81 protein-coding genes and 1 tRNA gene (1 of these 82 running past the window's edge) are annotated in these 115,343 nt (G+C 48.4%); 48 read left to right on the plus strand and 34 right to left on the minus strand.

The genetic code is table 11. The features are described from left to right. The first annotated feature begins 289 nt into the window (after positions 1-289). A tRNA-Ile gene (locus tag CBE68_RS06895) sits at positions 290-366 on the plus strand. A gap of 664 nt (positions 367-1,030) precedes the next feature. Here the strand turns inward: CBE68_RS06895 and CBE68_RS06905 are convergent. Both CBE68_RS06905 and CBE68_RS06910 read right to left on the minus strand, forming a co-directional pair. Beyond that, positions 1,031-3,394, minus strand: a complete 2,364-nt coding sequence (locus tag CBE68_RS06905) for an immunoglobulin-like domain-containing protein (RefSeq protein WP_158100518.1) — start codon at positions 3,392-3,394, stop codon at positions 1,031-1,033. Between the two features lie 284 nt (positions 3,395-3,678). Next, positions 3,679-4,893, minus strand: a complete 1,215-nt coding sequence (locus CBE68_RS06910) for a helix-turn-helix domain-containing protein (RefSeq protein ID WP_087505345.1) — start codon at positions 4,891-4,893, stop codon at positions 3,679-3,681. A 503-nt stretch (positions 4,894-5,396) separates the two neighbouring features. Here CBE68_RS06910 and CBE68_RS06920 point away from each other — a divergent pair. The 3 genes from CBE68_RS06920 (at position 5,397) to CBE68_RS06930 (ending at position 11,633) form a co-directional block, all read left to right on the plus strand. Next, the gene (locus CBE68_RS06920; protein ID WP_087505347.1) at positions 5,397-9,797 is read left to right on the plus strand and encodes an immunoglobulin-like domain-containing protein; all 4,401 of its coding nucleotides are present in this window, start codon (positions 5,397-5,399) and stop codon (positions 9,795-9,797) included. 123 nt (positions 9,798-9,920) lie between these two features. Continuing rightward, positions 9,921-10,559 (plus strand): hypothetical protein, encoded by a 639-nt coding sequence (locus CBE68_RS06925; protein WP_087505348.1) that lies wholly within the window; start codon positions 9,921-9,923, stop codon positions 10,557-10,559. Positions 10,560-11,009: 450 nt separating this feature from the next. Beyond that, positions 11,010-11,633 carry a beta-phosphoglucomutase family hydrolase gene (locus CBE68_RS06930; RefSeq protein ID WP_087505349.1) on the plus strand — a complete coding sequence of 208 codons (624 nt, stop codon included), beginning with the start codon at positions 11,010-11,012 and terminating at the stop codon, positions 11,631-11,633. 46 nt (positions 11,634-11,679) lie between these two features. On the opposite strand, the gene CBE68_RS06935 is transcribed toward CBE68_RS06930, so the two are convergent. Then, positions 11,680-12,879: a GGDEF domain-containing protein gene (locus tag CBE68_RS06935; protein WP_087505350.1), complete on the minus strand. Its 1,200-nt coding sequence runs from the start codon at positions 12,877-12,879 to the stop codon at positions 11,680-11,682. Between the two features lie 147 nt (positions 12,880-13,026). Between CBE68_RS06935 and CBE68_RS06940 the strand changes: the two genes are divergently transcribed. The 5 genes from CBE68_RS06940 to mgtE all read left to right on the plus strand — a co-directional run bounded on the left by CBE68_RS06940 (position 13,027) and on the right by mgtE (position 18,725). Next, entirely contained in the window at positions 13,027-13,356 is a 330-nt protein-coding gene (locus CBE68_RS06940; protein ID WP_087505351.1) for a hypothetical protein, read from the plus strand. Between the two features lie 57 nt (positions 13,357-13,413). Beyond that, entirely contained in the window at positions 13,414-14,643 is a 1,230-nt protein-coding gene (locus CBE68_RS06945) for a substrate-binding periplasmic protein (RefSeq protein ID WP_158100519.1), read from the plus strand. Between the two features lie 85 nt (positions 14,644-14,728). Continuing rightward, positions 14,729-15,349: an NAD(P)H-dependent oxidoreductase gene (locus CBE68_RS06950; RefSeq protein WP_087505353.1), complete on the plus strand. Its 621-nt coding sequence runs from the start codon at positions 14,729-14,731 to the stop codon at positions 15,347-15,349. 5 nt (positions 15,350-15,354) lie between these two features. Further along, positions 15,355-17,268 (plus strand): monovalent cation:proton antiporter-2 (CPA2) family protein, encoded by a 1,914-nt coding sequence (locus tag CBE68_RS06955; RefSeq protein ID WP_087505354.1) that lies wholly within the window; start codon positions 15,355-15,357, stop codon positions 17,266-17,268. A 110-nt stretch (positions 17,269-17,378) separates the two neighbouring features. Continuing rightward, positions 17,379-18,725, plus strand: coding sequence for a magnesium transporter (mgtE, locus tag CBE68_RS06960; protein WP_087505355.1), 1,347 nt, complete (start codon positions 17,379-17,381; stop codon positions 18,723-18,725). Here mgtE and CBE68_RS06965 read toward each other — a convergent pair. Then, entirely contained in the window at positions 18,639-19,415 is a 777-nt protein-coding gene (locus CBE68_RS06965) for a hypothetical protein (RefSeq protein WP_087505356.1), read from the minus strand. The genes mgtE and CBE68_RS06965 overlap by 87 nt on opposite strands. A 237-nt stretch (positions 19,416-19,652) precedes the next feature. On the opposite strand from CBE68_RS06965, the gene CBE68_RS06970 reads away from it, so the two are divergent. Both CBE68_RS06970 and CBE68_RS06975 read left to right on the plus strand, forming a co-directional pair. Beyond that, positions 19,653-20,054 carry an ester cyclase gene (locus tag CBE68_RS06970; protein WP_087505357.1) on the plus strand — a complete coding sequence of 134 codons (402 nt, stop codon included), beginning with the start codon at positions 19,653-19,655 and terminating at the stop codon, positions 20,052-20,054. 28 nt (positions 20,055-20,082) lie between these two features. Next, the gene (locus CBE68_RS06975; protein WP_087505358.1) at positions 20,083-21,414 is read left to right on the plus strand and encodes an MATE family efflux transporter; all 1,332 of its coding nucleotides are present in this window, start codon (positions 20,083-20,085) and stop codon (positions 21,412-21,414) included. On the opposite strand, the gene CBE68_RS06980 is transcribed toward CBE68_RS06975, so the two are convergent. After that, positions 21,395-22,183 carry an SDR family NAD(P)-dependent oxidoreductase gene (locus tag CBE68_RS06980; RefSeq protein WP_087505359.1) on the minus strand — a complete coding sequence of 263 codons (789 nt, stop codon included), beginning with the start codon at positions 22,181-22,183 and terminating at the stop codon, positions 21,395-21,397. The two genes, CBE68_RS06975 and CBE68_RS06980, sit on opposite strands and share 20 nt — an antisense overlap. 205 nt (positions 22,184-22,388) lie before the next feature. Between CBE68_RS06980 and CBE68_RS06985 the strand changes: the two genes are divergently transcribed. The 17 genes from CBE68_RS06985 (at position 22,389) to CBE68_RS07065 (ending at position 52,426) form a co-directional block, all read left to right on the plus strand. Beyond that, positions 22,389-23,171: a DeoR/GlpR family DNA-binding transcription regulator gene (locus tag CBE68_RS06985; RefSeq protein WP_087505360.1), complete on the plus strand. Its 783-nt coding sequence runs from the start codon at positions 22,389-22,391 to the stop codon at positions 23,169-23,171. A gap of 39 nt (positions 23,172-23,210) precedes the next feature. Next, positions 23,211-25,046 carry a glutamine--fructose-6-phosphate transaminase (isomerizing) gene (glmS, locus tag CBE68_RS06990; protein ID WP_087505361.1) on the plus strand — a complete coding sequence of 612 codons (1,836 nt, stop codon included), beginning with the start codon at positions 23,211-23,213 and terminating at the stop codon, positions 25,044-25,046. Positions 25,047-25,190: 144 nt separating this feature from the next. After that, the gene (locus tag CBE68_RS06995) at positions 25,191-26,015 is read left to right on the plus strand and encodes a TnsA endonuclease N-terminal domain-containing protein (protein ID WP_087505362.1); all 825 of its coding nucleotides are present in this window, start codon (positions 25,191-25,193) and stop codon (positions 26,013-26,015) included. Further along, entirely contained in the window at positions 26,002-28,074 is a 2,073-nt protein-coding gene (locus tag CBE68_RS07000; protein WP_087505363.1) for a Mu transposase C-terminal domain-containing protein, read from the plus strand. Before CBE68_RS06995 ends, CBE68_RS07000 begins: the two co-directional genes overlap by 14 nt. Continuing rightward, the gene (locus tag CBE68_RS07005) at positions 28,074-29,732 is read left to right on the plus strand and encodes an AAA family ATPase (protein WP_087505364.1); all 1,659 of its coding nucleotides are present in this window, start codon (positions 28,074-28,076) and stop codon (positions 29,730-29,732) included. Before CBE68_RS07000 ends, CBE68_RS07005 begins: the two co-directional genes overlap by 1 nt. Beyond that, complete coding sequence (locus tag CBE68_RS07010) at positions 29,732-31,246, plus strand: TnsD family Tn7-like transposition protein (protein ID WP_087505365.1); 1,515 nt, start codon at positions 29,732-29,734, stop codon at positions 31,244-31,246. The genes CBE68_RS07005 and CBE68_RS07010 overlap by 1 nt, the downstream gene beginning before the upstream one ends. Further along, positions 31,233-32,831: a Tn7-like element transposition protein TnsE gene (locus CBE68_RS07015; RefSeq protein WP_087505366.1), complete on the plus strand. Its 1,599-nt coding sequence runs from the start codon at positions 31,233-31,235 to the stop codon at positions 32,829-32,831. The genes CBE68_RS07010 and CBE68_RS07015 overlap by 14 nt, the downstream gene beginning before the upstream one ends. A gap of 71 nt (positions 32,832-32,902) precedes the next feature. Beyond that, complete coding sequence (locus CBE68_RS07020; RefSeq protein ID WP_087505367.1) at positions 32,903-34,045, plus strand: XRE family transcriptional regulator; 1,143 nt, start codon at positions 32,903-32,905, stop codon at positions 34,043-34,045. Next, the gene (locus tag CBE68_RS07025; protein ID WP_087505368.1) at positions 34,045-34,602 is read left to right on the plus strand and encodes a PIN domain-containing protein; all 558 of its coding nucleotides are present in this window, start codon (positions 34,045-34,047) and stop codon (positions 34,600-34,602) included. Before CBE68_RS07020 ends, CBE68_RS07025 begins: the two co-directional genes overlap by 1 nt. Before the next feature lie 119 nt (positions 34,603-34,721). Beyond that, positions 34,722-36,863: a class I SAM-dependent DNA methyltransferase gene (locus CBE68_RS07030; protein ID WP_087505369.1), complete on the plus strand. Its 2,142-nt coding sequence runs from the start codon at positions 34,722-34,724 to the stop codon at positions 36,861-36,863. Beyond that, entirely contained in the window at positions 36,860-38,083 is a 1,224-nt protein-coding gene (locus tag CBE68_RS07035) for a restriction endonuclease subunit S (protein ID WP_087505370.1), read from the plus strand. Before CBE68_RS07030 ends, CBE68_RS07035 begins: the two co-directional genes overlap by 4 nt. Before the next feature lie 26 nt (positions 38,084-38,109). Beyond that, entirely contained in the window at positions 38,110-40,239 is a 2,130-nt protein-coding gene (locus CBE68_RS07040) for a RecQ family ATP-dependent DNA helicase (RefSeq protein ID WP_087505371.1), read from the plus strand. Continuing rightward, positions 40,239-41,537: a DNA-processing protein DprA gene (locus tag CBE68_RS07045; RefSeq protein ID WP_087505372.1), complete on the plus strand. Its 1,299-nt coding sequence runs from the start codon at positions 40,239-40,241 to the stop codon at positions 41,535-41,537. Before CBE68_RS07040 ends, CBE68_RS07045 begins: the two co-directional genes overlap by 1 nt. An 18-nt stretch (positions 41,538-41,555) precedes the next feature. Next, positions 41,556-44,798, plus strand: a complete 3,243-nt coding sequence (locus CBE68_RS07050) for a type I restriction endonuclease subunit R (RefSeq protein WP_087505373.1) — start codon at positions 41,556-41,558, stop codon at positions 44,796-44,798. 611 nt (positions 44,799-45,409) lie between these two features. Continuing rightward, positions 45,410-49,141, plus strand: coding sequence for a TonB-dependent receptor domain-containing protein (locus CBE68_RS07055; protein WP_087505374.1), 3,732 nt, complete (start codon positions 45,410-45,412; stop codon positions 49,139-49,141). A 58-nt stretch (positions 49,142-49,199) separates the two neighbouring features. After that, positions 49,200-51,401 carry a hypothetical protein gene (locus CBE68_RS07060; RefSeq protein ID WP_143824502.1) on the plus strand — a complete coding sequence of 734 codons (2,202 nt, stop codon included), beginning with the start codon at positions 49,200-49,202 and terminating at the stop codon, positions 51,399-51,401. Positions 51,402-51,673: 272 nt separating this feature from the next. Then, the gene (locus CBE68_RS07065) at positions 51,674-52,426 is read left to right on the plus strand and encodes a response regulator transcription factor (protein WP_087505505.1); all 753 of its coding nucleotides are present in this window, start codon (positions 51,674-51,676) and stop codon (positions 52,424-52,426) included. Between the two features lie 99 nt (positions 52,427-52,525). On the opposite strand, the gene CBE68_RS07070 is transcribed toward CBE68_RS07065, so the two are convergent. From CBE68_RS07070 to CBE68_RS07085, 3 genes are all read right to left on the minus strand, one after another. Next, positions 52,526-54,376: a DUF5060 domain-containing protein gene (locus CBE68_RS07070; protein WP_087505506.1), complete on the minus strand. Its 1,851-nt coding sequence runs from the start codon at positions 54,374-54,376 to the stop codon at positions 52,526-52,528. A gap of 126 nt (positions 54,377-54,502) precedes the next feature. After that, entirely contained in the window at positions 54,503-56,665 is a 2,163-nt protein-coding gene (locus CBE68_RS07075) for an agarase (RefSeq protein WP_158100520.1), read from the minus strand. Positions 56,666-56,873: 208 nt separating this feature from the next. Further along, positions 56,874-58,583: a sulfatase-like hydrolase/transferase gene (locus CBE68_RS07085; RefSeq protein WP_087505377.1), complete on the minus strand. Its 1,710-nt coding sequence runs from the start codon at positions 58,581-58,583 to the stop codon at positions 56,874-56,876. Positions 58,584-58,766: 183 nt separating this feature from the next. On the opposite strand from CBE68_RS07085, the gene CBE68_RS07090 reads away from it, so the two are divergent. Then, positions 58,767-59,066, plus strand: a complete 300-nt coding sequence (locus CBE68_RS07090; protein WP_087505378.1) for a helix-turn-helix domain-containing protein — start codon at positions 58,767-58,769, stop codon at positions 59,064-59,066. Between the two features lie 43 nt (positions 59,067-59,109). Here the strand turns inward: CBE68_RS07090 and deoD are convergent, their stop codons facing one another. From deoD to CBE68_RS07120, 6 genes are all read right to left on the minus strand, one after another. Further along, a complete protein-coding gene (deoD, locus tag CBE68_RS07095; RefSeq protein WP_087505507.1) occupies positions 59,110-59,814 on the minus strand; it encodes a purine-nucleoside phosphorylase in 705 nt (234 codons plus the stop codon). A gap of 60 nt (positions 59,815-59,874) precedes the next feature. Continuing rightward, positions 59,875-61,086, minus strand: a complete 1,212-nt coding sequence (locus CBE68_RS07100; RefSeq protein WP_087505379.1) for a phosphopentomutase — start codon at positions 61,084-61,086, stop codon at positions 59,875-59,877. Between the two features lie 8 nt (positions 61,087-61,094). Beyond that, complete coding sequence (deoC, locus tag CBE68_RS07105; protein ID WP_087505380.1) at positions 61,095-61,874, minus strand: deoxyribose-phosphate aldolase; 780 nt, start codon at positions 61,872-61,874, stop codon at positions 61,095-61,097. Between the two features lie 264 nt (positions 61,875-62,138). Next, the gene (locus CBE68_RS07110) at positions 62,139-63,377 is read right to left on the minus strand and encodes a NupC/NupG family nucleoside CNT transporter (protein ID WP_087505381.1); all 1,239 of its coding nucleotides are present in this window, start codon (positions 63,375-63,377) and stop codon (positions 62,139-62,141) included. A 114-nt stretch (positions 63,378-63,491) separates the two neighbouring features. Next, the gene (locus CBE68_RS07115; protein ID WP_087505382.1) at positions 63,492-65,801 is read right to left on the minus strand and encodes a TonB-dependent receptor; all 2,310 of its coding nucleotides are present in this window, start codon (positions 65,799-65,801) and stop codon (positions 63,492-63,494) included. A 350-nt stretch (positions 65,802-66,151) separates the two neighbouring features. Further along, complete coding sequence (locus CBE68_RS07120; protein ID WP_087505383.1) at positions 66,152-66,667, minus strand: Lrp/AsnC family transcriptional regulator; 516 nt, start codon at positions 66,665-66,667, stop codon at positions 66,152-66,154. Between the two features lie 196 nt (positions 66,668-66,863). Here CBE68_RS07120 and CBE68_RS07125 point away from each other — a divergent pair, with 196 nt between their 5' ends. From CBE68_RS07125 to CBE68_RS07150, 6 genes are all read left to right on the plus strand, one after another. Next, positions 66,864-69,020, plus strand: a complete 2,157-nt coding sequence (locus CBE68_RS07125; RefSeq protein ID WP_087505384.1) for a TonB-dependent receptor — start codon at positions 66,864-66,866, stop codon at positions 69,018-69,020. 56 nt (positions 69,021-69,076) lie between these two features. Next, positions 69,077-70,381, plus strand: a complete 1,305-nt coding sequence (locus tag CBE68_RS07130) for a cytosine permease (protein WP_229744689.1) — start codon at positions 69,077-69,079, stop codon at positions 70,379-70,381. A 7-nt stretch (positions 70,382-70,388) separates the two neighbouring features. Next, entirely contained in the window at positions 70,389-71,498 is a 1,110-nt protein-coding gene (locus tag CBE68_RS07135; RefSeq protein WP_087505385.1) for a DUF917 domain-containing protein, read from the plus strand. Positions 71,499-71,815: 317 nt separating this feature from the next. Beyond that, positions 71,816-72,061 carry a YfhL family 4Fe-4S dicluster ferredoxin gene (locus tag CBE68_RS07140; RefSeq protein ID WP_087505386.1) on the plus strand — a complete coding sequence of 82 codons (246 nt, stop codon included), beginning with the start codon at positions 71,816-71,818 and terminating at the stop codon, positions 72,059-72,061. A gap of 87 nt (positions 72,062-72,148) precedes the next feature. Continuing rightward, positions 72,149-72,532 carry a fluoride efflux transporter CrcB gene (gene crcB, locus CBE68_RS07145; protein ID WP_087505387.1) on the plus strand — a complete coding sequence of 128 codons (384 nt, stop codon included), beginning with the start codon at positions 72,149-72,151 and terminating at the stop codon, positions 72,530-72,532. 264 nt (positions 72,533-72,796) lie between these two features. Further along, positions 72,797-73,471, plus strand: coding sequence for a DUF3313 family protein (locus CBE68_RS07150; protein WP_158100521.1), 675 nt, complete (start codon positions 72,797-72,799; stop codon positions 73,469-73,471). Positions 73,472-73,529: 58 nt separating this feature from the next. On the opposite strand, the gene CBE68_RS07155 is transcribed toward CBE68_RS07150, so the two are convergent. Continuing rightward, a complete protein-coding gene (locus CBE68_RS07155) occupies positions 73,530-75,218 on the minus strand; it encodes an NAD-dependent malic enzyme (RefSeq protein WP_087505389.1) in 1,689 nt (562 codons plus the stop codon). A gap of 505 nt (positions 75,219-75,723) precedes the next feature. On the opposite strand from CBE68_RS07155, the gene CBE68_RS07165 reads away from it, so the two are divergent. Further along, a complete protein-coding gene (locus tag CBE68_RS07165) occupies positions 75,724-78,372 on the plus strand; it encodes a TonB-dependent receptor (protein WP_087505391.1) in 2,649 nt (882 codons plus the stop codon). 72 nt (positions 78,373-78,444) lie between these two features. On the opposite strand, the gene CBE68_RS07170 is transcribed toward CBE68_RS07165, so the two are convergent. The 3 genes from CBE68_RS07170 to CBE68_RS07180 form a co-directional block, all read right to left on the minus strand. Beyond that, complete coding sequence (locus CBE68_RS07170; RefSeq protein WP_087505392.1) at positions 78,445-78,921, minus strand: response regulator; 477 nt, start codon at positions 78,919-78,921, stop codon at positions 78,445-78,447. After that, positions 78,908-80,278 carry an ATP-binding protein gene (locus CBE68_RS07175; RefSeq protein WP_087505393.1) on the minus strand — a complete coding sequence of 457 codons (1,371 nt, stop codon included), beginning with the start codon at positions 80,276-80,278 and terminating at the stop codon, positions 78,908-78,910. Before CBE68_RS07175 ends, CBE68_RS07170 begins: the two co-directional genes overlap by 14 nt. Before the next feature lie 196 nt (positions 80,279-80,474). Then, positions 80,475-81,446 (minus strand): aldo/keto reductase, encoded by a 972-nt coding sequence (locus tag CBE68_RS07180; RefSeq protein WP_087505394.1) that lies wholly within the window; start codon positions 81,444-81,446, stop codon positions 80,475-80,477. A gap of 162 nt (positions 81,447-81,608) precedes the next feature. On the opposite strand from CBE68_RS07180, the gene CBE68_RS07185 reads away from it, so the two are divergent. Beyond that, positions 81,609-82,172 carry a DUF882 domain-containing protein gene (locus CBE68_RS07185; protein WP_087505395.1) on the plus strand — a complete coding sequence of 188 codons (564 nt, stop codon included), beginning with the start codon at positions 81,609-81,611 and terminating at the stop codon, positions 82,170-82,172. Positions 82,173-82,192: 20 nt separating this feature from the next. Here the strand turns inward: CBE68_RS07185 and CBE68_RS07190 are convergent, their stop codons facing one another. From CBE68_RS07190 to CBE68_RS07220, 7 genes are all read right to left on the minus strand, one after another. Beyond that, a complete protein-coding gene (locus tag CBE68_RS07190; RefSeq protein ID WP_087505396.1) occupies positions 82,193-82,786 on the minus strand; it encodes a TetR/AcrR family transcriptional regulator in 594 nt (197 codons plus the stop codon). Between the two features lie 185 nt (positions 82,787-82,971). Continuing rightward, the gene (locus tag CBE68_RS07195; RefSeq protein WP_087505397.1) at positions 82,972-84,231 is read right to left on the minus strand and encodes a glutamate-5-semialdehyde dehydrogenase; all 1,260 of its coding nucleotides are present in this window, start codon (positions 84,229-84,231) and stop codon (positions 82,972-82,974) included. Positions 84,232-84,252: 21 nt separating this feature from the next. Next, complete coding sequence (gene proB, locus CBE68_RS07200; protein WP_087505398.1) at positions 84,253-85,371, minus strand: glutamate 5-kinase; 1,119 nt, start codon at positions 85,369-85,371, stop codon at positions 84,253-84,255. Between the two features lie 75 nt (positions 85,372-85,446). After that, positions 85,447-86,760 (minus strand): sensor domain-containing phosphodiesterase, encoded by a 1,314-nt coding sequence (locus tag CBE68_RS07205; RefSeq protein WP_087505399.1) that lies wholly within the window; start codon positions 86,758-86,760, stop codon positions 85,447-85,449. A 166-nt stretch (positions 86,761-86,926) separates the two neighbouring features. After that, a complete protein-coding gene (locus tag CBE68_RS07210) occupies positions 86,927-88,168 on the minus strand; it encodes an alpha/beta hydrolase (RefSeq protein WP_143824504.1) in 1,242 nt (413 codons plus the stop codon). A gap of 18 nt (positions 88,169-88,186) precedes the next feature. Continuing rightward, positions 88,187-88,672 carry a xanthine phosphoribosyltransferase gene (gpt, locus tag CBE68_RS07215; RefSeq protein WP_087505401.1) on the minus strand — a complete coding sequence of 162 codons (486 nt, stop codon included), beginning with the start codon at positions 88,670-88,672 and terminating at the stop codon, positions 88,187-88,189. A gap of 17 nt (positions 88,673-88,689) precedes the next feature. Next, positions 88,690-89,985, minus strand: a complete 1,296-nt coding sequence (locus CBE68_RS07220; protein ID WP_087505509.1) for an NCS2 family permease — start codon at positions 89,983-89,985, stop codon at positions 88,690-88,692. Between the two features lie 303 nt (positions 89,986-90,288). On the opposite strand from CBE68_RS07220, the gene CBE68_RS07225 reads away from it, so the two are divergent. Together CBE68_RS07225 and CBE68_RS07230 are read left to right on the plus strand one after the other, a co-directional pair. Beyond that, a complete protein-coding gene (locus tag CBE68_RS07225; RefSeq protein ID WP_087505510.1) occupies positions 90,289-91,392 on the plus strand; it encodes a bile acid:sodium symporter family protein in 1,104 nt (367 codons plus the stop codon). Between the two features lie 159 nt (positions 91,393-91,551). Beyond that, a complete protein-coding gene (locus CBE68_RS07230; protein WP_087505511.1) occupies positions 91,552-93,000 on the plus strand; it encodes an aminoacyl-histidine dipeptidase in 1,449 nt (482 codons plus the stop codon). A 72-nt stretch (positions 93,001-93,072) separates the two neighbouring features. Here the strand turns inward: CBE68_RS07230 and dinB are convergent, their stop codons facing one another. The 3 genes from dinB to CBE68_RS07245 form a co-directional block, all read right to left on the minus strand. Next, complete coding sequence (gene dinB, locus CBE68_RS07235; protein ID WP_087505402.1) at positions 93,073-94,143, minus strand: DNA polymerase IV; 1,071 nt, start codon at positions 94,141-94,143, stop codon at positions 93,073-93,075. A 53-nt stretch (positions 94,144-94,196) separates the two neighbouring features. Further along, entirely contained in the window at positions 94,197-95,282 is a 1,086-nt protein-coding gene (locus tag CBE68_RS07240; protein WP_087505403.1) for a CNNM domain-containing protein, read from the minus strand. Positions 95,283-95,407: 125 nt separating this feature from the next. Next, a complete protein-coding gene (locus tag CBE68_RS07245) occupies positions 95,408-95,800 on the minus strand; it encodes a rhodanese-like domain-containing protein (protein ID WP_158100522.1) in 393 nt (130 codons plus the stop codon). Between the two features lie 182 nt (positions 95,801-95,982). Here CBE68_RS07245 and CBE68_RS07250 point away from each other — a divergent pair, with 182 nt between their 5' ends. From CBE68_RS07250 to CBE68_RS07270, 5 genes are all read left to right on the plus strand, one after another. Continuing rightward, positions 95,983-96,300 carry a c-type cytochrome gene (locus CBE68_RS07250; protein ID WP_087505405.1) on the plus strand — a complete coding sequence of 106 codons (318 nt, stop codon included), beginning with the start codon at positions 95,983-95,985 and terminating at the stop codon, positions 96,298-96,300. Positions 96,301-96,624: 324 nt separating this feature from the next. Beyond that, positions 96,625-99,330 carry a family 14 glycosylhydrolase gene (locus CBE68_RS07255; protein ID WP_087505406.1) on the plus strand — a complete coding sequence of 902 codons (2,706 nt, stop codon included), beginning with the start codon at positions 96,625-96,627 and terminating at the stop codon, positions 99,328-99,330. 250 nt (positions 99,331-99,580) lie between these two features. After that, positions 99,581-100,921, plus strand: a complete 1,341-nt coding sequence (locus tag CBE68_RS07260; RefSeq protein WP_087505512.1) for an MFS transporter — start codon at positions 99,581-99,583, stop codon at positions 100,919-100,921. Beyond that, positions 100,918-103,275, plus strand: a complete 2,358-nt coding sequence (locus CBE68_RS07265) for a GH36-type glycosyl hydrolase domain-containing protein (protein ID WP_229744688.1) — start codon at positions 100,918-100,920, stop codon at positions 103,273-103,275. Before CBE68_RS07260 ends, CBE68_RS07265 begins: the two co-directional genes overlap by 4 nt. Beyond that, positions 103,272-103,769, plus strand: coding sequence for a gluconokinase (locus tag CBE68_RS07270; protein ID WP_087505407.1), 498 nt, complete (start codon positions 103,272-103,274; stop codon positions 103,767-103,769). Before CBE68_RS07265 ends, CBE68_RS07270 begins: the two co-directional genes overlap by 4 nt. A gap of 44 nt (positions 103,770-103,813) precedes the next feature. On the opposite strand, the gene CBE68_RS07275 is transcribed toward CBE68_RS07270, so the two are convergent. Next, on the minus strand, positions 103,814-104,629 hold the full coding sequence (locus CBE68_RS07275) for a mechanosensitive ion channel family protein (protein ID WP_087505408.1): 816 nt from the start codon (positions 104,627-104,629) through the stop codon (positions 103,814-103,816). A gap of 217 nt (positions 104,630-104,846) precedes the next feature. Here CBE68_RS07275 and CBE68_RS07280 point away from each other — a divergent pair, with 217 nt between their 5' ends. Then, positions 104,847-105,365 carry an RNA methyltransferase gene (locus tag CBE68_RS07280; RefSeq protein ID WP_087505409.1) on the plus strand — a complete coding sequence of 173 codons (519 nt, stop codon included), beginning with the start codon at positions 104,847-104,849 and terminating at the stop codon, positions 105,363-105,365. Between the two features lie 10 nt (positions 105,366-105,375). Here the strand turns inward: CBE68_RS07280 and CBE68_RS07285 are convergent, their stop codons facing one another. Continuing rightward, on the minus strand, positions 105,376-106,299 hold the full coding sequence (locus CBE68_RS07285; protein ID WP_158100523.1) for a LysR family transcriptional regulator: 924 nt from the start codon (positions 106,297-106,299) through the stop codon (positions 105,376-105,378). A gap of 175 nt (positions 106,300-106,474) precedes the next feature. Here CBE68_RS07285 and CBE68_RS07290 point away from each other — a divergent pair, with 175 nt between their 5' ends. Both CBE68_RS07290 and CBE68_RS07295 read left to right on the plus strand, forming a co-directional pair. Further along, on the plus strand, positions 106,475-107,458 hold the full coding sequence (locus CBE68_RS07290) for a potassium channel beta subunit family protein (protein ID WP_087505411.1): 984 nt from the start codon (positions 106,475-106,477) through the stop codon (positions 107,456-107,458). A gap of 106 nt (positions 107,459-107,564) precedes the next feature. Then, complete coding sequence (locus CBE68_RS07295; RefSeq protein WP_087505412.1) at positions 107,565-108,548, plus strand: zinc-binding dehydrogenase; 984 nt, start codon at positions 107,565-107,567, stop codon at positions 108,546-108,548. A gap of 51 nt (positions 108,549-108,599) precedes the next feature. Here the strand turns inward: CBE68_RS07295 and CBE68_RS07300 are convergent, their stop codons facing one another. The 4 genes from CBE68_RS07300 to CBE68_RS07315 form a co-directional block, all read right to left on the minus strand. Continuing rightward, complete coding sequence (locus CBE68_RS07300; protein ID WP_087505413.1) at positions 108,600-108,998, minus strand: GlcG/HbpS family heme-binding protein; 399 nt, start codon at positions 108,996-108,998, stop codon at positions 108,600-108,602. A 5-nt stretch (positions 108,999-109,003) separates the two neighbouring features. Beyond that, positions 109,004-110,137, minus strand: a complete 1,134-nt coding sequence (locus CBE68_RS07305; RefSeq protein ID WP_229744692.1) for a M14 family metallopeptidase — start codon at positions 110,135-110,137, stop codon at positions 109,004-109,006. A 197-nt stretch (positions 110,138-110,334) separates the two neighbouring features. Then, positions 110,335-111,135 carry a type 2 periplasmic-binding domain-containing protein gene (locus CBE68_RS07310; RefSeq protein ID WP_229744687.1) on the minus strand — a complete coding sequence of 267 codons (801 nt, stop codon included), beginning with the start codon at positions 111,133-111,135 and terminating at the stop codon, positions 110,335-110,337. A gap of 87 nt (positions 111,136-111,222) precedes the next feature. Continuing rightward, entirely contained in the window at positions 111,223-113,358 is a 2,136-nt protein-coding gene (locus CBE68_RS07315; RefSeq protein WP_087505415.1) for an FUSC family membrane protein, read from the minus strand. 224 nt (positions 113,359-113,582) lie between these two features. Between CBE68_RS07315 and CBE68_RS07320 the strand changes: the two genes are divergently transcribed. Further along, a protein-coding gene (locus tag CBE68_RS07320; RefSeq protein ID WP_229744686.1) for a Na/Pi cotransporter family protein crosses the window boundary here: on the plus strand, positions 113,583-115,343 show its 5' portion. It continues 36 nt past the right edge of the window; 1,761 of the gene's 1,797 nt are visible here — the first part of the coding sequence; the start codon lies at positions 113,583-113,585; its stop codon lies beyond the right edge, outside the window.

Here is a 115,343-nt window from a genome sequence, read left to right on the forward strand (position 1 = left end):
CATAGAGAAACGCCCTAGGCCGTCAAGGCCTAGGGCGGTGAAAATATCCAAGACCCGTTATCCGGTAAACCGCAATGCCGCCCCTCTTAAGTGAACAGCATTGCGCTACGATGAGCGGGCTTTTTCTTTGTTGGCCAATAAATTTGCTCAAAAAGACAGCAAACAGCTGATAACTTTCGAACATCTGCAACAAAGCGCAAAACAAGCCTAGACAGTTAACGGAGCTGTTCATATAATCTGGCCCACTTTGCATCGCCGCACTACATTCTGTAGCGCCAGCAAACGCAATGGCCCCATAGCTCAGTTGGTTAGAGCAGTCGACTCATAATCGATTGGTCCCCTGTTCAAGTCAGGGTGGGGCCACCATTTCTATTTCCCACAATGTTCAAAAAGAACCTAATCCCCCAATAAAATCAGGCCTTAACGCTATTTTATTATTCAGGGATGACTCAAGTAAATTTCATCAGAGCCAACCGCTGAAGTACTAATGAGCTTTATGTATAAAAATACATATTGAGATGTGTAAGAACTACCAAAATACGGCTTAAAACATATGGTATTGATACTATCCCTGTACTGTATTCCGTGATGCTTGAGCGAGCCAGCCGAACTAAGCCTGAACAGGTCTCGCCCTCATGTCAGGAAGACGCTATCACAATAGTCATTCTAGTCGGTTTCAAATACAAATCGCTGAACGAGATCACCATCCATAAGAGCTTATCGACAAAAACTAAAAGAGAGCGCTTCTTTAGCTTGCAACTAACTAATGTCATTATTTTAAGTACTACAAAAAGTACTTTCCAAACAACCACCAAAAAAACACTCAATAAAAATCAACCACTTGTAAGCTAAATTCAACTCAGGGTGGGCACCATTTCTATTTCCCGAAACGTTCCCCTGCTTGGTGTTCAAGGGCAAAACAATAATGACGCTCAACTAAGCCTCTTCGTCTCTTTTTGTCTGATTAACAAAAACGGCCCCAAAAGTGGCCGTTTTCATGTGATTTTCCTAGTTACTAACTATAGCGGGATTACTTGTAGAAGTAGATGTTATCGAGGTACAGGGCATCACTTGTGGTCCCCCACAGCTGGACACCATATTGAGCTAGATTGGCTGTATCCAAGCTGTCGCCGTTGATCATTGTAGAAAACGGAATATCAACGGTGACCCACTGCCCGGTGGTCAAACTAGGCAAGGTGTAAACTCCGGCATCGCCGCCACTTGGCACAACTTGGAACGTTGCTTGAGTAATGCCGCTGGTCGCAAACATGTCGAAACGGATCCCAGCCGCCATTGAAGCATCCAATGCACCGCTTTCAATCCCGTATTGAATGCCAACTACGCCACCAGCCGTTCCCTCAGGAATGATCTGTAGTTTGGCAATGTTGTCACCACCAACAACCACTTCAGAAAAAGTTGGCGCATTCCACCAGTTATCAGCCCAATTCATAATAGGCTTATCTACTGCCAAAGCATCACTGTAGAGCACCAAAGCATCTTCATTTGCTACTGTTGGTACTGGCGCTGCTGTAACTGGGCCAGGGTTTTCGGCAACGATGCTGATGGCCAAAGAGCTATTACCACCATTTAGCGCCTGAGTCGCGTTAGCTACGCCATAACCTGGAGCATTAACCACAACTTTATGGTCGCCTTCTGGCAAGGTTAGCGTTGCCAAACCACTGGCATCACTTGTTGCCGACACGTTGCCAACTGAAACGACCGCGCCAACAACTGGACTATCTGACTGATCCGTTACGGTCACGCTTAAGTCATACATAAGCGACTCGCCAGAGAAATAGATGTTATCGAGATAAACCGATTGACCAGCATCTCCCCACAGTTGAATACCAATGGCTTGCAGGGTTCCAGGGTTCAGTACTCCCCCTGCGTTGTTGGTCATCTCGGAATAGAAAATATCCCATGAAACCCAAGTATCGGTAGCAGGGTTGTTGATCACATAAGTGGCGCCGCCATCGGTCGAAACCAATTGCAGTGAAATTTGACGGATACCACTTTCCACATACATGTCAAAATTCCACGTCGTTTTTGCCGACGCATCGAGTGGCGCGATCTCGAAACCATATTCAAGGCCTGCGACCCCGCCTTCTGTACCGCCAGCTGTTATCTCATATTGAGCATAATGATCACCGCCGATATCGCCTTCAGAGTAAAGCGGGGCATTCCACCAATCTGCTCGCCAAACACCAATAAAGCTGTCTTGGGTCAGGCTGTCACTGTAAAGCACAACAACTTCTTCATCGCTAAACTGAGGAGACATGGGTGCAGCCATTGCAGGCCCGCCCGCATCTTCTTGTTCCAACGTCGTGAAGTACAGATCGGCTAGCAACACAGTGCCACTATCACCAATAAAGTTTAACGAGAACCAGGTCATATCGGTAACGCCGGAAAGAAGCACCTCCATTTCAGTCCAGCCGTTGCCCAAATCAGTGCCCTGAGCAAAGTCATAAGAGACGTTTAGCTCAGGCTCAGAAGCGCTTTGAACAAACACCTGAACACCGGTGAAGGTATCCGATTTGACCTTGAACCGAGCATGCGTATATGCCGAAACATCAATGAAGTTCTCAGGTCTTGCGGCATCGTTACCCCAAGCGACAACCGTCCCCCATGAGGCACTTTTGGTCAGCTCAAGCGCCTTGGCATAAGTTGTATCAGCAGGTTGATCGGTGTACTGAGTGTTGGTACCCCATGTGTCTCCCCAGTACTCAAAGTAGTATGAATCGTCGTTTAGAGAATGAAAAAGATAGGCGTTTCCCTCAATAGGAGGAGGCACGAGCACAACCTCATTGACGATGACTGTACGAGTAGCCGTTGCTTGGTTACCTGCCGCATCAGAAACACTGTAAGTCACCGTATAGGTCCCAGCCGTAGTGGTATCGACCGAGCCAGCAATAGCCGCCACCAACCCCGTATCAACATTGTCGGTCACTGTTGCTCCGGGTTCCTGATAGTCGTTACCAACCAGCAATGTCATCGAGGACTCGCCATTCAAAGTTATCACCGGAGCTTCGGAGTCACTAATGGGAGCAGCCTCAACGACCACTGTTCGGGTAGCGGTTGCTTCGTTACCGGCAACATCACTAACCATGTACGTAATCACATACGATCCTGGGGTCATGTTGTCGACAGCTCCAGAGGCAACCGCGACTAAATCGCTATCGACATTGTCGCTCACCGTCGAGCCAGGATCGCTAAAGTCATCACCGACGGTAATCGTCATTGTCGATTCGCCGATCAAGGAGATTACAGGGGCCAAGGTATCATTCGCTACGGTATCACCAGCTGACGATGGTGGAGTGCTATCTGAGCCGGAGCCGCAACCAGCTGCAAGCAGCGATAATAGCGCTGCTGCCGTTAGGCTATGTTGATAATTCATATTCATCCTACTTGAATTAGTGAAACAAGCTTGATGTTGAGTCGTTCAGCCAGAGCCGTTGGCTAACTCAACTTCAAACGAGAAACATCATCATCAGGTGGATTTGGGGAAAAAGAGTTCGAGCGCTTGCGAGTTAGTCAGATTGGCAAGCAAAAAGGTTCGAGGAGCTCTCCAATAGCCAGACCAAGAGCAAAAAAGAGAGCTAAATCATACTTTTTTTGACTTGACCGAATCGCTAGTGGTTGGATGTTTTAGACAGCAGTCACCAACGACTTAGCACTGGGCTAATCAGTGGCGATCGCATCGGCGGTTTTCGCAGCCCGGCATTTTCTTCGATAAGCGGTTGGCGTAATTTTCTCAATTTTCTTAAAAAACTGATAAAACACAGATTTGCTGTTAAAGCCTACGGAGAAGTAAATGTCGGTGATGGACATGGTTTCATCAGTAGCAAGCAGGTGCTTGGCCTCTTCGATACGATAACCATTAACAAATTCATAAAAGTTGAGCTGAAAGTGATGGTTCAATGTCATCGACAATACCTTCGGGTGCAACTCAAGCGCATCGGCGAGCTGCGGTAAGGTTATTTCAGCGTTCATGTAAGGCTTTTGCTCTTCCATGTAACGCTTAATTCTTCCCACTCCCTCTAATTCATCATCTTGCTCGGGCAGTTCTTCTTGCTCATCTTGTCCTTCCAGCTCTTTAACCTGTTCAACAGAGGAGATTCTGGCCAGACTGTATACCAATAGTGATAGCAATAAGAGGAAATCGGCGTAATTAGTAAGTTCTCCTAAAAAGCTCAAATGTTCCAGCTCAATGAGGCTCAGGATGCCAGTTTCGGCGGGACGCAAGAGTCGAACAATGTTGGTACCGCTCATCAGTGCTTCAACCGAAAACACAAAAATAAAACCAATGATGACGGTTCTAAGCCAAGTAATATCGACCTTGGCCGGGTCGGCAAGTCGTTGCATTTGCTCCGAGGTATAATTGGCCAGTAGTTGTAAACAATAAGCGACGTAGACCACCCGTATCAAGCGAATCAGAAACTCAACGCTGACAAAGTGTAGTGTTTCAGTTAAGTACCAGTTCCTGATGATTGAAGTTTTGTCTGCCCAGCTCTGTGAGTGATAAACAAAACCAAGGTAGATGCAGTATCCGATGAGCGGCAGCAGATGCCAGAGGTGCTGTCGTTTGAAGGTGAAGCCTTTGTAGATGAGAGCATGGGTGAAAAGGTAAAGCAGCACACCATCGATACAGTAGGCGACACTACCTAAAAAAAACAAGTTCGGATTGACATCCAAAATGACATAGCGGACTTGCTCGCCGTAATACGTCAATTCATGAACCGCGAACAGCGCGTGAGATAACAAAAAGCCAATCAAGAATAGGGTGCTCTTGCGCGAAGTTTGTTGGGTCTTCCAGTAAAGAGCAGCCAGCACACAGGACATGAAGGACGTCATACACAACACAACATCGTTCAAGTTGAAAATAACGTGATCCATAATGCCCCCTCTTACCCAACGCTTCGCCCGCGACCAGCAGAACAACCACCTAGGTATCGGGCTCGAAATGGTACATAAATTTGCCAAACCATTCTACGCAGGACGATGCTCAGATTGCTGAATGAAAGTAAAAAGCCATAAAAATCAATAACAGTCCGACTCCGGAACTTCTACTCATACTCAAATATTTGAGCTGCGACTCACTTTTAAGCGCCTCGAACAAGGTAATAAACAAAGTATTTTTGAGGCTTTCTTGGCAGGTTCCACAACCGGACTTTTCGCCGCTATGATAAGCGCTGGCTGTCTTCGCTACAGTCAAAACTTCAGTCTCTGGCATACCCTGGACAGCACCTAAACAGCAAAGTGACCTCCGTCACATTGCGTCATCTATTGTGCCGACTAATGGTTAAATTCTGAGTAAGTGCAGATAGTCGGACTAACAATTTATTAACGATTGTTATCAAAGGTCCCGTTCTAAAAACAACAATCTGACGGAACCCACGATGTACGACAATTTAAAGATTTTCACGCTTTCGCTTATTTCAGCCTCGATAGTAGGTTGTGGTGGCGGTAGCGGAGGTAGCCCCACTCCGCAGCCACCTGCTAGCACCGATACCCAAGCCCCCGTGATCACGTTAAATGGTAATGCCACCATGACCATTGACGTTGGTGACCAATTTACAGACCCAGGTACCACCGTTACCGATAATGTTGATAACGGCTTGCAGGCCGAAGCGTCTGGTTCTGTCGATACTAATTCCCCTGGCACCTATGTCATTACCTATTCCGCTGAAGATGCCGCAGGTAATGTTGCAACCACGACCCGAACCGTTGTCGTATCGGCACCAGGCGTTGACACCCAAGCCCCCCAAATCACACTACTGGGCAGCAACCCAATGCAGCTTACGGTTGGCGACAGCTATGCCGAGCCGGGTGCCACCGTCACCGATAATGTCGACAACAATTTAGTCGCGGCTATATCAGGCAACGTCGATAGCAGCAGCCCTGGCACCTACACCATTACTTATATGGCAACCGATAGCGCCGGTAATGAAACCATCGTCACTCGTTCCGTGATGGTCAGTGCCCCTGCGGTGGACAGTCAGCCACCGGTGATCACCTTAAACGGCAGCGCCAACATGTACGTATCGTTGGACGATACCTACAACGAGCCAGGCGCTAGCGTTAGTGATAATGTTGATACCGACTTGGTCGTCTCTATTTCTGGTTCCGTTGACACCTCAACCGTTGGCAACTATCCGGTTACTTATACCGCCGTTGATAGTGCGGGCAACCAAGCTTCTGTGACTCGTTCTGTTTTTGTTACCGATCCAAACGATGTACCGATTGAGCCACAGTCGCCATTTACTCCAACAGCACAATTACTAAGCCGTGAGCCAGTCATTGATCCGGCACCTGATGCTGCAGGTTTCATGGCCTATGGCGCCGGTAATGTTGCCACCAGCTTTAATCCAGATGGTTACGGCTGTGTCGAAGACTATGGTTTCTGGGTATACAGCGCCGGTGTTACCGAGCCAGGAATTGCTGGCTGTACCGCCGATGGCGAGGCCATTGGTGAACCGGTTAAACGTCATCCACAAGTGACGGGGCCTGCGGCCCAAGAGCCAGTTGCTGCGCACCGCTGGTGGGGCTCGGTCTCATTCCTAGGTGAGATGCAGTTAGGCGATCCAAACTCAGCAGGCTATATCACCCCCGATCCGATTATGGCGCGGGTAAGCAACGCAGGTATTCGGGTATTAAATTTACCGGTTGGGTTGCGGGTAACCGATGCCATTAATTTCCAGTACACCATTCCAGATCCATTTGCCGAAGTGTTTGATGGGATTGCGATTGCCAACAGTGCCCACAGCAATATGGAGGCATTCTTAAAAGAATCCAGTGATGGCGCTGTTACGGTTGAATGGCAATCAGGCGGTCAAGCCGTAATGGAAGCCACCTTTGTCCATGGCTCGCCTTATGTTTATGTCAAAGCGTTCGACGGACAACCATTGATAAAAACATTCCGCGACGACGGCGGTGAGAAAGGCACTTACCATGAAGATGCTGACAGCCTTGGTGTGTGGACTGCGGTAGCCGGTGGCAAGCAACACTTCTTGGTCGTTGGTGAGGGAGCAACGAGCTTCAGCAACACCACCACCAGTCAAATCGGTATCTCGAATGCGGCCAATGAATTCACCTTAGTAGCCATGCCCAATAATTTGGGTGATAACCCAGATGCCAGTGCGATTGCCAAATTCAAGCAATATGCGCGCAACGTGGTTGCCAACGCCGATATCGAGTACTCAGTAAACGCAACGACTCAAGAAGTCACTGTGACTCACCGTTACTTAGACGCGCAAGATCAACCCATTGATACCCTTGCAGGCTTACACCCGCTTCATTGGAAATACATTGATAACGCCGACCAAAGCGACATTAGCGCATATAACGTTCGCAGTGCCCGTGGCGTGATTAAGTTCAGTGAAACCGATGAGTTCAGCTATCAACTGCCGTATATTGGTGTGTTGCCAACCATGCCATCGGTACTTGGTGACTACGACATGCCAACCCTGCAAGGCTTGATCAATGATTTCATGGCACAAGACCAAAGCGAGTGGAATACCTTTGAAGATACCTACTGGGCAGGCAAAAACTACGGCAAAGTTGCTGAGCTAGCTGCAATTGCGCGCTCAATTGGTATGGAATCAGAAGCAGATGAGTTGATTGATTGGCTTAAAGCGGAACTAGAAGACTGGTTCACCGCCGATACCAGTGGTCAACTCGATGAGAAGAAGTACTTCGTTTACGACCAGGAATGGAACACCCTTCTCGGTGTCGATGAGTCCTTCATGAGTCACCAGCTGCTTAATGACCACCACTTCCATTACGGTTACTTCATTCGTGCAGCCGCTGAAATCTGTCGAGTTGACCGCAGCTGGTGCGATGTCGACCAATATGGTGCCATGGTCGAGCTGTTGATTCGTGATTATGCCGCTGATCGCAATGATGCACTGTTCCCATACCTGCGCCACTTTGACCCAGCCAACGGCTTCTCTTGGGCATCAGGATCAGTGAACTTTGCCCGTGGTAACAACAACGAATCAACCTCAGAAGCAGCCAATGCCTACGGTGCAATGGCCTTGTACGGCATGATTACCGATCAACAAGACTTGGTTGATCGCGCCATCTATATGCATGCTTCAACTACGGCGACCTATTGGCAGTATTGGAACAACATTGATGGTTACAACAACGTCTCTGCCGAAGCCGATAACTTCCCAAGTGGCTATAACAACATCACCACCTCGATTATTTGGGGTGATGGTGCCGTGTTCTCAACTTGGTTCAGCCCGCTTTACGCTCACATCTTGGGTATTCAAGGCTTGCCAATTAACCCGCTAACCATTCATGTTGCTCAGTATCCAGATTACATGGCCGATTACGTCAGCCTTGGTTTGAGTGAATCAAGCAACCAAAAACCATCTGGTTTGGCTGAGGACAACTGGCGCGACATCTGGTGGAACCTATGGGCCATGAATGATGCCGATGCGGCGATTGCCGACTACGAGAGCATGCCGGTGTATAACGCCGAGCAAGGTGAAACCAAAGCCCACACCTATCACTGGCTTCACACTTGGAAGAATTTAGGTCAGCCAGCAACAGGCATGCCAGGCTCCATTACCGCTTCAGATCCTGCGGCAATGGTATTTGCCAAAGATGGCACCAACACTTACGTAGCGTATAACTTTACTGGTGAAATGCAGACCATTAACTTTAGCGATGGCACTGCCCTTGACGCAGTACCATTCGGTTTTGCAACCAAGATTGGCAGCGCTGCCAATGGTGACGTAACAGCGCCGACTGCCCCGGCAGGCGTTGCTGCGAGCAATGTCATCAAAGCCAGTGCCGAGCTTAGCTGGACTGCAGCAACCGATGATACTCAGGTTGTTGGTTACCTCCTGCACCTGAGCACCACCGCCGAAGTCGTTCGCGTACAGGCCGTTAAAGGCACCGACGTTGTCTTGACCGATCTGCAACCGAATACCACGTACCGCGCATCAGTGGTCGCTTATGATGCTGAAAACAATCAGTCTGATGTAGCCAGCACGGTGTTCACCACGTTGTCGGCCGATGCCAACTTACCGCCAACCCTGAGTGGCAGCATTGCGGTCTCTGCGGTGACTCAGTCACAAGCCACACTCAACTGGCCAGATGCAACCGACGATGGTGAAGTCAGCGGTTATCAAGTCACGGTTACCGATGGTGCCAGTTATACCAATCAATTGGTTGTCACCGAATCAGTGACAACACTGTCGGGCTTGGCACCGGCAACCGGCTACCAAGTGAGCATTGTGGCAATTGATGATGATGCTCAGCAATCATCGCCACTGACCACCAATGTAACAACCACTGCGCCATTGGCAGATATTGTCATGTTTACCGATGCGCTAGCGGCGGGCTATACCTTTGGTACCTGGCCTGGCACTGATTCAATCACGGTGCAAAACGGTGTCATTGACGGTCCAATTGCAACAATTGGCAACTTCTACTTGATTACTCCTGGCAACACCCCGCTTGATTTGAGCGGCTACAGTGGCGGCTACCTGAAGTTCGATGTCAAAGTGATCACCTTAGGTACCAATTCCGATGTCCTGGTCAAGATGGACAGCGGCTGGCCTAGTTTGAGTGACGTCAAACTCAGTTCTTATGGCGGCTTGCCAGTAGCAGGTGGTGACTTCCAGTCATATAGCATTCCAGTAGCTGACTTTATCGCCTCAGACAACAGCCTAAGCCCGGGCAACAAAATGGATATTACATCGGTTCCACAACCGATCGTATTCGATGGCTTAGGGGGGGAAGGTATGCACCTGCAAGTGGATAATATTCAACTAACCGTTGAGTAAATCGATAAGCCCCGCTAAAGCGGGGCTTATAAAGGTTGCTAGTTCGACGAACACAGTCCAAACAAGCTCAACTTCGGGAGCCCGCAAACGAGCGGCCAGGCAACTACCTCAAAGGTTGGCAATATGAACCTTCCACTTAAGAACAATAAGCATACAAACAATGCTTACTTGACGTTACTTTACTTGCTAAACGATATCTTTTTGAAAAACTTGCTTTTGTTGTATGCATGTTTGCTGTTGAATACTCAACACCCTGTTTCACAAAACACACTCCAGTACGCAACCGGCCTGTTGCTGATAAATGCTGCAATCTTTATATTGGATATGACGCTATTAAAAAGAGCTATCAGGTATCCGCTGAACACCAACATTCCACATGAAACTGCAATCCTATATGTGGCTAACGGAATCGAGAAGACAGAGGTTGTTTGTGCCCATATTGTTCATGATTCAGCGTCCATTCATGGTGAACTAACAGCCCCAAGAGTTTGGTGCGTCGATCAGTTCTCAGTTACCTCTGAACTGGGTGCTTTCTCATTAAAGCTAGATGGTAACTTTCCTTTTCCATTGTCCTACTATCACAAATACCGACTGCACCGAACTGTTAAGCAACATCTCAACGAATTATCTGTTGGAAAAACCAAGATTGCTTGCACCAACGAGCCGCCGCAATTAAGCATCGTTCCGCCATCGCCTCAACTCACTTCCAATTTGGGTAAGCTCGCTAGCAAACAAACTTGTCGCCGTTGTGGTCGCGTTTGAGCATTTTTAATTGCTAGAGATAATCACGCCAAACGTAACAACTCGTCGATAAGCTCCACCAGTATGAGATTTTAAGTAGTGGAACCAAGTGGCTAAGCATTGCATTATTCCTCGCTTTTGGGTGTCTCAACTTCTTTGGGAGCAACAATAAGTGGCTACTTCAATTATCCTAACAGTCAGGGAGACCTCTGACCTTTTAAGTTTGAATGTTTCTTTGTTAGTTCTTCCAATAGTAATCAAACAAATCGCTCACAGAGTGAATGACAGCCGTAAATCAAAAACGCTCAGTATGGCAATTGGCTATAGAGATTCCGACTAGTCAATGGACATCGGGCAGGCTTGCAGAATAGACTTGCGCACCGAATCCCATGCCAAAACTAACTGAATCGTGTCGCTGCTGCAGTGCCCCTTTGACTAGTTGGCCGAAATGAACTTGAGAGAATTTATTAGATGACGACGGACACCAATTACGACCACTACGATGCAATCATTTTTGACATGGATGGCACCTTGGTCGATAGCGGTCAATTACACGAATTCGCTTGGCGCGAAACGCTACAGCACTTTGGCATTCCAATCGATTCAGCCAAGATGCGATCGTTAGCTGGGGTGCCGACGATTGAAACGTTAGAGATCTTAATAGCTGATTTCAATTGCCAAGTCGTACAGTCAGTGCAAACCATGAATGATTACAAAGAAGCGCTAGTACGCAAGGTGTCGCATCGCTTTGTGCAACCAACCGCGCTAGTCAATGTGGCCAAACAGTACGTCGGCCAAATACCCATGAGTATTGGTACTGGCGCTTATACCGAGGAAGCCAAGGAAATATTGCAACACTGCGGCCTATCTCAGTATCTGGATCATGTTGTCGGAGCTGATCAGGTTGCGGCCCCCAAGCCAGCTCCTGACACGTTTCTGCGATGTGCCGAGTTAATGGGAGTTGCCCCCAGCAAGTGCTTGGTGTTCGAAGATTCTAAAATGGGGCTTGAAGCAGCGTCTCGAGCGGGCATGGCTGGCATTGATGTGTTGAAAGAGTTTGGTATCGAAAACAACTATTTTCTTATCCCAGGTTAAGCTAAACGCATTATTCGTGCCTTACTGACGCCAGTTGCAATTAGGCTCAGCTAGCCACTACTTGATTTCGCCCCTGCTTTTTAGCGAGATAAAGCGCAGTGTCGGCTTTGGTTATACTGTCGTCCACCGTTGGTGGATTGCAGAATGTCACGCCAAAGCTGGCAGTAATATGAATATCGCCACCAGCGGCAGTAACCAACAACTTTTCGGTACTCTGTCGCAGTCGCTCGGCGAGTTCAATCGCGCCTGCCAACTCGGTATTAGGAAGCAACATAACAAACTCTTCGCCGCCAAAACGGGCCAAAATGTCTTCATTACGCTTTTCTCTCTCTAGCATATTGGCAAACGCCACCAGCACCTTATCACCCGCGTCATGGCCGTAATCATCGTTGACCGACTTAAAATTATCGATATCGCAGATCAGTAGGCTGATTTTGTAATCATGACGATTGGCTTGGCTGACAACGGCCTTAACCCGATCATAAAAGTAACGACGGTTGTAGATTTGCGTCAGCGGATCAGTGATTGATGCTTCCCGATATAACTCGGCTTGATCATCGAACAGCATGGCGTGCAAGCCACCAAATAAGGCAAAGATACTAACTGCGAAGATGAAGGTATTGACGACAATAAAGCTAGCGACATCCTCAGCAATCGGCGTCAAGCTCATCACCGCTAGCAGCAAACCACAAAACAAACAGAGGTAGAGTGAATTATTCATCAACAATTCACCAGATGAACGACGCTCTTCAACGCGACACGTAAGCCGTAAACAACATCCATACACAGTGGTATTGAAGACAAAAACAAAGATATTGCGGATATCGATTCGGTCGTACAGATAAGTCAGTAGATAAATCTGGATAAATAGATACGAAACGACTGCAACAATGACTCGCCAGTCACACAACACCGTACTGATGCTTTTGCCTTGTCTTAGCAACAGTCCTGCGATGAGCGCAAACATGAACACGACTAAACCCAGATGCACCAATATCACGGAGGTCAAGTAGCCGATGTAAGGCCTGACTCCAAGCATCGAGAAAGTTGCCGCGATCATCAAAAAGCAGATGGCAAAACAAGACACGCTCTTGCTGGAACTGCCGTTGACTCTTGGCGTACCAAAGTACATGTAAACTGCACCAAGGATCCCCAGCACTACATTCAGTGCAACGACAATGACAACAAATAATGGTGGCAACTCCATCAAATAGATCACTCCATCTACTTTGATCAGATCAAGCATAGATCAGGGTTCTCAGACTCAGTGGTCTAATGTGGTTTTTTCATCACAATCGATGGACTACAGACCCCATTGCTTTGGTCAATTAGTGAAATTACTCAGCTTCATCTAAACTTTTCTAGCATGGTTGGCATGCACTGAGAGGTTGCAGTGGGTAACTCGCAAATTGAAGAAAGCTACGGCCACAAAGCTCGCATCCAGTTGAGCTTTAGCTCTTACATGCGACTATCGCTGTTTATCAGCGTCACTTTTGCCCTAACCATGACCTTGGTGCTTAACCTACTCGCGCAATCAGAGACCGCCTCCAGAATTAATGTCGATAGCCTCAATCAATGGATCACGCTTTACACTTTCCTTGGATTTTTGCTGTTTAATTTAGCCAGTGCAGCGCTGTCATATGTGGCTTATCGAGCTTGGTGTCAGCAGCAACATGGTTTAAAAATGACTGGCAAATTTGCTCTGCAAATTGATGATAACTAGTCACTGCTGAATGCAGCTGGAATGTGGAGGAGACAATTGGCAGTAGCGTTGACAACGATGAATCAAGTTTTAGCAGCGATAGTCCTCGTCTTAATGATGTCATCAGCTAGAGTAAATGCTGGTGCGATTCAGTTGGTGACCAACCTTGCGCCTCCTTATCAAATTCAGCAGGGCGATACCATCAGCGGCACCTCCGTAGCGACCCTACAGTGTATCTTTCAGCACATGGAGCTAACTTCTGATATCACCATATTGCCTTGGAAACGCGCTTTAAAACATTTAGAGCAAGGTTTGTCTGATGGCTTGTTTAGTGCGTCATATGATCCAAACATCAATCGTTTTGCTACCCTTAGTGCCCCCATAGCCATTGAAAAATGGTATTTCTTCTCTGCTGCGGATGTTTCGCTGTCACCGACTGAAAACACTCCAATAGGAGTCATTTCTGGCAGTAATCAAGATCAATGGCTGAGCCAACTCGGGTATCACAAGCTGCAACGCGTGAGCAGCTACCCACAGTTGATCAAACTGGCATTATCAAAGCGCGTTCATGCGGTTGCAGCAGACGCCCAAGCATTCACCGAATCCCTGGTCACTCACTTCGATATCCAGCCCGAATTCACCAAGGCTTTTATCAAATATGCACCATTGGGGGTCTATTTCAACAAGGGATTTGTAGAGCAGCGCCAACATTTTCTAACTCAATTCAATGAACAAACACCCGCTTGCACCAATGACACCATTACTCTTTCCAACAGCGAACGACAAACTCTAAAAACGGTGGTTCTCGAGCAGTTAGCGAACTGGATCAATACCCCGTTAATTGCCGATACCGTGAAACAACAAAACGCTCGCAACAGCTACCTGTCAGCGTCACAAATCCACGCCTTAGAGGCGCAATGGCAGCAGCAGCGCCCGTCATTGCAATCTCATGCTCAATTACTACAAACCAATTTACTGTCTGAGTATTTTCAACAAATAAAGCGCCAATCTGGTGGTCTATTCAACGAAATCATCGCCATGGACCGCAACGGATTGGTGATTGCCATGAGCGATCTGACTTCCGATTTATGGCAGGGCGATGAGGATAAATTCACGCAAACATTCGATGTTGGCCCTGACGTGGTGTTTGTGGATCAACTGAAATACGATGAATCGACTCACAAATTTCAGGTTCAAATCAGTGTTTCTGTGAGTGATGAAGAGCAAACGGCTATTGGCGCCCTGACTGTTGGGGTCGACGTTGAACATGCCCTATCCAATCGACAAATCACTGCAAAACTAAATTAAACAGACTTGTTTTCATCAAGTTGGATAGTTTGCAGCTAGTTTATTACTGACGCTCAGTTAAAAATCAATCGCCCAATCTCTGACTATGAATAAATCAAAAATCTTATTGCTGTTTGCCCATCCATCGCAACGCCGCTCGGAAGTGAACCGACCCATGTTCGACACGGCAAGCAAAATGGACTTCATTACTGCAGTCGACTTATACGCCGAATACCCAAGCCTTAATATCGATATTAATCGCGAGCAACAACGGCTATTGGATCACGATCTGATCATCTTCCAGTTTCCGTTTTACTGGTATTCCACCCCGTCGATTCTAAAAGAATGGCAAGACTTGGTACTGGAGTATGGCTTTGCCTACGGTCATGACGGCACCGCTCTGCAAGGCAAGCGAATGCTCTGTGCCTTAACCGCTGGTGGTAGCGAAAAAGCTTATCGTGCCGATGGCTACAATCACTTCACGATTCGAGAGTTGCTGCAACCACTAGAGCAAACAGCCAATATGATTGGCATGGATTACTTACCACCATTTGCCTTATTCGGCAGCCGCACCGCTGTTGAAGAAGGACGCCTATCGGCACATTTAGAATGCTGGCAAGCAGTCCTTCATGCGCTGCACAACAATGATTATCGTTTTGAGGACCTCGCGGCATTGAACGTACTCAACGATGGTTTAAGTCACTTGTCTATTACTACTCATGGGTAACCGCTGTGACCATTTATTTCATTCAAGCTGTCATCTATCTACTCGCTGCTGTCATTGCCGTTCCGCTGGCCAAAAAATTAGGTCTTGGGTCAGTGTTGGGCTATTTGCTCGCAGGGGTGGTCATTGGCCCTATAGCAGGCCTTGTCGGACAGGAAACCACGACGATTCAGCATTTTGCCGAATTTGGTGTGGTCATGATGCTGTTCTTGGTTGGTCTCGAACTAGAGCCCAAAATGCTATGGCAAATGCGCAACCGGCTACTGGGTTTAGGGGGCTTGCAAGTGCTGATCACCACAGTACTGATTGCCGCCATTGCCTTAATCATGAAGCAGCCTTGGACTGTCGCGTTAGCCATTGGTTTGATCTTCTCACTGTCATCAACTGCAATCGTGCTGCAAACCTTTAATGAAAAAGGGCTGACCAAAACCGAAGGTGGCCAAAATGCATTTTCCGTGTTGTTAATGCAGGATATCGCCGTGATTCCGATGCTGGCGCTGTTACCGCTATTGGCGTTGCCTGAATTAATGCAAGCAGCGGAGTCAATGAAAGATGCTGCGGCCCACCATGAAGAACTGAGCTTGGTCGCCGATCTGCCCGGTTGGGCCTATGCCCTGACTCTCATCGCCAGTATTGGTGGCGTCATTCTATTGGGGCATTGGGGCAGTCAGCCGCTATTTCGTTACGTTGCCAGCTCAGGGCTACGAGAGATATTTGTTGCCACCGCCTTGTTGCTGGTGGTCGGAATCGCGGCCTTGATGAGCTTGGTTGGCTTGTCGCCAGCGCTCGGCACTTTTTTAGCGGGTGTGGTGTTAGCCAATAGTGATTTTCGCCATGAACTGGAATCCAACATCGAACCATTCAAAGGCTTATTGTTGGGATTGTTCTTTATTACCGTCGGAGCCGGGGTCGACTTCGGCATTTTTGCCGATAGCTGGCTATTCATCCTAACCGCAACGCTAGTCGTGATGCTGCTCAAAGCTGGTGTTCTGGCCGGTTTGGCGATGATGTTTGGCATTCGCGATAGCAATCGCTGGCTGTTTTCATTGAGCCTAGCTCAGGCCGGTGAATTTGGCTTTGTCTTGCTCAGCTTTACCGTCCAGCAACATGTGTTGCCAACGCCATTGGCGGCTCAGCTGCAACTGGTGGTGGCGCTATCAATGTTCCTAACACCACTACTGTTTATCTTGTATCAGCAAGTGATCTTGCCTCGCTATCAACAGCAGGCCAACGATCAGCCCTACGACACCATAGAGGAACAGGGCAATGTGGTGATTGCTGGCAGTGGCCGCTTTGGTCAAATCGTCAATCGTCTGCTCCTCGCCAACGATGTTGAAACTGTGGTGCTCGACTTAGAGGTATCGCAAATTGAAAATATGCGGCGGGTGAATATTAAAAGCTATTTTGGCGATGCCACCCGGCCAGAGTTACTTCACACCGCCGGTATTGAATCTGCGAGCTTGCTGGTGTTGGCTATTGATAATCGCGATGAAGCAGTCGAGCTTACCAAGTACGTCCGCCATAGCTTCCCGAAAGTGAAAATATTAGCCCGCGCCTTTGACCGGGGCCATAGCTATGAGCTGCGTGAGGCAGGGGCCAGTTACATCGTGGCTGAAACGTTCCACTCAGCACTTGAACTCGGTGCCGAAGCCATGCGCCAGCTTGATTTTCACCCGTTTGAAGTCGAGCAGAAGAAGGCCGCATTTAACCGAATCGAAGCAGAGTCCAATGACCACTTATATCAGCAATGGCTTAAGGGCAGTGAGGGCGAGCGCTTCGATCACGACTACCGCAAACTGTTCATTCAGCTCCAGAGTGGTATTCAGCAAGCAATGAAAAATGATCGGGCCGATGGCCATACCAAGCATGAGCGGGGTTGGACGCCACCTCCTAAAGGCTACACTGATGATTTTGAACATTAACTCGGTACGGTGGTCCAACAATCGTTTTTAAACAGCAGGCCCATAAACTTGCAATCCAAAGCGGGCATATTGGGCCTTAGTTGCTCGATCAACGATTCATAAGGACTACCGTGGCAGACTTATCATTACAAGCTCGGTTATTAACAGCACTGAGCAGCACCGACAAACAAGCGATTCGGGCAGACTTCAATCACCATCATCCTGCCGACATAGCCAAAGCCATGGTGTCTCAACCCGATGCGGCAATCGCTAAGTTGCTGCAGCTCTTGCCACTGCCCGACCAAACGGACTTGTTTTCATATCTTGCCAAACGGCAACAAGCGGCACTCGTCGAAGAGTTACCTCGCAATGATATGGCTGCCTTGGTATCGGCAATGGATGCTGATGAACGAGCCGATTTATTCCATTCGTTAGGCGATCAACAACGTATCGCTATTTTGCCAGGGCTGGCCCATGCTGAGCGTGAAGACATTCGCCGTTTGTGTAGCTATCCGGAGCGCACAGCGGGCGCGCTAATGACCTCTAGCTACGCCACCTTGAGCGCCAACTTAACGGTCAAGCAAGCGATCCGAACATTACGTTTGGAAGCACCAGACAAGGAAACCATTTATCAGGCCTATGTGCTCACCGAGGATCGTCGATTGCTCGGCACCATCAGTCTCAAGCAACTCATTCTATCGCCCAGCGACGTCATGATTAGCTCACTGATGAAAACCGAAGTGGTGGCGGTAGCAACCGATTTGGCGCAAGAGCAAGTGGTAGAGAAAGTCCGTCAATATGATCTGATTGCACTGCCAGTATTGGATGACAACAACCAATTGGTTGGCATCATTAGTTACGATGACGCCATGGACGCCGCCGAAGAGGAAGCAACAGACGATGCCCAAAAATCGGCATCGGTGGCCTCCATGCGCTCGCCACTCAGTCAAGCAAGCATCAGTGAGTTGTATCGTAAACGTATCGGTTGGTTGGTCCTGCTAGTATTCGGCGCTTTGTTGTCCGGTGCCGGTTTGGCCTTTTTTGAAGACACTTTGGAAGCGCATATCGCACTGGTGTTTTTCATGCCGTTGCTCGTTGGCAGTGGCGGTAACGCTGGTTCTCAAGCTGCTGCGTTAATGGTTCGAGCCCTTGCCACTGGCGATGTGGTGTTGAAAGATTGGTTTCGGGTGCTAGCCAAAGATCTATTGGTAGCTAGTGCCCTAGGGATCTCCATGGGCATTACCGTGTTTGCCCTTGGCTATGTCCGATCTGGGCCTGAAATCGCAATCGTTGTGGCTCTGGCCATGGTCTGCGTGGTGCTAGTTGGCAGTTTTATTGGTCTCAGCCTGCCGTTCATCTTGTCACGATTCAAACTCGATCCGGCGACCGCGTCAGGTCCGTTGGTCACCACCATCGTTGATGCCAGTGGTGTTATTATCTACTTCGGTTTTGCGACCTGGATTTTGCAAATTAACTGACGGCTGTTCGACTGCCCGCATACCAGGCAGTCGGTTGGCCAGACCAAAACCCAAACTAACCGCGAAAGCAACTAGCAGATAAATACCGCCGTAGTCTTCAGAAGTCAGCAGCACCCCGGTTACCTCCTCCATAATTGCGCCAATAAAAGCGCCAATGACAAAGAATCCGAAGGTCCAAAAAGCAATAAATCCAAACGCTCTAGCACGCCGAGATTTGACCTTTTGCAAATGTTCAATGCCCCAGAAGCCAACAACAATCACCATGGCAAAAAACGCCGAACCAATGAGGCTGTCAAAGGGATCTTCGCCAGTCGCTTGGGCATCGCGAAGCTCAGAGACCGTGACAATAGCCAGCAAAATTAGCAGCGGTATGGCAATGAACTTTTGCTGATTGGTAAACTGACGACCGTCTTTCGGGCCAAGCTGCTCAAGGGTTTCAGCCTCAATGGCAGCAAGCGTTTCGGCCGATAATCCTGATTCGCGCTTTTTTTGCTCCAATTCAATCTTCAGCTGAATCACTTCAAGTCGATTTTTAATATCGCTGGCGCGATGACCTTTATTCCGGTTCAGGCCCAACCCTTCGATGATTCGACCTCCGTACAGTACCAAGTAATAAAGCAGCAACAGTATCCCTGCGCCAGCATTTGATTTAAAGGTATCGATAAGAGTGGTGACTTCTGTCGGTTCCATAGCGAGCATCCATTTACCGTTGTTATCTGAGCTTAGAAGCTGGCGCTAAAGATGTATAAATTTTCACCAATCAACGGCACCGTGAATGGGCGATGACGCACAAAGCCAGCCAGTGACAATCATGTCCACTTACCACCGGCAGGGGGATGCGAAACAGTTTTTTATCTGCATTGAAAATGAAACCGCTATAGTGTCAGTTAAACCAAATGCTCCAGTGATTTCTTTGAGACAACTAACATGACTAATCGACAGTTAGTAAGCCGATTCTTTGACGTATTCTTTGCCGACAGCCAGCAACTACAACAACTTTGCAGCCAAGATGTCACATTGCATTTTCGCGGCTCGGCAATTGCCAGAGGGCTAACAGAGCTGATTGAATTTGGTATTGGCCAACACCAATGCTTCCCCAACTTACAATTCGATGTTCAAACAATCTTAGTGGATGGCAACAAGGCAGCAGCACGTTTGATTCAGCGTGGCACTCATCAACATGAGTGGGATGGCATTAGCGCCTGTGGCCAATCGTTCGAGGTAGAAGAAATGATGTTTTTTGATATCGACAATGGCCGGATTCAAGCGATCTACCCGATGTTGGATTTGGAGCTAAAAAGACAACAATTGCGTAAGCAACCGTCGTAGCCAAACAACACCACGAATTGAGGCAGGAATGACCGAAGCAACCAAGTCGCTGGCCAGCAAACTCTATCAGATGACATTACCCATGATTGTTGGGGTATTGGCCATCATGAGCTATCAGCTTGTCGATAGCGCATTTATCGGTCAACTCGGCGTTAAACCGCTGGCCGTCGTCGGCTTCACCATCCCGGTTTATCAGCTAATCATCGGTATTCAAGTCGGTGTTGGTATTGCCACAACAGCGGTAATTTCTAGAGTGCTAGGTGCCAATGATCAACACCAAGCGAAGCAGCTCGGCTCTCTCGTGGTTGCCATCGGAGGGCTACTGATCGGCTTGCTTTGTGTAATGATTTGGCTGTTTCAACGCCCCATTCTCACCATGCTTGGCGCCGAACAAGAGCTGTTGCCGTTGGCTAGCAGTTACTGGCTGCCCTGGCTCATCAGCGCTTGGCTCGGGGCTTTGCTGTATTACGGCTACAGCATTTATCGAGCCCATGGCTATACCAAAGCCCCCGGCGTAGTGATGGTGATCTCTAGCATCATTAACGTGATCCTCGATCCGCTGTTTATCTTCACGTTCGATATGGGTATTGCCGGCGCAGCGTGGGCAACTATCGTGTCATTCATTGCCGGTTGCATCATTATTTACCCACGTGTGATAGCCAACCAATGGCTGACATTGCAAATCAACATTGGTGAGAGTTTGCGTGGACTCAACTGTCTGTCGGCAATAATGATCCCAGCCATGGCCAGCCAGTTCATTCCGCCTACTTCTGCCATGGCGGCTACTGCAATCGTTGCCAGTTTTGGCGAAAACGTCATGGCTGCGTGGGGCTTGGGCACTCGCATCGAATATTTCTCGATTATCGTGGTATTGGCGTTAACCATGGCCATGCCTCCCATGATTGGCCGCTTTCGCGGCGCCAATGACTTCGATAGCATCCATCGTCTAGTGGTGATTGCGGTATGCTTTGTTGCAGGCTTTCAGCTATTGATGGCACTAACCACTATGGTGCTATCGCAGCCAATCGGTCGCTTGCTGACGTCCGACCCAACAGTCGCAGCAATCGTTGGCGACTATCTTTGGAGTGTGCCTTTGAGCTATGGCGCTTTAGGTATTTGCATGGTGTTAGTGTCAGCAGCTAATGCCATGGGGAAACCAGCCACCGCTCTACTCACTTCGTTGCTTAGATTGCTCTGCTGCTACTTGCCTTGTCTTTGGATCGGCGCGCGTTGGGGCGGTATTAATGGCGTGTTCTGGGGCGCGGCGGTCGGTAACTTCGCCGCCGGCATTGTCAGCTGGCAGCTCTACCGAACAGCACTTCGCTCATTGCGCGCAACAATTACCCCAGCAACGGCTTGATTGTTGCCATGAGCGCCTCGCACTTGGTGTCATCAAGCGCATCGGGGTAAGGCTGAGCGAAATGGCCTATGTCGTTATCAAAATAGCGGCCAGTTGCCTGAGCAAACTCTTCCGACAATGCCGCTCGATGCAAAATATCGACACCAATACTAATGTCGTTGCCTGCCACCCCATAGGCATCTTTGACCATTTTACTGCCTAGGAAGGAAGCAGGATTGACGGCAACAATGACCGGGCCTTGAGCTCCCAGTTGTTTGGCCAATAAACGATTCCACATAGTCAAAGCCAGCTTGCTCTGAGCATAGGCAGCATTGTCGGATAGTGCCTTGCGACCGACTAGCGCATCTAAATCAACCGGCGCTTGGGCGGCTGAGGATAGATTCACCACCCGACCAGTAGGCGTTAAGGCATCAAGTAAGCCTTCGGTGATGATTATCGGCGCGAAGGTATTTACCACAAAGCGAACATCCAAGCCCGCAGCATTTAGCGGGCGTGGCGTGCTGAAAATTCCGGCATTGTTGATTAACACATCCAACGATGAGTATTTGTCTCGCACCGCAGCAACGAGCGCTCGAGTGGCATCAATGTCAGAAAGATCGGCGCAAAAGGCATCAAGCTTACCAATCGTTGCCAACTCGGCAGCTACCGCTTGTAACTTGCTTTCGTTACGGCCATGCAGCAACACCTGATGCCCTTCAGACAACAAGCGTTTGGCAGTCGCCAAACCAATGCCATCGGTTGAGCCTGTAATCAAAATCGTCTTTGCCATTGCGACAATCCCCGTCAATACAAGAATCACTAGGATAGACCTTTTCTCAATGAAATGTTGCCGTTACCAGACTGTCCCAGAGTGACGATTAAAAAAACATCAACAAAACCAACAAAAGTTTCACATCAAAACATTTAAATTTCGACTTGACCTTTTTTATTTCGCACTGCTAGTATCCAGCCACTTTGTCGAAACTTACATCAATATGTCAAAACGAAACACACAGCAGCGTAGGCATCAGATCGTCAGCCAACTGCAACAGCAGGGCAAGGTGACTGTTGATCAATTGTCACAACAGTTTGGCGCCTCTGAAGTTACCATTCGTAAGGATTTGACTGCACTTGAGAAAAGCGGGCTGCTGCTGCGCCGATACGGTGGTGCGATTCCGGTACCGCAAGATTTGATAGCAGACTCAGCCACAGCATCTGATGAACATGTTTCGAAGCGAAAGGTCGCTATTGCTCATGCAGCAGCGGATCGCATTCGCGATCACAATCGCATTATTGTTGATAGCGGCAGTACCACCGCGGCATTGATTCCAGCGTTAAATAGCAAACATGGGTTGGTAGTGATGACCAACTCGATGAAGGTTGCCGAGACCCTAATCAACCTTGAAAATGAGCCAACGCTGCTGATGACTGGCGGCACTTGGGACCCACATTCAGAAGCGTTTCAAGGTCAGGTTGCCGAACGAGTGCTACGCTCTTACGACTTTGATCAGTTATTTATCGGCGCCGACGGCGTCGATTTGGAACGCGGTACCACAACCTTTAATGAACTCATTGGACTAAGCCGGCAAATGGCTGACGTCGCCCGTGAGGTGGTGGTAATGATTGAATCCGACAAAATTGGCCGCCGCATTCCAAACTTAGAATTGCCTTGGCAGAGCATCACGACCCTTATTACCGACGATGACTTGCCAACCGAACACAAAAGCCAAATTGAACAGCAGGGTGTCACCGTCATTTGCGCCCCTGTGAACGAATAACATCAACGAATAAACAGTGAACTATCAGGAGAACTGAATATGTGTGGAATCGTAGGAGCCGTCGCCCAGCGTAACGTTGCTGAGATCCTCGTTGAAGGGCTAAAACGCCTTGAATACCGTGGTTATGACTCCGCAGGTATCGCAGTGTTAGACAGTGATCAGGCGCTACAACGAGTTCGCCGAGTAGGTAAAGTTCAAGAACTTGCTGACGCCATAGCTGAATCAACCATTGATGGCCCTATCGGTATTGCTCACACTCGCTGGGCAACCCATGGCGAACCGAGTGAAACCAACGCTCACCCACATGTTTCAAGCGGCACTTTGTCGGTCGTTCACAACGGCATCATCGAGAACCACAACGAACTGCGCGAAAAGCTCCAAGGTCTTGGCTATGAATTTACCTCGCAGACCGATACCGAAGTCATCGTTCATTTGGTTCATCACGAACTGAAATCCTCCGCTAGCCTGCGCGAAGCAGTACAAAAAACCGTGGCACAACTTGAAGGGGCTTATGGCACCGTGGTACTGGATCAAAATGATCCGGAACGTTTAGTGGTTGCTCGTTCGGGCAGCCCACTGGTCATCGGTCATGGTTTAGGCGAGATGTTTATTGCCTCCGATCAGCTGGCTCTACTACCAGTTACTCGCCGCTTTTCATTTTTAGAAGAAGGCGATGTTGCAGAGATTACCCGCCGCACTCTGTCAGTTGTCGATGTTAATGGCAACCCAGTCGAACGCCCGGCGCGTGAATCGGAAGTACGCCATGACGTCACCGACAAGGGCGAGTTCCGTCACTACATGATGAAGGAAATCTACGAACAACCAACCGCCATTCAGCGCACCCTCAACGGCCGAATCAGTAACGGCAAAGTGGTTGATAATGCCTTTGGCGAGTCCGCCCCGCACTTACTGAATCAAGTGGAACATGTTCAGATCATTGCCTGTGGTACCAGCTACCATGCCGGTTTAACTGCCCGTTATTGGTTTGAAGAACATGCCGGCGTTTCTTGCAACGTCGAAATTGCTTCCGAGTATCGCTACCGCAAATCCTTTGTCCGTCCCAATTCCCTATTGGTCACCATTTCCCAATCGGGTGAAACTGCCGACACCCTAGCCGCCTTACGACTTGCTAAAGAGCAAGGCTACATGAGTAGCTTGACCATTTGTAATGTCCCTGGCTCTTCGCTAGTTCGTGAATCAGACATGGCTTACATGATGGAAGCGGGTGCCGAAATTGGCGTGGCATCAACCAAAGCGTTTACCGTTCAACTGGTTGGTTTACTGTTGTTAGTGGCCGCTATCGGACGCAACAAAACCGAACAGGGCCCAGCTACAGAACAAGCCATTGTCAGCGCTCTTCAGGCACTGCCAGCCAAACTGGAACAATCATTATCGTTGGATAACGACATTGAAGATCTGGCCGAGGAGTTTGCTGACAAGCACCACAGCCTATTCTTGGGCCGCGGCGATCAATCGCCTATCGCCATGGAAGGGGCATTGAAGCTTAAGGAGATTTCCTACATTCACGCTGAAGCTTACGCCGCAGGCGAGTTAAAGCATGGCCCCTTGGCTCTGATTGATGCCGAAATGCCAGTCATCGTTGTTGCACCAAATAACGAACTAGTGGAAAAGCTAAAATCGAACGTTGAAGAAGTGCGTGCTCGCGGCGGCATCATGTACGTGTTTGCCGACAAAGAAGCTGACTTTGCCAGTGATGAAACCATGCGAGTCATTCAAGTACCGCACTGCGATTCATTGGTGGCCCCGATTGTCTATACCGTGCCGCTTCAATTGCTGAGCTATCATGTTGCGGTGATTAAAGGCACCGACGTCGACCAGCCTCGCAACTTGGCAAAATCGGTCACTGTGGAATAATTGCACGACAACAAATTAGAGTTTTGTCGGAAAACAATAAAGTAGATAACAAGACAATAAAGTGGTTAAAAAAACAATAAAGTTGTTAACCATTGCCATCTGGACTACGTTTCAATGTAGACGAGGTTCAGGTGGCAAACTTTTATGGCTAAGAAGCAATACTGGAATTCGGAAGCTAAGAATAAGCGCTGGATAAAAGAAGGGCGAGGTCAAGGCACGGGCTCCGACTACAAGCCTTGGCTTACTGTTCGAGATGTTCCCTCTGAAGGCCGCTCTCACCGAGTTTTTGGCCACATAACTCAACGCACTCATCACCTCCTATCAGACATAGAGCTAGCTACATTTTTTCTTTTGCAGTGGCGGCAAACCACAACCGACATCAGGGAACAATTCCCGCTAGATCGAGCCCTGACTCTGCAAATTAGCCAGCAATTAGGTATCGCCCACCCCAATTCACATAATGTCGACCAATATATGAGTAGTGACTTTGTGGTAGATGCTGATGAAAAAGGTCGGCCGAGAATTGTGATACAAGTAAAATCTAAAGACGATTTTTCTAAGCCAAGAACAATAGAAAAGCTTGAAATTGAGCGCTCTTATTGGCGTGAGAAAGAGGTTCCTTTCTTTCTAGTGACAGAAAACCAGGTGCCAACAACTGTTTTCGAAAATATCAACCTGTTGTACAACCATATTGGTAGTAGCTTCGATTTAGAAGAGCTTGCCGTCTATTTTAATCTTTTCCTTAAGCAACTGTACCAACAAGACAACCTCCGAATAGTGGATTTATGTATCCAGTTAGATTCTGCGTATGGCCATGAGCCAGGGGAAAGTCTATATCAAATGAAGCGACTGCTTGCCCTGCGCTACTTCCACTTCGATATCTCGATACCATTCATAAAGTTGCGCTGCGCAGACTTAACAGCCGAAAGCATAGAGGCTTGGGAGGAGGGGTGGCGTGTTTCAAATTAATGAAGTGCTTAAACTAGGGGAGCATTTATACCGGGTTCTCTTGATTGAGGGACACCGGATTGTTTGGATATCACTCTCCGATTCCAAGGCATTTCCAGAAGTTATTAGTATCGAGCAACTTAACGATCTAATGCTTGAAGAGAGTCTGGTGCGTGTTGATGATCCCTTTGGTTTTGTCAGAGATTTGCAGCCAGAAAAAGAGTCCAAAAATACACTCATTCGAGATAGAAATTACAAAATAATTTTGCCTTTGGTGGAGGCTCCCGATTTCTATGTTAAGCGAGTTCGTAGCAAGCTCCTTTCACAAATTGTAGCAACCGGAGATGTATCGAAGCCTTATTTGTACAAATTGATCCGCCGTTTTTGGCAGCGAGGTCAGACACCAAATGCACTTCTGCCTGATTACAAAAACTCCGGGGCAAAAGGAAAGAAGCGGGTTGCCAAAGACAAGAAACTTGGTAGGCCGAGAAGCATTATGGAGGGGCGTGGAGCGTTGGTCGATGAACCCACAGAGAAGCTGTTTCGAATAATCATTGACAAATACGTGCTCAAAAAGAACTTCTCTTTAGCTCGGGCTCACAGGAAGTTAAAGGGGCTTTATGAGCAAATATGTCCCGGGGTAGCGGAAACTGAAAAACCTACCAAACGTCAACTTAGCCACTTCTTTGACCGTGAATACAGTTATGTGGAAAAGGTCAAAGCGAAAGTACCAGATATCATCTACAAAAAGGATGTCCGCCCAATATTGAGTACTGCCACGACCCAAGCTTTGGGGCCAGGCTCACGCTATGAAATAGATGCAACTATTGCAGACGTAATCTTAGTATCTGACCATGACCGAAATCAGCCGGTTGGTAGGCCCACCGTGTATATCGTAGTAGATGTGTTTTCGCGGTTTGTTGTTGGCTGGTATATAGGTTTCGAAAACCCATCTTATGTCGCCGCGATTCAAGCTCTTCATCTAGCTTTAACCAACAAAAACTCTATTTTTCAGGATTTAGAAATCGATACCGAGCAGCTCTCCTGGCCGGCTCCTGGGTTGCCGGAAGCAATCTTAGCTGATCGCGGAGAGCTGTTAGGTCACCAGATTGAAGGGCTTGAGTCGAGTAATAATATAAGAATTGAAAATACTCCCCCTTTTCGAGGTGATGCAAAAGGCATCGTTGAGCAGAGATTTCGGGTAGTCCAAGCTGAATTTAAACGTTTCGTTCCTGGAGAGGTTACCGGATTCACAGTGAAGAAGAGAGGGGGGAACAATTACTGGCTTGATGGCACGCTAACCATCTCTGAATTCAAAGAAATCATCGTCGCATCGATTGTGATGAGAAACTTTGTAGACCCCATGAAAAAATATGATCGAGCTGCAGATATGCCCGCAGATCTGCCTTCTATACCCATTCATTTGTGGAATTGGGGACTACAAAATCGCACGGGTAGATTACGTAAAGCTGATGCTACAAGTGTCCGAATTAGCTTACTTCCTAGAGATAGGGCTACAACATCTAGTCAAGGGATATGCCTATTCGGGGTTTATTACTCTGCCCCTGAAATTATTGAGCTAGGGTGGATGCACCGAACAGGTCGTATCAACCGACCAGAAAAAGTAGAAGTCGCCTACGATCCCAATTTTGCAGATGAAATCTATCTGTTTCATTCCGAGGGAAGCCGAGAACACTGGGTTTGTCGAATAACTGATCTATCGCGGGAGTACCGGGGACTGACTTTCTGGGAAATTTGGCGTAAGCAAAAGCAAACCAAAATCCAAGCTTCAAAGGATCAATTGCACGCAGATAAGCTGAGAAAAGATCATGAAGAGCGAGTGGAAAGCATTATCTCTTCCGCGTTAAAGCAAACGCCTAAGCCGGTTGCTACCAATGCAGAGCGCCTAAGATGTGTTGGCAAGGCCAGAGCAGAGCAACTCGAAATGGAACGTAACCAGCGGAGGCCACAAGTAAAAACAGACCAGCAGGCTGCGGACGTTGTTCATCTGAGTCCTCCGGAAGATAGCGATGACTATCCAGACTATGAAGATGAACTGTTCGATGATGGAGATGATTGATGGAACTGCCTAAAAATTATGTAATCGCCTCCTATAAATCAACTGGTATCAAGCGTTATGACGGCAACCCCTTTATAGAGGCGCTTCCCCCTATTCTATCGGTGGCGCAGACGGCCCAAAGTATCAAAGGAAAAATAGAGTTTTGTCCGTCTGACCGTTTGGCTGACCCTAAATCAAGAATGCATATGGTCGTTTCGCTGTTAGACGACTATTTTCAGCCCCTCTCTCAACATGTTCAGCTGCAAGAAAAGATCGACATGATGCTGCGCATGGGATACGTGGGCAGAAATATTAGCGATGGTTCCCTCAACAAGAAGCTTCAAGAGGGTTATGACTTCATCAAGTCTGGAGGAAGCGGAACGGCCAATTTTTCAGTAGAAAAAACTACAGCCCGAAGCATGTCGCTTGTTGGTATATCTGGGGCCGGCAAAAGCAAGTCACTGGAGCGAGTCTTAGAAACTTACCCGCAAGTAATTTTCCATGAACGGGATAATTTCTTTCAAGTGACCTACTTGAAAATTGAATGCCCGAGCAACGGTGATCTCGAGAGTCTATGCCTTAATTTTTTCAGCGCAGTGGATACCGTGCTCGGTAGCGACTACGAACGCCGATACGCCAAGCAGCGGCTCTCTGTACCCAAAATGCTCGCCTTGATGAGACAAACAGCAAATAACCGAGCAATAGGCCTATTGGTTATTGATGAAATTCAACGTTTGAGCCAGGTGCGGTCTGGGGGAAAAGAGCAAATGTTGGAGTTCTTTGTCGAGTTGGTGAATACGGTTGGCATTCCAATCGTTCTGGTCGGCACCCCAAAGGCTCGTCCTATTTTTGAGTTGGAATTACAGTCAGGCAGAAGAAGTGCGGGTCTTGGATCCATCTATTGGGAAACGATCCCTCAGTATGTAAACAAGAAAGACAAAATTGAGATCAACCCAAACTGGGTTAGATTTTCTGATAGCCTTTGGAGGTATCAGTGGCTCAAGCATGGGGATGATCCACTAACAGATGAAATTAGACAGTGCTGGTACGACTTATCTCAAGGTGTATTGGACATCGTTGTAAAACTCTTTGTTCTTGCTCAGCTCCGCGCGATAGCTAATAAGAAAGAGCGAATTACGGTGGGGATTTTAAAGTCTGTATACAAGCAGGAGTTGAAACCTGTTCAGCCAATGTTAGACGCTCTTCGGTCGGGTGATGCAGACAAAATCATAAAATATTCTGATATGAGGGTTGTCGATTTAGACAAACGAATCATTCAATTAGGCTCTGAAATACTGTCTGGTGTGCAAAAACAAGAAGAAAAACGATTCGGTGGTAACCAAGATGCAATACGGCTCTTTAACTTGATTCTTCAAATCGAAGCGTCTTTTGAGCAAGACGTGGTGGCCGAATTGGTTGAGAGGATATTCAAAGAGCGACCAGATCTTAGTCTTCCGGAAATGATTCCCGTCTTAGTGGAGTGGTATCAATCTGCTGGCAAGTCAGTTGAGAGACGCAAGCCGACCAATAGAGTAAGAGAAAAAGACTGGCTTGATTTGAGTGTGAAGGATCTTCGGTATCAATACGCTTACTGTAAAGGTGAAAAGATATCTCTTGTTGAACACCTAGAACAAAATGGAGAAATGTTCGACCTCGACGGCTGGGCTACCGGAATTTGATGCTCGGCTTTCCCGTACCTTATGATGAGGAGCTGCTTTATAGCACTATCGCTAGGGCTGGCGTTCATGACGGAGATACTTCGCCGAAGCAGTTGCTAGACAAAGTGTTCTCAAACCGCAAAGTAATAGCAACTGTGGATTTACCTTGCCACGTCCAAATACTGGCTGAGCAGTACCCTCCAAGTCTACACCTCAGCGTTTCTTCATTAATCTTTAAGCATACACTTTGGCCTATGTATATGCCCTTCTTGCCAAAGGAAAGGCTGTCAAAACTAAAACTATGGATGGCAGGTAGTTCTCAGGGGGCGGCTCATTTGGCTAGTGGGTCTGCGGCTTCTAGAGTGAAATCAAAGACCAAATTCTATGTTTGTCCTAGTTGCTTGAAAGATCAATTAGCTCAGCATGGAGAGTACTACTGGAAGCGAATTTGGCAAATTCCTCTTGTTAAAGTTTGCCCCAAGCACGGCCCGTTATACCTAACGGATATAGGGTTTGATGGAGAGCACCGCCACACGTTTTTTTCTGTTGAAAATGCGAAGGTTCTGGGGGCAGAGGAGGTTCAACCCAACGATCAAATCTTTGCCCAACAGGTTGATCAACTAACTCACCTTGAAAGCAAAGCGCTTACTTTTTCTAAATGGTCTAGTTTTTATCAGCAGCTCGCCTCAACTTACGGGTTCAGAACTGGGGCGAAAATTGATCATGCCAGGATTCTTCAAGCTGTCGTGAACTTCTGGGGTAAAAGGTGGCTTGAAGAAGCAGGAATTCTTCCAACTAATTCAGAAACATCTTGGCTAAAAACCTTGTTTCGAAAGCACCGAAAGAGCTTTAGTTTTGCCGAGCATATAGTCGCGGTAACAGCGATATCTGGGGGGCTTGTTCCCATTTCTGTAGCAATAGAAATAGCATCTAAGCTCGAAGGCCATAATGATGCTGAGAGCACCAAATCAAACGACGAGCTCTCAGCTCCTCAAAGCGGAGCACTGACTTTAGATCAAATCCACTGGAAACAAATCCTGATACGTTTGTCTCCTAAGCTTGCGCGTCAACACAGCCCTGCGCTCTACGCTCGACTGTACCGAAACCACCATGATTGGCTTATTGAGACCGATGATATTTTTCATACCCCTACAGAAATTATCAACAATAGGGTCGACTGGGCACAAAGAGACAGATTGATAGCTCGTGAGCTAAAAGGAGTGTTTGAAAAGCTATCTGAGGACTTGCTGGCTCCCCTTCTTAGTCGTACGTTCCTCATTCATCAGCTCCGGCAGCGCGCAATGATCGAAAAAAATTTGCACCGTTTACCTCGTTGCTCAAAGTTTCTTTCGTTCTACTCCGAGAGCACATCAGAGTATCAAGCTAGGAGGCTTGCAAGGGCTTGGTTGGAGATGCAAAACGAATGTGTTGATGTGAAGCGCTGGTCTTTGTTACGGAAAGCAGGTTTGAGTGATGAGCGAATGACAGGTGTTGTCGCTAGACTTTTAAAGGAGATATTGGATGAGCAAGCGTGATGGAAGGTTTAAGAAGCTCAACGATGACTCAAAAATTCTAGGATTAGGCTCTCTATTTAGAGGGCTTGAAAGAAAAAACTGGGCCATCAATGTTGACTTCTCGGGGCGCATGTCAAAAAGCATGCACTTCAGCAATATTCCTGTCCTAGCTAGAAAACGAGTCTTAAACCCCACTCAGCAATATGCTCCAGCCGGTAAGACAATCGATTTTGTTATCAACAATGCTAAAGCATGGCAGGTACATAAAGCGTCAGAATGCCCTGCTTTTGTTGCACACCGTCATGGACATGACGGCAATCAGTTTTGCTTTGTTACCAATGTAGGCAGAACTCGAATCTTCATTCCACAGTTAGAAATGGCGCGTGTGCTGTTCTACCACGATCCCTTTCTTGCTCGATTAAGCCTTCAACATAATGCTCTTGCCGAGGATTTTATGCTCGGCCAAAGAAATGATGGACAGCCATTAATAGTGGTACGCGAAGGAGCTGAGTATCCTGTTTCTTACTTCAATCGAGATGATAATCGACGATTTTTAAGTTGGGTTCTTCTAGACCGTGCAGCAAGAGCGTCTTTTGAAAGCATCAGTTTTCATTTAGCTAAGTACCAATTTCAAAAGGGCAACTATCTACACTGGAATTTTCAATTTGCTCCGCCACCTCTGTCGAACGTAGAGTTCGGAGCTAGAGGTTGGGACGATCGAGCGTCAAATACATTCTTTGTCTGGGAGGTCAGCAAATTAGGTGGTCTGCCCTCTGATGTTGAGGGAGAGATTGATTTTTACCATCCTGGCTATGAACGCAGGGTCGGAGGAAAGCCAACTAAAGGCGACGGTAAACAAGGAGTTGCCCCAGAACATTTCGAACTAGATGATGATGAATTATCCGACTCTGATAAGGCAACATTATCTTTGATGTCCGAACAGGTTGCTGTGTCCTTCAAAACGCCTCATCTGACAAACCGCATAGCCTACAAAACAAAGGCTGTGAATAACGTCTTAGGTAGTGGCGATAAAGAAATTTTAGATAACGACCTAAGCCCAAATGAAAAAGAAGAGTCCGGGGCTCTCCCTGGAGGAGCTTGGAATAATCTAAATGATGAAACAGATGATATTCACTTGTACCTTGGAAAGTTCCAATCATTTCTAAATATGGTTGCGGTCTTAGAGGCCAAACATGGTTGTGAAGTGCTAAATCAACATCTTGAAAAATTGCCTCGGGTTGGCGAGGGCAAAAAACATTGGCTGTCTGATACCCAAAACCCTCGATGCTTAGCGTTGGTAGAGCTAGTTTGCAACGACCAACATATTTCTCTGCTTGAGATCGATACGTCTGATAATGCTGCAAAGTTATCGACCATGATGATAAAGGGAGTAAACGAAGAGCGGTGGGTTCATAAGAATATTCACCAAATAGCCCAAGGCGTGATGAAAAAATCCCTAGGTTGGCCCACAAATTTATTCAAATCTGAATTGGGAAAAGGTGGGTTTGTCGGCATTCCGCATCCGAAGTCTAAAAACCCGGGTTCACTTCCTCCTGAGGAAATTTCCCCTTGGGCGCAACGCTTCATAAATTGGATGACTCGTTGATAAGTATCAAAAATTGAATCAACAATTGTCATGCAACTTGACAAAACTTGACTTCAACATATGCTACACGCATGAAAAAGAGACTGAACATAGAAAAAGCTCAACAAGCAATGGGAGAGGCAGGCCTTTCTCAAACTGCAGTAGCTGATGCTTTGGGCGTAACAAAAGAGGCTGTGTCTCAATGGCTTCGTGATAAGTCTTTTCCTAGGCCAGGCAAGCTTCTTCAGCTCGGGAAGCTACTCGGACTTTCGTTTGATGATCTTGTTATCAAAGAAGAGCTTCATACTCCGAGAGTCGCATTTCGTAAAAAAGCCGGAGCCAAAACCAAAGATCATCATATTGAAAAAGCTCAGGAAATAGGCCGTTTTCTACGTCATTTAGTGCCTTATTGGGCATTTGATACGTTAGAAATGCCGCCAGTCCTCAAATCTCCTAGTTGTGATTACAACTACCTAATAAAGGTAGCCTCTAAGGTAAGGCAAGATATTAATGTTGCTCCCGGTGAAACAGTAGACTTTGACCACCTTATTCGCCGTTTTAGAGAATTGCAGGCTGTTGTCGTGCCTGTGATGTGGGGAACAAAACAGCGTCATGAAAACGCAGTTCACATCCACCTACCAGACTCGGGCACTACATGGGTTTATCTAAACTTAGATACTAATATCCATGACTTTAAGTTTTGGATGGCCCATGAGTTGGGTCATTGTTTATCGCCGAGCTTAGAGGGTAACGAAGCTGAAGATTTTGCCGACGCTTTCGCTGGAGAGTTGCTATTCCCCCATGATCTAGCCAAAAAAACTTACGGAGTACTCTCTAGAAAGCCAACAACTGCAGCAAAAATAAATACGCTTAAGCAACTAGCGAAAGAACATGTGATTTCTCCAAATTCAGTTTGGCAACAAGTCAATGCGTATGCTGAGCACGAAGGTAAACCAGACATAAAACTTGGTAAATCCTTTTACGGTGCGGTAACCAAATTCAACCAACAATACCTCAACTTAAGCGAAGCTCTGTTTGGTAACGCAGACAAAGATGAACAGGGGAATCCAAGCGCTAGAGAGTACATAGAGAAAGCGACAAAAGAATTTGAATCACCGTTCTTCGAAATGCTCAAAAAGTACCTTAAAGAAAACGATAAAGGCCCTGGTTTTGTTCAAACTGTGTTGGATATGCCGCTCCTTGACGCACGGAGTATCCACACAGAGTTGACCTAATGCCTCAATCGAAAATTCTAGTTGATACTAACTCCTACCTAAGACTGGCTAAAACAGTACGTCCCCTGCTCTTTGTTACTTTTGGCGATGAGGACTATTGCCTCTACATATTGCCAGAGCTCAATGAAGAGCTTTCAAGCCGGAAGCTTCAAAGCAAGTTTCCTTGGACCGAAGAAGATGAATTCATCGAGAATCGAAAGAGTTTTCCTGTTGTAGGAAGGAAGCAAAAAAGGTTGATCAATGAGGCGTTTGATTACATTTGGGATCATGTTCAAACAGAATTGCCAGGCCCTTCTCGGGTTGATGCGCTGTATATTGCTTATGCACTTGAGCTGAATGTCCCTGTAGTCACAGATGACCAAGACATGATCAAGTTAGCCAAGGCATTTGATGCGAAAGTCATGACCACATTAGAGCTTCTCAGATTGATGCTGGACTGCAATCACACCGATATGAAAACGATTAATGGGCTAGTCGAATACTGGAGTCACTTCGGTGATAAGCCTGCTAATTTTGCTGCTGACTTTAAGCGCTTGTTTGCTGACCAATCCGCTTAATCTGAAAGCGAAAAAAACAAAAAGCTGCTTTTTGTCATTTAAAATTTCTCACATTTAAGTAGTGTGTAGACCCCATACACGTTGCGACCTCAGCAAGGTTCACTTTCAGGAAAATACCTGTGGCACAATTAGAAAACATCGAAGCAATTGAAAAACGTCTTTGGAAATCCGCAGATACATTGCGAGCTAATTCTGAGCTGGCCAGTAATGAATATTTCTTGCCCGTCATGGGCCTTATCTTTCTGCGCCATGCGTTTAGTCGTTATTTAGCAGTAAAAGATGACATTGTCGCAACACTGCCAAGCAGAGGTGGGAAGACACGTTCGCTGACCAAAGAAGATTTTTCTAAAAAAAGTGCAATCTTCCTTAAGGCTGAGGCGCAATTCGATTACCTCATCGCCCTAACTGATGCCGACAATCGAGCCGAAGCTATCATCGCAGCCATGGACTCAATTGAAGCTGACTATGCCAACTTACGTAATCAGTTGCCCAAGCAGGAATACAACAACATCCCCAATGATGTACTTGGCATGTTGTTGCGCACGCTTAATCCTGAAGAATTGAAAAAGGCGACGGGTGATATTTTTGGTCGAATCTATGAGTACTTCCTTACTCAATTTGCCGACCAAGGAGCACATGATGGCGGTGAATTCTTTACCCCTGTTTCACTTGTGCAGCTTCTTGTAAATGTCCTAGAACCTGACCATGGCAAAATTTTTGACCCGGCTTGCGGCTCTGGTGGCATGTTTGTGCAAAGTGCTCACTTTATGGAGCGTCACCGGCAAGATCCACATGAGCTTACGTTTTATGGTCACGAGAAAAACCGTGTAACAACACGCTTAGCCAAAATGAACCTTGCGGTACATGGCCTAGAAGGCAATGTAGAAGGTGGCGAGAGTGCCATTACTTACTACAACGATCCTCACCAAGGCCTATTTGGCTCCGTGGACTATGTGATGGCTAATCCGCCATTCAATGTGGATGAAGTGGATGCAGACAAAATCAAAGGGGACAAACGCCGTTTACCTTTTGGTTTGCCTGGCGTAAACAAAAACAAGAAAATCAGCAACGCTAACTATCTGTGGATTCAGTACTTTTACAGCTACCTAAACGAAGTGGGCAAGGCCGGCTTCGTTATGTCATCCCAGGCTTCAAGTGCAGGGCGAGACGAAGCTAAGGTGCGTGAGCAGTTAGTAAAATCTGGATATGTCGACATCATGGTTGATGTGCGCGGCAATTTCTTTTATACCCGCGCAGTTCCTTGTCAGCTGTGGTTCCTGAATAAGAACAAGCCAGCCCATCTGAAAAACAAAGTGCTAATGCTGGATGCGCGCAACGTCTATCGCAAAGTCACCCGTAAGATATATGACTTTAGCCCTGAGCAGCAGCAAAACTTAACGGCGATCTCTTGGCTGTATCGTGGCGAATCAGAGCGCTTCTTAGATTTAGTTAGGTCGTATATCGACAAAACAATTTTTGAAGCTCAATTTTGTGCTAACTCAGAAGCCCTAAATTGTTTCCCTCTTCCAGATTATTTAGATGCTTTAGATTCACTTTCAAATGCTTTCAGCGACTTCATGTCTAAGTTGGAAGACGATGGTGTCCGAGTCGAAGAGTATGACGAGTTCCTCAATGCGAAAAGCCTTGTTCAGGATGGGTGGTCCGCTTTTGAGATCTCAGCAAGAGACTTTCGTAAGTATTGGAACGAGTATGAGTACCCTGATGCTTCAAGCTTGTACAAATTCGTAGAAGAGGATGTTTGCCTTAAAGATCTAGCTGAGAACAGTCGAAGCCTTATCAAGGATATCGATCATGCATACAAACTCGCGACTAGAACGATTGATTTTGCAGAGTCTCACTGCGCGAAAGAGAGCATTCTCTGGGACAACACTAAGCTAAATGGTCGAGGCCGCAACAATCTGAAGAAAGCTGCCGATGAGGCTCGTAAGCTGGCAGTCGAACAGCTCAAGCAAGTGCGTTACTTCTACAAACAGGCTCATTGGTTATTGAGCCGCTTTCCTGAAGGCAAACTCTGTGATGTGGACGGCTTGGTCAAGTTGGTGGATATCAAAGATATCGAAGCCGCAGACTGGAGCCTAACACCGGGCCGTTATGTGGGCGTCGCACCAGATGAAGTGGATGAAGACTTCGATTTTGAAGAAGCATTGCGCGATATCCATGTCGAGCTGAAGGGCTTAAATACTGAATCAATCGAATTGGCTGACAAAATCGCTCGAAACTTTGAGGAACTGGGAGTATGAGTTGGGAGCGAGTTCCATTTGAGTCACTCTACGCCATTCCGTCAAAAAATGGTCTGACTCGTCCAGCTCGAGTAAGAGGCAGCGGCATAAAAATGATAAACATGGGCGAATTATTTGCTCATGACCGAATTGGCACAATTGACATGGAATTAGTGCCGATGAACGAAAAAGAATTAGAAACAATGCTTGTCGATGAGGGAGATTTACTGTTTGCTCGCCAGTCTCTCGTATTGTCTGGAGCGGGCAAATGTTCAATTGTTAAAACAGTCTCGGAAGAAACTACTTTTGAATCCCATATTATCCGAGTCCGATTAAGGAAAGATATTGCCTATCCGAACTTCTTTTTTTACTACTTTAAATCACCGCAATGCGGGATTACGTCGATAGTCACGCAAGGGGTTCAAGCAGGTATTCGAGGCAATGATTTAAAAAAACTACCTGTTGCTTTACCTCCAATGGATGAGCAGATAAAGATTGCTGATGTTCTGACTAATTACGACGACCTTATCGAAAACAACCGTCGCCGTATTGAATTGCTCGAAGAATCTGCTCGCCTGCTCTATCAGGAATGGTTTGTTCACCTGCGCTTCCCGGGCCACGAGCAAGCCAAGATTGTTGATGGCGTGCCGGATGGGTGGAGTAGGCTATCTGTGGCAGAGTGTTGTGAAAAGCCTAAGTATGGATACACAGCAAGCGCTAACCACGAAGCTGTTGGGCCCAAGTTTTTAAGAATCACAGACATTGTGCCTAGTTCGATCAACTGGTCAAATGTCCCGTTTTGCGAAACCGGTGAAGCTACAACTAAAAAATATCAACTAAAAGAAGGCGATATTGTTGTTGCTAGGACAGGAGCAACGGTTGGTTATGCTAAAAGAATTCCGGCATTGAGAGGGCCCGTAATTTACGCATCATACCTGGTCAAATTCAGCGCTGATAATTCCATCATAGACGATTTGCTTTTGGGTATTTTTATGGAGTCTGAGAATTACAAGGATTATGTGCGTAGCAACGCTGGAGGTGCTGCTCAACCAAACGCAAATGCACAAGTATTAGGTGGAGCAAAACTTTTGGTTCCAAGTCAGTGCCTGCAAAAAGAATTCAGAGATGTTGTTTCGCCACTTATAAGTCAGAAGTTTTTATTAGAGCAACAATGTGCGTCACTAGCAAAAGCTAGAGACTTGTTGCTACCCAAATTAATGAGCGGAGAGCTAGAAGTTTAATTCACGGATTGATAAGGAGTATTGGCATGGACATGCTTACAGCACAACAATTGTTAAAAACCGCCTTGGCTAACTCAGAGGCTGAATTTCGAGATGGCCAATGGGAGGCCATTGATGCGCTGGTTAACCACAACCAAAAGTTGCTGGTTGTACAGCGCACTGGGTGGGGTAAAAGCTCGGTTTATTTTATTAGCACCAAGATATTCCGAGACCGAGGCATGGGCCCCACCATTATCGTCTCGCCACTCTTGGCGTTAATGCGAAACCAGATCGAGTCAGCTCAACGCTTAGGCATTGTTGCAGAGACAATGAACTCTACAAATACCGCTAATTGGCAGGCGGTGACGCAGCGAATCCTCAGCAACCAAATCGATTGCCTGTTAATTTCCCCTGAACGCTTAGCGAATGACACATTCATAGAAACAGTACTTCGGCCTATTGCTGACAGCATTTCGCTTATGGTGATTGATGAGGCTCACTGTATTTCGGATTGGGGGCATGATTTCCGGCCAGACTATCGCCGTATCGTTAATATTTTGCGCCAGTTACCGAACAATACTCCGGTACTTGGTACAACTGCCACAGCCAATAATCGTGTTGTTGCAGATATCCAAGCTCAGCTAGGTGATATTCAAATACAACGAGGCCCGCTAATCAGGGAAAGCTTAGCGCTACAAACCATGGTTCTTCCCGATCAAGCTTCGCGTCTAGCATGGCTCGCTCAAGTCATTCCAACCTTGTCTGGTACGGGGATTGTCTATGTCCTAACCCAGCGTGATGCCGAGTTGGTCGCAAAATGGCTAAACCAGCAAGGGGTTAGCGCTCTGCCATATTACAGTGGCGTAAAACATCCAAATTTTGTAAACCATGCAGGCAAAGAGGATTCAGATGCTTACCGGCAATACCTCGAAGAGCAGCTGCTAGCAAATGGCGTAACTGCTTTAGTAGCAACAACGGCTTTGGGAATGGGTTACGATAAACCCGATTTGAGTTTTGTTATTCACTTTCAAGCACCAGGGTCTATCGTTGCTTATTATCAGCAGGTTGGTCGTGCTGGCCGCGGTATTGATAATGCAGTTGGCATCCTGTTGTCTGGTGCTGAAGATGAAGATATTCATGAATTCTTTAGAGGCTCAGCTTTCCCTTCAGAAGCTCAGGTACTGGAGATTTTACAGGCTCTCGAAAATGCAGATGGGTTATCTGTGCGTGGCATTGAAGAGCAGACGAATTTACGGCACGGCCAAATCGAAAAAGTCATAAAACTGCTGAGTGTTGAAAACCCAGCTCCAGTGATCAAGGTCGGCACCCGTTGGATGCGAACGCCTGTTCCCTATCAAATGGACCATCAACGAATCGCACACCTAACAGGACAACGTATTCAAGAGTGGCAAGAGGTGCAGGCTTACCTAGTTGATGCTGGCTGTAAGATGACATTTCTCAGGCAAGCTCTGGATGACCATGACCCTACTCCTTGTGGTAAATGCTCTAGCTGCATAAACCAGCCTGTTGTTGATTTTAGGGTTGACGAAACGTTGGCGCACAATGCAGGTATATTTCTTAAGCACTCAGAAATAACTATTCAGCCAAGAAAACAAGTCGCACCATCAAATGCGGAAACAGAGCGTGCTTTCCCTTCTTACCAATTTCCAAGATTGTTGGGGGATTTGGCTTCTCAACCAGGCCGGGTTTTAGCTCGCTGGAACGATGCCGGTTGGGGCAAAACGGTTGCTAACGGCAAGCATTCTGGTACGTTTCCCGACGAACTCGTCGATGCTACTGCTGAAATGATCCAGCAAAGGTGGCAGCCAAGCCCTGCGCCAACTTGGGTTTGTTGTGTTCCTTCGTTAAACCACCCTGACCTCGTACCAAATTTTGCGAAGCGATTAGCCGCAAAACTTGGCTTGCCGTTTGTAGATGCGGTTGCCAAAGTGCGTCACAATCAACCGCAGAAAGGTCAACAGAATAGTTTTCATCAGTGCCACAATTTAGATGGTGTTTTTGAAATTACTGAATCCCGTGAAGGACAGCCTGTTTTATTAGTTGATGATGTATATGATTCGGGTTGGACTCTAAGCGTTATCGCAGCATTGCTGCAGCGGGCGGGAAGCGGCTTGGTTTACCCTGTCGCATTAGCCTCATCTTCGGTGAAAGAATAATGAACATATCTTCAATAGCTCAAGCAATCTTGTTGCTGACCAGCTACTTTGGGAAGCAAAGCAAGGATGCGGCAAAACCTTTAACGATTGCCGAATGGGCCCGCTTTGCTGACTGGCTCAAGCTTAATCGTATTAGCCCGTCTGAGCTGTTGAACAACGATAATGACCAAATCCTATCTCGATGGCGAGATCCCAAGGGAAAGATCACGCCAGACCGTATTGCAGAGCTTTTACTGCGTGGTCATAGCATGGCGTTGGCGCTTGAAAAATGGAGCCGAGCTGGCTTATGGGTGATCACTCGTGCAGACCGGGAGCAGTACCCTAAGAGACTGCTGGAGAAGCTAGGCAACTATGCGCCACCAGTTCTTTACGGGTGCGGGCCGAAGGAGCTTCTTAACGAAGGAGGCATTGCAGTGGTTGGCTCGCGCAACGCAACCCCTTCGGACCTAAGCTTTACTGAGCAACTTGGAGCTAAGTTTGCTACTCACAATATTGGCACTGTCTCCGGTGGTGCTAGGGGCGTAGATGAAGCCGCCATGATTGGTGCAATGAACGCTGGCGGTATTGTCATAGGCATCCTTGCTGACAGTCTGCTTCGAGCTGCAACCTCTGCGAAGTGGCGCTCAGGTTTGATGAATGGCAATACTGTTCTGATCTCTCCTGTTAATCCAGAGGCTGGATTCAACAAATTCAACGCGATGGACCGTAACAAATACATATACTGCCTGGCTGACTGCGCAGTAGTTGTTCATTCAGGTAAAAAAGGTGGCACAGTTAGTGGTGCAGAAGAAAACCTTAAAAAAGGTTGGGTACCTCTGTGGATCAAGCCTACTGATGATACTGAAGCCGCCAACCCTGATTTAGTGACGAAAGGCGGGCAATGGTGTGCTGACGATGTTGCAGCTATTGATGTCGTTGGACTGATAACACCGAAAGTTAGCAGTTCGGTAGCCCTAGACGAGCAGCAAGACTTATTTGCAGAGCCAGTGGAGCAAACCTCTTTAGCAATCGAATCGCCACTCATAGTGGAGCCTGTTGAGGAAGTTAAACCCGCTGTTAATGAGCCCTCAGAAAGGGTTCCTGCTTCTCCTGTCGACAGTGGTTTATCTGTTGATTTTTATCAAGTATTCATGACTGAGCTCAAAAAGATTGCAGAGAGCCCTGTGACAATAGATGGGCTAATTGAGCAAACCGGCTTACATAAATCCCAGTTGACTGCTTGGCTAAATAAAGCGAAAGACGAAGGACTCGTTAAAAAACTTAACCGGCCTGTGCGCTATCAAATTGTAGAGCCGTAAAAATATAAGGATGTAGTTATGGCAATGACGGAAGAAACCCTGGTTCAGGAAGTAACGGCTGAATACTTGTTCAGCCAACTGAAATGGGATGAGTCCGTCATGGGAATGTATGAAAAGCTCGGCAAAGAAGGTGACTTAGGACGCTCCTCTGAAAGAGAGGTTGTGCTGACTCGTTACCTTGGGGAAAAACTCATTGAGTTGAATCCAGGCCTACCAAACTCAGCCTATCAAGATGCACTTCGAATCATCTGTGAAGACCCCTCCTCTACCAACATTGTAGCTGTCAACAAGGATAAGTACTGGCTTCATAAAAATGGGGTAGAGGTTAGCTTTCATAATGAAAAGGGGGAGCGAGTTAAAAAGCGTCTCCGCCTGTTTGACTTTGATGACTATGAGAACAACCACTTTTTGTTGGTTCGAGAGTTTTGGATAAAAGGCGATATCTATCGTCGAAGAGCCGATTTAGTCGGGTTTATAAATGGAATTCCGCTACTGTTCATGGAAGTAAAAAATGTTCACAAGGACATTCGGGCGGCCTACGAACAAAACCTTTCTGACTACAAAGACACCGTCCCGCATCTTTTTTATCACAATGCATTCGTCATTCTGGGCAATGGTATTGACGCCAAAATAGGTTCGATTTCTAGCAAGTTTGAACATTTCAATGACTGGAAAAGGTTGCGTGAAAGTGAGCCTGGGGTCGTGGATATGGAAACCTTGCTCAAAGGAACTTGTGCCAAGACTCAATTGATGGACATATTTGAGAATTTCACTCTATTTGATGAAAGCTCTGAAAAATTAGTAAAAATTGTCGCAAGAAATCACCAGTATCTTGGTGTGAACCGAGCTGTGGAGGCTGTAAATGAGCGGGAGGAGCGCCTAGGGAAGTTAGGTGTATTCTGGCATACGCAGGGGTCGGGAAAGTCTTATTCAATCGTTTTCTTTGCGCAAATGATCCACCGAAAGCTTGGTGGCAACTACACCTTTGTTGTTCTTACCGACCGAGAAGATCTCGATACTCAAATATACAAAACCTTTGCTGGGTGTGGCTTGGTCGACAATGACAAAGATCCGTGCCGAGCTGACAGTGGAAAAGATTTAAAGGAACTTATTGGCCAACAAAAAGCTTTTGTCTTTACCCTAATCCAAAAATTCAACGAAAAGGTAGATCCAGCCAAACCTTATTCGCAGCGCAATGACATCATTGTTATCACCGACGAGGCTCACCGGACTCAATACGGCACTTTGTCGTTGAATATGCGCAATGCTCTTCCAAATGCCAGTTTCATAGGGTTTACCGGTACCCCGCTTTTCAATAGCGATGAAATCACAAAAAAAGTTTTCGGTGATTACATTTCAACCTATGACTTTCAAAGAGCCGTAGAAGATAAGGCAACCGTTCCCCTTTATTACGATGCTCGTGGTGAAGAGCTCGAGTTTGTAGACGATGATGGCAACAAGCACACGGTTGCAGATCCTAAAGGGCTAAATGAGCGCATTGCAGAAAAGCTAGATGAACTGGAAATTGAAGATGTAGATGTTCAGCTTCGACTGGAGCGTGAGCTAAAGCGCGACTACCACATTATTACAGCAACAAGCAGACTCGATCAGGTGGCTAGAGATTTTGTCAGTCACTATTCAAACGGCTGGGAAACCGGCAAGGCCATGTTTGTTTGTATCGACAAGATCACCTGTGTGCGAATGCACAAGTTGATTCAGTTCTATTGGCTACAGGAAATAAAAAACAAAGAAAGAGATTTGCTAAAAGCCACTGATGAACAAGATTTAATTTGGCGTAAGCGGCAGCTCGTTTGGATGAAAGAAACACTGATGGCTGTGGTTGTTAGTGAGGAACAAGGTGAAGTCGCAAAGTTTGAAAAGTGGGGATTAGATATCAAGCCGCACCGACAGCTTTTGAAGGCTGGTTTTGAGCTGGAAGACGGCTCTCGCCTTGATATGGAAGAAGCGTTTAAATCCAGCTTTCATCCGTTCAGAGTCGCTGTTGTCTGCGCTATGTGGTTAACCGGCTTTGATGTGCCGACTCTCGCAACGCTCTATTTGGACAAGCCATTAAAAGCACACACTCTCATGCAGGCGATTGCTCGAGCGAACCGAGTAGCGGAAGGGAAAAACAACGGATTGATTGTCGACTACTGTGGAATACTCAAGAACCTTCGCAAAGCTCTTGCTACTTTCGCTGGAGCTGGTGATGAGGGCCACGGTGGAGAAGAGGTCGAAGAGGAGCCAGCCAAACCCAACGAGGAGCTTCTGGAAAGCCTAAGTGAAGCTATCAGTTATGTAGCGGAATTCCTCCGTAAGTATGACTTTGAGTTGACTCTCATCATTACCGAAACAGGGTTCTCAAAGAACGCGGCTATTGCGCTGGCAAAGGAAATCATTAACCAAAACGATGAATCCAGAAAGCGTTTTGAGGTAATGGCTCGAGAGGTTTTCAGCAAGTTCAAAGCTTGTATTAACGTGCCTGGGGTAAATGCCTATAGAGACATTCGCGATGCGATCAATGTGCTTTATAAAAGCTTGCAAGCAGACAAGGAAAAAGCTGATATATCTGACATCATCAAAGAGCTTCATGCAGTTGTTGATGACAGTATCGAGACGACTGGAACGGTTAAAGAACCTAAGCCAAATAGTGAGCGAATTTATGATATCAGTAAGATCGATTTTGAGCGGCTTCGCCAAGAGTTTGCTCGTTCAGAACGAAAGAACACGACCGTCCAGTCGCTAAAACATATCCTAGAAAAGAAGCTCGCTCGCTTAATGATGCAAAACCCACTTCGCACAGATTACCAAGAGCACTACGAAAAGCTGGTTCAAGAATACAATCAAGAGAAAGATCGAGTCGTCATAGAGAAAACGTTTGAAGCTTTGCTGAAGTTAAATGACGAGCTGTCCAACGAAGAAAAGCGCGCGGTTCGAGAAGGCCTCGATGAAGAATCTTTAGCTTTATTCGACTTGTTGAGTAAGCCAGATTTGCAGTCGAAAGAAATTGCCAGCATCAAGAAGGTCGCGACTACCCTGCTAACAACCCTCAAAGCTGAACGCCTCAAGGTCGCGAACTGGCAGCAAAAAGAGTCAACCAGAGATGCGGTCAAACAGCAGATCTTTGATTTTCTGTACGATGAAAAAACAGGCTTACCAGTCGACCAGTATGAAGAAGAGGATATCTCGGCCATTTCAGAGAAGGTCTTTCTCCATATATACCGAGCTTATCCAGAATTACCATCGCCAGTTTATATGTAACTACAATGAACAAATAGAAAGTAAACAACTATATTGTTATAGGCTTGTACTTTGACCAGACCGTATAAAGAAAAAGTTAACAACTATATTTTGGGGTGGTGGTGGCGACCCTGTTAAGATCAATAGGTTACTCATTGTTTAGTTGTCAACTTTATTGTTCGCCAACAAGTTTTTATACTCGTCATCACTGATTTCACGATTAAAAAAGGCCACAATTTTTGTGGCCTTTTTTCTTTGTCAACATAGTGCGCAATCCTCACCTTTTGCCGAGCCTGGTCGCTCGCAATTGAACCTAGCGAATTATTCCGCACGACTCCCCAAAAGCATTAAAACCACAAATAACCATAAGTTGTGCGCAATTTTGCTACAAATAGCGACACGTTTGACCAATGTAACAACCCCGAAACAATCGTAAGAATAACGTCTTTCAAGTTACAAATTATCTCCGACTGTAACCGTGAGTTTTGATCAGCGGAACCCTTGAGTGTTTATGGTTATCGTTTAATTGTTAACAAAATATCCATAAATTAACATTTTGCTTTCAACCCACTGAGGGCCACCGGAGCAAAATAGGGGGAAAAGATGAAAAACTCAAATTGGAGAATACGTTAATGTCTGGTACTGATACTAATTTCAAATTAAGTGCCTTGGCTTTAGCTGTTGTTTCCGCCATGTCATTCAATGCGGTAGCAGCGGAGCAAAACCAAGACACCACAGTGGTTGCCGCTGAAGATAGTTCCGAAGCAGTTGAAGTCATTGAAGTAAAAGGCTTGCGTGGTGGCTTACTCAAGTCGATGAACAACAAGCGCTTCAACTCAAACGTGAGTGACTCAATTAACGCCGAAGACGTTGGTAAAACCACCGACCAAAACATTGCCGATGCACTCGGCCGTATTACCGGTGTATCTGTGGTAACTAACGGCGGCAACGAAGGTTCTCAGGTAACCGTTCGAGGCGCGTCATCGAACCAAAACCAAATCACCCTGAATGGCCAGGTACTGACCTCAACGGGCGACAGCCAGGCTGTCGATCTCAGCCTATATTCTGCCGACATTCTGTCAAAACTCGAAGTAGTGAAAACACCAAGTGCCGACCATGATGAAGGCTCACTTGGCGCGACCATTAACCTAACAACAGTGCGTCCTTTGGATGTTCAAAACGAGCGCATCAACGTTGTTGCCCAAGGCCGCTACAACGATTTCGCTGAAGAATATGATCATAAATTCCAACTATCTGGGGTCAAAAAATTCTTTGATGAGTCGTTTGGTATCGCGTTCACTTTCTATGACGAAACCAATAGCTATCGCAAAGATCAATTCCGCGTCGGTCGTTACGAGGCATCGCCTGAAATCAGCATTGCCAGAGACACCGATGGTAACTTGATTAACAACGTTCGCGCTATCGAGCCAAACAACTCGCACTACGAGGCTCACTTTAATGAAGACGACCGTTGGGGTGGCACCATTGGCTTGCAATATGCGCCATCTGACACCACCAATGTAATGTTTGATGTCACGTACAGTAAGAAGAAGAACCGCCGCGAATACGACGGTATTAGCGTCAACCGTTCAACCTCGCCGAACATGATTGAAGGCGAGACCACGTTGGCGAACCGCGAACCATCGCTGTTTACCGATCCGCAGGAAGATTGGTACGTCTACAACCCAGATACTTATACCTTGGTAAAACGTCTTGATCGCTTCACCAAAGGCGACATCTCGCGGTCCCAAGGCGGTACGGATGATGAAAACTACACCGCAAGCTTACGGTGGAACCAAGAGCTGACCGACACCTTGTATATGGATGCCGCAATCAGCATGTCGAAAAGTGAATCTGACACTGTGCCACTGGCTCTGTACACCAACATGCAGAACTACAGCCAAGTCAGCTCTGAGCTGTTGTTCGACAAAGGCCAGCAAGGCTTAATCACTGAATTGGTCGGCTACGATTGCACCACCGGCAAGTGCCGCTTGCAAGTCGGTGAGAGCTTCGCTGATTTGGGTGAAAACATCACCGCAGCCGATACCCCAGATGGTGAGTTGCCGTGGCGCGATAACGAGGTCAATACTGCATTTAACCCAGCAGACGCCAACACTTTCCACCTTGGTTCGATTAGTCGTAACCAAAGCCACATCGAAGATGAAATCAAAACCTTTAAGTTAGATTTTGACTGGGATGTAGACGCCTATGGCGTGACTCAAATCGAGTTTGGTACCAAAATTTCTCAACGTGAGAAGTATGTTGATCATCAGCAGTTTACTTACAATGCCAACACCAAGACTGAAGCTGTAGAAGATGAAAACGGCGATCCGCTGGTACCGCCTTCCGGTCCACTGACCAATATCTTGGCGCCGATGATCTTGGACGAGAGCGGCATGCGCTACGACAACGTCATGGGCTCGCTTGGTATACCTCGCTCCAACGCAACGCAAAACTGGACCACCATTGATTTGGTCGAAGCTTACAACCTAGTCGTAGGCGACCCTGAGCTGTCTGAAACCGTCAACTCAACCAACACTCGCGAAACGGATATTGATACCAAAGCGTTTTACATCAAGGCGAACTTTGATTATCTCGATGGCGCGCTGACCGGTAACGTTGGTATGCGCATGGTCAAAACCGACGTTGATGCCAGAGGTTATTCCGGTGCCACATTTTACGACTTCCCTCAAAATGGTAACGAATCAGAGTTTGACTGGCTGACCCTGCGCGATTTGCGCAACACCAGCTTGCCGGCTTGTTCACAACCATTCTTCGGCGATCCGGGCGAAACCACCTACTACGAGCAGAAGTTCCAACGTGTCGACGGACTTGGTTGGCGCACCACTCAAATGGTCGACAATGGCTTGGGCCAAATGGTTGAGGTGAGCAACCCAGATCCAAGCACCTGGACACGAATCGCTGATCAAGGCGCATGTCACGATCCAGCTTATGCTGAGTGGGCCGATTATCACTTCGGTGGCAATCAAGGCAATTACCCAGCAGGTTACACTCCACCGACAATCAACTGGTACACCATGTGGCGTTATGCCGACGTCAGTACCAGTCGCGATCATGGTTGGGGCGATCCTGCAGCGACCACACCACACTATGGCTACACAGGTAACGGCACAACCGACGTTGGCCCTGAGTTCTACCAGCTTGGCGAAGTTGATAAAACCATCGCGTCGTATCCAAGTAAAGGCAGTCATAGCTACACCAACTATCTGCCTAGTTTGAACCTGAACTACGCCTTTACTGATGATTTTATTGGTCGCTTTGCTGCCTCTAAGACCATGACACGGCCAGAAATTGATGAGTTGCGCGCCGGTTTAAGCCTCAATGAAATGTGGGCGACCTATTGGGGTGGCGGGCGTGAACGGATTAATCCGGGCACCATCAACATGTACAACACCAAGTTGGATCCATTGGAGTCGAAAAACCTCGATGTGTCCTTGGAGTGGTACTTTAACGACGTATCGATGTTAAGCGTGGCATTCTTCTACAAAGACATGTCTAACTTCACCGATACCGAATCATTCCGCACCTACATCAAAGACGTGAGAGACGTTGACTCGATTGATCCGAACGACATTTTGCTCTCGCATGATCCAAGCTTAGAGGATGAAGGTCTATCAGGCTGTATGCCACTGCGTACTACGACCGACATCGCCTTCAACAAAAACGATCCATTAGTTGTTTCCGATGCGTGGTCTGATGTTTGTCACGAGTTCAACGTAAACCGCTTATTTAACGGTGATTCAGCCACTGTTAAAGGGATCGAAGTGGGCTACCAGCAAATGTATGACTTCTTGCCGGGCTACTTCCTCAGCGGTTTAGGCTTATCCGCCAACTACACCTATCAGGATAGTGAGTACGATAAGCAGATCTCTGATGTAACTGGCAAATCAATGCCAAGCTATCCAGTAGCCGACACCCCAGAGCATGCCTACAACGTGACGGGTTTCTGGGAGCAAGATGGCCACCAAATCCGCTTAAGTTTCCAAGGTCAAGATGACTCTTTGGTTGGTAAAGACTGGAACACTGGCCTTCGCGGCCGTACATACCAGCAAGGCTCGTTGTGGCGTGAAGGGCGTAACTCGCTCGACCTATCTGCCACTTGGCAAGCCAACGACTGGATGAGCCTGTCGTTCCAAGCAATCAACTTAACCGATTCAGAACACCGCACGTTCTGGACCAGCCGCGAATTAGAAGTGGTGCCGGTCCTCAATGAAGCCGGTGATGGTTATAGCTATGCCGCATTATTGGAATCAACACCAATGGATGGCGCCACCAAGTCGCGGACGATTACCCGCTACAAAGTGGGTACCACCTACCGCCTAGCATTGCGAGCAACCTTCTAACTTGGATTCAGTAGGTGGACGAGCAATCGCGCCACCTACCAAACTTTGGTGTTTAAAGATGATAAATACGAACAAAACATTGTTAGCGGCAATGATAGCCGCATCCCTAGTCGGCTGTGGCGGCAGTGGCAGTTCTGACCCACAGCTTCCGGATAGTGTGCCAACAGAAAATGTCGCACCACAGCATCCTGGTGATATTGCTATTGCGTTGTCAGAAAAAGGCATTGGCGATGACTCTCGATACTACTACTACCTCACCGGGCAAGTAGACGGCAGCAAGGCTGGCAATAACGGCGCCAACGGCGCTCTGGACGCCAATGGCGACCCATTACAAATCAAAAACGTTCGGATCACCCTTGATGGCGAAACCATTGAGCATGATGGTGGCGACGGCATGCCGAACTTGATTATCGATGACGGTGCATTTGAATTAGCGAGCTCGCATTTTCGAGTGATGGTTCAACCACGTGTTTACATGGACGAACTGGTTAACGAGACCACTAAAACGCTTCAGATCACCTACGATGTTTCCGATGGTGAACTGGCTACAGAGCGCGTCATGACTGTGGTGATCCAAGGTGCTGATGTACCCCCCCAGTTCCACGGTAATGTCGAACACACCATTACCAAAGACGCCGCCAATGCGCCGCAATCATTTGATTTGCTTGAAGGCGTGACAGATGGCGATGGCGATGATTTATCTGCGGTCGACTTGATCCCTGCCGATGACAACTTGTTTAAAGATGCCGATGTTCACAGTGTTGACGGTGGCGACCTCATACTGGACTTGTCGTCTGTCAAAGACAGTATCCCATTTGGTGTATCAACGCCCTTGGTTTACAACTACAACGTCTTTGATGGCCTAAGAAAAGTGCCTCGTCAGGTGGTCATCAATGTATTTGGTGTCGAAGACATTCCCGGCGCACCAGATGTCACCGAGTACGTTCTCAACAAGACGGTACAATCAACTGACGCCCTCACCCGTATTGACTTGCTTGAAGGCGTAAGCGATGCAGAAGGCGATGCCATCACCGCATTTGATGGTGACTTTGCTGCGGAGCAAGCCTACAAATATGGCTTTAGTTTTGAAGGCAATGAGCTAGTCGTTGACCCACATGCATTCTACACCTTAGCAGTGGGCGAGCAGCAAACCGTATCAATGACGTACCGACTGAAAGACAGCAACGACATCGAGACCGATGGTTTCCGCACCGTCAATGTCACCGTTGTCGGAGCCGAGTCTAACTTGTTTGTTGATACGTTTGACAACTACAACTTCGAGATGCCACTGGCACTGCCAATTCACTGTCCATGGGGTTGCGGTGCAGCACCTTACCAAACTGAGGGTGATGCAGCGAACGGCAATGGCAGCATGTTGTTTGAAGGAAGTACGCTGCTGCGTTTGCCGAACGACAACCTGCCTGATATGAAGGTTGATACCAAGTACTACTTGGCATACAACCTGAAAACTGGCGGCGCTGCGCCGATGACGGCGCTATCAACCATTGCTGGTAACCTGCCGGACATTGGTTACAAGTTCTGGTTTAGCCCTCGCCCAGCCTACAACAACGCGGGCGAATGGGATGAAGCCATCCTATATCTCGATACTGGAGAATTCGGTAACTATCAACTCCACGCGATGATCAACACCTATGGCGCCGAGAACATCAGCATGTTCTTGTTCAATGGTTCAGGTAATGACGACATTCCACCATTGGCAATGGATGATTACCGCATGGTGGAGTTTGGTCACATCGACTCAGCCATACATGACATTGTGGCAGATGACGCCGGTACCTTTGAGGACCTGACCGCTGCTGTTTCCGTTGATGGTGGTAGCGCAACAGTCTCTGCTGATGCCGCCGCAAACGGCACCGCTGGTGGTTTGGCTGTTGATACCACAGGAGCAGCCGGACCAGTGGTTGTTAGCTTGCCAGTATCGATGGGAGCGGTGAAACCAGGCGCACGCTTTGCGGTATCGATGTCTGTGACCTACACCAACTTCAGCGACAACTATGCCAATGATGCATCAACGCCTGTTGGCGTGGCATTAGCCACCGCTTCTGGCGACACCATTAGCACTGTGGCGCAAACCTATGGTGGTTACACCATGGCGCCAACCGTGTTGTTGAATGAAGCGACGCAAGCCTCCAGCGAAGGTATTGACTGGGAAAATGAGACGGTCACCTTGGAGCTTAGCTTCACCGAGGCCAACGCTCAGTACAACATCGACAATGTTCGGGTGATTGAGATTCCATAGTCCATATCGCTAATTACAACAATATGCCTCCCCCAAGGCTACTTTATTGCCCCGCAAGGTCGCGGGGCTTTTTTTGTGGCTGTTAAAACTCTAGTGATCTTAAGCACATTGCTAACATTTGAACGATTCAATGCCGAGTTTGGTGATCTACCGCGGAGAAAGAAAACTGTTAACAATGCAACAATATGGTAACGATTGAAGGAGTTCAGTGCCTAACGTGTTTGCCACAGTGGCGGACAAATCGTATGTAACAATGAATGATGGAGTTTGCGATGTGCGACAAAAAAACAATACTCGTTGTCGATGCTGATAACGAGCACAATCAAGCGCTGCAATTGATGTTGGAAAACAATGGCTATCGGGTATTATCCGCGCACAATGGCCAACAAATGCAAGAGCTGGCTCGTCACTCACCACCAGACTTAATCATTCTAGATGTCATGTTACCGGGCGAAGATGGCTTTCAGGTATGCCGAGACGTGCGGAGCTTTCTATCTGTACCGATCATTCTACTGGCCGCGAACTCCGATGAAATGGATAAAGTGATGGGGCTTGAAGCAGGGGCTGATGATTTTGTCGATAAACCCTACGGCAAAAGAGAGCTACTGGCCCGAATTCGGGTTCAGTTTCGGCGCAGCAGCCGTCAAGTGCCAACCAACCAACGCTACTATTCATTTCTTGACTGGCTAGTCGACACCCAAATGAGACGCTTGCAAAAAACGACCTCAGGGGAACTAGAGCCGATATCAAGCAATGAATACACCCTGCTACGAATATTTATCGACAACCCTTCTCGGGTGCTATCTCGCGATGACATTTCCGATTACATGCGTGGGCGTCAGGCGTTGCCAACAGAGAGAGGGCTTGATGTACTCATGAGCCGACTACGACAACGACTCGGCGATTGTGCTAAAAACCCTCGACTCATCAAAACGATTCGCGGGGCTGGCTATGTCTTTGTGGCAGAAGTATCAAAGCATAATGAGCTTGATGAAATCACGGCTCCCCAGCTCAAGGCTGTTTAACAATGTTATCGGTAACCATACCGTATTAGGCCGGTAGTCCCGCTCACTGCGGGACTCCACATTGGCGAACGGTGCTTAACGCACTCAATCTGCGTCCAATTAGATCTTTTTAACGACAATGGCCCACTCTTGTTCTGGGTTACTCGGAGGCTGACCTAAATAACTCGTCACTCTGAGCCACGAATACTTGCCTTCATCTTCGATCTGAAGTTGTTTTACCGAGCCGAACTGTAATTCACCACCGCGCAGAGGGTCGTACCACTCGACGCTGTAATTGGCGTCCTGAGGGAGCATTTTCAGCATCAGCTTTTCTGGCATGCGCTTTACATAAACAATGTAAAATTCACCCAGCTCGGCCAGCACCCATGCGTCTTCTGCCAGATCATCGTGGTTCTTGGCTTTGTGCAGAGGAACATCGACCATTGAGAAAAAGTCGATGGCAATCTTGGCCTGCTGCCAAAACTTATCTCGGGAACGCCAATCCTGAGCAGTCAGATCGCTATGGGCATGCTTGTAACCAAAGTACCACTCGGTACCCCATGCGCCGGCCATATAGGCTCCCCATAAACCGTTTTGGCGCGCTTGCTGATGTTCAGGGTCAATGGCATCAGGCTTGAGTGCATGTTCCGCATCCCCTGGCTCATCAACAGCCACCGCCCATTGACGTCCGTTGGCATTGGGCCAGCTAAGAATTTCTTTTGCTTGCTTGTGCACATTGCTGAAATCTGGGGAAGACGTTTGCACTGATGCGCCGGTGTACCAGCTATCCGCCCCCCGGAGATCGTTAAAATACCAGCCGTTGTGGATCACTCGATGGTGTTGATAGGGGTCGACTTGGTTAAAGTAGGCCGCCATGGCGAGGCGTTGTAACGTGCCCTGCGGGGCCGTGGTATTTTCAGGTACCCAATCGCCATTCTCTTCACCCATGTTCCAGTTCAGCGCCAGATGATGGCCAAAACGGGCAATGAGTTCTCGGTAGTATAATTTGCGCTCCGCACCTAACCCTCCGCCATCGAGCAATCCTTGGTTTTCGACTTCTTGAGTTTTGAAATGTAAAAACAAACCAAGAGATTGAGCATGACTAAAGACAATATTCCACTGCTCGAGCTTACTCACATCAAAGCGGTCATAGTTGTGGTAATCGACGTAAGGAAACACATTCTTGTCATCGCCCTTAATGTTCAAAGTTAAAAAGCTGATTGAATTCATTCCTTTGGATGCAATGTAATTCAAAGCGCCAATCAGATTCTTACCTTTGTCATCAGCCCAAGTGGGGTCGCCCATTTGCCAATCGGAGCGGTGCGGTGCCCAAGTTTTTATCAATTCATCGCCAAAACCATCTTGATGCTGCGAGCCATCAAAATCAGCATATGCCAGCAGGTTCTCAGGCGAGTCTGGGCCTGCTTTGATAAAGTAATCGCCGCTACCAGCAAATCGCAAGTAACGTTCATTCACCCATTGCAAGCGCCCTAGAGCGCGAAAGTCTGGCCCTTGTTTGTTCGATGGCTGAACATCAAATTGGCCGCGTTGGCCATCCATGTATGCCGCCGATCGACCCGAGTGCTTGGCTTCGGAAATAGCAACATATGGCCCTTGACGAAACTGTGCTTGCCAGTGCCAAACTCCGACTTCATCGGGACTAAACCTCACCAGCCATTGATTGCCGCGACTGGCAGAGCTATTAGCCGCATTGCCATCAGCGCCGAAAAAGCCCGGGACGACATAACTTTTGCCCGTTGTTGGGTGGCGGAACTCAACGTTCAGGCGATAGTTAAGAAACGGGTTATATTGGTCTTGTTCCGAAACCTCTGGTCCTGCGAAAGCAAGTTCAATGGTATGCCATTGACGGAGTTCGCCGTTTAGCGTTACAGGCACGGCGGCGCAACAAAGGCAGCTGTAGCCAAGTAAAACCGCGGCAAGTATGTATTGGAGCAGGTTAAAATTCTTCATTGTTGGCTCTCTGCGAGTAACAGGCGCTTTCATCATCAATTGAATGGATAAACAGTTCGCCTAGCTGCAAACCAAATAGCCGCAGTAGAATGACTGCGGCCGATATTGCATGTACAAAAGCTTGGGTTATTTGGTCCTCGCCAAAGCACGCGAGCTGTCAAATACCTGCAGGGTCATGGATGAGACATAGCCGCCAGCATCAGCAAAGGTCACCTCAACCGTATTGTTGGCCTGCAAATCTGCCAGCGATACAGGGATTTCAATCAAGCCAAAGAAGCTTTCACGACCTTCACCATTGAGGTATTGGTCATCACCGCGGTAGTCTTCAGGCACAGTGATGGCTTTACCATTGAGCGTGATAGTCGGCACCAGCGATTGATTGAATTCACGGCCAACACCCATACGCAGTATCGCTTCCCCTTCACTACCAAGTTCAACGTCATTAATGTTGAAGCTAATCGCTTGGTTGGCAACAATGGCTTGTTTGTAGCTTTGCGCGTAGTACTTGGTTTCATCGTTGACTTCGCTGAGGCTGAGATCAGTCGCAAAAGTCAGCTCCAATACCATAGTGGCGCTCGCCTTTAAGGTGATGGTGTCGCTCAGTGAACTCGCTGTGGACTGGTCAATCACACCGCCCTCACCTTGCTGATAGAAGTGCTTTATCTTGACGCTGTCGATGGTGTTGCCATTCAGACCAAGGGTGTTGAGGGTGAGCTCTTGATCGGTAAACTCAAGGTTATTCAAAATGACGTAGGCATTAGTGCCTTCGACATAGGCATCGACTTGGATATCAACTTCCGATGACCAGCTATCGATCCGTGTTCCTTTGACGTCTTTCCACAACTCAAAGAAGTGAATCATGTTGGTGTAAACCCAGTTGCCGGTGTCGCTATTAGGCTCATCTTGACGGCGCATTAAGCGCGACTGATACGGCTGATTGGGGCCAGTGCGCCCCCACTCCCCTTTCACCACGATAAACGGCAAGGTCTTCCAAATTAAGTCTGGACGCTCCATAAAACTCATCATCATGGCATTAAAGGAAGCAACGTTTTCCCAGTCGGTATAAGGCGACCAAGCTTTCTTAATGTGGCTATGAACTTGAGCACCGTACTCAGACACAATCATTGGTGTTGGCGCACCAAACTGCATGTCGGTGTACTGTTCCAACATATCGAAAGTGGCTTCGAGGTTGCCGCCGCGGCGATAACGCTGCTTGCCTTGGAACGCAGGGAAGTCGTACAAATGCAGTGACAAGAAATCCATGTTGTCACCGGCAATATCAATAAATGCTTTATCACGCTGTTCCCAACGGTTGAAGTTATCTTCTTCAAAGTTTGGAAATGCTACCGTGTAACCACCAATTAATGCGCCGGGATTTGTTTTGCGGATCTCATTGGCAACGGCATTATGGAACTCAAATATCTGGTGAGTTTTATCTAATTTTTGCTGCTCGGTTAATTCGTTCTTAATCGTGACCAAGTCATAGAGTGGCTCATTCATTACCTCAATGAATTTAGGTTTAGGCTGACCTGCATCAGTGTCCGTTGAGGACACACCAAAGTACTTACTGAGGTATTGCCCCATGTAGTGACCTGTGGCAGTGCCTAAAGGCTCAGCTTGGCTATCCGTTTGAGAAAATGCCCACTGATTGCCGTCTAATGAGTTAATCAAGGTGCCATCCGGATAGAACGGGTGCTGCTGAGCACCAATGATCATATCGGTCGCGCGTTGCTCGTGTTGCCGGCCTTTAACGTACTTTTCAGTACTATTGGTAACAAATTGGTTTTTGACCCAAGCCGAGCGGCTGGTTGTCGAAGCTTCACTGACAAAACCCGGCTTCGCTGGATCTTGGGCAACATTGCGCAGTTCCCATGAAATACCGCCTGTATTCCTGCCAAGGTAGACATCATAGCCATCTAAAAAGTCAGTGATCAGGTCATCGGATTCATTTGGCCCATACTGGTTTTCCCACAACCACTCGTTTTCCAACGGCGAGGCATGAATACCAATGAACTTGCGACGGTCAAAGCTTTCAATACCGCCAACCACATGTTTCATGTCTAGGTTGATATCAACTTGAGTGCCCATTGGTTCTGGTTCGGGTTCCGGCTCAGGTTCAGGATCTGGCTCGGGTTCAGGATCTGGATCCGGCGCAGGATCAGGATCTGGAGTCGGTGTTGGCGCCGGTGTTGGCGCTGGCGAATCTGATGAGCCACCTCCGCCGCAGCCACCAAGGCCGATGGTCGCCGCAATGAGCAACGACAGAATGATGGTATTTGTATTGGTCATGTGATCACTCTCTTTGTAGCCAAAGGCAAGCCTCGTTTCAGTATGAGAACAACAAATACATCTCACACAAAACGAATACTTTTAATTGTTAACAATATTTCACTGTGTAAATAAAAACCGCGATCGATCTCTAGATTGCGGTTTTTATGAGTTTACTTATTCACAGTAACGAGCTGATTTAATTAAATATAAAATGTGGCACTGGCTCTTAGTACGGATCATTCGGCTTAATTTTAATGATCTCGGCGTAGTCAACGATGTTGTTTTCTCGCTTCCAGACTTCACACATTTTTTCCAATTTGGCGACCAGTTCAGGCATTTTTTCTGCCAGATTGTTGGTCTCTCCTGGATCGTTGCTTAAGTCGTAGAGTTCATAGGCGATGCCGGGCTTTTTCAAAGTTTGTAGGTACCAGCCCGGTTCAATGAGCAATTTCCAACGGCCTTGGTAAATAACACTTTGTTGCCCCTTGTCATTGAAAAACAACGCTTCAGGGGGTGCCATGGACTCACCTTTTAAGGTCTTTAAGACACTGCGACCATCCGGTTTTCTTGGTGTGACTCCGCGGAATACATCGGGGAATTCGGTGCCGCTAATCTCAAGGAAAGTTGGCACTAAGTCACCGACCCAAACCACATCGTCGTTGATCGTGCCGGGCTTAATCACCCCCGGCCAAGCGGCAATACTGTGCGTACGGGCGCCACCTTCCCACAGCAACGCTTTGACGCCAGTATAAGGCGCATTCATCAAGTCACCGATATGGGATGCTGCGCCATTGTCTGAGAAATACAATACTAGGGTATTGTCATACTCACCGCTTTTCTTTAAGCCATCCAATAACTTACCGATGTTTTCGTCCATCTTCTCCATCATCGCGGCATGGACGGCTGATTGTAAGCGGAACTTCTCAATCTTTTCTGGCGTTTGCTGTGTCCACATGTAGTTGGCATTACGAGTCGTTGCTTCGGCAGGGAATAAACCCTGCGCGACCAGCCCTGCATGCCGATCGTCGGCGATTTTCTGTAGATCGGCATAGCGCTTGAGATACTTCTGCACTAGGTGTTCCGGAGCTTGCAATGGCTTGTGCGGCGCTCGATACGCGACATACATGAAAAATGGCTGATCTTTTTTCGACGCCGCTTCAATCATCTCAACGGCGCGATCGGTCATGCTATCAGTAGCATAGAAATTCTTACCGGTTTTGCCATGGCAAGCACCATAGTGCTTTTTGCTAAAGGCATTATCGGCATAGCAATGCATGGTGTAGTCATAGTCGTACTTCAGCTTGGCCTTTTGATTTCCCTCGTAATAATCATGCTTATCTTCTGGCCTATAGAACAGATTGCCTTGCGCACCATGGAATACGAAGCTCTCCTGAAACCCTCGCTGAGGCGGCAGTGCCAGATAGTCTTGCTCCATTTCTTCATCAGTTAGTTTCATGCTTGGTGGGTGGGTTTTGCGCCACCAATCCTTTAACTCAGGACGCTCCTTAATGTAACTGCCACCAAGATGCCATTTGCCTACCATGAGCGTTTGATAACCATTGCCAGCGAGCAGTTCAGAGATCAGCGGCTGATCGTAGGGTAACCGCGCTCGATGGGCTTCAAACGGTAGTTCACGCACCCAATCGCCAACAACGCCACCACCAAAACCAACATGAGCGGCATCAACCCCCGTGAGTAAGGTTGCTCGGGTCGGGCTGCATCTGGCGTTACTGTAGAATTGACTCAAGCGGACCCCTTGGTTCGCCAGTTCCGTTAAGTTGGGTGTATCGATTTCACCGCCGTATGCATTGAGATCAGTAAACCCAGCATCATCAGAAAGAATCACGATAATGTTCGGCCGGCTATCAACAGCGCCAGCAAAAGCGCTAACACAGGTGGTCGAGAGCAATAAAAATGGCAGTATCAAGTTACGCATAAAATGGTTTACTGTTAACAATACGTTATAAAAAGTGTATCGCTAACACCTCAATCAAACAATCCATGTTTCAGCGCCCTAGCTCACACTATTGCACACTGATGCTAATCTTATTAGCCCAAAACTCAGTCTTTCAGGAACAATAACGATTGAGAAAATGAGTCCAAGTCATAGGAATGAGGTATGTCAATCAGCCGCACCAAAACCAGCTTTTATCGCCGATTATTGTTGGCTTATTTGATTGAGCAAGGAATCAATACGGTACCAAAACTCGAGGCCGAGCTAGGCCTTCCGAGGCGCACTGCGCAAGACACCATTAACGCCATGTCCGATCTGGACATAGACTGCCAATTTGTCGGGGCAAACAAAGATGGTTGCTATCAAATTAATGGTTGGGGGGCGATTAGCAGTGCTTGGATTGGCGAAAACATCGAGCACATTAGACAGGTATTGGGCTATGGCAATAGCTCCTCCGGCAACTGAACTTCAAGGAAGCGAAGCCGGAGCAAGCTAACACGGAAGTTGCTTACAGCAGTGATTCCAAGGTGATTTCCATCATGTCGCGGAAACTGGTTTGACGCTCATCTGAAGTGGTCGCTTCGCCAGTGCGAATGTGATCGGAAATAGTCAGTACCGCAAGGGCATTGGCACCGAATTCAGCGGCAACGCCGTAAAGGCCGGCAGCTTCCATCTCAACCGCCAACACGCCCATTTTTTCCATGACATCGAACATCTCAACATCTGGGGTGTAAAACAAATCCGCCGAGAAGCAGTTACCCACTTTGACCGGTAAATTCAGTTTAGCTGCCGAATCAACAACATTTTTCAGTAAGCCGTAATCAGCAATCGCAGCAAAGTCGTTGCCCTTGAAACGAGTGCGATTGACGCCAGAGTCGGTACAAGCTCCCATCGCCACCACCACATCACGCACTTTTACATCGGTGCTGACAGCACCGGCACTGCCGACCCGAATCAGGTTTTTAACGCCGTATTCAGTGATCAGCTCCTTGGCATAAATTGAACAAGACGGAATGCCCATACCAGAGCCCATCACCGACACAGCTTTACCTTTGTAAGTGCCGGTGTAACCGAACATGTTTCTAACATCAGTGACCAAACGAGCATCATCAAGAAATGTTTCAGCAATGAATTTTGCTCGCAGTGGATCGCCAGGAAACAGCACTGTTTCTGCAAAATCACCCGGCTTGGCATTAATGTGTGGAGTTGCCATTGATTGTTCCTCTATTCTTTTCATCCCGCCGCGACTCGGCTGACAGGTATTGGTAATAAGTTAATTGTTTAAAAAGCTAGTACCGTATGCCATCGGCGCCAAACCAAAGTAATCGGCGAGCGACTGACCAATATCAGCAAAAGATTGACGTTGGCCCAACGCTCCTGCGTCAACCTTGCGGCCATGCACTAACACTGGCACATGCTCTCTGGTATGGTCGGTGCCAGCCCACGTCGGGTCACAGCCATGATCAGCGGTGATAATGACCACGTCATCGTCACTCAATTGCGTCAGCAGCTCTGGCAGACGTTGGTCAAATTGTTCAAGGGCATCGGCATAGCCGCGGACATCGCGACGATGGCCGTAGCTGGAATCAAAATCAACGAAATTGCTGAAGATCAACGACCGATCTGAAGCGTTTGCCAGCGCCTCCAATGTCGCATCAAACAAGCCGTCAATACCCGATGCTTTGACTTTCTTAGTGATCCCTTGATGAGCAAAAATATCGGCAATTTTGCCTACCGAAACCACTTCACCACCATCTTCAGTGAGCTTGTCTAGCAACGTTGGGGCTGGCGGTAGTACCGAATAATCGCGACGGTTGGCGGTACGCTCAAAGGCACCTGCTTTATCGCCAACAAATGGCCGGGCAATCACGCGGCCGATGTTGTAGTCGTCCAATAACTCGCGAGCGATTTCGCACAGCTCATAGAGGCGTTGCAAGCCAAAGGTTTGTTCATGGCAAGCGATTTGAAACACACTGTCAGCTGAGGTGTAAACAATCGGCTGACCGCTGCGCATATGCTCTTCACCCAGCTGATCTAAGATAACCGTACCTGAGCTATGACAATTGCCCAAAATAGTTTCAACACCAGCACGCTCAACAAAGGCATCAATCAGTTCTTGCGGGAAGCTATCGGTCTTCTCGTGAAAGTAACCCCAGTCAAACAACACCGGTACTCCGGCCATTTCCCAGTGACCACTTGGGGTATCTTTACCTGACGACAGCTCTTTGGCATAACCATAGGCGCTAAGCGGTTCAATACTGCTATCGACACCGGCAGCGAACGCACCGGTGCTGTCTCGATGAGCGTGATAGAGACCCATTGCGGCAAGATTAGGCAAGTGAATGGGGCCACGTCCCAAGCTTCCATTAGCGCATTGCTCAGCGATGTGGCCAAAGGTATCGGAACCGGCATCACCAAACTTATCAGCATCTGGCGTAGCGCCAACGCCAAAGGAATCGAGTACTAATATGATTGCTCGTTTCATCTCGCCTCCTAGTAGGCACTTGTAGCGCTGTTTTGTTGCTCAGCTCCCTGCCCCAATGTATCCAACAAGTTATTTAACAGGCTGGAAGCACCAAAGCGGAAGTTGTCTTTATTGACCCAGTCGGCCCCCATCAAATCGCTTGCTAAGCCGATAAATGCTTGTGCATCTTCTACGGTTCGGACCCCACCTGCGGGCTTAAATTTGATTGGCTTGCCACTGGCTTTGATCGCTTCAAGCATGATGCGGCAGGATTCCAAGGTGGCGTTGACCGGCACCTTACCGGTTGATGTTTTGATAAAGTCAGCGCCGGAATCAATTGCAATCTGGCTCGCTTTGGCAATCAATGCTTCAGTTTTCAGCTCGCCAGTTTCAACAATGACCTTCAAGGTCACTTTGTCACCACACGCTTGCTTGCATTGCGCCACCAGCTCAGCCCCAACCGTTTCATTGCCGCCAATCAAGGCGCGGTAAGGGAACACCACATCCACTTCATCGGCCCCTAACGCAACGGCTTCTTTAGTCTCGGCGACAGCCGCAGCGACATCATCATTGCCGTGCGGGAAATTGGTCACGGTAGCAATTTTGATATCGTCGCAACCTTGTTGTTGCAGTGCTTTTTTGGCTGCCGGAATGAACTGCTTGTAGATACACACTGCCGCTGTATTACCGGCAGGACTTTGCGCCTGTTGGCAAAGGGCAATGACTTTGGCGTCCGTGTCGTCGTCATTTAAGGTGGTTAAATCCATCATCGAGATGGCGTGCCGAGCAATCTGTTGCAAATCAGTCATGAGTTATCTCTCAATAAAAAGGTGTACCACCTTTTTTAAATGAACACGTCAAATCAGCAGCCTAGCTCAGCAATGCTCAATCGATCTCGAACCAACGAGCGAGCAAGACAGCTTGACGTGGCGGACTTGGTTCCGTGAAGAGACAAAAGGTAGAGCGCTGTAGCTAACAACTGATTCAATCAGCAACAGCGTCTAGGCAAACATCCGTGTAACCGCATACTTAAGGGAAGCCCAGCTTAGAGCTAAGGTTCCCCCGAAAAATGGCTAAAGCGCCAAGAACAAACCAGCCAAGGCTGCACTCATCAAATTAGACAGTGAGCCGGCCAATACCGCTCGCATTCCTAAGCGAGCAATATCATGACGGCGTGATGGCGCCATCGCGCCCAAACCGCCGATCAAAATAGCAATTGAAGAAAGATTAGCAAAGCCACAAAGGGCAAAAGTAATAATGGCTTGGCTTTGCTCTGACAACTGCTCTTTAACACCAATGAAGTCGATGTAAGCAACGAACTCATTAACAATTAATTTTTGGCCAATAAAGGAGCCTGCCATAAAGGCCTCGTCCCAAGGTACGCCGATTAAAAACGCCAACGGCGCAAACAAATAGCCAAGGATTAGCTCCATGGTCAGATCAGGCATACCAAAGTACCCGCCGACAAAGCCGAACAGGGTATTAATCAGCGCGATGAGGGCAATAAACGCCATCAGCATAGCACCGACATTCAGCGCCAGCTTAAGACCAGAGGATGCGCCAGATGCCGCAGCATCAATGACATTAACGTGCTCTTTGGTTGCTGTTTCTGTCAGCGCCATCGAGTCCACTGGCTTTTCGGTCTCCGGCATCATGATTTTGGCCATCAATAAGCCACCCGGAGCTGCCATAAAGCTGGCCGCAATCAGATATTTCAACTCAACGCCCAAGCTGGCGTATCCACCCAATACGGTGCCAGCAACCGACGCTAAACCGCCAACCATAATGGCGAACAACTCAGACTGAGTCATGGTTGGAATGAATGGTTTTACCACCAAAGGAGCTTCAGCTTGGCCAATGAAAATATTGGCGGTGGCTGACATCGATTCGGGTCGACTGGTTTTCAGCACCTTTTGCAAACCGCCACCAATGACTCGAATCACCCATTGCATGATTCCGAGATAATAAAGCACCGCGATGAGCGACGAGAAAAACACAATAATCGGCAATGCACGCAAGGCGAAAACAAAGCCTCCGCCACCAAACAGCTCGTACATGGTGTCGCTGGTGAGGCCGCCAAACATAAAGGAAATACCAGCCTGAGCACTGTCGATGACGGCTTGAACACCGCCGCTTATGGTCGCTAGCACCAGTTGGCCAAACGGAACGTAAAGTACAAATGCGCCTAAGCTTGCTTGAATGGCCAATGCGCCACCGACGGTACGCCAGTTGATGGCGCTTCGATTGGTTGAGCAAGCAAAGGCAATCGCAAGTAAACAGACGATCCCTGCCAAACTGATAACAATTCCCATAGTGCTCTGGTTTCCTTTTGATGACTCCAATGAGCAATCAACTAAGTGATAACACAACAAAACTCCAGAGCTGTTTTAACAGCTCTGGAGTTACTTGGTGAATTCGGTCAAATCTTAGAAGAAATTGACTTTGAATTCGGCGCCGATGAAGCGCTCTTCATTGACAATCGCAGCATTATTGGTGAAGTCAACAGCACCAATCGCTTGCTGTTCATCGGTCATGTTACGAACGAATACTGCGGCTTCATACTCGCGGCCATCGTCTTCCCACGCGTAACCACCACGGGCACCACCTTCGAGCAGTGATTCACCTTCGAACTCTTTTGCTTCATACAAGAAGAAGTTGATTTCACTGCGATAAGACCAATCGGTGTACAAGAACACTTCGCCATCACCGAGATCTTGCGACCAACGTGCGGTGAAGGTGTGAATCCACTCTGGTGCGTGTGGCAGGCTGTTGCCATCGATCAGGGCGCGACTGCTTCCATCAGGGTCAACAATTACAGGATCGGTTACCGTACAGTTGGCACAAACTGGCACCGACAAGCTGCTGTCTTTCAATTCAGTGTTGTTATAACTGGTTCCGAAAGTAACGAGCAAGTTATCCGTGACAATCAATTCGGCGTCAACTTCAAAACCATAACCTTGAGTCTCATCGGCATTGAGCAAACGAGCGGTATTGCTGTCACCACCGACGGAAGTCAACTGCTGGTCATCCATGGTGAAGTAGAACACCGCGGCATTCAAACGGCCTTGGCCATCAAGAATGTTTGCTTTGGTACCGGCCTCAAACGACAAAATGGTTTCCGAATCAGCAACCGAAATACCATCATCAAAGGCGAACAAGTTACGACCCTGAATACTTGGTGCACGGAAGCTATCGGCGATACGGCCATAGAAGTTAACATCGTCGTTGTATTTATATGTGGCGCTCAGGTCCCAGCTGACATGAGTGTCACTAGGATTCACTTCACCGGTAACCTGATCTGGAGCTCCTAAAAACGCCAATGGGCTCTTGAAGCGCTCATTGCGATAATCTTTGTCATCATCGGAATAACGCAAGCCTGCAGTGACCGACAAACGTTCAGTGAAGTCATAATCGACCGAACCAAACACCGCCCATGCCGTTGTCTCTTGCCATTGCTTAACGCGGCCCGTTAAGTCTCCCTCAGAAAACACCGGATCGTAGGAAATACTCTCGATCTCCAAGTCTTCATCGAAGTAGAACACACCGACTTGATAGTTAAGCGGGCCATTGAAGTTACTGGCCAAACGCAATTCTTGGGTCAGTTGATCGTGATCGGGGATGGCATCCGAAGTCTCTGAATCTAACGCGATGACGCCAGGTCCCATTGGAATATCGCAACATCCTGCAGCAAAGCTCGAACCATAGCCGCCGTCGACATCGGCACGTGAGAACAACTCGGCTTTTTCAACACCACTGATCGAGGTAATCGTGTGATCACCCAAATCCCACTCAAGCTTGAGGTTATAGCCTTCGATCTCTACCTCTTGGGTCGCGCGGTCAGCAGAATCATGGAACACCTTGTCGCGCCCTTCCCAGCCTTCGCCACCGAGTTTATTACTGCCTTTCTTGATACCGTTGCCGTAGAAAGCCACCGGTTTGCCGTCAAGATCGCGCTTGTGGTAGTTCAGCAGTGCTGAGAAATCATCCGCTTCCCACAACAACTGCAAGCGGATAGCTTTGTCGGTGTAACCACCGAGGACGTCTTTCTTTTCAAAACCTGGGGCAATGGTATCGATGTAATCATCGCGGTCTTGATGCAATACCGAAACGCGAGCCGACAATGAGTCAGTCAAACCGCCGCCCACTGCAGCGCGAATGTCGCTGGTGTTGTGGCTACCGTATGATGCCGAAGCGAATGCATCAAACGCCTGTGATGGCTTCACTGAATCAAATTTGACCAAGCCAGCAGGGGTGTTACGACCAAATAAAGTACCCTGTGGGCCACGCAAGGTTTCCACCCGCTCGACATCAAACACAGGGAAGCCTTTCAGAATTGGGTTTTCTTGGACGATATCGTCAACAACTAGTGATACCGGCTGGGATGCATTCAAGTCGAAATCTGAATTACCCAAACCACGCATGTAGAACCGTGGGAAGGTTCGACCAAACGACGATTCAACGGTCAAGCTTGGTGTCCGGGCATTCAAAAAACGAATATCCATCGCCGCAGAGCTTAGTGTTTCCAGAGCTTCACCTTGCAGGGCCGTGATCGCTACCGGTACTTCCTGAGCATTTTCAACGCGTTTACGAGCCGTCACCTGAATGACTTCGAGTTTGCTGTTGTCGGCTTCTTGCTGTTGTTGCTCTTCAGCACTGGCTTGAAAAGCAACCGTAGAAGTTGTCGCGGCAAAAGCTAACTGAACGGCAATAGCAATCGCACTATGGTTAGTAAACATTTGGAGTAGTTCTCTCAATTGGTAGTTATGTTGTTAGGAGGGCTGCACTGTCAGCAACGCTCCAATGTCGCCAGGGTTTTCGGGAACCCTTTGTTGTATTTATTAGTCGAGCAAAAAAACCTTTCGCTAATTCGTTCCAGCTAATCCATTAGCATGGTCAAACTTAACCCATTCGCCTCGATGTTACGAATAGATTAATTTTTCACGGCGAATATATAGGTGGAGTGATGCTTGTAGCAATATTGATGCAATCTTGTGCAGCCGCTTGGCTGTTAAGTAAATGTGACAGTGATCACCATGTTGTAGCCAAGTCAATGACTTGTCGATGGTCAGCCGAGAGAGGAAGGCGACTAATCATCACCGGAGTCTGGGCCATCCAGCCATTTCAAGTGGGCCAACGGGTAGCCCAGAAACCATTTCGCGCGGTCCATAACTAACCGGGTACGGATGTGTTTGATGTGCAGAGCAGGATTTTCACTTAGGGCATCGCAGGTTTCATTGAGTTTCTTAACGCTGGAAAAGCAACTTAGCGAGATAAAATCGACATCACCACTGACTTGCATGCAATCCATTATTTCCGGTATTTCACCCACTGCTGCGGCAAAATCACGACAAACCTGAGCCGTATTGCGATCGAGGGTGAATTCAAGATAGGCCAACACGTGCTCACACATCTGCTCTAAGTTGATGTCAGCGTGAAAGGTTCTGAAATAGCCAGCTTCTTTCAGCGCCTTTACGCGTTGAAAACAGGCGCTGGGCGATAAGTTGACCTTCTCTGCCAACTCGTTGTTGGTCAAATCGGCCTGCAAATGCAATGTAGCTAGGATCTTCTTGTTATAGGCATCGAGCTTGATGTTTTTCTTCATGGTTTCTTTTCGCTAGCCGGACTGAAATAAAATTTTGTCGAGCTTGTGCTAAAGGCACAAATTTTCTTTTCCCAGCTTTGTGAATTTAAGAATATTTTTTTGTGACATAAATCCACAATGAGGATAACCAAACTTCAACTCATTGATCGAGTTGAACATCACTTTATCCGCCACTTTATCCGACAAGGAGTAGGGAATGAAGACCAATTTTTCTAGCTATTTTGCTCAATCTAGCATTGCATTAGCCGTGGGTGTGTCCTTGTCATTGCCTGCTCTGGCCGAACAACAAGCGGCTCTTTCAGGCGCTGATGTCGAAGTCGAGCGGATTACGGTTTCAGCTAGGGGGCGCACTGAAACACTGCAAAGCGTGCCAGATTCCGTCACTGTATTTGATGCCGACTTTATCGAAAACGCCCGCATCAATAACTTCCGTGACTTTGCCAATTTGACGCCCAATTTAAGTGCCCTAGACAATTTCCGGCCGGGGTTAGCTCGCGTCACTGTCCGTGGTTTGATTACTCCTCAGGTGGGCGATCCGCCGCTTGCATTTGTTGTCGATGGCGTGACCGCACCCGACCTGGAGTTCATTAATCAGGAGCTCGTTGATATTGACCGCATTGAAGTGATGCGTGGCGCTCAAGGAGCGCTTTATGGTCGCGGCGCAATTGGTGGCGCGGTGATCGTGACCACTCAGCATCCAACAGAAGAGCTCGAAGGTAAGTTAAAAGGTGCGATTGGCAATGGCAACAGCTATGAATTAAACGGAGTAATCTCCGGTTCTCTAAACCAAGCCGATACTGCTTTTTTCCGCATTGGCGGTTACACCAAGAACTCCGACGGCCTTATCGACAATGAGTTCCTTGATGAAGAAGCCGACCACTTGGATGAACAATCGGCATTCGCGCAACTGCAATTCGATTTGTTTGAAGATACCAGTTTGGCATTGCGTGGCCGCTACACCACCAGCGAAGCAGGCTTTGCTTACTATCAGGGCGTCACCGAAGCGAGTAAAGAAGACTTTGATATCGATACCTCTCAGAACATTCGCAACCTCGACGAGCGTGATGTTTATGAACTGAGCGCCAAGCTCAGCCAAGATTATGAGTTAGGCACCCTTGATCTGATTGCCGCCTATAGCAAGTCGGAAAATGAGCATTTCTACGATGGCGATTACTCTGCTGATCCGACTTATGAAGAAGACGATGATGGCTATATTCTCCGAGCTCCTTTTGGCACCGAGGGCCTGTTCGATGTTGAAGCAACAACCTTTGAAGCGCGCTTTACATCATTCAACGATGGCGCGCTGCGCTGGGCTGTGTCGGCTTTTTATCAGGACAAGGAGCGCGACAATACCATCAACTTCTTTGATGACCTATTAGGTGACGTGCCGCTGAAACGTGATGATTTCACTGATGAGCTGATATATCTCACCATCGCCGACAACAACAGTTCCGAAGCTTGGGCTGTGGCGGGACAACTAAACTATGACCTGACGGACCAATTGGAGCTGACCGCGGCATTGCGTTACGACCATGATGCCCGAGAGTCTTATGATCCGAACTTTAAGGACGATACCTTCGCTGACAAAGATTTTAGTCAGTGGCAACCGAAAGTGTCGGTGGCCTATCAATACAATGATGACCTGTTGCTATACACCGGATACTCCAAAGGTTTCCGCAGCGGTGGTTTCAACGAGCCTGCCGAAGGTATTAGCCGAGTGTTTGATAAGGAAGTTTCCGATAGCTATGAGGCCGGATTTAAATCGACTTGGTTGGATAACCGTCTAGTAGTCAATGGCGCGGTCTTTGCGATTGATCAGACCGATGCCCAAATTACTCAATTTAATGTCGATACCTTCACCCTTGAGAACCTTGCTATCGACGATGTAGAAACTCAAGGCTTGGAATTAGAAGTTGCTTTGCAAGCAACTGATAATCTTGATTTGCGTTTTTCTGCCGGTATCGTTGATTCAGAAATCAAGGCATTCGATGAGCGACCAGAGCTAGAAGGTGAATCGCAGGTTTGGGTTCCAGAATACAACTACTCCATTTCTGCCAACCATGAGTATGAACTAACTTCTGAGTGGTCATTGATCTCGCGCGCAGATGTGCAAGTGGAAGGTCCTAAGTACTACGACATCGAGATGCCCGACGTGGAATCGTCGACCTACACCTTTGTCAATGCTGGGTTTGGCGTCCGTTCAGACGATTGGCTAGTGCAGGTGTTTGTCGATAACCTGACCGACGAACGTGGTATTGAAGACATCTTCTTGTTTGCTGACGGCGTCACTGAGCTTGCCCGGCAACCAAATAAACCGCGCAGCTATGGCGTTGAAGTGAGTTACCGCTTCTAACAACTTCGAGACTATCAGCCAACGCCAAACAACGAATCACTGACAGGTTGTAACTATTGAAAAGCCAAGATAACAAAGCGCTGGATCAGATGTTTGAGGATTACGCCACCACGCCCGTGCCGCAACATAAAACGGTCGGTGGTATAGGTATCGGCATGATCAATGGTGGCTTAGCATTCGCGGTGCCTGGACTAATTACCGGACTAGAACTGGGCACAGCACTTGGCTTTGAACAGAGTTTGTATGCATTCCTACTAGGCGGATTGATCTTATCAGTACTCGGCACAGTGACGGGACTGGTGGGTATGCACAATCGCTTTGCTTCCTGTATGACCATGAAGTTTGTGTTCGGCAGCTTCGGAGCCAACTTGATCAGCCTGCTGTTTGTCGTAGCGCTGCTGGGTTGGTATGGCGTCAATATTGATTTATTCAGCGACGTTGCTCAGCAACTAAGTGTTAAGTTGTTTGGTAGCGCGCCTTCGATTCTGGCGTTGGAAATTGCCCTTGGCATCATCATCACCTTGACCACGATCTGGGGATTTAAGCTCATCGAGCGGGTATCAACTTTGTTCGTACCGCTGCTGGCTCTGATCTTGGTGTATTTGCTGATGCAGAGTGTTAACTACCAATCGACAACTACCGACCCCACGGTTGCAACAGCGAGCATAGGATTTGGTGAAGCGGTATCTGTGGTGGTTGGCAGCTTTATCGTCAGTGTCGTATTAATGCCGGACTTCACCCGTTTTGCTCGCACTTCGAGCGATACCGCAATCTCGTCATTTCTGCCTTTTTTGGGCTTGAGCAGCTTTGTTTACATCGTCTCGGCATTCGCTGGCTTGGTGGTGCATGACGACGATGTATTGCAGGTCATGTTGATGCTGGGCCTTGGTGGCGTCGCATTTTTCTTACTGATTGTGTCGAGCTGGGTGACCAATGTGGTTAATTTGTATAGTGCTGCACTGGGCCTGAATGCGATGTTCACCCGCTGGAAAGAGTGGAAAATCATTGCTGTTGCAGGCGTGCTCGGTACTATCTTTGCTTCTTTCAACTTACTCGATCGATTTACTGACTTCTTGTTTGGCTTATCGGTGGTATTTACACCTGTTGCAGCTATCTACGTCGTGGATTTCTTCCTGATCCGATGCAAACGCCACTATCAGCTCGCAGAGCTATCCGAAACTCGCGCCATCAACTTGGCCGCTCTATTTGCCTGGGTCCTGGCCATCACTGCTGCGTTGCTATCCAATCACGGTTACATCAGCGTTACCGGCATTGAAGCCTGTGATGCGCTATTAGTGACTGTGCCGGCCTATTGGCTGTTGCGCGCTTATCTTTTCAAACCTGCTCAATCATTTCAGTGAGGTAACTATGAGATCTCTGAGCCGAGACGATCTGACCGATATTCTTTACGGCTGCGCCATTCTTGGCACTGGCGGCGGCGGCGAGCTTGATGAAGGGTTTGATTACATCAACAAAGCACTAGCCGCTGGCAAAGAATTTAAGCTGGTATCAGTCGATGAAGTACCAGCTGGAAGCATGATTTGTACTCCCTATATGCTGGGCGCCTTGTCGCCAATGACAACCGAGCTGGAGCAGGTTTACCAAGACTTACCTCAAAGTGGCGAGCCGGCAATCATGACAGCTTACAAACGCTTGGTTGAATACACTGGAGAGACCTTTTACGGCACTATCTGTTGCGAGCTTGGTGGCTCTAATACGGCAATATCTTTCTATGTCGCTGCGATGGCCGATGGTTACATTATCGATGCTGATCCAGCCGGTAGAGCGGTGCCTGAAATTACTCACTCCACCTATTACTTCAACGGATTACCAGCAGCTCCTGTTGTCACCGCCAATGAGTTTGGTGAGTGTTTTGTACTGGAAAACATCATTGATGACAGGCGCGCTGAAGACGTTGTGCGCGCCCTATCGATGGTCAGCCGCAACGACATTGCGGCTATCGATCACGCCATGCCAATAGAGCAAGTGAAAGATGCTGTGATCAAAGGCTCCATATCAATGGCTTTGGAGGTCGGTCAAGCCTATCGTATCGCTCGCGAGCAAGGACTCGATGTCGCCAATGAAATCGCCAACCATGGTGGTGGTTATGTCGCTTTTCGCGGCCGAGTGTCAGACTGTGAATTCGTCACTCAAGATGGCTTTACTCTCGGTCGCATTGATCTTGTTGGTTCGGGTGAATTTAGCGGAGACAGTTATCAGATTGATGTTAAGAACGAAAACCTGATGTCACGCCTTAACGGCAAAGTGGATGTGACGATTCCGGATCTGATTTGCTGTATCAATCTTGATAGTGGGGAGCCAATTACCAACCCGAATGTCACAATCGATGCCAATATTGCAGTGGTGATACTGCCAGCACCAAAAGAATTCACTACAGAAAAGGGCTTAGCCGCTTTCGGCCCGCAATATCTTGGCCTTTCTCAGCCCTACCAACCGGCAATTGGTAACACCAAGTGAACTCAACCTCTTCTCTGCAGCCGACAATACCGCGCCTTGGTCCTATGACATTAAATCGGAACTTGAGCGACTGACTCAGAACGACCATCGCAGTTTGCTAGTCGAATAACAAAGAAGCTCATGTGGTGATCGATTCACATGGGCCTTTTCGTAATTGTGCAATGACTCATACTAACAATTGAGGCTTTTTGCTGTGGGCCGAAATAAACTAATGGGTTCAGAAAAAAGAGATTCAAATCAGCAAATCTGCCATAATGCGCCGCACATTTTTTCATCAACTCAGAATAAAACTGAAGAACAAACGATAACCGATTGAAATGGCTCTAATTATCCTCGACAGCTGCATTAACTGCGACATGTGTGAACCGGAATGCCCAAACCAAGCAATAGCTTTGGGCGAAGAGATCTACGAGATCGATCCGGATCGTTGCACTGAATGTGTCGGCCATTACGACAAACCGACCTGTGAATCGGTGTGCCCAATTGATTGCATCGAAGTAAATCCAGATCATCAAGAAACTGAGCAACAGTTACTCGATAAATTCGTCAAACTGCACGGCTAATTCAGTATTCATCACAGTGCCGCTGGTAAACTGGCTGCTTCCTTTTTAAACTAGCCGTTAACCCTTTCTATTTAATCTTCGGCGTTCATGAACTATCTACCCACACTCGGTTTTGTTGCCGCTGGCGGCGCTATTGGCGCCTGCCTTCGATTCTTAATATCCGATTTTTGCGTACAACTATTTGGCAAAGGCTTTCCTTACGGTACCTTGACAGTCAACATTATCGGCTCATTTTGTATGGGTGCTATGTTCATCGCCCTGCAGCAAGCGCAGATATCTGATAGTCCATGGCGAGCCTTAATTTCAGTTGGGATGCTCGGAGCCCTCACCACATTTTCAACCTTCTCGATGGACAATCTTGCTCTGCTCCATCAAGGCGCCATACTCAAGCTTGTTGCTAACATCATATTGAACGTCATCTTATGTTTTGCTGCCGTTGCGGTTGGCTATTATCTATTTCAAAAACAGTAGCTGATAGCGATTCACTGGCGCTATGAAAAGGCTTAATTGCGCCCTTGAAAAAGAAGTGAGCCAGTAATATAACCTTCTGATTATTAATCAATAAAAGTCTAAGAATTGATTAACAAAGTAGCAACAACCTGTGGTTAGTTCATGTTTTTGAGGCAAATCCAATGCACAACTGAACCAAGCCGCTAAATTAAAGTCCATGGTACTAGCAGCTACCAACAACTGCCTGACATTAATTATCAGCCTTATCATAGTAAGGAGTTTATGATGGCAAGAAACTTAGCCACGCTGGTTATGGTCGTTACTAGCTTAAGCTTGAGCTTGGGACACGCCAATCTTTATGCCGCAGAACAAGGTGATACAAGCTTTGACCAACTCACGAAAGTCGAATCTAAGAAAGTTGATGAGCTATATCTGAAATCTGGCGCCGACTTTTCCCACTACGACACTCTAATGCTCAATGAAGCGGACGTTGCTTTTCGTAAAAACGCCTATCGCAATGACTACGCCACACGCGGTCAAATGAAACGCGGGATGGAAAGAGCATCGGTGAAGTTAAAAGCACTGTTTGATGAGTCTTTTCGCGAAGTCATTAGCGAAAAGGGCAACTACAAAATGACCGATCAGCCAGGCGACGATACCTTGCTATTAGAACCCAAGTTGATGAACGTCTACTTCGTTAATCTCGATGACATGTCGCGTGCAAGTAACGTCAAAGTCTACGCCGAGAGTGCTGGCGAGATGACCTTAGTGTTAGAACTCAAAGACTCGGTGACCGGCGAAATTCTTGCTCGAATTGTTGACCGCCAAGAAGCGACCGACTGGGGCCGTTTGGTTCGTCAGACCTCCGTCGATAACCATCAGCAATCGAAGCGAATGATCAAGCGTTGGGCCAGTCAACTAAACGATGGCTTGATGGAATCAGCCACTCGACAACCCTAGCCAATAATAATGACAAAGCCCCCATAGTTTGGGGGCTTTGTTTATCATTGTTTCCCCCTCAGAACGAGGTGCGCTTGTAGTGACGATATTCTGGTTGCCAGAACCAGTAATCAACACTTTCTCTCAGTACTTCATCATCAGTTTGCACTGCGACACCATCGGCCATTGCCGCTTGGCCAACAGCAAATGCAATATGGCGGCTGACCTGCTGAATTTCTTCTAGTGGCGGCAATAGTGAGCCCTCACCATCACGCGCCAACGGCGAGCACTCAGCCAGCGCACGACTCGAAGCCATCAGCATATTGTCGGTCACACGTTTTGCCTGAACTGCCAACACCCCCAATCCAATGCCGGGGAAGATGTAGCTATTGTTGCACTGGGCGATTTCAAACAGCTGGCCATCATAAGGTACTGGTGCAAATGGCGAACCTGTGGCCACTAAAGCTCGCCCTTCGGTCCAATTAATGACATCGACAGGGCGCGCTTCTACTCGGCTGGTCGGGTTCGAAAGTGGCATGACAATTGGTCGAGGGCAATGCTTTGCCATTGTTTCAATCACTTGTTGAGTGAACAATCCTGGCGCCCCAGAAACACCGATGAGTACGGTTGGTTTGCCATTCTCAACCACATCCAATAGCGACACCATGGTTGGATCAACCGGCCAGTCGGATACTTTACTCTTGGCCTGCACAAGTGCCTGTTGGAAAGGCAATAAATTGGCCATGTCGTCGGTCAGTAAGCCCCAACGGTCGACCATGTAGACTTGTGAGCGCGCTTGTTCGTCACTGATACCTTCCGCCACCATTTGAGCAATAATGGCCTCGGCAATACCACAGCCCGCAGAGCCAGCTCCGAGGAAACAAATGGTCTGTTCTTTTAATGCACTGCCAGCAGCATTACAAGCTGCCAACAGCGAACCAACCGTCACTGCAGCGGTGCCTTGAATATCGTCATTGAAGCAACAGATATCATCCTTATAGCGTTGCAACAACGGCATCGCATTGTTTTGGGCAAAGTCCTCGAATTGCACTAAGGCATCCGGCCAACGGACCTTGACTGCGGCAATAAATTTATCAACAAATTCAGTATATTCCTCACCACTAATTCGCTCATGTCGCCAGCCCAGATACATAGGATCATCGAGTCGCTGACGATTATTGGTGCCTACATCTAATACCATTGGCAACGTATAAGCAGGGCTGATGCCGCCACAAGCGGTGTACAAAGAAAGTTTACCGATGGGAATTCCCATCCCACCAATCCCCTGATCGCCAAGACCAAGGATCCGCTCACCATCAGTGACGACAATGACCTTGACGTTATGGCGCGTGGCATTATTGAGGATATCGTCAATCCGATCACGGTCAGGGTAGGAAATAAACAAGCCCCTCGCCCGGCGGTAAATACTGGAAAACATCTCGCATGCATGACCCACCGTCGGAGTGTAAATGATCGGCATCATTTCACTAATGTGAGCGCTGACTAAGCGATAGAATAAGGTTTCATTAGTGTCTTGAATGTTGCGCAAGTAGATATGCTTGTCGATATCAGATTCAAAGGCTGCAAACTGCTGATAAGCGCGCTGCGCTTGCTCCTCAATCGATTCAATCGCCTGAGGTAGCAAACCTTCCAAATTAAAGTCTCGGCGCTCTTGCTCACTAAAAGCGCTGCCCTTATTGAGTAACGATGTTTCTAATAGAACAGGTCCGGCGTAGGGAAGGTACAACGGGCGTTTATTATCATGCATAACAATTCTTCGTCTGTAATCTTGTGGGTTGGCACATTGGAGTTTGAAGTGCCCAATTATTGTTGCATAAAAGCTCCGTTAAAGGTGAAAGCAGTCAAATTATTCACACTTATTCACTCACCTAACAAAGTGAGATCAGCCGCACATCTATGACCCAAAGACGTATTGTTTTTGTAAACAGAGCGATTCAACCGAGATCTATTAGTGATCTAGATCACATTAAATGTTTTTTTCTTGAACTTTAACATTTAACCAACAGCTCAGTGGCAAACACCAACGACAACCGATAGTGGCCAAACTTCTCGCTACCAATTTCATCGCCAACAGTGCAATCAGCTGTTTGTGAACAGCCCAAAGTAGATGAATAAACAACGCGTTAACAAGAATAAAATATTCATAAAAATTCACCTCAATTGCTTTTAACAGCACCCTTGAAGGATATTCAAGCCCAACGCAGCAATAGATTGCGCCAACTTTTGAAATAACCTTTGGGATTACGCAGAAAATGAATAATTATGCAAAGCTATCACCACTCGCGTTAGCAGTACTCAGCGCGTTCAGCGTCGCAACCATAACGCCAGAAGCTTATGCCGACGAAGCGCAAGCCGATGACCTTGAACGCATTTCGATCACTGGATCACGAATCAAACGCACTGACATGGAGACTGCCAGCCCAGTCAGCATCATTAGTGCCGAAGATATCGAAATCGGCAGCTTCACATCAGTTGATCAAATCCTGCAGCAAAACCCCGCTTCCAACGGTATGGCGACTGGTGCTGCAAGTAACAATGGCGGCAATGGTGCTGCCCGCATTAACCTCCGCGGCTTGGGAGAGCAGCGCACTTTGGTTCTGGTCAATGGCCGCCGTATGGTCAACTCCGGCATTGGCGCTGACTCATCGGTAGATCTCAATACCATCCCTGTAGCATCCATCGAGCGGATCGAAATTCTAAAAGACGGTGCATCCGCGGTATATGGCTCTGATGCCATCGCCGGCGTCGTGAACATCATTACCAAGAAAGATTTTGAAGGTGCAGAATTCTCCGTGGGCTATGCCGGTTCAGGCGACGGCGATGCCAACACCGGTGAAGTGAGTTTGATCACCGGCGGTAGCAGCGATAAAGGCAATTTTATGTTCGGCCTCAGCTATGTTGACCGTGGCGAAGCCATGCAAGGTGATCGAAACTTTTCGAAATGTCCGGATAACGACTTTGATGACAATGGCGTTTGTCAAAGCGGCAGTTCACGCATTCCCGGCGGCACTGTTAATGATGGCACCGGATGGAAACAGCTGGATGAGAACGGTGAATGGGTCGATCAGTATGAGTACTACAACTACGCCGAAGAGTCGTACCTGTATACACCGCAAGAGCGTATCTCGCTATTTGCCAACGGCACCTATGAAATAAACTCAGACTTGTCGATGTTCATGGAAAGCATGTACACCAAGCGCACGTCCAATCAGCAAATGGCACCAGAGCCAATTGATGGCTTGATCATCGGCGCCGATGCGCCGGGTAATCCATTTGGTACCGACGTTGAATATCGCCGCCGGATGACCGAAGTCGGCAACCGCGAATACAACCAAACCACCGACACCATCCGTATTGTTGCGGGCTTACAGGGCTACGTTGATTTTGCCGGCGGATTGGATTGGGACTTGTCTTACATCTACGGCCGTAATGATTCCACTGACAAACGCAGCAATTACGTCAACTTGAAAAAAGTTGGTGAGACCGTTGATCCATCAGTATGCGAAAACGATCCGGATATCCCATGTGGCGATTGGTTCGTGCCTGAAGGTGAATTGTCGCAGGACGTTGTGGATTACATTAGCTACACCGATCAAGCCAGCGGTGGTAACGAAATGAACGTTGTTAACTTCAATGTTTCTGGCGAAGCTTGGGAAATGCCAGCCGGCACCGTAGGCTTTGCTTCGGGCATTGAATATCGTCGTGAGAAAGGTTGGTATCAACCCGATGCCGTCACGGTCGCAGGCGATGGCAGTGCCTCACAACAAGATCCAACCTCAGGTCACTACGATACCACTCAAGTCTATACTGAGTTTGCGATCCCACTACTGGCAGACAAACCCTTCGTCGAAGAGCTAACTGCGGAAGTCGCGGCACGTTACTTTGACTACAGCACCTTCGGTTCGGACATGACTTGGAAAGTTGGTTTGACTTGGCGAGTGAATCCAGAGTTGATGTTCCGCGGTGTTGCCTCAACCGCATTCCGGGCGCCAACCGTTGATGAATTGTATGGTGGTAAAGTTGGCTCATTTGATTATCTGGCCGATCCATGTAGCGGCTATGGTAGCTTGAATCCAGATTCTGCCACTTATCAGAACTGTGACGCAGAAATCGGCAACACTGATTATGTTTACAACGATTCTCAGATCGAGAACACTTGGATCACGTCTGAAGATCTAGGACCAGAAGAAGCCGACACTTACACCTTGGGTGTGGTTTATAGCCCTGAATTCCTAGACGGTTTCTCGGCGACATTGGACTACTTCCAAACGGAAGTGACCGATGCCATCAGCCGTATCGATACCCAGTCTTACCTAAACAGCTGCTACGGCGGCAATGCGTCAGCGTGTGATGTGTTAGGCGTAGAACGCTCAAGCTTTTCGGGTGAAATCGACTACATGGAATCGCCGCTGACTAACGTTGGTAAAATGGAAACGTCTGGATTCGATTTGAACATGACCTACGCCTTTGAAGGTCTTGGCTTAGATTGGAGCACCACTCTTGATTCCAGCCATTTGTTGGAATACAAGCAAGACGGCATTGACTATACAGGTAAGATCAGTGGTCTAAACGGTGGTTGGGCTGAATGGAAGAACAATCTGACCTTGAAAGTTGGCAGCGATGATTGGGATGCATCTTGGCGCTATCGTTACATCAGTGGCATGACAGACGATTACTACCAAGAAGCCTATGGCTTAACGAAAGAAGTCGGTTCAGTGTCGTACCATGATGCTTCGGGCCGCTACCATATCAACGATACTTGGTCTGTTTCTGCAGGTATTGACAACGTGTTCGACAAGAAACCGCCGTACTTGTATTCGTACAGCGATGCCAACACAGTGCCAGAAATTTATGATGTGATGGGCCGTTACTACCACGCCAAACTCACCGCACGGTTCTAAATACCCAAGCAATTGAGTATGTTGCCAGCCACCGCAGTGGCTGGCTTTTTTGTTTCTGGTTTTGGTCCTTAATCAGACTCGACCACTTTGGTACAAGACCTGAACATCTAACGCGCCGAGCATGGTCTGATAATCCATACCGCTGTCCAGCACAAATTGCGTGAGCAAGCTCTTGCAGGCGGCAATCAGCTCATCGGGATTCCAAGTTTTTTCAAAGTAACGATCGACCCCGGCGTCGTTGATGGCATCAATGGTATCTTGATGACTCGCCAAACCGGTCAGCAATATTTTGCGGGTGAAACGATAACGGCTGTCAGAAGCAATTTCGGTTAGCATATCGACACCGCTTCGGCCGGGCATGACATGGTCTGAAATCACCAAGCCGATACTGCTGCCCTCTTCATCGAGTTCTTCCATTAAACTCAAGCATTCATCTGCCGATTCACACTCTTCAATATTGAACCATTGCTCTAACGGCTGTAGATCCCGCACCACGGCATCGAGCACTTCCCGTTGGTCATCAACGCATATGATATTAATCTTTTCCATCGCGCTCTCTTATCGGTAGAGTGACCGAGAAGGTGGTTTTCCCGGGAACACTGTTCAGCACTATTCGACCGTTATAGCTATCCACCAGTCGCATTACAATTGATAGCCCCAACCCCAGACCGAATTGTAAGCCATTCTTTTTAGTCGTGAAGTTGGGTTGAAAAATCTTGTCCTGGAGCTCTTCAGGGATCCCTGGGCCGGTGTCGGAGATTTTGATTTTCACTGCATCTTTAAGCACCCGCGTGCTCACCCGAATTGAGGGAGAAGAAGTCGCCGCTTGCTCCATGGCATCGCAAGCGTTTTTGATAATATTGACCCAGATTTGAATCAGCTCGGTGAGATTACCGTAAATGGCCGGTAACTCCCTCAGTTGGGTATCGAGTTGCACCGCTCGAAGATTACTTTTCAGCAGTGATAACGCTTGTTCGATGGAGTCAATCACGCACACTCCTTCGCCGCGTTCAAAGCTACCGCCGCCGAGAATTTTAACTGACTTAACAATGCCGGTCGCATGCTTGGCAGCCACCTGCATGTCGTGAAAATCAACGCCCAATTGCCAAAATTGAGCAACCTCTTCCAAATTCTTAATGACGTTTTGATCCAGCACGCTGGCATCATCCATCGACGAGGCCATTTTGGCCAACAGCTTGGCAGTTTCTTTGTTGATGTTGAGCTTGCGGGCAAATTCTCTGGTGCGTTGGCGCACCTCCAAACTATTGAGACGTTGGCCTTCGTCGAGACCATTCTTAAAAAAGGCAAACTTCTTCGGTTCGCGTTCCTTTAAGATATCTTCAATAAACTCGCTAATGTACTCACTTTTGCGAGCCAAAACGCCAATCGAGTTATTCAACTCATGCGCCAAACCAGCCGACAGCTGACCTAAGGTCGACATTTTCTCGGCTTGTAGCAAGCGTTTCTGGGTTCGTTGCCGTTCAAGCGCAGCATGGCTAGATCTTAATTGCCGGGTGATCAGAGCATTGACGATCACCGGGTTAAATTGTTCAATCAATGAACCATATTGGTATTCGTCTTCCGCCGGCGTAGATAGCTCAATGTAGGCCATTGAACACTCAGTTTCGGCAACCACTTTAGAGTAGCTCCGATGGCTGCGCCCAAAGAAGCTTTGCAAACCAATAAACATGTCAGGTCCAGAGCGAAAAATCTCCACGGGTTCACCGTCAATACTCTGAAAACCGACAATGGTTCCCTCAAGAATCAAATACAGCTTGTCGTTGAACTCGCCTTGCTCGAGCAAGGTTTTGCCTTTCTTTAGGGTAAAATGGCGCTCCAGCCTACCGAAATAAACTTGCTTAATACGCTGGTATGCTGGGCTATCGACCAGCTCAGAATCGAACATCTATTTGTATCCTAAACATTTATTAAGCACAAACCATCGGCAATTATGTCAACTCTAGTAGAGTCTTGGGTAATCACCCTGTGATGGATCAATTTGTCGAAATAGAATTACTGGCAAAGCAATGGAATTCTGTCACGATCACGAAAAAGGCCAACGATATCGTTGGCCCCTCAACATCACCTAACCTAGTCAAACGTTAGGGCACATGCTTACCGCGAGCGGCGAACAACAAATCATACCAATGCTCTCGGCTCAGAGTGACACGTTCAACATCCGCACATGCGCGAATCCGATCGGAGTTTACAGTACCAATCACAGGCTGAATCTGAGCAGGATGACGAGTCAGAAAAGCCAGCACAATGGCTTCGCGACTGACCTGATAAAGACCTGCATAGTGCGCCACCTTGGCCGCGGTTTGATGAATATGATCCGGTTGACCATCTAAGTTTCGGCCAGAAAACAAGCCCTGTGACATACTGCCCCACGCTTGCAATTGAATGCCGTGGGTTTGGCAATATTCGATGGTGCCTGATGGGAAATTGATATTGCTCCCCTCGGGGTTGGCAACCAAAATACCATCCTCAACCCAACCCAAGTTAGTTAGGCTCATTTCAAGTTGATTGGCAATCAACGGCTCTGGCAGGTGGCGTTGTAAAAACTCCATCTGCTGACCACTCATGTTAGATACACCGAAGTAACGCACCTTGCCTTGACTGGACAGCTGTTCAAACGCCCGAACCACTTCCTCAGTTGCCATCAACGGGTCAGGACGATGCAACATGAGCGTATCGAGATACTCGGTTTGAAGCCGCTGTAGAATGTTATCAACGCTCTGGATAATCCATTGCTCGGAAAAGTCGTAGCGGTTAGGTCCTTGCTCGTCACCAAAGCGAATGCCGCATTTGGATTGCAGAATCAGTTTTTCCCGAAGCTCTGGACGCTCAGCCAAAACTCGCCCAAATACTTTTTCAGCCTTGCCTGTACGGTAGATATCAGCATGGTCAATATGGTTAATGCCAACGTCGAGCAAGGTATCGACAACTTGATGTGCTAGCCTCACATCATTGTCGTTAATATCTTCGCCATGCCACTCGCCGCCAAGGCCCATACAGCCATAGGAAAGCCGGCTGACATCCGGAAAATATTTGTCTAAAGGTAGCCTTATCATTTGAATCTCTTGTGGTAATTAGTGTTGGACTCTGATCGAGCCGGGATAAGTATATACCCAATCCGGCTGCGATGAACTTCATCGACCGGTCGCTGTCCAATTAAATCTCAAGCCAAACCAAAGTGGTTTGCTGTTGTTGTTATAGAATCACAGGTAGCCGGCATGAAAAACACTAAGTTATCGAGACGTCATTTTGTCACCGCGGCCAGCGGCATGGCCTTCGTTGCAGGGTTTGGTGCGCCAGCAGTTGCTTTGGCTGCCACCACCAAGGCATCCAACAATTGCCGCCAATTGGCATTAACTCATATCCACACTGGTGAATCAGCGACGCTGGTTTATTTTGAAAACGGCCATTACTTAGACGAGGGAGTTGCTGAAATTAGTCACTTATTACGAGACTTTCGCACCAATGAAACACTCGCGATGGACCGTTCGGTTTTAGATCAGCTTTACTTGCTCAACAGTCAGTTGGGTTTCGCTAAGCCGATGGAAATCATTGGCGGCTATCGCTCGCCAAAAACCAATGAAAAGCTGCGCCAAGAAGGCCGAGGCGTAGCCAAAAAAAGTTACCACATGAAAGGTCAGGCAATCGATGTTGCTTTTCCCGGCGTGGCGATAGCAAACGTTAGAAAGGCGGCTATCAGTATGAAAGCCGGTGGCGTCGGCTACTACCCCAAAAGCGGTTTTATCCACCTCGACTCGGGCCCAGTCAGAAGCTGGGGTTAGCTATCCAAATTTGGCGTGTCCTAGCTGGCACGCCAAGAATTGAGCACTTGCCGCAACTGCGACAACACCGAAGCCATCCATTGTGAATCTGGCTCGACACAATTGCTGCCAACTACGCCACGATAAAAAGTCACCAAAAAGTCAGCCGCTTGCCAAACAGCGAGGGATGACTGCGCCTGGCCTTTGTCCACCGAGCGTTGCAATACGCTGATAAAGCTTTGTTTCAATTGCTTATTGGCTCGTGCAGTGAGCGCCGCAACATCTTCGTATTCAGGAGAAACTTCTCGCGATGCCTCAAACACAAAACAGCTCAAGCGATCGGGTTGCTCGGCCAAGTAATTCATGGTGTCGGCAAAGAAAGTTTCGATAGCACCAATATCATCACTTTCAAGCAATGGCTTGATCGCAGGTTCAAACATGGTGCGGATGTAAAGCTCCACAGCCTGCCGGTAAAGCTGACGCTTTTCGCCGAAGGCGTTGTAGATACTGTAACGTTTTAGTTGAAGGTGTGATTCCAGATCATCCAAAGACGTCGCTTTGAACCCTTGTCGCCAAAAAAGATTCATTGCAACTGTCAATTTTTCTTCTGAATCAAAGGTTTTTGGCCGCGCCATAGCGCCTCCTCAAAGGTCAAGGCCGATAACGTTAACAATTGAGCAACACAGACTCAAGGCAAATAGGAATTATTTACATATGTTTACAGAATAGAACCGTACCGTTTTTTCCCCAAGCAATAAACTTGCGCCATAAAAAAGCCGCATGAACATGCGGCTTTCAAAACAAACCTCGGTATGGATCTCTAGCTGCGGCTCAGATAGTTACCTTCACCAATCCATTTATAGGTCGTCAGCTCAGTCAAACCCATTGGGCCTCGCGCATGCAGCTTCTGGGTCGAAACAGCCACTTCAGCGCCTAAACCGAATTGCGAGCCGTCAGTGAAACGAGTTGAGGCATTGACGTAAACAGCAGCAGAGTTCACTGCCCCAACGAAAGCGTTGGCACTGGCAAGTGACTCGGTCAAAATCGCATCTGAATGCTGGGTTGAGTGCTCTCGGATATGATCAACGGCTACATCTAAATCATCGACAACCCGAACAGATAGCACCAGCGATAGCCATTCTTGGTCGAAATCATCGCCACCAGCAGGGGCTTGGGCGATGGAGTGGTTAGCCAGAATTGCCGAGCTCGCCTCATCAAGTCTTAACTCAACACCACTTGCAGCCAATCGATCGGCCACTTTTGGTAGGAGCTGGTCGGCAATCGCTTGGTGAACCAACAAGGTGTCCAGGGCATTACAAACACTTGGGCGCTGAACCTTGGCATTTTCAATAATGTCAACAGCAGCGGCTTGTTGTGCTGACTCATCGACGAAAATGTGGCAAATACCAATACCACCGGTGATCACCGGAATGGTTGACTGCTCGATACACAGCTGGTGTAACCCTTTGCCGCCACGAGGGATAATCATATCGACGTAGCGATCCAGTTTCAGCAACTGCGCCACTAGCGCCCGATCAGGATCGTTAATCGATTGAATGGCATTGCCATCAATACCATGTTGTTCCAGCGCTTGCTGGATAATGGCAGTCAGTGCTTTGTTCGAGTGAGTGGTTTCTTTGCCACCGCGCAAGATACACGCATTGCCGGTCTTCAGACTCAATGCGGCGACATCAATGGTGACGTTGGGGCGAGCTTCGTAGATGACTCCTAAAACTCCGACAGGCACACGGCGTTTACGCAAGCGCAAGCCATTTTCCAGTACCTTCGCATCAAATTCTTCACCAACCGGATCCGCTAAGTGAGCAACCATTCTGACATCTGCCGCGATCGCCGCCAAACGTTCTTCAGTCAGTAGCAAGCGGTCCAGCAAGGCGTCGGTCAAGCCATTGCTTTTGCCCTGTTCAATATCTTTGCTATTGGCCGCCAGGATGGTTTCACTTTGCTGTTCCAATAAGTCTGCAAGGCACAGCAATGCGCCATTTTTGGCATTACTCGACAAGCCCGCTAATTGATAACTGGCTTTTCTGGCAGCCAGTCCCATTGCATTTAAATCAGTCATCTTGGTTCCATCAATTCAGTGCTATACAACAATTAATTCATCACGATGTATGGCTACAGTGCCGTATTCGTAGCCCAGTAGTTCAGCAATCTGCTCTGAGTGCTGACGCTTAATTTTGTCTAAATCAGCAGCGCTATAGCGGCTAATACCGCGAGCAACAATGACGCCGTCTTCGGTCAATACTCGTACCGTATCGCCACGAACAAACTGGCCATCCACCCGCAAAATACCTTTCGGCAATAAGCTACTACCCCGCTGCCGCAATGCTTTAACAGCTCCGGAATCAACCACCACATCGCCATCTGGTGCTGGCCCTGCCAGAATCCAACGTTTGCGACTAGCTGATAAGTTGGTGGTTGCAGGGAAACGGGTACCAACTCGTTGGCCTTGCCATAATTGAGTAATAACTTCGGGCTGATGACCGGCTGCTATCACCACATCGACACCGCCATGACGAGCCACATCGGCCGCTTGCAGCTTTGTTGCCATGCCGCCCGTACCCAGGCCAGTGACACTACCACCGGCAATTTGGCGCAGCGTGTCATCAATATGCTGCACTTCATCAATCAGTTGGGCATCGGGATTTGAGCGCGGATCGGCGTTAAACAAACCCGGCTGATCGGTCAATAACATCAACAAATCAGCTTCTGCCAACACCGACACTAGCGCAGATAAGTTGTCGTTATCACCGACTTTGATTTCTTGCGTCGCAACGGCGTCATTTTCGTTGACTAGCGGCACGATGCGTTGTTCCAGCAGCGCATTGACGGTATCTCTGGCGTTGAGAAAACGTTCTCTGTCTTCGACATCTGCGCGGGTTAGCAACATTTGGCCGACGTGAATACCGTACAGCTGAAACAATTGCTCCCATACTCGAATCAGCTGACTTTGGCCGACTGCAGCCAACAACTGTTTGCTAGCAACGGTGGCGGGTAAATCCGGAAACCCAAGGTGTTCTCTGCCTGCGGCTATCGCACCAGACGTGCAAACAATGATGTCACACCCTTGTCGATGCAATGACGCCAACTGCCGAACCAGCTCAACCATGTGGGCTTTATCGAGTCGAGTACTGCCACCAGTCAGTACACTAGTGCCAAGTTTGACGACAATACGACGATATTTGCTTGCAGAGTTAGTCATTGCTGGAATTTTAAAGGGCCGTTAGATTAATTTTGGGCCAGCCAGAATAGGGGATGGCGGTTTTTCAGGCAAGTATTAATCGGGGTCGATATCACAGCACAAAACCCGTGCGCCACTACCGCTGCGAAAATAGATAGACAGCGTTTGGCACATTGAACCATCTGAAATGGACAAATACGGGGACGAGATGTGCATTCGGTCTTGCGCTTCCATGGCTTTGCGGAAATACCCTCGGCGGCCCCAGTCGCTGCTACTGGTTTGGGCTAACGGCGATTGTGATCGAGCCACTTTATTGCTGTTAACGACACCGATCTGACGACCCTGTTCATTCAAAATGAAGCAACGTCGTACCGAACTTAAGCGTAATAACGAGCGCGCTGAGCGTTCTAAGGTCTGACCATTTCGAACACCAAGCACGGTTTGCTGAATGTGGTGCTGAAAGTTATCAAACAATCGTCGACGACGTTCACAATCACGGCGCCAAGCACGCTGCGATTGCACCGACAGATTCGACATTTGCAACCTAAGATCTTCTTGATTGGGCAGTTCCTGGCGCGGATAGCCAAACAAATAACCCTGCCCCATATCGACGCCGGCATTGGAGATCAACATCGCTTGATCAACCGTTTCAATCCCCTCTGCCAGTACCAGAGCACCGCTTTGATGTACTAAATTTACCAGACCCGGCAACATTTGCTGGATTGTAGTTTCACTTGCGGCGCGAAGCACCATGTTGCGATCAAGCTTGACGATGTCAGGCAACAAGGTCCAAATTCGCTCAAAGTTAGAATGTCCGGCACCAAAATCATCAATAGCCACCTTACAGCCCAGCGCTCGGTAGCGGCCAACGGCATCAACCAACCCTTGAGGATCATAACTGGCCTGCTCAGTCAGTTCGATCACTACGCGTCCTGGATGGACCCCCGCCCATGCCAAAGCTGCGGCCAGATCGGCTGCATCATCCGGTTGTGAGATGAGCTGCGGTGATAAGTTGATGAACAGCCAACCCACTTGCTCCGCAACGGGCTGAAATGACGCAATGTGCAGTAACCGAGAGAGTCTCTCAAGGAGGGTTAGTTCAAGATCAGAGGAAGCGGTTTCAGTAAACAATTGCGCTGGCATCACAGTTACACCGTGAACATCCTCACCACGAAGCAATGCTTCAACGCCAACGGTGCTTTGATGGGAGTAACTAACAATAGGCTGCAGCAAGGAAAAAAGGGACAGATCTTTGAACGAGGCAAACCAGCGACCATCTACTTGAGAGAGTCGTGAGGCCAATAACTCGACATTGCGACGCGCCAGCGCATCCACCTGAGGGGCTCCCCCTTGTGGTCCTGAAGCAGAGACACCAGCGCTACGTAACTTTAAATTCTTTACTAAATCCATGCGGCAATTCGCTTAGCACATTTGTTAGATTGCGCAAGTAAGTGACCACACTTTTACACATTGCTAACAAATAAAAAACCCTTTTGAGTGAATAAAACAGAATAAACTCAATCAGTTTGTGGGGGATTTCAAATAAATATGCAGCCAAGAAAAAGGCTGATAAAAGCTACAGAAGGCGCTTTGCCAGCCATTTCGCGGCAGTTACGAACGCTGTATCGATGGATGAGGCAAAGGTTGGTCTTTTCAGGCGAACAAGTTCACCTTGGACCGAGCTTGAAGCAATTAATTGGGCATCAGTCATGGTGCCATATTCGTCATTGGGGTGGGCTATCGCCAGCATAGGGACCGAGGTCCGTCGCGAGCCAAGCAAGCCTTGACGGCGCAAAGAAAAATTGGCCACAGTCGCCATCATTAGTTCAGGATAAGCAGCATCTAGCCCGAGGCGAGAGGCCCATTGGTCGAGCAACATTTGTGGAACCCGTGATGCCAGTTGCTTGTCCACCATGGCTTCGTGAACCGGCGAACCAATGGCAACGACACCCGCGAGCAGATCGGGCTCTAGATATGCCGCTCTGACCGCTGCATGGCCACCGGCTCTCATCCCCATCATGGCGATTTTATGGCGATTAATCCACGGATTGTCTTGAATGTGATGAAGTACTTGCAAATGCAGAGCACAGGTATCTTGGTCAAGTTTCCAGTGTTCGGCATAACCAACCCCTGGCATATCGACGCCAAGCACAGCGATACCAAGCGGTCCAAGATAGTCCCTGAATACCCGAAAATAGTCTGACTGCAGGGCATCGCCGCCACCAGCCATAATCACCAGCGGTACCGGCTCGTCGGTTTTAGGAAGATGCAAATAGCACTGCAGTTCATGGCCTTGATACGGCACTTTAATGATCTGCAGCGGATCATTCATCAGCTGACCAGCATATCGGTAGGCTTGATTGGCCAGCACGTGCGCATCCTCTGCCAACACGTCACCGCGTAAGTGAGGATAACCAGCGATGGTGTAAAACAAGCAGGATTGGAGGAAGTGTTTACGGGCGACGTCGCGCTCACCGGCTGCGCTTGCCGCTTTGCCGTCGTGCATTCTCAACGCTCCCTCTTGCGACCATTCATAGTTCCAGTTGCCCGGTCGATAACCGATGACGGTGTCGATGAGGTCTTCATGGGTGCGTTTATTAGTAGAGACAGCAATGCGCGCTTGTACTTCCTGCAAAAGCAGTGGGTCAAGTCCTTGCCAAGCCCACTTGAACACCTGCATACGGCGATACCAGCCGGACTGAACAGGACGTTGTCCGGCTTGACTATTGGCAACCGAGGATGTTTCCGAGGCCTGCTTACGTTGCATGCCTTTGACAGCACCTGAGCCATCATCTTTCATATCCGGTTGCCAAGTCACGATACAAACTCCGTTTTGTTAGTCGATCTTATCGCTTTTACACAATGGGTCGCTGTAGTTCAGTTGCATGTCCCAAGGCAGCTCAATCCAAGTGTCTTGAGCGACATCGGCGACATATTCGTCAACCAAATCGCGCCCTTGTGGTTTAGCATAGACAGTAATGAACTTCGCTTTCGGATACATCTCACGAATTTTCTTCGCCGTGTTACCCGTGTCGACCAAGTCATCAACGACCAGCATTCCTTCACCGTCACCTTCAGCAGCACTGAGCACTTTGAGTTGTTTTTGCTGCTCATTGTGAACGTAACTAGTGATACACACTGTCTGAACCAAGCGCAGATTAAGTTCCCGCGCCAGAATGCTTGATGGCACCAGGCCGCCTCGACTGACGGCAATAATCCCCTTCCATTGGGAGGCTGGCAGTTGACGCCGAGCCAATTCACGAGTGGCGCGATGCAATTCTTCCCACGACACAAAAAATTGTTTGCTACTAGCAAATCCCATAGTGGATTCCTCTACGATCAGTGACCGAATACAATCATTTTAAGAACGAACAACGCGGCCAGAATCCATACTGCAATGGACACATCTTTGGCCCGACCGCTGAATAATTTGATAACAGCATAGCTAACAAAACCCAGCGCGATGCCATTAGCAATGGAATAAGTGAGCGGCATCATAATCGCAACAACGGCGGCTGGTGCTGCCTCTGAAATATCATCCCAACTGACTTTAGTGAGGCCAGATAGCATCAGTACGGCAACGTAGAACAACGCACCCGCCGTTGCATAAGCTGGCACCATACCCGCCAACGGCGCAAAGAATAGTGACAATAAGAACAAGCCACCGACCACAACAGCAGTCAAACCAGTACGACCACCTTCAGCCACACCAGCGCCACTTTCAATGTATGAGGTGGTGCTGGAAGTACCTAATACCGAACCTGCAACAGTCGCTGTAGAGTCAGCTAACAAGGCCTTGCGCAGACGAGGTAAGTTACCTTTGTCATCTAACAAATTACCACGCTGAGCAACAGCCATTAAGGTACCCGCAGTATCGAACAAATCGACAAACAAAAACGCGAAGATCACGCTGATCATAGCGACATCAAAGGCACCGGCAATATCCAGTTGCATGAAGGTTGGCGATGGATCAGGAGGCAACGAGAAGATACCGCCGTATGGCTGCAAACCTAACAACACTGAAAGCAGCGTAACGAATAAGATAGCGATCATCACACCGCCTTTAACACGGCGATATTCTAGGCCAACAATCATGAAGAAGCCGAGGACTGCCAACAGCACCGATGGTGATGTGATATCCCCCAAACCGACCAAAGTCGCGTCGTGGTTAACAACGATGCCAGCACTTTGCAGCGCGATGAAGCCCAAGAACAGGCCGATACCTGCACCAATACCAATACGCAACGGCTGTGGGATGGCATCAATAATCCACTCTCTGACCTTGAACACGCTCAGCAAAATAAAGCAGATACCCGATAAGAACACCGCACCCAGTGCGACCTGCCAGGTGTATCCCATGCCCAACACCACGCCGTAGGTGAAGAAGGCATTCAAGCCCATACCCGGCGCTTGCGCGATGGGGTAATTTGCATACAAGCCCATGATCAAACAGCCGATCGCTGCAGCCAAACAGGTGGCAACAAACACCGCACCTTGATCCATGCCAGCGGCAGAAAGGATATTCGGGTTAACAAAAATAATGTAGGCCATTGTCAGGTATGTGGTGATACCGGCAATGACTTCAGTGCGCACGTCGGTACCATGCGCTTTCAGTTGGAACAGTTTTTCTAACATGTTGTGATCCTGTTGAAATCCTTTTCGCATTGCTTGCAAGTGATTGAAAGGCGCTAAGGATAACGACCTGAAAAAAATTGCCAATCCCCGCTCGCCATTGTTTTGATTTGCATCAGTAGCGAATAGTTTGCAGCGGGACTCAGATCAGTGTAGCCGGTTGACCAACAAATCCTTGGTAATTCACGAATATTGGTCAGAATCCTGCATTTCGAGCGACCTATGAATGGTCCAACGGGTATTCTAGCCGGCCGCGTGTGACAGGCGGACTTGTTGGATTAATAACTATTCGTTTGGATGAACCCAATGACTCAATCACTTTGCAAGCCATTTTTATACAGTAGCTTCGTGGGGCTAATTGCAGGATTTAGCTGTTTAGCCTTCAATGCCAACTTGGTGTTCGCTGGATTATTGATTACGGTCGCATTGTTGCTGCTGGCATTGGGCCTGCAGCAAACAAAGCACCTCAGTAGCATTAGCTTTACGGTATTTATCTTTGCCGCCGTTAGCGCGGCCATGTTCTTTCCACAACACTTCACCCATATTGGCGACTTCAACCTTAAGCAACTGATTGTGCCTTTACTGATGATCATTATGTTCGGCATGGGTTGCTCGATGAGTTGGCGCGATTTTTCCGAGGTAGTGAAAGCACCAAAAGCGGTATTCATCGGCTTAATCTGTCAGTTTTCATTGATGCCGATTATTGGCGTAAGCCTGGCTTTGTTGTCAGATTTACCACCCGAAATTGCTGCTGGTATAGTCTTGGTTGGTTGCTCACCGAGCGGTCTAGCTTCCAATGTAATGGCCTTTATTTCGGGTGCAAATCTAGCGTTATCATTAACTCTGACTGCAGTTGCAACGCTACTCGCGCCGCTGATGACGCCGTTGTTGATGGATTTGTTAGCCGATCAATTTGTCGCCATTGACCCAATTGCTATGTTGCTAAGTATCATGAAGATGGTGATATTGCCCATCATCGCTGGGGTATTAGTCAATCACTTCTTCAAGAGCAACATTAAGCTGATCAATAAAGTGATGCCTTTTGTCTCGATGGCCGGCATTGCACTCATTATCACCGTAATCACTGCAGCAGGCAGAGACGCCTTGCTCACCATCGGTGCGACCTTGGTGGTGGTCGTCATCATTCACAATGTCAGCGGCTATTTGCTTGGCTATGGACTGGCCAAAGTAGCAGGTTTAGATGAGAAATCAGCTCGGACAATTTCCTTTGAAGTGGGAATGCAGAACTCGGGGCTGGCATCAGGGTTAGCACTGACGATGGATAAAGTAGCCACTATGGGCTTGGCTCCAGCAGTGTTCGGACCGTTTATGAATATATCCGGTTCGGGCCTAGCCGCTTGGTGGCGTAAATCCAATGAACGAACCGATCAGTCATCGGTCAAGCAATAAATTCGATTTCCTAACGCTCGGTAAAACGCCCCTACTGTCCACAATAGATGACAGGATCTAGCCGCCGATGTATAGCGTATGCATTGGCGGCAGCTAAAAGGATCCATAAACTACGTCGCTATTATAATGATCAAACTACCGAAGCTTCAGGAGCATCCATTGGCCGATTTATCATCATTACAACCAGCACCGCTGTGGCAGTTCTTTCAAACCATCTGCAGCATTCCGCATCCGTCAAAACATGAGGAAGCACTGGCCACTTGGATTTGTCAGTGGGCCACCGAGCAACAACTCGACTGGCAACGTGATACCGTCGGCAACGTCATTATTCGCAAACCACCTTCTGCCGGATGTGAGCACTTACAAACCACTGTACTGCAAGCCCACATTGATATGGTGCCGCAAAAAGGCGTCACCAGCCGTCACAACTTTGAAATCGATCCAATTGAAACCATCATTGATGGCGACTGGTTGAAAGCAAATGACACCACCTTGGGATCGGACAACGGCATTGGCATGGCTTCATGCCTGGCGGTATTAGCGTCTGACGACTTGGCCCATGGCCCGATTGAAGTGCTGCTAACAATTGATGAAGAAGCGGGTATGACCGGCGCCTTTGGCCTCGAAGCTGGCCTGCTTAGCGGCAGCATTTTAATCAACACCGACTCCGAACAAGAAGGTGAAATCTACATGGGCTGCGCGGGCGGTATTGATGCCAACATCAAGCTAGCGATTGAGCGCCAAGCAGCGAAGTTGCCGGTTGCCGCCACCATCACTATCGGCGGTCTACGGGGTGGACATTCCGGTGTTGATATCCATCTAGGTCGAGGCAATGCCAACAAACTGTTAGCACGCACCCTACTGCAATTACAGCATCAACAAGCTATCGAGTTAGTCTCGTTTGATGGCGGTTCGCTGCGCAACGCGATTCCTCGTGATGCCAAAGCTGTCATCCGTTGCGCCGACTTAGCCGTATTGGCTGAGCAAGTGGCGATTTTGCAATCTTGCTATCGCAATGAGTTGTCCGTTTCAGAGCCTAATCTAACACTCACTGTTGAGGCCTCTGACAACCAGCAGCAAGTACTCACTAACGCCAGCCAGCAAACCTTTGTGCAAGCCATGGTAGCAACGGTTAATGGTGTCATGGCGATGAGTCAACAGATCGATGGCGTCACCGAAACTTCGAGCAACTTAGGCGTCGTCACCACCGCAGATGACCATATCAATGTGCTGTGTTTGATTCGCTCATTAATCGATAGTGCTCGCTTACACACTGAGCAAGCCATCGCCAGCTGCTGGCAACTTGCCGGTGCGACGGTGGAGATGAGCGGCTGTTACCCTGGCTGGGCACCAAATCCAGAGTCGCCAGTAATGGCGCTAGTCGACAAGGTTTACCGGGCAAACTTTAGTGATGAGCCTAAAATCATGGTGATCCATGCTGGCTTAGAATGCGGTTTGTTCAAAAATGCTTACCCAGATATGGATATGGTCTCTATCGGCCCAACGATTAAGTTCCCGCATTCACCTGATGAGAAAGTGCAAATCAGTAGTGTGGGTAACTACTGGACGCTACTGACCGAAATCCTCAAATCTATCCCAGCGAAATAATCCACGTGACTCACTTCTGCCAAGATTCAAGGCGGAAGTGAGTGCTCCCCCTCCTCCGAGCTAGCCGCTGGACTAGCCATCAAAGGGTAAAGCCAGCTGCGCTTGGGCGGTAGACCGCAAGCCAACTGAAATACCGACTAGTCGAATTCCCATGCCTTGGCCACGCTGATAAGCCTCAGCCAGCAAATCCATTAAGAAGTCTCGGCTCACTGCCGATTGCTTGTGCTCAACTGTCGTCTGGCGAAAGTCAGCAAACTTCAGCTTGATGCCACAACGATCAATACGATGTGCCACATCGGCATTGTCGATACGGCGCAATAGGTCAGGCAGCAACTGATCAACGACTTCCTGACAAGCGGTTTCTGAGGTTAAATCTTCAGCCAGAGTAGTCTCAACCCCCACCGATTTGCGAGTTCGCTCTGTCATCACCGGTCGTTCATCGCGGCCATGACAGCGCTCATAAAGCGATACGCCGAATTTACCGAATTGTTTGATGAGTGATTCAAGGGCAACGGCTTGTATATCAGCAGCAGTTCGCAAATTGAGGCGGTGTAAACGCTCCAACGTGGCCTTACCCACGCCGGGTATTTTTTCTAGCGGCATCTGGCGAACAAAATCGTCCACTTGCTGTGGCGCGATAACAAACTGACCATTGGGTTTATTTAGATCACTGGCGACTTTAGCGAGAAATTTATTGGGAGCCACGCCTGCCGATGCAGTCAAACCGGTGTGTTGATAAATCTCAGCGCGAATTTGTTCCGCCAGTAAACTGGCGCTACCACGCAGCAAGCGATTGCCGGAGACATCAAGATAAGCTTCGTCTAGAGATAGTGGTTCGATGTGCTTGGTGTAGCGCTGAAAAATGCTGTGAACTTGCTTTGAAACTTCTTTGTAGAGGCTCATGCGGCCCGGCACGACTTTTAGATCTGGACAAAGTCTCAGGGCCTGAGAAGTCGCCATGGCCGAACGTACCCCATAGCGACGGGCAATATAGTTACAAGTGGCAATGACGCCTCGCCGATCCGAAGCGCCACCAACAGCAATGGGCAAATTACGCAACGCTGGCTGCTCTCGCATCTCTACCGCAGCAAAGAAGCAGTCCATATCGATGTGAATAATTTTTCGTTGCAACTCGGTACTCATGGCTAATACTGTATACTTAAACAGTGGTTTAAGCCAACAGTATCAGCACCGAGTTAACGAGAAAAACGGCTCTTGTTTTGACTTGGGTTGGCCTCTGGCTGGTTGCGTTCCAGTTTCAGCGAGCGCCGTTGCCACCAGCGTTTTGCCACTACCTGGAGATCGGCACTGCGATCACTTTCATCCATGATCTCCAAACCAAATAAGGTTTCAACCATGTCCTCTTGGGTGACAATGCCCTCGGTTTGACCGTACTCATCAATCACCAGCAAAATATGGCTACGTTCCTGAATACACAAATCAAACGCGTAGGCTAAGGTGGTCGTTTCGATCACAGCTTTAATGTCGCGCCGAAACTCGGCAAGCGTGCGGTGCCCTTCATCATTGGCTTTCGCCTCCAGCAAGTCCATCCGCATGACAAAACCAGTAACATGCTCTTTATCGTCAAGATAAACAGGAATACGGGAAAACTGTTTTTTGTCTTGTTGCTGTAGAAATTCATCAATGGTTTGCGACTCATCGGCCGAAAACACCACTACCCGCGGCGTCATCACATCGCGCACTTTAGTTTCTTTAAATTGCAGCAAATTTAACAGGATCTTGGCTTCATCAGAGGCAATGTGCCCTTCTTGCTCACTCACTTCAGCCATGACCGCGAATTCACTTCGGCTCAGGCCTTGTTGCGGTTTATGACTGCTCATTAGGCCAGTGATGGCATCCGACATCTTGATGAAGGGATACAGCAAAATAATCATGTAGTGCAAGCTGTAAGCAGTAACGCCAGCGAGCTTCTGCCAATACTGCGCGCCCAGGGTTTTCGGAATAATTTCAGAAAAAACCAAGATCAAGAACGTTAACACAGCCGAGAATATACCCAGTGAGGCACTACCAAACACTTCCGCAGCTTGCGCTCCGGCGCCAGCTGCACCTATGGTGTGAGCAATGGTATTGAGGGTCAAAATCGCTGCGAGTGGCGCGTTAATGTTGTCTTTTAAGCGCCGCAGAATTTGTCCGCTGCGGGCGCCTTGCTTCTCTTTCAAAGCAATGAAAGGAGCGCTCAGGCTAAGTAAAACCGCTTCAAATACGGAACATAGAAACGAGACCAGAATGGCCAAAAGGACAAATACGATCAGTAGTGTCATTAGCTAGTTGCTTGCCTCCACAGTAGCAAAGCAGAAAGTAAAAAATGGACCGATATAATAGCTGAGACTATCACAGCAAGATATTAGTTCGCGATCTTTCGCAGCAACTTCGATGCCTGTTGCTGCTACTTATGGGGGTTGTGCTCAGACTCGAGCAGCCCAATAAAGCCACCGCCGTTGTATACCTTGCTAAACCCCGCTTGCTCGAGCTGTTGCTCAGCAATACCGCTGCGTCGGCCGCTACGACAATATACGACGATACTGGTGTCGGGGCCCAATTGATGATGCTTAGCACCTGCGACAATCAGCTCATAGGGAATATTGATGGCTCCAGCTAAATGTCCTTGCTGAAACTCTTCGCTGGTACGAACATCAATCAGCACCGCGCCCTCAGTCACCTGCTGCCAAGCAACAGCCGGATCTTTCGTTGCTATGGTTTGCGCCGTTGCTGTGCCGAGCCAAAGCAGCGTCACGACAGTGGCGTTCAGTCGACCAAAGTAAGAAAAACGTTTTAACATCAGTGCATCTCCTGATAACAGCATGTCCGCAAACAAAAATTTTGAAGGTTGTCTGCGCCTTTGCTGAAATACTTCGTATAATTCCTCAAGCACCAAATATACCGAAAACAACAATTGATTGTGTTAGCTTTTTTGCAACACAAAGTAACAAGAAAAGCCGCGAGATATTTATAGGAGAAACCATGAAAAAGATTTCAATCGGCCTGGCTTTATCGGCCTTGGTTTTCGTGTTGCCGGCAACTGCTGGCGATGTTGCAAAGGGTAAAACCATTGCCGAAACCGTTTGTATGGCGTGCCACAACCCAGCGACAGGTGAAGGCAATATGGATATTTACCCAAATTTGGGCGGGCAAAAAGAAACCTACTTGGTCTCTTCAATCAAAGCCTACAAAGATGGACAGCGCACTGGCCCGATGGCGGGGATTATGAAAGGCATGGTGGCCAACCTATCTGATGAAGATATTGCTAACGTATCAGCCTACTTTGCGTCATTGAAGTAGTAAGCATCCGCTCTAAGAACAACCGAAGGCGAGCGCAATGCTCGCCTTTTTGGTGGTGCCAATAGTGTGGCACAGCTTCCATTCACTGAAACTTGTTCTAACGCAAAGCGATTGAACTGACACTGATTTTTCATACCAGTGTTTTTGCTCCAAACAGTTAGATTCGACTAATCTTGTTGCAAGCTAGGTAAAGCAGTGCGATTGCGCTGCGGTAAACAAATTTCGAATATTGGCGCTAGCATAGGCTCCTAGTGCTGATAGTCAGATAATAAAGCGGCAGCTGCGAGGCTTGAATAAGCGCTGTTCGCTAACAAGGAATGGAAAATGACGCAGTCTCTTTATCCACTGGCAGTTTGGTTGTATGCCCCTGCCGATTTGCATCGTTTGATGTATGCATTGGCTTCAGATTTATCGCTTCAAAAAAGCCTGACTCAGAAGTTTTCCCAAGCGCGCAAACTTGGCGTTGATGGCATTATCGTGCCTATCAGTTGGCGTATTATTGCACCGTTTCATCCCGATAATGCTCAGCAGGAGAAGTCTTGGCAGGGCTATCGCACATTATTCGAATTGTTGCGCTCAACAGGCCTGAACATCATTCCGGAATTCAACTTAGCCACATGTGGACTCAGTGACGTGCGTCAACAACAGCTCATGCCTGACTGGTTCTGGGGACATATTTCGCAGCAGCATCAGCAACAATGGCCACAAGACAGCTTGAAGTATGTTGATAACTCTGGCCGCGATAGCATGGCAGCGCCAAGTCCGTGGGCGAAAGCGCTCTATCTGCCCTACGTGCAGCAATGGCTATCGGGTTTCGTCTCCTTCTTTGATGATTTTGCTGCCCATATTCCTCATATCCAGATCGGTGCGGGCCCGGAAGGGGAGCTTCGCCATCCACTGCTCAAACGTCATGGTAAGCCGGTGCAACTGCCTGTATTTAGCGAACTGGCAGTAAAAGACTTTGAACAACACATGCGTCAGCGTTATGGCTCAAAGTCAGCTTGGTATGAAGCTTGGCAAAGCCAACCAGAGCTGTCAGCCCGCAAGCTGTTAAAGCAAGTTCAGCAAGAGTTCGTCGGCCTTTACGGTTACATGAGTGCCAGCGAACCGTTGCAACTCTCACAAGCGGCCAAAGACTTCTTTGATTGGTACCAAGGTACGTTGATCCAACAGGCAGATGCAGCGGTTGGCTTAGTTGACCAGTTGTTACCAGCAAGCTGGTCTTGTTCATTAGGATTGCGACTACCGACAACCTTCGGCAGCCAAGCAACAGAGCAAAATCAGCGCGTGCTCGCAGCATTCGCTGGTTTGCAACTATCTGAGCAGCCGAATCAAGACTTCGACTTTTTCGATTCACTGGTGGCGCAGCTCCGTCAGACCACTAAACGAGATTTGTGCTTCAGCATGACTGGGCTGGAACATGCCAAACATTCCCATCGTGTTTCCAGTTGGTTACGCCATGCCAAAAAACAGGGCATTCCAATTGTTGCTGAAAACGCAGATGTGCAAGCGCTCGCCGAACACCCGACCTGGGATAGCTTGGTGCAACGAGTGCTGCACAAGCCTATGCTGGCAGGCTGGGCGTTACGCGATCTCGATAGTGCCCTCGACAAACAATCGGCAGGACCATTCCGACTGCGGCAACTGGCCCACCTTAAACACGGCGGCACACCGGACCCTCAACATAGTCGCAAGATATTCCGCGTCATGGGGCCACTGCATTTAAAAGTTGCCAACCAGAAACTCTTGTTAGAAGAAGAAAACTGGGCCGAATTTGAACAACAAATCAAGCAGTTGCGTCGTATTGGTGTCAGCGCGATTTCGACTGATTTATGGTGGGGACTGATTGAAGGGCCACAACCAGAAGTGTACGACTGGAGTTACTATGACCGTATGCTCGAAGTGCTCGCCGCGCATGATATGCACTGGGTGCCTATTTTGTCGTTCCACCAGGCGGGCGGTAACGTCAACGATGACTTCATGCAAACCATACCGCTATGGTTATGGGGTAAAATTCTGGTTGCCAATCCAGAGTTAGAATCAGTTCGCGACCTGCAATATGTGAGTGAATCTGGCGACTCATCAATGGAGTATGTGTCGCTGTGGGCCGACCAATATGTGTTGCCTTACTATCGTCGATTTATGGCCGCATTTAGCAAGCACTACAGTGCTCATGCCGAACTCATTGACGAGATTAACATCAGCCTCGGGCCCGCTGGCGAGTTGCGCTACCCAAGTTACAACGCCCATGACTGGGGTAATTACCCCAACCGAGGCACCTTGCAATGCTACAGCCGACTGGCACAGCAAGATTGGCTCACATACTTGGAGCAAAAATACAGTACGCCAGCGGCGCTCAATTATGCCCTGGGCACCGAGGTGCGAGACTTCACCGAAATGGCCTTCCCTGAGCCTGATGAACTGTTCAACAATAAGCAGTACATGCACAGCCCGCTTGGCCGCGAGTTCCTGTACTGGTATCAGCAATCACTGGTAAATCACGGTCGTCAGATCCTCAAATGCGCAGCGGATGTCTTTGACGGGCCAATGCTACATGTACCACTGGGCATTAAGGTGCCGGGTATTCATTGGGAAGTGAGTGATCCAGTCATGCCTCGGGCGGCCGAGATCACCGCAGGCTTGATTGCGCCACATGCCAATATGGGGCCGCAAAACCATGGCGAGTATGCTCGTTTATTGGAAGACTTAATTCCGAAAAATTTGCGCAACCGAGTGGTCATGCACTTCACCTGTCTGGAGATGATCAACAAGGACTACGAGGGCTATTCACGGGCAGAAGATCTGGTCAATTGGATGGCCGACGCGGCAGCAGAAGTCGGCGTCAGCCTAATGGGTGAAAACGCCCTTGCTGGTGAACTGTACGGTAAGCAAGGTTGGAAGCAGATTGCCCGAGCTTTGGAGCGCCAACCTGGATTTGGTGGCATCACCTTGCTACGGCTGCAAAACCTGTTTGACGATCATCCGCTGCCGATGCAGCAACTCAAGGAATTAATCAACAAGGAGCAATAAACAAGGAGCAGTAGTTGTAACGCTTCGGCAAAGCTCATTCTAGCTTCTACAAAGCCCGTGATAGACAACAATCACGGGCTTTTTTAATGCTCGTTTTTTATTCCAAAATTGACCTAAACCTCACTATGCCGGTCTGATGATTGCACTTTCGCTGCAACCATGAAACGTTAAAAAGAAAACAATGAAAACGTTTTCTTGTGGATATAAATCATTTCCATCTGCTCAAGAATTCACTCGTGCAGGAGCCCACATGACAGAGCGCAACAGCCAACTAAGCTGGCGAGAAAAACTTGGATACGCCGCTGGCGATGGTGGTTTTAATTTTTTCTGGAAAAACATCGAAGTCTATTTGCTGTTCTTCTACACCGATGTCTTTGGTTTGCCCGCCGCGGCCGCTGGCACCATGTTTCTGGTTACCCGCATCATTGATGCATTTACCGATCCGGCAATGGGTTATATGGCCGATCGCACCGAGTCACGGTGGGGGAAATTTCGGCCTTACTTACTTTGGGGAGCTCTGCCGCTCGCTGCAGCAGCGGTCTTGACCTACACCACACCTGATCTCGATTCCTCAGGTAAACTTCTGTGGGCCTACGCCACCTACATTACCATGATGGTGGCCTACACCTTCGTCAACATTCCCTATTCCGCAATGCTAGGTGTCATCACAGCCAATGCCCAAGAGCGCACCACTTTGACTTCGCTCAGATTTGTCGCCGCATTCAGTGGCGGTGTGATTGTCACTTGGGGTACCCCAAAGCTGGTTGCCATGCTCGGCGCAGGAGACGCTCAGCTAGGCTGGCAGTTAACCATGATGATCTATGCAGTGGTCGCTTGTTTACTGTTTTTCATCACTTTTATCTCTACTAAGGAGCGCGTCACAGGTCCGCCCCAGCGCAGTAATTTTGCCCAAGATGGCAAAGATCTGCTCGCCAATGGTCCGTGGTTAGTACTGTTCTGGTTAGGCTTGGCGGTCATCATGACCATCTCGCTAAGAAATGCCGCCAGTGCCTATTACTTCAAATATTTTGTCGAACGCCCAGAACTCATGGGTGATTTCCTTACCGCCTGCATGATTGCTTATGCCGTTGGCGCCGCTTCGACTCCCTTGTTAACTCGATTTTGGGACAAACGAACCTTGCTAATCTGGCTGATGATTGCGGTTGGTATCTTGTCCGCTGCCATGTATTTTCTACCTGCCGATGGCATCGGCTTGATCTTCGCCTTTGGTATTCTGATTTCGTTGGCGTTAGGCCCTAAATCCCCCTTGGTTTGGAGCATGTATGCCGACACAGCTGACTATTCAGAATGGAAAAACAATCGCCGCGCCACCGGCTTGATCTTTTCCTCAGCCACCTTTGCATTGAAGCTCGGTGGCGCTGCCGCAGCAGCGGTCATCGGTTGGCTACTGGCGGCCATGGGTTATCAAGCCAACAGCCAACAATCGGCTGAGTCAACAGAAGCCATCGTTTGGCTCGTCACCCTGATTCCGAGCGCATTCGCATTGCTTGCTGCTTGGATCGCCAGTCGATATAGCCTGAACAGTGCAGAGCTGGATCGAATCCAATACCAATTGGAGCAACGCGCATGACCACCAATAGCATGATTCAATTCGCCGCCGACGGCAGTTGTCGCCTCTCCAGTCCGACCCAAATGCCACTGGCTTCGGCCTACCTGTGGAACCAAAAAATGATGGTTCAGTACAATTGCCGAGGCTATGTCACCAGTCAATTTATGCAACCAGAGCCAGCTAAGTATTCGACCGGGCCCAATATCGAAGCAACCACTTTCATGCAGCCCGAGCAGCCCTACTTTAGCCACTACCCGGGCCGCTTTTTCTATCTTAATGATGTCACCGATCAGCGACTCTATTCAGTGCCTTATGAGCCTTGCCGAGTTCAAGCTCAGCACTTTGAAATGCGTTGCTACGATCGTTCGATTCAATGGTTGATTCGCTATGGAGAAGTAGAGATTGAGCTCACCACTTGGCTTGGTGACGATGAAGTCGTGGAGTATTGGAGCTGCCAACTGACCAACCTCAGCGCGCAAGCTAAACAGTTAAAGCTGACGCCCTATTTCACGGTTGGCTACATGTCATGGATGAACCAACAGGGCGACTTTGATGCAGCGCTGAATACTATTATTTGCCAAAAGGTAACGCCCTATCAGAAAGTAGAGCAATATTTTGCCAATCAACACCTTGCTGAAAAGACATTTCTTTGGGCCGACCATGTGCCTGACTCATGGCAAGTGAATCAAGCCGGATTTGAGGGCGAAGGCGGACTCCACAATCCAACAGCATTAACACAAGCGGAACTCCCTCGCCAGCCAGCGATTTACCAAACGCCAGTGGCGGCAATGCAGTACGCCATTGAGTTGGCGCCTGGTCAACGTTCTGAGTGTTATCTGTTTGCCTTTGGCGCAGCAAAAACAACAGCTGAAATCAGCAAGCGGCGGCAACAATGGGCCAATGCCAAAGCTCCAGCAATTGACGTCTCGGCCAACAATCAAGTCCCTTTCAAAGTGACGATGCCCTCTTCGTGGTTGTCGCACCAAGTCAATCACTGGCTCTTTCGGCAAGTGAGATACCATGGCGAAAGCAACCGCCTTACCACTGATCCACAAACTCGTAATTTCTTGCAAGACGCCTTGGGCTATTGTTTTGTCGCGCCCTCGCAATGCCGATCTCGCATTATCACGGCACTCAGTCAGCAACTCAGCTCGGGGCAAATGCCAGATGGCGTATTGCTCCATCCAGATGCCAAGCTCAAGTACATTAATCAGGTCCCTCACACCGATCATTGTGTTTGGCTGCCAATGCTAGTTGAAACCTATTTGCAAGAAACCAATGACTACCAGCTACTCAATGAGCTGGTGCCGTATGCCGATAGCGACCAAGTCGACTCGGTACAAAACCATATTTGCGGCGCCATGGATTGGCTCGACAGTGAGCGCGACGAGCGCGGCTTGAGTTACATTGCCCAGGGCGACTGGTGCGATCCGATGAATATGGTTGGTTATCAAGGCAAAGGCGTCTCAGCTTGGCTTACGATTGCCAGTGGCTATGCCTGCCAGTTGTGGGCCAACCTGCTGGCCAAGGCATCGCAAATGCAACTGAGCGAACGTTATCAACATCTAGCTTCGTCATTTCGAGCCAGTTTCAACCAACACTGTTGGGATGGTGATTGGTACCTAAGGGGAATTAGTGACGATGGCACCGCATTTGGCCGAACAGCCGATCAGGAAGGCCGAATATTCCTCAATCCACAGAGCTTTGCCCTGTTAGCAGGGGCTGCCGATGCGCAGCAAAAGCACTGTATTATTGCCGCCGTTAAACAGCACTTAGCAACACCTTATGGCTTGCAAATGCTGGCTCCTGCCTTTACCCACATGCATGAACATATTGGTCGAGTGACGCAAAAGTTCTCCGGCTCGGCGGAAAACGGCTCAGTGTATAACCATGCCGCGGCATTCTATGTCTACGCACTTTATCTGGCAGGGGAAGGAGACTTGGCGTTTGAGTATTTGCAGCAGATGTTTCCCACTGATTGTGATGAAGACTTGCTGCGCAGAGGGCAACTCCCGGTGTTTGTCCCCAACTACTATCGCGGCGCGTATGAGCGATACCCAGAGCACGCCGGACGTTCCAGTCAATTGTTTAATACTGGCAGTGCTGCCTGGATTCATCGCATTATCGTTCAATGCTTGTTTGGCTTTGTCGGCAATCAGCAAGGTGTTCAACTGGCACCACAATTGCCAAGTGATTGGCAATCCGCACGGTTAGTCAGGAAATTCCGAGGCGCGCATTTTGATATTCACTATCAACGCTCTGAAGAAGTGACCGCAATGACCTTAGTATCATCAGAGGCGGAAATTCTCGACCAACAAATTATTGCCATTGAAGCTGGCAAGCACTATCAGATTGAGGTCCTGCTACCACGATGACGACACCACAATTAATCATTGTTATGGGCGTCAGCGGCAGTGGTAAAAGTACCTTTGCTAGTAAGTTGGCCCCCACATTGGACTACTATTTTATTGAAGCCGATGATCATCACAGTGCTGAGAATAAAGCGCACATGGCAGCAGGAAAACCACTCACCGATGCCATGCGTGAGCCCTGGATTGATGAACTGATCAGCCAAGTGATGCGTCAACATCAGCAAGGGCAATCGGTTGTATTGGCTTATTCCGGGCTGCGGCAGAGTCACCGAGCAAAGTTCAGACAAGCGTTTCCACAATGCCAATGTTTGTTTTTAGAAGTGGCCAGAGACGAGCTAATCAAACGCATGAAACAGCGCAAAGCGCACTTTATGCCGGCATCTTTGCTTGATTCACAATTGGCTGCTCTTGAGCCATTTGCGGATGACGAGCAAATCACCACGCTCGATGGCGCTCAATCGCTTGATCAGTTGGTCGCACAGGTGTTACGTCGCTAAACAAGGCAAGGGCCAAAGACCCTTGCCTAACCAGCAACTGCAATTTATTGATTGGCAGCTTGGTGGATGTAAACATCCTGCTGAGGAAACGGAATAGACACACCTTTGTCGTCAAAGGCTTTTTTCACCGCTTCGATGGTATCGAAGTGAACACCCCAGTAATCTTCAGAGTTGACCCAAAGACGCACCACGAAATTCACTGACGAATCGGCCAACTCACCGACCTTGATGAACGGTTCAGGATCGTTGTGAATACGTTCATCTGCGTCGACAATGCCTTGGATGACACTGCGCGCTTCATCAATACTATCGCCATAGCCAATGCCAAACACCAGATCGACACGGCGAGTCTTTTCGACCGAATAATTAACCAAAGAGCCGGTCGACAGTGGCGCATTAGGAATGATGATAGTTTTGTTGTCGGGAGTCTTAAGTACCGTGACAAAAATCTGAATATCGCTCACCGAACCAATGTAACCCTGCGCTTCAATGACATCACCGACCTTGTAGGGCTTGAACAGCAAGATAATCACCCCTCCTGCAAAGTTTTGCAGTGTTCCGGACAACGCCATACCAACCGCTAAACCAGCAGCACCCAGCACCGCGATAAAGGCGGTCATTTCGATGCCCACCATAGTGGCGACAGAAATTACCAGCGCGACCTTAAGCAATGACCCTAGGACGCTGCACAGAAACCCTCGCAACGACACTTCGATGTCCTTTTTGGTCATCGCTAAGTCCATCAGGCCAACGATCTTCTTAATCGCCCACAGACCAACCCATAAAAATACAATCGCCAGCAAGACCTTTGGCAAATATGCCATGGCCAAACTGACTCCTTCATTGACGTACTCTTCCATTCGCTTTCCCTCTGTTATAACCGCGAAATTTTTTAGGCTTTTCAAAGGCTAGTTCAAAGCGATTCAACCAGCAAAATATACTTGCTGGAATCATCGTGAGTTACCTTCAAGCCATCATGACAACAATTGATGACAACAGTGAGCGCCTCTTGGTTGTTGGCGCTCAAAACCACAGTTACAATCGCGCCCCATCACGATAACGATCATTACTGGCCCTATGAAAACTTCAGACGTCATCCTTGGACTACTCAACCCGAAAAGCGCCACCAATGTCGGTGCCGTGCTGCGAGCTGCCAACTGTTATCAGGCCACCGCTATCCGTTATACCGGCCACCGCTGGGAACGCGGCGCCAAGTTTCACACCGATACCAAAAATGCTGCGTCTCATTTTGATATCAAACGAGTGGACGACGTACTTGAGGGCTTAACAACTGACACTCAGGTGATTTGTGTTGATTTGATTGAGGGCGCCACGCCGCTGCCGGAGTTTCAGCATCCGGCAAACGCCATCTACGTATTTGGTCCAGAAGATGGTTCGATTCCACAAGATGTTATTGACCGCGCTGATGGCGCCACTTATGTACCGACAGTGGGATGTATGAACCTAGCCGCAACTGTCAACGTGGTGTTGTACGACAGATTGGCAAAGCGTGGCACTGCCGATGCGCTAACAACAAGCGGCGATGATTTGATTCGAGCGAGTCGAGATCGCAACAACAATACCCGTGTCGGCTAAAACAATCGCATCAATGATCGGCCGCAATCGTTTTTGGCTGGTCAAACTGTTTGAGCAAATAGGCGATAAACAGCTTCATTCGGGTTGAGTGCTCAATTCGTTGCGGATATACCAACCAGACATCGCGCGCTTCAATTTGGTAGTGACTGAATAGCCGCTGTAGTCGGCCATCGCTGACATGTTGCTCTAGTAAATGCTGCGGCGCTCTAACCAAACCATGCCCAGCTAGGCAAGCTTCAATCAGCACGCCATAATCATTGACGGCAAAGCCGCCATGGGTATCAATCACTATTGCTTCATCGTCGCCACGACGACGCGGCTGCAAACGCCATTCGCGCCAAGCTGGATGTGACAGGCACTGGTGATGGAGCAAGTCTTCAGGCTCTATTGGCTCTCCGTGCTGTGACAGATACGCCGGAGAAGCGCAAAGCCAGTGCTCATAACGGGTCAACTGTCTGGCAATCATATTCTCCGGTGGTTGATTGGTAACACGAATAGCAAGATCGTAATTGCGCTTGGCCAAGTCTTCGAGTCGGTTGCCGACATCAATTTCGAACTCTACTTGTGGGTATTGCTGGCGGAATTCATTGCACACTTGCATCAAGTACGCAGAGCCAAAAAATGCCGGCGCAGTTATTTTCAGTAAACCACTGACGGATTCGTCGCTATGACTTAAATCGCGTTCCATATCAACCAGCTTTTGATTGATTTCCAGCATTTGCCGCAGCACTTTTTGTCCTTCGGTGGTTAATCGCACCTTCCGTGTGGAGCGAATTAGCAACTGAGTTTTTAGCTCGCTCTCAAGCTGATTGATTTGCTGTGACAGGTAACTTCGAGAGATATCCAATTGTTCGGCGGCTTTGGAGAAACTAAGTAACTCGGCGACCTTGGAAAACAACAGCAGACGTTCCACTCGTTTGTGATTTTTTGCCATGGCAACCCTCAAATGTTGACTTAACACGAAAAGATTGGAAGATAATAACTCACTAATCCCCCCCATTGTTTGATATAACAAATTATCTTTTCAATGCTGTTTGTTTTTCCGCTGGTCTGAACTTCTATAATGGAGACGTTATTTATGCCTTCATGGCAATCTGCGGGAGCGAACGATGCAATACCGACGTCTTGGCCAAAGTGGCCTTCAAATCAGTGAGTTAAGCCTTGGATCTTGGGTTACATTTGGCAAGCAAGTGAACTTATCTGACGCCAAGAACATCATGGCCCATGCCTATGAAGCAGGAATCAGTTTTTTCGACAATGCCGAGGGCTACGAAGCAGGCGAATCTGAACGCTTAATGGGACAAGCCATTGCCGAACTCGGCTGGAGTCGAGACAGCTACGTGGTATCGAGCAAAGTGTTCTGGGGCGGTGAGAAACCTACCCAGCGAGGTTTAAGCCGCAAGCATGTATTTGATGCTTGCCATGCCGCATTATCCCGACTGCAAGTCGATTACTTAGATCTCTACTACTGCCATCGTCCGGATATCGATACGCCGATATACGAAACCGTTCGCGCCATGCATGATTTGGTCAGCCAAGGTAAAGTCATGTATTGGGGTACCTCCGAGTGGGGCGCTCAGCAGATCACCGAAGCTTGGGCCATTGCCAAAGCCGAGAACCTCATTGCACCGGTGATGGAACAACCGCAATACAACATGCTGCATCGCGATAAAGTTGAAGGCGAATTTGCGCCACTCTATCCTCTGATGGGACTTGGCATCACCAGTTTCTCACCATTAGCCAGCGGCCTTTTGACCGGCAAATACCTCGATGGCGTTCCGGCCGATAGCCGCCTTGCTTTGCCCGGCTACGAATGGCTCCGCGACATGTTAATCGGTGAAAACAACAAACTTGATCAGATTCGTCAGCTTAACGAACTCGCGCAATCGCTCGACATTCCGCTGCATCACTTGGCGTTGAATTGGTGCTTAGCAAATCCAAATGTCAGCAGCATTATTCTTGGGGTATCCAAGTTAGCGCAACTAGAAGACAATCTCCAAGCGGTCAGCCACAGTGACAAGTTAACGCCAGCAGTAATGTCGCAAATAGACGATATCCTAGGCAATAAGCCAGCCGAACCGATCCGTTGGTGATCGATGTTGTGATGTAACGGCTGCACAATCATCGAGCTAAATTGGTATAACGGGCATCCTTGGGTTAACTTCAAAGGTGTCCTGCCATTCTCGCCGAGGATCTGCCATGCAAGCCGTTAGCTACAGCCCTGAAGACGATCTGTTTCATCTGCGCGAACTACCTACGCCACAACTAGAAACCGAATACGATGTGTTGGTCACGGTGCAAGCCGTTGGCCTGAATCCGGTCGATAGCAAAATCAATTTGTGGCAAGGCATGGTGGCCGGTATGACCAATGAATTTGTCGGCGGCCTTGATGTAGCAGGAGAAATTGTCGCCAAAGGAGACGCCGTCACTTGCTGGCAAGTCGGCGACAAAGTGCTCTATCACGGCAATATGCGCCGTCATCATGGCGGTTTTGCCGAATTCGCCGTTCATGACAGCAGAACCTTGACGCCTTTGCCCAATGTCACACCAGAAGTCGCTGCCGCAACCCCTTGCGCCGCATGGACCGCTTGGCGGGCATTGGAAAAACTGTCAGCCCGAGGTGCCGATAGCATCCTTATCACTGGAGGCTCTGGCGGCGTAGGAGGCTTCGCCATCCAACTCGCTCAGCATTTTGGTATTGGCCAAATCATCACTTCTTGTTCAGCAGCCAACCATCCTTATGTGAAATCTCTCGGCGCTGATATCACCATCGATTACCACCAGCAAGATATCGTCACTAGCGTCCTGCAAGCGACCAATCAGCAAGGCGTCGCCATCGCTATCGACTGCGTCGGTGGCGACAATGAAGTGAAGTGCGCTAACAGCTTACGCTTTGATGGTCAGTTGGTGGAATTGGTCCAAACTTGCCAGCCGAACAATTATCAAGATGCGTTTTTACGAGGGATTGGTTGCCATCAGTTGAGCTTAGGCTCTGGCCATGTTCAGGGTGATTTTGGTCGCAATAGCATCGTCACCGCTGGATTAGCCGTCAATCAATTACTCGCCAACCAAACCATTACGGTACCGAAACTGACAACTCTCAAGCTGGCGGATATTCCTGAAGCATTAATGGCAATGAGAAAGCAGCGAACGGTGGGAAAATTGGTTGCAGTATTGACCTAAACAATCAGAGGCGACAGCTATCGCCCCTGATTATCACTCAAGTGATCACGGTTATGATAACCCTAAATCAATCGCGGCTTGAGCAAGGCTTGCATCATCCTCTTCGCTCATACCACTAATGCCAATAGCGCCAACGACCTGACCATCAATCGCAATCGGCATGCCGCCACCGATGCCGGTGAATTTGGGGTCACTCCAATATCCTAAATCCTTGCCAGTTTGCTGCGCCCATTGGGCTAAATTAGCGGTTGGCTGTCGATCGCGCGCCGCGGTATACGCTTTGTTTTGCGCCAACACCCCAGCGTGAAAGGCCACTCCATCCATTTTGCCGTAACAAACCAGCTCGCCATGAGCATCAACCACTGCGACAGCAACGGCCACTTGTTTGTCGGCAGCAAGCTTTAACGCCGCGTGATACACAGCTTGGGCTTGAGAAAACGAAATATCCATGGCCGTTATCCTTTGTTCAATACACTGCGCGACTGGTAGATCGCATTGACACAGGCTTCACCTAGACGCATACAACGCTCTGGCGACCAACCCTGTTCATAGTCTGGCGTTTCCACCGTATCTTTGAACGGCATCTCCAAGGTCATGGCCAAACAATCAAAACGCTCGGCGATATTGTTGGTGCATACGGTCATATTGGCTTGACCTGGCTCATCTTTGTCATAGCCAAATTGAGTTTGAAAGTCAGGACTCGCTTTGACCAGCTCCGCTTGGAAGTGGTCAAGTTGCTGCTGCTTGAATTCGTTCCAACTCGGAATCCCTTCTGCACCAGCAATAAAGTTGTATGGCAAGGCTTCATCACCATGGACGTCTAAACAAAAATCGACACCTGTTTGCTTCATTCGTTCGAGCACATGAAACACTTCTGGGCTGCGTTCCAAGCTTGGCTCAAGCCATTCGCGGTTGAGGTTAGCGCCAGCGGCATTGGTTCGGAGGTGACCCCGGAACGAGCCGTCAGGGTTCATGTTGGGCACGACATAAAACGTCATTTGATCTCGTAGTTCACGAGCGACCGGATCAGTGCCATCTAGCATCCGCGCCAAGAACCCTTCCATCCACCACTCCGCCATAGTTTCACCGGGGTGTTGCCGAGCAATGACCCAGCACTTGAGCTTGCCATCACGCTCATCACCAATCGTCAGCAGATCCATGTCACGGCCATCGACAGTGCGACCAATGACTTCTACTTCGCAATCACCAGTATCAGCAGCCCAGGCCACTAGATCGCTGTGACGTTCCATGGAGTAAGGCGCGAAGTAAGCAAAGTAAATGCTATTGAGTTCAGGCTCATGATCAATAATCAGTTTGCCATCTTCGAACCGGCTGTTGACCCGGAACCAGTTCTCACGGTCATAAGAAGCAACCGCTCGGTAGTCATTCCAGCCCTCAACATAAGAACACTCGCCAGCATTCTCGATCACCAAGCGGCACGGCGTGTTAGCAGCTCCGGATAGACGAAAATGGAACCACTGCAAGAATTCTGCTGCTCCGTCTTGTCGAATGCTCAAGCGGATATTTTGTGGATCTTGGCAGTCGTGGCATTCGATGTTGCCACTATCAAAGTGACTGGAGATACGGATCATGGGAGTCTCTCTTATTGTTGATTGGAAGGCAGGGCCAGTTACAACTACCCGTCGAGTATAGACGGCGAATTGCGGCCACAAAGCAGAACCTGATTGTGCCATTCACAATACGGCTGTAAACCGCACTCAGGTCATTAGCAAGGCCTTGGATGCAAACAACTATTTACAACAACAGCGAGTCAGCCAACGTTGCTTTATGTTCGAGCATTAGTCATCAAGGGAGACTGATAATCCGCTAGCTCACCTTGTAGTAACGGGTTATGAAGATTGATAGCCCGCCGTTGGTGAATGTTCAACTGACCGACAGGAAAACCATAATAGTCGTCGAAACACTGCTCCAATACGCCGTTGCCAGCGATTTCATTGAGCCCTGCACGAATCATATCGGCGAGAGCAAGTTGGTTCGGCGCAACGTAAAACACCAGTGGAAAGGGATAATAGAGCATTAGAGTCGGCTCAATGATTAGCTCTGGATCGTCACCGGCCATGTTTTGATAGATATCGAGAATTTCATTGGCGCCCAGCGATACATAATCAAATTCATCGCACTTAAGTCGCTCAAAGATCTGTTCAAAACTGCCACGCTCAACCACGTGACAGCCATTGGCTCTAAACAACTCAGCATCTGCCCAAGTTGCTGGAATACCAGCCCGCAGTGGTTTGAGATCAGCTAAGCTGTGAATGTTGCTAAATTGCGCCAATCGTTGGCGCTTGATAATAAGCAACCGCAGGCCCAACAAACCTTTCGCAATCGGCTGCTCAATGACGACTTTAGCGCGCCCGGCGAACTTTGAATTGCCAGCAACCGTCACCGTCAGATCAGCATAGCCATTGAGTACATTGCCCTCATCATCGGCTTTAGGCAAAGCAGTCACATCATTGTCGATATGCCAAGGTTGATCCCCCCAGGTACGAGAAATTTCGGTGATCACCTGTAGCTCGTGCTGCTGGCGGACGAGCGATTTGTTGCCATTCCAAAACTTTAACTGATGCACTAGTGACGTCCTCAAAAACGAGGGCGACATGATCATGTAAGCGCTTACAGAGATCAACTATTTAGATCAAATTGTTTGAACTCTGCATCAGTTGATTTGGGTTGCCAGCTGCCAGTCATCCTGTCGCAATAGTAATTGTCGGATTTGCTCAATGTTCTCATTGAGCCGCAACAACTGAAAGGTAACCATCAAATCAGGGCCTGTTAGCGTTGATGTCAATTGTGAAAGTCGTTGTGACAATTCTCGATGATCAGTCTGACTGCCTACCAAAGGTTTACTCAGCAGTACCGCTTCCAATTGCTGTAATTGTTGACCTAAGCGCTGTCCAATCTGAGCGATTAGCGGCAAAGCTGTATCTGAATCGACCGTACCGCGATGCGATGCCAGCGCAGATAGATGAGATAAGTAAGCGTGTAGCCGGCCAGTCAACAAATACAAGGTACTCGCTTCTGACTGCTTGGTTCTTGGCTCTGCCAATAGCGCTTGCCAATGTTCAACCAATGTCGCTTCGCTGACGTGAGCGTGAAATCTAGCTAGCCGATACTCTTCGTTTTCGTGGCGTTGTTGGCTTAAGTATTGTTGGAAAATGCTCGACTGGTAGGCTCCCAGCGCTTTAATACTGGTTGCGACAACTCGTCGCGAACGCTGCTGCAACCAATCAGGCCACAAGTATCGCAATGCCAGGTACACTAAGGCTGCTGCGCAGACAGTGATTAAGATCCGCTTGACGAACAGCGCTTCGGCATCCAAACCATAGAATTGCAACAGAATGGCGACGTACACCGAGACACAGCCAACAGCGACCGAGTAACGCTGCTGCAAATACCAAAAGAATATGAACTTGGCGAGCACCGCAATGACAATGAGTGCCGCTGCCGGTAGAGCCAACCAATACAACCCCGTGGCGATTGCAATACCAGCGAGAGTGCCCACTATTCGTTGCAATAAGCGCTGCTTAGTTTCTGAAAATGTTGGTTTGGTGATAAATAGAATCGTTAGAAGCAGCCAGTAGTTTTGGCTATCAGCTGGTAGCAGTTGAATCACGCCATAGCCGACCAACATGCAACAGGCCATCCGTGTCGCATGACCGAATAACGGCGTCCCCGAGTTCACGCACAGCCGCCAATAATCACGCCATTTCAGCTTACTCTGTTCAGAAAACAGGAAGTCTTCTTTGGGAAATGGCACCTGCCGTTCTGTTAGCTCAGCCACTTTAGCCAGGTTGGTCAACAGAAACCTTAATTGACTACCACATTGAGAGCTAAACACCTGACGCTTAGCCAACCGTTCAACACTTTGTTCAAGCTTGGCCAATTCATCCGCCACCGCATCGTCCATCTGGTAGCTTTGCAGCGCTCGATAGCGCGGCTGTCGCAACATGCGTTTCGACAAACCAACCATCACCCGCTGAATTCGGCTCGGCAACGACGTATCAGCCAACTCCTCGCGCAATTCCTGATACAACAAATGCGACGAGCTCAAGCGTTCCAACAATACCTGTGCTTTGAAGAATTGGGCCAGATAACCGGATTGATGGTTGGCGGTGAGGTTTTGATTTTGCCGAACAATGAGTTGCTGACGGACATTGGCCAGAGCCATAGAAGCTTGCGCGCCAATCTTTGCCAGTCGCAAACGCAGTTCCGCAGGATCAGTGCCATCGTCAAAGAAGCGTGCCTTGAGGAGTTGGTACTTGGCCAGCGTCGAGAACAATTGGCGGCTATCGTGTTCCAAATTGAAGTTGGGCAACACTAAATGAACGGCACTGGAAAGGACGAAATAGCTCAAAGAGCCACCTACCAACATGACAGGTAACCACTCGGGCTGCTGATGATGGTTGTAGCTAAGCATGGTAAACACGGCGATGTTCAAGGCACCAAAGCTAATTCGGCCAAACCTAGGGCCAAATGCACTAGCCATCAGCAACATGTATGTAGAAATACCGAGGCCAGCGGCAAACAGCCATGGTAGGTGGTACAAAACAACCACAGAGGCCGATGCCAGACCAAAGCTGACCAACATCGACAATAGCGTCACCCAGCGTTTGGCATATTGACTGGGATGATCAGACAAGGCGGCAGCCGACACCCCCATCGACATGGCACTCATGACAACAAGATTGTCGTGCACCAGTCCCCAAAGCAGAAAGCCAGCAGTCAGCAAGCTTGCCTTTATCGCCGCAATAAACCACGGCGAGCGTGTTGAAGGGGGAGAAAAATATGCCATTGGACGACTGCCAAACCTCCTAGAGCCATCGTGGTACGAATAAAATGACACAAAACTGTGATCTATGTAACACAAATAAACCACAAAACAAATGAGGTCACCGGCTAGTTATGCACATTTATCCATAAGTGGATGATTAATTACCAAAATGTGACATGGTCATTCGACATTCCCCGAGCCTCAGCAATTAATTAGTAGTAACCCTATTTGTTGAAGGTTATTCGATGACGAGTACTCTTTTTTGTCGCTTCACTTTGCGACTAGTGGCTTGGAGCAGTCTGGCTGTACCTTTTTCGGTGTTAGCCGCTAACACCGATGAATTATCTTACGGGCCAATGCTAATAGGCCTGTTTGGTGGTCTTGCTTTATTCCTTTATGGCTTAGATAAAATGTCGGCGGCATTAAAGCGGGCTGCGGGCGACCGGATGCGCACTTTGTTGGCCAAGCTCACCACCAATCGAGTGATGGCAACGCTAACAGGCACTGGCATTACCGCCATCATCCAGTCGTCATCGGTCACCACGGTGCTGTTAGTCAGCTTTATTTCCGCCGGTTTGATGTCTCTGACACAAGCCGTTGGTGTCATCATGGGAGCCAACATAGGTACCACAGTCACGGCACAAATCGTTGCTTTTAAAGTCACCAAAACTGCCATGGTAATGGTCGCTGTGGGATTTCTAGTTCAATTCACCGCCAACAATGAAAAAATTCGCCATTATGGCAACATGCTGTTTGGTTTGGGCCTGATCTTTCTTGGCATGAATATGATGGGCGACGCCATGGCGCCGCTACGAAGCTATGAGCCCTTTATCAACACCATGGCACACATGGACAATGTGTTCATCGCCATTTCACTAGCCGCGGCATTTACCGCCCTCGTGCAATCGTCGTCAGCCACGACAGGTATTGTTATCGTCATGGCTGGACAAGGGTTAATCCCCCTCGAAACAGGTATTGCACTAGCGATGGGTGCTAACATCGGCACTTGCATTACGGCGGTCTTGGCCGCGATTGGCAAACCACGAGAAGCAGTGCAAGCAGCAGCCGTGCATGTTGCGTTTAACGTCATAGGCGTACTGATTTGGATACCTTTGATTGCTCTGCTCAGCGACATTAGCGTAGCGATTTCACCAGCACATAGTAATCTTGAAGGTGTTGCTCGAAGCGCTGCCGAAATACCACGCCAAATCGCCAACGCCAATACTTTGTTTAACGTTTTCAATACGATAGTAATGCTGCCTTTTGCCGGGGTATTTGTCTGGTTCGCCCGTAAAGTTGTGCCCCATCAATTAAAAGGCGAGAACAAAACCATTCGTACCAAATACTTGGCAGAAGAATTGTTGCAAACCCCCGACCTCGCGCTGACCCAAGCTCACTTGGAGTTAGGACGCATCGGACGTCGTGTTTGTAATATGGTTAATATGCTACCGCCATTGTCTTGCAGCACTCTGGATGCCGCGAGAAAACAGGCGCTACGAGAGCAACTGCAGAAGATTGAGGATATTGAAGAAGAGGTCGATCGGCTTCATGGCAAAATTCTAGCTTACTTGGGCAGGCTGCGTTTAGAACCACTGTCTGATGCCCAAAGTGCCCACCAGATCCAGTTGATCAGTATTACCGATCAGTTGGAGAGCATCGCCGATTTGGTGGTCGATACCATGTTGCCGCTGGCTTACAACGCCCTCAACCACGATTTGGTGATTAGCCCGATCATGCGCAATACTTTGGATCAGGCTCAAGAGCGGGTTAATGATGCTTTGCTCGATTGCGTCAATGCAGTTCGCCGCAATGACAGAGATTTAGCCACCCGAGTGCTAAGGGCCAAGCGCGAATTGAATTCACTGCTTGAAACGGTATTGGAGCACCAAGCCCAACGATTGTCCGATCAAGATGGCAAGCGGCTGCAGTTGTTCCACTTGGAAATGGAATGGATCGATGCCTTAAAACGGATTTATACCCTGAGTAAACGCATTGCCAAGCTCCAT

Origin of the sequence: Neiella marina (assembly GCF_002165625.1) — a bacterium.
GTDB lineage: Bacteria > Pseudomonadota > Gammaproteobacteria > Enterobacterales > Neiellaceae > Neiella > Neiella marina.

Bases quoted from the DNA above. Each gene is read 5' to 3' on its own strand.
- gpt (WP_087505401.1), bottom strand. From the start codon at position 88,672: ATGGGATTTGCTAGTAGCAAACAATTTTTTGTGTCGTGGGAAGAATTG.
- CBE68_RS06945 (WP_158100519.1), top strand. From the start codon at position 13,414: ATGAATCAAGTTTTAGCAGCGATAGTCCTCGTCTTAATGATGTCATCA.
- CBE68_RS07135 (WP_087505385.1), top strand. From the start codon at position 70,389: ATGAGATCTCTGAGCCGAGACGATCTGACCGATATTCTTTACGGCTGC.
- CBE68_RS07295 (WP_087505412.1), top strand. From the start codon at position 107,565: ATGCAAGCCGTTAGCTACAGCCCTGAAGACGATCTGTTTCATCTGCGC.
- CBE68_RS07270 (WP_087505407.1), top strand. From the start codon at position 103,272: ATGACGACACCACAATTAATCATTGTTATGGGCGTCAGCGGCAGTGGT.
- CBE68_RS07005 (WP_087505364.1), top strand. From the start codon at position 28,074: ATGGAACTGCCTAAAAATTATGTAATCGCCTCCTATAAATCAACTGGT.
- CBE68_RS06965 (WP_087505356.1), bottom strand. From the start codon at position 19,415: ATGGAACCGACAGAAGTCACCACTCTTATCGATACCTTTAAATCAAAT.
- CBE68_RS07050 (WP_087505373.1), top strand. From the start codon at position 41,556: ATGGCAATGACGGAAGAAACCCTGGTTCAGGAAGTAACGGCTGAATAC.
- CBE68_RS07195 (WP_087505397.1), bottom strand. From the start codon at position 84,231: ATGACTGATTTAAATGCAATGGGACTGGCTGCCAGAAAAGCCAGTTAT.
- proB (WP_087505398.1), bottom strand. From the start codon at position 85,371: ATGACTAACTCTGCAAGCAAATATCGTCGTATTGTCGTCAAACTTGGC.
- crcB (WP_087505387.1), top strand. From the start codon at position 72,149: ATGAACTATCTACCCACACTCGGTTTTGTTGCCGCTGGCGGCGCTATT.
- CBE68_RS06935 (WP_087505350.1), bottom strand. From the start codon at position 12,879: ATGCTTGATCTGATCAAAGTAGATGGAGTGATCTATTTGATGGAGTTG.
- CBE68_RS06930 (WP_087505349.1), top strand. From the start codon at position 11,010: ATGACGACGGACACCAATTACGACCACTACGATGCAATCATTTTTGAC.
- CBE68_RS07300 (WP_087505413.1), bottom strand. From the start codon at position 108,998: ATGGATATTTCGTTTTCTCAAGCCCAAGCTGTGTATCACGCGGCGTTA.
- CBE68_RS07185 (WP_087505395.1), top strand. From the start codon at position 81,609: ATGAAAAACACTAAGTTATCGAGACGTCATTTTGTCACCGCGGCCAGC.
- CBE68_RS07265 (WP_229744688.1), top strand. From the start codon at position 100,918: ATGACCACCAATAGCATGATTCAATTCGCCGCCGACGGCAGTTGTCGC.
- CBE68_RS07315 (WP_087505415.1), bottom strand. From the start codon at position 113,358: ATGGCATATTTTTCTCCCCCTTCAACACGCTCGCCGTGGTTTATTGCG.
- CBE68_RS07140 (WP_087505386.1), top strand. From the start codon at position 71,816: ATGGCTCTAATTATCCTCGACAGCTGCATTAACTGCGACATGTGTGAA.
- CBE68_RS07260 (WP_087505512.1), top strand. From the start codon at position 99,581: ATGACAGAGCGCAACAGCCAACTAAGCTGGCGAGAAAAACTTGGATAC.
- CBE68_RS07040 (WP_087505371.1), top strand. From the start codon at position 38,110: ATGGACATGCTTACAGCACAACAATTGTTAAAAACCGCCTTGGCTAAC.
- CBE68_RS07115 (WP_087505382.1), bottom strand. From the start codon at position 65,801: ATGTTTACTAACCATAGTGCGATTGCTATTGCCGTTCAGTTAGCTTTT.
- CBE68_RS07045 (WP_087505372.1), top strand. From the start codon at position 40,239: ATGAACATATCTTCAATAGCTCAAGCAATCTTGTTGCTGACCAGCTAC.
- CBE68_RS07250 (WP_087505405.1), top strand. From the start codon at position 95,983: ATGAAAAAGATTTCAATCGGCCTGGCTTTATCGGCCTTGGTTTTCGTG.
- CBE68_RS06985 (WP_087505360.1), top strand. From the start codon at position 22,389: ATGTCAAAACGAAACACACAGCAGCGTAGGCATCAGATCGTCAGCCAA.
- CBE68_RS06910 (WP_087505345.1), bottom strand. From the start codon at position 4,893: ATGGATCACGTTATTTTCAACTTGAACGATGTTGTGTTGTGTATGACG.
- CBE68_RS06995 (WP_087505362.1), top strand. From the start codon at position 25,191: ATGGCTAAGAAGCAATACTGGAATTCGGAAGCTAAGAATAAGCGCTGG.
- glmS (WP_087505361.1), top strand. From the start codon at position 23,211: ATGTGTGGAATCGTAGGAGCCGTCGCCCAGCGTAACGTTGCTGAGATC.
- CBE68_RS07190 (WP_087505396.1), bottom strand. From the start codon at position 82,786: ATGGCGCGGCCAAAAACCTTTGATTCAGAAGAAAAATTGACAGTTGCA.
- CBE68_RS07075 (WP_158100520.1), bottom strand. From the start codon at position 56,665: ATGACCAATACAAATACCATCATTCTGTCGTTGCTCATTGCGGCGACC.
- CBE68_RS07245 (WP_158100522.1), bottom strand. From the start codon at position 95,800: ATGTTAAAACGTTTTTCTTACTTTGGTCGACTGAACGCCACTGTCGTG.
- CBE68_RS06925 (WP_087505348.1), top strand. From the start codon at position 9,921: ATGAACCTTCCACTTAAGAACAATAAGCATACAAACAATGCTTACTTG.
- dinB (WP_087505402.1), bottom strand. From the start codon at position 94,143: ATGAGTACCGAGTTGCAACGAAAAATTATTCACATCGATATGGACTGC.
- CBE68_RS07280 (WP_087505409.1), top strand. From the start codon at position 104,847: ATGAAAACTTCAGACGTCATCCTTGGACTACTCAACCCGAAAAGCGCC.
- CBE68_RS07055 (WP_087505374.1), top strand. From the start codon at position 45,410: ATGTCTGGTACTGATACTAATTTCAAATTAAGTGCCTTGGCTTTAGCT.
- CBE68_RS06905 (WP_158100518.1), bottom strand. From the start codon at position 3,394: ATGAATTATCAACATAGCCTAACGGCAGCAGCGCTATTATCGCTGCTT.
- CBE68_RS07110 (WP_087505381.1), bottom strand. From the start codon at position 63,377: ATGGGAATTGTTATCAGTTTGGCAGGGATCGTCTGTTTACTTGCGATT.
- CBE68_RS07170 (WP_087505392.1), bottom strand. From the start codon at position 78,921: ATGGAAAAGATTAATATCATATGCGTTGATGACCAACGGGAAGTGCTC.
- CBE68_RS07255 (WP_087505406.1), top strand. From the start codon at position 96,625: ATGACGCAGTCTCTTTATCCACTGGCAGTTTGGTTGTATGCCCCTGCC.
- CBE68_RS07020 (WP_087505367.1), top strand. From the start codon at position 32,903: ATGAAAAAGAGACTGAACATAGAAAAAGCTCAACAAGCAATGGGAGAG.
- CBE68_RS07035 (WP_087505370.1), top strand. From the start codon at position 36,860: ATGAGTTGGGAGCGAGTTCCATTTGAGTCACTCTACGCCATTCCGTCA.
- CBE68_RS07070 (WP_087505506.1), bottom strand. From the start codon at position 54,376: ATGAAGAATTTTAACCTGCTCCAATACATACTTGCCGCGGTTTTACTT.
- CBE68_RS07240 (WP_087505403.1), bottom strand. From the start codon at position 95,282: ATGACACTACTGATCGTATTTGTCCTTTTGGCCATTCTGGTCTCGTTT.
- CBE68_RS07015 (WP_087505366.1), top strand. From the start codon at position 31,233: ATGAGCAAGCGTGATGGAAGGTTTAAGAAGCTCAACGATGACTCAAAA.
- CBE68_RS07010 (WP_087505365.1), top strand. From the start codon at position 29,732: ATGCTCGGCTTTCCCGTACCTTATGATGAGGAGCTGCTTTATAGCACT.
- CBE68_RS07025 (WP_087505368.1), top strand. From the start codon at position 34,045: ATGCCTCAATCGAAAATTCTAGTTGATACTAACTCCTACCTAAGACTG.
- CBE68_RS07225 (WP_087505510.1), top strand. From the start codon at position 90,289: ATGACTCAATCACTTTGCAAGCCATTTTTATACAGTAGCTTCGTGGGG.
- deoC (WP_087505380.1), bottom strand. From the start codon at position 61,874: ATGACTGATTTGCAACAGATTGCTCGGCACGCCATCTCGATGATGGAT.
- CBE68_RS07165 (WP_087505391.1), top strand. From the start codon at position 75,724: ATGAATAATTATGCAAAGCTATCACCACTCGCGTTAGCAGTACTCAGC.
- CBE68_RS07180 (WP_087505394.1), bottom strand. From the start codon at position 81,446: ATGATAAGGCTACCTTTAGACAAATATTTTCCGGATGTCAGCCGGCTT.
- CBE68_RS07220 (WP_087505509.1), bottom strand. From the start codon at position 89,985: ATGTTAGAAAAACTGTTCCAACTGAAAGCGCATGGTACCGACGTGCGC.
- CBE68_RS06970 (WP_087505357.1), top strand. From the start codon at position 19,653: ATGACTAATCGACAGTTAGTAAGCCGATTCTTTGACGTATTCTTTGCC.
- CBE68_RS07175 (WP_087505393.1), bottom strand. From the start codon at position 80,278: ATGTTCGATTCTGAGCTGGTCGATAGCCCAGCATACCAGCGTATTAAG.
- CBE68_RS07125 (WP_087505384.1), top strand. From the start codon at position 66,864: ATGAAGACCAATTTTTCTAGCTATTTTGCTCAATCTAGCATTGCATTA.
- deoD (WP_087505507.1), bottom strand. From the start codon at position 59,814: ATGGCAACTCCACACATTAATGCCAAGCCGGGTGATTTTGCAGAAACA.
- CBE68_RS07090 (WP_087505378.1), top strand. From the start codon at position 58,767: ATGTCAATCAGCCGCACCAAAACCAGCTTTTATCGCCGATTATTGTTG.
- CBE68_RS07065 (WP_087505505.1), top strand. From the start codon at position 51,674: ATGTGCGACAAAAAAACAATACTCGTTGTCGATGCTGATAACGAGCAC.
- CBE68_RS07060 (WP_143824502.1), top strand. From the start codon at position 49,200: ATGATAAATACGAACAAAACATTGTTAGCGGCAATGATAGCCGCATCC.
- CBE68_RS06975 (WP_087505358.1), top strand. From the start codon at position 20,083: ATGACCGAAGCAACCAAGTCGCTGGCCAGCAAACTCTATCAGATGACA.
- CBE68_RS07085 (WP_087505377.1), bottom strand. From the start codon at position 58,583: ATGCGTAACTTGATACTGCCATTTTTATTGCTCTCGACCACCTGTGTT.
- CBE68_RS07205 (WP_087505399.1), bottom strand. From the start codon at position 86,760: ATGGATTTAGTAAAGAATTTAAAGTTACGTAGCGCTGGTGTCTCTGCT.
- CBE68_RS07155 (WP_087505389.1), bottom strand. From the start codon at position 75,218: ATGCATGATAATAAACGCCCGTTGTACCTTCCCTACGCCGGACCTGTT.
- CBE68_RS07290 (WP_087505411.1), top strand. From the start codon at position 106,475: ATGCAATACCGACGTCTTGGCCAAAGTGGCCTTCAAATCAGTGAGTTA.
- CBE68_RS07100 (WP_087505379.1), bottom strand. From the start codon at position 61,086: ATGAAACGAGCAATCATATTAGTACTCGATTCCTTTGGCGTTGGCGCT.
- CBE68_RS07285 (WP_158100523.1), bottom strand. From the start codon at position 106,299: ATGGCAAAAAATCACAAACGAGTGGAACGTCTGCTGTTGTTTTCCAAG.
- CBE68_RS06950 (WP_087505353.1), top strand. From the start codon at position 14,729: ATGAATAAATCAAAAATCTTATTGCTGTTTGCCCATCCATCGCAACGC.
- CBE68_RS07120 (WP_087505383.1), bottom strand. From the start codon at position 66,667: ATGAAGAAAAACATCAAGCTCGATGCCTATAACAAGAAGATCCTAGCT.
- CBE68_RS06920 (WP_087505347.1), top strand. From the start codon at position 5,397: ATGTACGACAATTTAAAGATTTTCACGCTTTCGCTTATTTCAGCCTCG.
- CBE68_RS06980 (WP_087505359.1), bottom strand. From the start codon at position 22,183: ATGGCAAAGACGATTTTGATTACAGGCTCAACCGATGGCATTGGTTTG.
- CBE68_RS07150 (WP_158100521.1), top strand. From the start codon at position 72,797: ATGGCAAGAAACTTAGCCACGCTGGTTATGGTCGTTACTAGCTTAAGC.
- CBE68_RS07275 (WP_087505408.1), bottom strand. From the start codon at position 104,629: ATGGAAGAGTACGTCAATGAAGGAGTCAGTTTGGCCATGGCATATTTG.